Here is a 115,343-nt window from a genome sequence, read left to right on the forward strand (position 1 = left end):
ACTCATATGCCTGCACAACCAGACATAGCCACAAACACAAATTAGCTCCTGCTACCGCGCTTGTGTATTTCAGATAGACTCGTGGTTCATTTAAGCTTCCATGCTCGCCCTGAACTCCGGGCACACTATAAGTATTATCTGACGCCCAGCATGGGCATGAACGAATGAGGTGAAAGCCCTCTGTAGGAAAATCACCACTTAATATTCAACGATCTGAGAATACCTCACTATGCTACCAGACTCTTACGAGTAGAGGTTGCTGATGCAGTTTTAAATCATCATGGAAGCCCAAATGCTTCGCTTACTGCACACTTGGTTGTTTTGCGTTTTAAGCCTCATTTCTTTCAATCAATGGCATCTATACTAATGGGTAATCCGACTGAAGAGTTATTAGTGGCAATCCTAACTCATGAGGAAACGCAAATATGAGAGCACTCTCTTTACCTCAGGCGAGAAAGCTTGTGCTGCTTTCACAATGTATTTCAACAAAGTCGCTAAAAGGTAGTGCGTATTCAGAAACCTTAAACGTTTTTGAGCGCTTAGGTTATGTGCAGATAGATACCATATCAGTCGTGCAACGCGCACATCACCATACACTTTGGAGTCGAAACCCCAGATATCAGGTTGCTCACCTTGATCAGCTCGTTGCAGACAAAAAAGTATTTGAGTATTGGTCGCATGCTGCCTCTTACCTGCCAATGAGAGACTATCGATTTAGCCTACCTCGTAAGACGGCGTTCAAATTGGGTCAACAAAGCCATTGGTATAAGAAAGATCACAAACTGATGGCAGATGTTCTTAAGCGAATAGAGAGTGAAGGCCCATTAATGGCGAAAGACTTTGTCTCTAAAAGCCATAAAACGAATGGGTGGGGCAGTAAACCAACTAAACAAGCCTTAGAAACTTTATTCATGCAGGGGGACCTCATGATCGCAGAGCGTAAAAATTTTCATAAGGTCTATGACTTAACGCAGCGAGTATTACCAAACGATGTAGATGCCTCAATACCTACAGAGCAAGAGTATGGGCAATTTTTAGTATTGAGTTACTTAAGAGCTCACGGCTTCGGAAACCTAGCTGAAATTACCTACCTACTTAAAAATATTAAAACGCTGGCTAGCCAAGCGTTGAATATGTTGCTTGAAAGTGGCGATATCAAAAGAGTAATCATTAATGAGTCTGTTTATTTTGCTTGCTGTGATGCCTTATTTCTACTCGACAAGCGACTAAATAAAAAACAAGTTCACATTCTTTCTCCATTCGATAACTTGCTTATCCAGCGAAAGCGAACACAATCTATTTTTAACTTTAAATATCTTCTTGAATGCTATGTTCCTGCCGCCAAACGTCAGTTTGGTTATTTTTGTTTACCGGTTTTGTGGAATGGGAAGCTAGTTGCGAGGGCAGATTGTAAGGTCGATAAACAAACCAACACACTCAATGTGATTCACTTATTCATTGAACCTTCAGTGAATGAAAAAGAAACATTTTTTACCGCTTTAGAGGAAAAGCTTCAAGCGTTTGCTCAGTTTAACCAATGTAATCATTATGCGATTCAGAAAGTATCTTCCCGTACTGTTTAAAGTCATTTACCCATTACCTTTTCACCTTATTTGAATCATCGATCTAACCAGGTTCTGTTCATCGACGTGTAAGTACTTCTTGGCTACTTTGCGTTTTAAACCACATTTCTTTCAACAAATTACTTCTATACTAATGGGTAATCTGACTGAAGAAGGAATGCCGATGCTAAATGAAAACCATGCCTTTATCTTAGATTTCCCCGATCTTACACGAGACATTGTTCAGCTCAACCACGATGATCCAACATTCAAAGGCGATCTTCAGCAGTATCATGAATTGGATTACGATATCCGTCAGCTAGAGATATCGGGTAGTCCGATTGATGATGACAATATGAATGATCTAAAGCTTCAGCGTGTGGAGTTAAAAGACATGTTATATAAGCAACTAACTAAGCATCATGAGCAGGCAAGCAATTAACCCATTTGAATATACACAGTGTTTGTGTCGTCGAGGTTTGGTCTTGAGATACTTCATAATGCGAATTGAAAGGTTATAAGTGGCAATCCTAACTCAGATTTCCCCAACGCTCTTCCATGAACCACTCACTCAGTATCGAGTACTTGGTATATGCTTCTCGTATTGTGAACGGCGTATCTTTCGTATCAAACAGGGTGTTCTCTGTGAGGTGGCTTCTGAAGGAAGCAACTGACAAAACGGGACGATGACCAAAATTAATTTGATAATAGACTGCGATAGTCGCTAGCTTGTATTTTTTTCTTTTGTTGTGGCTGTGCCCAAATCTTTGCTCTCCTCAAGCAAAGCCTCAATTAACACGCGAATCGCATTGGGTTGGTACTTTCTTGCTTTGTACACTAAAAAAGATTGGCGATCACTACGATGATATTCTGGCAGTAATTGAACTAAATTTGTTGCCTCTTTAGCATGTCTGAGTGGCAATGAAGCGACACCTAAACCTCGGCTTACTGCATCGACTACAGCGCGAATATCATTTACCACGAGTCGAGGTTTAATTTGATGCTCTTCGTACAACTTTCCATCGCGGAAGAACGGCAGCTTGTTTTTTTGATCAATTGCTACCCAATCAAGTGCGGCTAAATCGGTTGGGGTAGAGATTTCACCGCATTGCTGCACATATTCTCGACTAGCAAAGAAGCCATGCCTAGAAGTAAAAATTGGTCTGGCAATCATGTCATCCATATCTTCAATATCAAAAGTAATCAGTAAATCACGATCTGTTTCTGGTTTTGCTTGATCGTTGTTTAATACTAAATCAAGGCGAACGCTAGGATATGTTTTGAGGAACCTTTCGATTGTCGGTGCAATAAAGGAGCGGTAAAAGCTGTGCGGGATAGACAGCCTGACTCGACCTGATACTTGGTTGGTTTGTTCAGTAAGGCTCTCTATACCAGACTCAATCTGCTCCATGCCACTACTTAGATTTTCGAAGGTAAGTTTACCTACTTCTGTAGGCGTCAATTCCCGCCCTTTCTTTTCCAACAGTCTTAAATCGAGTCGAGTTTCTAAAGCTGCAAGTCGTCTAGAGACTGTTGACTGCGGCAAGTTTAGAGCTTTAGCTGCTTTCTGTAGTGATCCTTGTTCTACCACTTTGCAGAACAAAAAAAGATCATCAATGTTTCCAAATATGGAATCCACAATTCAAGTTTCACTTATTGTTACTATTTATGACTAGATTTATACTTTTTTTCATATTATTTCAATACATGAGTAAGCATTATGAGTAAAAAACAATTCTGGTTAACGACTATTCTGTCATCTTTTACGATGGCGACGATGATGTCTGGATTGATATCTGGATACAAAATGGGGTTTAGTATCGAATGGCCCCCCGTTTGGGCACAAAGTTTCTTAATCGCTTGGCCGTGTGCTTTATTTCTTAATCTAACCGTTATTCCTCAAATTCGAGCTTTTTCTGCTTGGTTATGTAGACCCAAAGTTCAAATCGTTGCTAGGGACAATGACCAAGAATAGATTTTTACTGCATGGCAATGTAGCAAAAAGCACGGAAGAGCAAATTGTATTAGCATGGCAAAATGTTAGAGGGGGCTACCAATCACATTATTGTTCGTGAATGGTCTATTTGATTAACCATGCTATATCTTTGCGTAGCAATAAAGCTGCTGCGAGGTAACGTCGAGCAGCAGCAAGTGAAGTACGATTAATAATGGCATTGAGCTCGATTTTCTAGAGAGATAAAATCCAAGTGTATTCAATGTACTCGGATTTTTATGTTTCTAAAGTAGGTGTTGAGCAACGGGCACCCAATTTTTGTGAAACAACTTTTTGGATAATCTACGTTTTTATCGTCAGAGATGATCGATGAATGCTTAAAAATGTAAAGAGTACGACTAACGGGCATAACAGCATTAAGTTAGGCTTTTATTTATTAAAGCAGTGACCATATTATGGCTAACATTAAACATCCCATAATTGATAATATCGGCACAAGTAGACACTGCCATGATTGCCATTTTTTGTTATATATTGCTTTATTTGTGTCAGCAAGAAGCTTTAATACTTTTTGCCTGTCCTTGTCTTCTTTTAACGTTTGTTTCTTTGCATCCATCATCATATATGTGGCCCTTTACGATAGCTCTAGGCTGACAACTCTTAGGTTTAATGTGTTTCGGATAGTCCCGAAGTCACCGCGAGTAATATTAAATGATATTTTTCCATCAGTGCCTTTAATTGCGAATGCTTTGGCACGAGTTTCTATATCAATTACCTCAGAAAGGTATACGTTAGCTTGATTCGACGTAAACGATACGCGCTCTGATTCAGCCATGAAGAAGCCATTATCCGTATAACTGATTTTTAACCCATACTTAAGCTCGTCAATTTCTTTTATCGTGTGGGGATGCGTTTTTTTTACTTGGCCTAACATCATTTTCTAATCTCAATTAACTCGGAGGTGAGTCACTGCCCCGATAGTAGGGACTGCCAATTAAAGGACAGGAAGAGGCAGCAACTCGTGGATTAAGGTTTTAGTAATAGCAAGTCACAAGGCATTGTTTTTACTAATGGTTCAGTTGGGGATAATAAAATTTTATTAAGCATGTCTGATTTGTGATGACCCATAACTAATAGATCAACGCCGTTTTCAATCACACCACGATAAATCTCATCTTCGATTGTGCCAGAGTAGAGTAGGTGCTTATGAATAGGGGTACTTAAGTTATCAAGTAGCTTCCTCATCATGGCAACTGAGTTGTGGTGTTCTGCTGCTTCATGTTCACTTAAGTTAACGCTTAGAATGCCGTCATAAAAGCTAGCAATATCCCTATCCACATGAATTATGCTTAACTTCGCGCCATTCGTTACTGCCATTTCTTCTGCTTTGTATACTAAAGAACTAGCGTTCATATCTAATCCAACTGCTAACATTACGTGTTTATAGTGCATGCTTATTATTCCTAGTTAGTTAAAGATACTGTGAACGCCAATGGAAGTGCCGAAGCCACCAAAGATAAGCCAAGCAACAAACGTTATAAGTAACCTGCTTAAATACATCGTGGAAATGCTTTTAGCTCTGAACAGAATGGATACTAAGGTACTTTGATATTTAAGAAAAACTTATAATATTTAAATAGTGGTTAAGTATTATTTAACAGCCTAGTTATTTGTTAACTTTATGGTGTCTATTGATAAGTGGCTATTGAACTAAATAGGGACAGATATGTTTTACAAAATGAGTGATGACTTGTTTGATTGCGAGAAGGAAATTTGTGATGGGTATTAATGTAGCCATATGTAAGATACCGAATCGTTCGAATGCTCTGATATACAGTGATATCAGAGCATTTTTATCAGAACGTCGGTCTATTAAGCACTCGTGACCAGCTTACGGGCTGCTTTAAATTTACTTAGCGGCACTTTAGTCAGCAAGATACCGCTTAACAAAGGTAATAACATTAAGACCGATTGCTCTGAAATAACTGTGCCAGATGTCGCAGCAGAAAGTGCTAAAGCAACCAACGGGAAAATGAGGAAACAGATTGATGCCGTAAAGGGTGTCGAAATCTGCCCAAGTTTAAAGTACGCCACAATACCGCCCACACTGGCGAAGATGCCTAAATAGCCTACTGCCATTAGTGATGATGAAGAGAAAGCCTGTACGTCTATATTTTCAAATGCCAATGAGGTGATAAACAACAAGATAGCCGCCACGAAGCTGGGTAATGCATTGTAAGTAATGACTTGAATATCTTTACAGTGCTTTTGCACCATCACATACATTACAGCATGAATGGCAACAGCCAGCCCTAATGCCCCAGAGCCAATCAGTAAATTATCACCTCCGATCCCTAACTCGTTCGATAGAATAATGAAGAGGCTGATCACCGCAATAAAAAGTCCGATAAATTGATGAATGGCAAGACGCAAACCTAAAAATAGGGTGGATGTGATCATCACAGCAATGGGCATGTTAGCGAAAATAATCGAGGCTAATCCTGACGAAATGTACATTTCACCCGCAATCATTAAGGTGAAAGGAATCGCGAAATAGAACACAGCCACAATGGCGATCCATTTGTTTTTACCTTTCGGAAAAAGCAGTGGTTGATTAAAGATCTTCGACAGCAAAACTAAAATGGGTGACGCAATCAGAAAGCGTAAACCCGTTGCAAAAATGGGTGGAATAGTATCGACAGCTATCTCCATCGCTAACCACGTGGTTCCCCAAATAAAGCATACAGAGCAAAATAATAGCAGTGGAAGGTGTTTCTTATTCATAGTTAATATCCGTTTTAATTCCCAGCTACGCCGACGTATAGCCTTGTTTTTATAATGGTTTAATATTGAAGCTTGCAGTAAATATGCGGGTAATATACGTGCTTCACTGGGGAATAACTTACTAAGATGCAGGCTTATGAATGTTTATTAAGAAAGAAATTCTATTTTTGGGCTGTATGTAGAAAAATTTTCCATATCGGCCAAATATAAATAATATTATGCGCACATGGCGTATTTTTAAAGTGAGTTTATTTCCTTCTGGTCATACAGATAGTTCTTTATTTGGCGCTGTTTTCTTGCAATCTCGTTATGGTTCGGCATGAGGTATATAGTTATTACTGATAGCAAAAAGGCTTCTGCATAACAGTGAGGTTAAATATGGCTGATAACAACGGCATTAATAGCAGATTCGTTAAGAATCAGTTCAATAATAGGACGTTCATTATTCGAACTATGGCAGCAGATGAGGTCGCGCTAGCGGTGAGTTGGGCAGGACAAGAAGGGTGGAATCCTGGTCTTAACGATGCTTCGACCTTTTATCATGCTGACCCCAGTGGTTTTTTTGTTGGTGAGCTTGATGATCAAATCATCGCGGTAGGCAGTGCGGTTATTTATGATGATCAATTTGCTTTCTGTGGACTATATATTGTCGCACCAGAGTATCGCGGTAAGGGGTATGGTTTAGCGTTAACAAAACATCGCCTAGCACATTGTGGTGATCGCAATATCGGTATAGATGGTGTGTTAGAAAACGTGAAGATTTATCAACGCATCGGTTACGTCCCCTTTTATGAAAACCGCCGTTATCAATTTACGGCATCGGCAAAAACATTTAATTCCACCCATATCAAACCCATTACACATGGCGATTTGCAGCAGATTTTCATTTATGACCGTCAGTGCTTTCCTGCTCCCAGAGAGAACTTTTTAACACATTGGATTTCACAGCCACAGGCAAAATCACTGTTCTATACTGTAGACGGTAAAATTAAGGGATATGTCGTTAGACGTCGTTGCCTTGAAGGGTACAAAATTGGTCCCTTATTTGCTGATAATGCTGAGGTAGCCCAGCAGTTATTAAACGCTGTTCAGGTTGATATCGAAGGGGAAGCTGTATTACTCGATGTACCTGAAATTAATCAGGAAGCAGTTAAAATAGCTGAGCAAGAAAAGATGTGTGTGGTATTTGCTACTGCGAGAATGTATCAAAAAGGGTTACCCAATATTGATAATAATAAAATCTTTGGTATTACGACGTTTGAGTTGGGGTAGCAATCCATACCGTTTTTTTGATACTTATCCGCTCGTTTTCGTGTTTTATTTGTTGTTATTTGCCCACTGAAAAACCAAAGCAATAGGAAAGGGGGAAATCAGCACTAAGCCTAAACCAATTAAACTGCTGATCACGACCATACCTGTTACATTCTGCCCAATATCTGTCATAAAAAGACTTATCGTGCCTGCAAGAAACAGAACTAATCCTATGATGTGCAGTATTTTGAAAACCTTAATTATTGGGTGTTGTGCTTGAGCCATACTTATTAGCCTTTTAATATATCCACGTACATGATGAAGCAAGTGCTTCAAATTTCCCACTGTTTTTATTCAATATTCATGATTGTCTCTTTAAACATTATTGAATTTTCTTGTTGGTTTACTCGCGTAATCTACTCCTATAAATAGTAATAATAGTAAGGCTCAGCATGTCGTTCAAAGTGACGTATATTATTTGGTTTTCAATGGCAACGGTATTATGGATTGGTTTCCCATTTCTGATTTTGGCGTAAGCTTTAGCATTGATGACTTTGTTTATATTTGCGCGTTGGTAGCGATTAGCTATCAGCTGCGCATATAGAATGTTGTTATACGTAAAGGTCACGATAACGATCCATCATGCTTCTGTGAATACGAGTACCCGTCATCTAAACGTCATGTTTTCTTTTCATAACTGTCATTAATGTGAATCGGTACTGTCATAAATACCCTCTAATATCCTCCTCAACAAAACTGACCTAGTCCAGAGGATGGAAACCAATGAAACAACTTATTGCTGGCCTTACTTTTGCTGCGATTACCGTAAGCACGGCTGCACAAGCTCAACCAAATGTTGAACAATTAATCAAAGCGGCTCAAAAAGAAGGGCAAGTTTATAGTGTCGGTATGCCTGATGGCTGGGCAAACTGGAAAGATACGTGGGCTGATATGGCATCAACCTATGGTTTGAAACACCAAGATACAGACATGAGCTCAGCACAAGAAATTGCGAAATTCGCAGCCGAGAAAAAAAATGCGACCGCAGATATTGGCGATGTGGGTTTTGCTTTTGGTCGAGTCGCGGTGAAGAAAGGGGTAACTCAACCTTATAAACCGACTACTTGGGCAGACATTCCAGATTGGGCGAAAGATAAAGATGGCCATTGGATGCTCGCATATACAGGCACAATAGCTTTTATTATCAATAATAACCTCGTTAAAGATGCCCCTAAAAGTTGGGACGATTTAGTGAAAGGGCAATATCGCGTCACCGTGGGTGATGTGGGTGTTGCAGCACAAGCAAACAATGCAGTGTTAGCGGCGGCCTTTGCGAAAGGTGGCAATGAGCAAGACATTAAACCCGCCCTACAGTTATTTGGTGAGCTGGCAAAACAAGGCCGTTTATCACTGAATGATCCAAGTATCGCCAATCTTGAAAAAGGTGAAGTGGAAGTGGGCATAATGTGGGACTTCAATGCCTTGAACTACCGTGACCAAATCGACCGTGCTCGCTTTACGGTTGTAATTCCTTCTGATGGCTCTGTTATTTCGGGCTACACCACCATTATCAATAAATTTGCGAAAAACCCTAACGCAGCCAAATTGGCACGTGAATATATTCTAAGTGATGAAGGTCAAATTAACTTAGCACGTGGTTATGCGCGTCCTATCCGTTCATCAATTACTTTACCTGATGATGTGAAGGCCAAGTTATTGCCTAACGAACAATACGTCAATGCAAAGCCAATTTCAGACTTTGAACGTTGGGGAAAAACAGCCCGTAAATTGCCGCGCCAATGGCAAGAAAACGTTCTAATTCACATGCAGTAAGAGGTCGATATGCGCAATAAGGTGATTCTTGTTGTGCTTGATGGACTGAACTATCAGGTAGCTCATGATTGTATGGGCTACCTAAACGGTTTAATCGAAACTCATCAAGCCACGTTGTATAAAGTACAGGCACAGCTGCCATCTATGTCACGCCCGTTATATGAATGTATTTTAACGGGTAAACGCCCTGTTGAAAGCGGCATTGTGAATAACGAGGTAGTGCGTTTATCCCATCACAGTAGTGTATTTAGCTTAGCGAAAGACGCTGGTTTAATTACAGCAGCAGCGGCTTATCACTGGATGAGTGAGCTGTATAATCGCGCACCGTATAACGCTATTCGTGACCGCGTAACAAATGATGAAACGTTGAATATTCAGCATGGCTGTTTTTATCATTCAGACCATTACCCCGACGAGCATTTGTTTCTGGACGCCGAGTATTTGCGACGTCAGTACAATCCCAACTTTCTCTTAATCCACCCGATGAACATTGATGATACTGGCCATAAATTTGGTTTGGATTCGTCGCAATATCGTAATTCAGCACGTTATGCCGATATTTATTTGTCGCGTTTTGTTCCGGAATGGATAGACCAAGGTTATCAAATTATTGTAACCAGCGATCATGGTATGAATAACGATCGTAGCCATGGTGGTGTATTAGCAGAAGAGCGTGAAGTACCGATGTTTGTAATAGGAAGCCAATTTGCACACCGTCATGTTGTCGAAAATATTGAGCCTCCGAAACAGACTGAAATTTGTGGTTTAGTGTGTGATTTATTGGGTATAGAACATCATGATAAAGCCAGCTGTCAGATGTTATTAGCAGGGTCTAAATGAGTGAATTAATCTCAACGGCTTCTTCTGCCAAGAAGCCAAGTACTGGAACAACCGTTAGTACTGTTCAGGTGGCATCGCGCTTTAAGCCACCCTTTAAACACTGGCGTCCGGCGTTATTATTACTGCCATTCAGTGTGGTATTTTTCTTCTTCCAACTTGCGCCAATGATATGGGTATTTGTTAACAGCTTTATTTACGATGAATCGTGGTCGGTTGAAAACTACCATGAAATTTTCGACTCTGATTTCTTATTGCAGTCTTTTGGTAACAGCATGTCGATTGCAATGTGGTCGAGTGTGGTGGGCCTAGCCATTGCGACGATTGGTGTTGCATCGTTACGACGGGTTGATTGTAAAATACGAGATTGGGTCGTGGCCTTTACGAATATGGCGAGCAATTTCAGCGGAGTACCGCTGGCATTTGCTTTCGTGATTATTCTTGGTTTTAACGGTGCGATTACCTTGTTATTAAAGCAATGGGGTTGGATTGACGATTTCAACCTGTACTCTAAAACGGGTTTAACGTTTATCTATATTTATTTCCAAATTCCTCTAGCCATGTTGTTGCTGTATCCCGCTTTTGATGCCCTGCGAGATGACTGGGAAGAAGCGGCGGCGTTACTGGGTGCGAATAAATGGCGCTATTGGTTACACATCGCTTTACCGGTGTTATCGCCAGCATTATTGGGTACGTTAATTATTCTGATTGCTAACGCGATGGGGGCGTATGCCAGTGCTTATGCTTTAACAACGGGTAATTACAACTTAGTAACGATTCGTATCGCGAGTTTAGTGTCGGGTGATTTGTTCCTTGAGCCTAATTTAGCTGCTGCTTTATCGGTATTACTCATGATCATTTTGGGCTTCGTGACAGCGATAAATCAATGGCTGCTGAAAAGGAGCTACCATGCAAAACGTTAATTTAAAAATGAGTGCGACGACATACCATAAATCAGTGGTGTATGGACTAATCTCGCTACTCGCCATTCCTGTTATTGCAACGTTAGTGTATTCATTATCCCAACGATGGGGCGCCACTATTACCCCCGATGGCTTTACGTTTGATTGGTATTTACAGCTGTGGCAAGACCCTCGATTTCTAGCGGCGTTTGGTCGTTCATTATTGCTCTGCTTTATTTCGTTAGCGGTGAGTTGCGCATTAATTATTCCGACTATTTTTGTGGTGTTTTATTATTTTCCACGATTAGATAGTTGGATGAATTTACTGATATTACTGCCATTCGCTGTGCCGCCGGTTGTGTCTTCGGTAGGGTTATTACAGCTCTATGCTGATGGTCCAATTCCGATTGTGGGTACACCATGGGTATTAATTGGTACGTATTTCACCATTGCATTACCGTTTATGTATCGCGCCCTAGCAAACAGCCTGCAAGGGATCAATTTACGTGATTTGATGGATGCTGCTCATTTACTGGGGGCGAGCACACCCCGTGCCTTTGTCTCGATAGTGTTGCCCAATATTCGTAAAGGGTTGTTAGCGTCGTTGTTTTTATCGTTCTCTTTTCTACTTGGGGAATTTGTTTTCGCCAATATATTGGTCGGAACGCGCTTTGAAACCTTACAGGTTTATCTCTACAACATGCGCCAAACCAGTGGTCACTTTACCTCTGCGTTGGTGATGTCTTATTTCTTTTTCACGTTATTTCTAACGTGGTTAGCAACGCGCTTTAGCCGTTAGAACACAGGGAAAATTGAACCATGAATTACGTTGAAGTTTCAAATTTAAGTAAACGCTTTGGTCAAAACACTGTGTTTGAAGGTATTAACCTGACGATTAAACAAGGTGAGTTTGTTACTTTGCTTGGCCCGAGTGGTTGTGGTAAATCGACACTATTACGTTGTATTGCCGGCCTGAATGATGTTGATAACGGTAATATTATTGTTAAAGGTGAAGATATTACCCATGCAGCGCCGCAAACGCGTGGCATCGGTATGGTGTTTCAGAGCTATGCGTTATTTCCCAATATGACCGTATGGGACAATATTGCGTTTGGCTTGAAAATGCAGAAAGTGTCAGCGGCTGATTTAAAACAGCAAGTAGACAAAGTGATTGAGTTGGTTGAGCTAAATGGGCGTGAGCAATATTATTCTCATCAATTGTCTGGTGGGCAACGCCAGCGTGTTGCTTTAGCGCGCGCATTGGTGGTTAAACCCAGAATTCTACTATTGGATGAGCCTTTATCAGCATTGGATGCACGTATTCGTAAGCACTTACGTGAGCAAATTCGAACCATTCAAAAAGAGATGAACCTAACTACTATTTTTGTTACCCATGATCAAGAAGAAGCCTTAACGATGTCAGATCGTATCTTCTTGATGAATAAAGGTGAAATTGTACAAAGTGGCACAGCGGAAGAAATATATACCCAGCCCGCTAGTGAATTTGTTGCCAGTTTTATGGGGAATTATAATTTACTGGGTGCAAAACAAGTGCACGATATTTTCGGTATGTCGATTAATGGAAAACTTGCGATTAGACCAGAATCTATCTATGTACGTGAAGCGGGTCGTCAGTATGGTGAGCATATTTCAGCCCCGGTATTAGCGAATGTGGTTAGCCATCAATTATTGGGTAATGTGATTCGTTATCAGGTTGTGCTTTCTCAAGACGAAACACAGCAACCAAACGTTGCACCAACGCAAAGCATTATTGTTGATATGCTGAATCGTTCATCAGAGCGTTTATTCGAGCAAGGCACAAAACTTGAGTTGATGTTTAATAAAAACGAGATGCAAGAAGTGGCGTAATTAACGGTATATATCCGCTTTAATCATGTTGTCTCAATGTGAGATTTTACAGTTCTGTTTAATATTGAAAACGCCAACTTAATTGTTGGCGTTTTCACATCATCTGTTTGAAAAATGGAGATAATTAATGGAATTGGTATTCTTCTTTACTGATCAAGTTTGTTTTTGTCTCCCAGCTTCGAGAAACAAAATAAAGAGGATCGTTATAATCGGCATGTGACCGACAAGCTCTTCTAATCCCGAAAGTAGAAAGGTTGTCATAAATATAGCCAGCAACAAACCGTATATGATCCGGTTGGCAAGGTTGGCTATAAGTATTAGTCCAAGAATGACTTCGCTGATACCGACAAAAACAACAAAATGCAGATTACTAATTTGCGGGAGGCTAAGCAGCGGGAAGAAATTGTAATAGTCGTTTTGGTTGATGAAAGCCAATGCCATACCTGGAAGCATTAACTTATTGTGGATACCTAATTCTAGTAATTGGAGCCCTAGCCCTATACGGACTAGATGGACTGCGATTCTGCGCCATTGTTCTTTGTCTTGATTCCAATACTTGCATAGGCGGTAGTCATTATTGTTTAAGCTGGGGCCAATGAAGATAAGCGACAGACCAACAAATAAGAATTCAAAGAGGTAATCAAACGCGATAAAAAAAGGAAAGAAAATGAATAGAGCGAGTGATGTTAGCGCAATCGCGACGCCTGTTAGGCTGACTGAGACGGCCATTAGCACGATTGCCGAAGCCTGAATAATAACGCCATACAACGCAAGTTGAGGTGATAAGTAGAGGTTTGGAGCAAGAAACTCCCCCAGCAACAGGTTAACAGCAAGATAACAATTAATGACGAGTACCAGGAAGTACCATATCCAAGGGTGTGGTGTGACAATAGGTTGAGTTAGGCCTGCTTTTAGTTTGTTAGGCAGTATGGGAGCGTATGTGATCATCGTTGCAAACAAAAAAAGGCTGAGTGTTGTGATGACAATAGCCAAAGAGATAGTATCGAAAGGGAGGCTTGTCTCTGGATTGGTGCCATCAGCAATAAACCACCTCACGTGAGCATGGCTAGATTGACTAAAACAAAGTGCAGGAAAAGAAGCTACGATGCAGAGCCATTGTTTAGCGCGTATTCGTTGTATTCTGTTCATTATCTGTTCTTCCAAAGGGCTAACCAGTGATTATCTTGTTGGCTCGTCGATGTTTTCTTCTGACAACGTTAAAAGAAATACTTCGAGCTGGTTGAGTTGGTAAGGTAATAATTTCAACGGTGCTAAATCTGAATGTGTCCCGAATGGCGTGGCTGCCCGATTGTAATAGTGGAGTACTTCTGTGAGTGTGCTGAATTGTCCTGCATGCATATAAGGGGCGGTATCGGCAATGTTCCTCAAACTCGGTACTTTTATAGCGCCCTTTAGTTCATTACTGGCTCTTTTGATAAAAATCAGCTCTTTACATTGTGCTGATTCGCTATCGCTATAGTAACCAAGGCAATTAAATGGGTCTTTGAGAGCATGCTCTACTCCCGTAAATCGTCCTTTCTGGGCGGAAAGGTGAGGCATCGGAACCGTTGTAGCGTGAAAGTCACCATTCGAGAAGAGTGCGCCGTTATGGCAGCGAATACACTGTCCTTGTTCGCTGATAAACAATTTAAGCCCTGCAATTTCGTTTTCGCTTAATAAAGGCTTTCCGCCGATATCGGGCGATCTGGATGGAGCGGTGACTTGATCGATATAGCGGTCAAACCGTGTATCACTAGGCCATAGGGTTGCTTGATAAGCGGCTAATGATTTCCCTATATTTGCGTAAATACGGTTGATTTCCGTTTGTATTTGAATGCCTAGCCACTGCCAGTTCTTTTGTTCTTCTTCGTATTGGCTGGTCGGAGAGGCCTGTTCCGGTAAAATGGTATTCATAAGCAGAGCAGGGAGGCTACCGAAAACAGTCTGATAAAGTTGTGGATATCGATTTAACACGTATTGCACATATTGCGTACGAGTGCCGGCATGTTCAATATGATTTTCTAGTGGTTTTAATGCTTGTGCCCATAGGCTATCAGCACTGCCATCCAGCATAAACCAGTTGAAGCTAGCAACACCCAACAATGTTGGTACTTGTTTATCTAACGAGATATCACTATTGGCCGCTAGTGTGAAATAGTGCTCTGGCTGGTGGCAGCTCGCACAGGCGATTTGCTGATAGCGGCTCAGTTGAGTATCAGAAAAGAGTAACTTACCAAGTAATGCAGCCTGCGGCTTGAGTAAGTAGTTATTAGAGGGATCACTTATTTGCCATTTACTTGGAAGGCGCAAGCTGCGAAGTATGGCTAATTCTTCCTGAGTCCAGATTGTTATTATAGGCGCAGACTTATAGGTTATAAAGTAAATTAATAATACTGTTATAGCTGAGCTTATAATCACCATTGCTTTATTTGGTGTTATCATGATCTAGATCAAATTCTATTTTGTGATGGAATTGTGCGTTGGGATTTAAATCAATTAATTCGATTCGCCACTTTCCATACATATTAAACTTCACGCCATCAATGATGTATTCTCCTGGCTTCGGTTCATTAATTAGCTGAGGTTGCGTCGGTAAGCCATGCTGATGGGCGGGCATCCCTCCCTTTATTTGGAACTCTAGCCCTTGAACAGGCTGACCTGTTGTGTCATCGATATGAATAACCCAAGAGTGGATTTCATTCAAAATAATAGGTAATTCAATAGGTTCTGCGGTGATGTTGTATTGAGAAGTTTGTACAATAACGGGCAGCGTTGATGAGGCCATCGATGGGCTGTTCATCAATACGAGTAATGTAATTATCATATATTTATACAACACAGTAACCTAGCTTATTAATTATTATGTTTATTGTTTGAAGTATTGTATTAATAGTGTTATTGATCAAGCTCAGCATTAAGATTAATTAGATATATCTAGCTTTATATAAATATCACAGTTGATGCTTGGTATTAATAATTAGTTATATTCCCATTTACAAAGTGGTATTTTTTTTACTTCTTTATTGGTAATTATTTGCGCGGTGTTATCTTTGTTTTATATATATGCAGTAGTTAATAAGAGTGTTTATTATTAAGCTCGTTTTGATTTGTCTGATATGAATCATGTTTGATTCTGGGGGGCTATGTGTTTTTTCAGGTCATGACGCCAACGTGGAGGCTCTGGCTTTTATTGCGTGAACTACACTAAAAGACTTGTAGCTCAAACCATGAAAGGATAACGAGATGAAGAAGCTGCTAGCAACATTATTGTTTTTATCAACATTGTTTGTATCAACGTCTGTGCTTGCTTCACAAGGAGAATCCGTAAGCTATCAAGTCAATGGCGAAGAATATGAAGGCTTTTATATGGCTTCCCAAAAAGGTGCGCCTTTAATCTTAATGGTTCATGACTGGGATGGACTTACCGCCTATGAAAAAAAGCGCGTAGGTATGCTAACTGATGAAGGTTATGCGGTGTTTGCAGCTGATCTCTTTGGTAAAGATGTACGCCCCACAGAAACAGAAGAAAAGAAAAAGCTAACAGGCGCTTTATATCAAGATAAAGAAAAAATGTTGGGCTTGCTTGATGGTGCATTAGAGAAAGCCGCATCATTGGGTGCAAAAGCCGATAATACCGTTGCAATGGGCTATTGTTTTGGCGGGGCAGCAGTACTTGAAATGGCTCGCAGTGGCGCAGGTATGAAAGCATATGTCACCTTCCATGGCGGATTAAAAACACCAGAAGGGGCTGATTACGCGAAAACAAAAGGTAAGGTACTTGTGTTCCATGGTGGTGGTGATACCTCTGTAACTATGGCTGACTTTGTCGATCTTTCTACAGCCCTTGAAGCCAGTAATGTCGACAGCGAAATGATTGTATACAGTGGTGCACCACACGGCTTTACTGTTGAAGGCTCAGATCGTTATCAAGCAGCAGCCGATCAAAAATCTTGGGCGCGTTTTGTTGAATTTTTGGCAGAAATTAAATAACTGTCTCTGCTAGTCAAATTTATTAGCCTTGTTCTGGCGTCGAGGAAAAAGGGAAGAATCATAGTGTAATTATTGATTCGATTGTGAGTAAACAATTTTGCGAGCATACTGGTTATGTCATGGCAATGCACCTGTAAACTTTCGAATAACTAAAAAGGAAATCATTATGTTATGTGTTACAACGTCAGACATTATTGGACGAGAAATTACAGAAACATTGGGTGTCGTTACGGGTAATGTTGTGCAATCTAAGCACGTAGGTCGAGACATTATGGCAGGTTTTAAAACTATCTTTGGTGGTGAAATTCGCGGCTATACTGAAATGCTCACAGAAGCTCGTGAAGAAGCCTTAAACCGTGCAATTGCCGATGCACAATCGCAAGGCGCTGATGCCATCGTGAACCTTAGGTTTACAACCAGTGCAATCATGCAGGGTGCTTCAGAAATTCTTGCCTATGGTACTGCGGTTAAACTACGTTAATTCATGAGGCTTATGTTTTTGTCGCTGAAAGCATAAGCTGTCCAAATGAAACCACTAAGTGTCCTTTTAGTACCACAACGTGGGTTTTAATGTAATGAACCATCCCACCCCGTCAGGCTATGATTATGGTGACAATTAATAAGTAATTAAACAGCATTTACACGTTACCGTAGAAATGCATAACTATGAAATTGATAATGCTTTTCTCTTTTCACCTGAAATACATGCGGTAATGCCTGTTAATTTCTATGGTGGTCATGTTCTCTCAATATATATGACACAAGTAGTAAGGTGAGGCTATATGAACAATGTTTTTAACATGGAAAAGTTATTCACTTCATGCCTCTTGCTCTCTTTTATCCGAGAGAACAGGCATTTTTAAACAGCTGACGATTAACTAAATTTATCCACTCTTTCAAACGAAGTATTACCTTTTATTTTTATACTCAATATATCATAACGAATAAACTAACGTGGTAACGGGTAGTTTTTATGGCTTATGAGATTCAGGAAGTTTAGTCATACATTTACCCTAATATTTACCCTAATATTAGTTTTAACTTACTTATATAAATATAACAATCTGGCACAAAGTACCTCTTTAGTGTTACATTGAATGATTATCAATAATTACGTCGGTAATAAACTTAATCACCACGTCGTACATATAAAAGCAGTTTAAAAAACTTAATTCAGAAAAAATGAACCCTCAATGAACTTAGAGTATTAAATCTAATAATTAGGTGTTTTCGAACGCATATGCTCTTCATGATCGAATTGGTAGTGAAACCAACCAATAACTTGCGCAAAACATTACCAAGATCTCATAAAACAACAAAAATAGTGGACGATAATTCCAAGACTAAACTTTCTAGTACATAATGATTAAGTCGTCAACTCGAAGATATTTATTTATTAAAAGGGAATTTTATGAGAAATATTGCCGGTATTATTGAGCAGCTTGAAAGTGGAAAGCAGAATTTCAATATCTGGGTATATTCAAGTAAAGATTACTATTGTAAGTTTGGTTCTCAAAGTAATAAACCGCGTACATTCCAACTACAGAAAGCAATTGAACAGCATTTACAAGTTATCGTAGAAATGCATAACTATGAAATTGATAATGCTTTTCTCTTTTTACCGGAAATACATGCGGTAATACCTGTGAATTTCCATGATGGTCATGTACTTTCAACACATATGACACAAGTGGAAAGGTGAAAAATAAACTAGCTCGCTGTCTTTATATATTTGGTATCAAGAATGATTAAGAAACAAATTATGGCTAGATTGTTTCTGTATTGTCCCAATCAATAAAGATATAAATAAACAGACCCATTGGGTCTGTTTATTTAACAAGTGTTTTATATCAATTTTATTAATTCAGCCCCAGATATAGTCAGAAAAGTAGTCAAATTAAGTTTGGACTTCAAGAAATCGTTGGGCGTTATTGATTGCGACTTCAATTTTTCACCTCTTACTTCATCAAACCGTAATTTGACCAAGTTTTCTTAATCCAAGTAATGTGCCTGCAAGTTCGAGGGAACATCCGTAATGTTACTTCTTTGGTCCGAGAACATTACCAAAGCTACAAACCAAGCAGCAAAATAAGGGGTACTGTCTATGATCTATGGTACCTGTTTATCACATTTTCTATGGTCATTATTCCAAACATAATTTTTCTGACAAATGACTCGGAAGTGCCAACGAAGTAGAAATGAGGATGCCTAGACCAAATCTTCTGCAGTTTTTTATCTAATTGAACTGCTTGTTCAGAAGACTCGCTTCTTACCGGATTGTTACTGCTGATATCATGTCCGGTGGCTGCCGCTGATTCAAAAAAAATCACGGCATCATAGCGAGCGATTTCATGGTCAAAGGTTGAATTTACATCTTTAAAAAAGTCGCTTTCCGTACCAGGCCAATAGGCTAGGCCGTCAAGTGACCCGCGATCGCAGACCAGCAACCTATCCGGAAATTGTCTTTTATGGATCTCTTCCAGATTTTTCTGCAGCTGAAAAATAGTTTTCTGAATCATCCTGAGTGTTTGCTCATTATCTGATCGCGTTATCCCTCCGGAAAAGAGCAAGGTTGCAGCCTCGGGTACAACGGCAATTTTATGGCGTAGCTCTCTACGGAAGAGATCCAGTGCTGTGGTTTTGCCACCACCGGGACCACCCGTTACGACAACTTGCAACTGCTTTTTCATCACGGCCTCTAACTAGCTAGTTGTTATCTAAGAAGCTTAGTCAAAAGTTGAAAATAATTAGCTATTTCTAAACTTGTTATTGACCTGTCTATAACTTCATAGTTTAAAGTGCTCTTATTCAAACAATGGAATCGAGTTAAATGGTGTATCGAATTTCTGAACTCGCTGTCGAAGTGGGGCTGTCACGTACCGCTCTGCTTTATTATGAAAAACAAGACCTTATAAAAGGTCAAAGATTAAGTAACGGCTATCGAGTATACAGTGAGCGTGATCTCCAGCGCATCCGTTTAATTCGGCAACTTCAGGCTGGAGGATTAACCCTCAAAGAGTGTAAAGCGTGCTTAGAGGCAAAAGTAGATCGTAAACTGTTACAACGTCGATTACATAAATTGGATGAAGAAATTGCCCAAAAACAACAGTCGCGACAGCTTCTCGCGGCGATGCTTGGTGAGGGGAATCTCAAAGAGTGGCATGAAAATACAAATAAATTAGCGCCTGATGCGCATTTAGATTGGTTAATGAAGCAGGGATTCAGTGAAAAAGAAGCTCTGCGATTAAAATGGTTATCAAAAGACATGAACGAACACGAACAGTATATGGCCGAATTTATGACGGTCTTTGAAGCACTTGACCGATGGGCGCCAGGAAGTGAAAGTGAAACACTCAAAGCGTTGTCGCTTTTACCTGAGCAACCGAAAGTTATTCTTGAGATTGGCTGTGGTAAAGGGCTGGCCACGACGGTACTAGCAAATAATACGACCGCATCTATTACAGCAGTGGATAACGAGCAATCGGCATTAACAAGACTCAGTGACCGTTTTGAAGCGGATGGTTTGGCATCTCGACTCACAACAGTTTGTGCCAGTATGACGGCGCTGCCTTTTAATGAGGCGAGTTTCGATCTTTTATGGGCAGAAGGAAGCGCTTACATTATGGGTGTGACCAAGGCTTTATCTCAATGGAAGCCTCTGCTTGATGACGGCGGTATTTTAATGCTAAGTGACTTAGTTTGGTTGACAGATACGCCGAATGAGGAAGCTATCGAATTCTGGAAGCATGAATATCCTGATATTCAAACAGTTACTACACGAGTCAAACAGATGGAAATTGCTGGTTATGACGTTATTAACAACTTTACGCTCAGTCGCCAAGCATGGCAGAACTACTATGAACCATTGATATTGCGTATTGAAGAACTACAACCAGAAATGCAAGGCTCTCAGGTACTGAAAGAAATTGGTAAAGAAGTCGACATTTACAGCAACTATCTTGGTCAGTTCGGCTATCAGATGTTTATCCTAAGAAAGTGTCGTTAAAGTAGCGGCTACCTCTCTTAATCGAATTAAGCACCACACCAAGGTGGCAGAAGTGTTGCCTTAGTTTCTGAACATAAAGTCGAGGTGCACTCTAACAAAGTTTTAAAAATAAGTTCCAGATATTCTCAATGACCGCTTCACGAACGTGACCGATGTGTTTGTTGAGGAATGTCAGCCATTCCTGCTGCCGATTAAAAAGGGCTTTGAGGGGGTTGTCTGTAGACTAACCTTATTCAAAGACCTCATGTTTCTCACTCTCCTAAAACATGTCCACGAAGGATTTAGTTATAGGTGAAATCGCACGCTGGTCGTAGATCATGCATAAGCTGGCAGGTAGCTTTTCTTTAAGGCTAATAAAACGGATATTATCCCACTTATGCTTATTAAAACTTGATGGGACAATTGTTATCGCCTGACTACTTGCAACATAGGCCATCAAAGTATTGGGTTCAACGAATTCGCTGTCAATAGACGGGATAAACCCCGCATGCATACATGCATCAATGACCATTTCTGCTGATGCCGAGTTTCGTCGTGTCATAAAGCTGAATGTACTGTCTTTGAGCTCAGCTATAGAAATAAGTTTACGGTCTTTAAGGTTGTGTTCATCTGAAACAGCCACTATGAATTCTTCATCTGTGATTCGTTGTGATTTCAGTGGATGGATGTTGAGCGCATCAGCAAAGCGGGCAAGCCCAACATCAATCTTTTTATCTAGTAGTTTTTTCTTTTGAGATTCAGGGTTGATCTCAATGATTTCGACGCGGTAATGAGGGTATAGACAGTGGAATTCTTTTAGCATACTGCCAAATCCAGCCCAAAACGCAGAGCTCACCAATCCAATCCTTAATGTATTATTCTGATGGCGCCCTACTCTTTGAACCTTGCTTAAAGAACGGTCAATGGCGTAAAAAATTTGTTCACACTCTGTTCTTAACACCATGCCTGGTTCTGTTAAATGCACATTTCGAGAGTTTCTAATAAAAAGCTCAACGTTCAGTAATGACTCGAGTTCTTTAATTTGGCAACTCAGTGGCGAAGTTGTGATGTTTAATTGTACTGCCGCTTTACCAAAGTGCCCTGTTTTAGCCACTTCATAGAAGTACCTGAGCATTTTTAAGGTAACGCGTTCGGTTAATGCATTATTCATATCAATTTTGATCAAGCTCCCAAGCATTTGTGATATAGCTATTTTTATTGAAAATAAAGCCGTCATTTAGCGATCTATTAAAAAGGAAAATACAGATAAAGATCACGTTGTAACATTGAATATTTTGTAAACAAGATAGTAGGACTGCTTGAAAAGTCAGTCGTCGGTCACATTTTATCCACATAAATTATCGTATACCGACCAAATTTAGCAATTACTGTCACCACATCATCCTAAGAATAAGGATGATAACCCTTAATTTACCAATGAATCAATAGTCGACATTGCGTATTATTTTTGTGATTTCATCACTTAATAGGGTAGAACAATGAAACACGATCCAGTTATAAATGCTTTGCAAACCATCCGCGCAAGAAAACCAAACTTCACACCTAAAGCTGCCTTTATTCTTGGATCTGGCTTAGGCGTTATAGCTGATGAACTGACAGACAAAGTAACTATCTCGTATGAAGAACTTGATGGCTTTCCTGTCAGTACAGTACAAGGTCACTCTGGTGAACTTGTACTTGGCTCAATGAATGGAGTTGATGTTGTATGCATGAAAGGCCGTGGTCACTATTACGAGCATCAGTCAATGAAAGTAATGACAACACCTGTTAGAACGTTCAAAAAACTTGGCTGCGAACTTTTATTAGTGACTAACGCTGCCGGTTCACTTCAGCCAGAGCGCATCGATGTTGGCTCATTGGTTATGTTCCATGATCACATTAACACTATGCCAGAGTCTTCAATGACAGGTGCTAATGATGAAGAATACGGCCCACGTTTCTTCAGCTTGGCTAATGCTTATGACAAATCACTACGTATTGAAGTATTAGAAGTCGCCGAAAATAATGCTATCCATCTAAATCAAGGTGTGTTTGTTTCATACACTGGCCCTAACTTTGAAACCGCCGCTGAAATTCGAATGATGCAAATCATGGGCGGTGATGTTGTTGGTATGTCTGTTGTACCAGAAGTTATTTCAGCAGCCCACTGTGGCCTTCCTGTCCTCGCTATTTGTGCAATTACAAACATGGCAGAAGGTTTGGGTGATGTAGAGTTATCACACGACCAGACTCTGAAATGTGCGAAATTAGCAGAAGCTGACTTCATCAAATTGATCAAGGCATTCATGGCTAACCATTTCTAAACCCAAGGGGGTGCTGTTGCGAAAAATGTAACTAAGGCTCAGAATCCCTTTTTTTCCCCACCGAATCTAACGATTCAATGACCAGCAACGAATTCAAATGGAAACACTTTTCCCCTGAAATCATTCTTTGGTGTCTGCGTTGGTATGGCTCGACACCAATGAGTTATGTCAACCCCAGTGACGTGTTGGCTTCGTCATGATGAGCGTAAAACCCTTATAAAGGGAGAGATCCGCCTTCATTAATCGTCTCTTTAATATTGAGGTTGTTTATCAGTAATCATCACCCTATTACTGGCTAGATCTGTCTTATCTTCTATTGAAAGGCTATCTGTTATGAACTTTTACTCCGTAGTGGCTTAGAGTAAAAAATAATACTCATTCTGAACATTAGTCCAGACCTGTCTCCGTTCTTTTCGTCGTCCCAGATGTGGGTTAACTATAACTTGTATTATATATGCATGTTATATAGGATGTTGCGCAATAGGGAAGCGGCTAACATCTCAATACTTACTGATAATCAAGGACAAGCATACAAGCTTAACAATGGATGAAAGCCAGTAGAGATGCCGAATTAGCAGATAAAAAACATCACTTACAATGGGACAGTATATGCGTTCACTTTTTATACGAATGAGGTTCATTCACTGGTTAGGTGCGATTGCACTTTTTGTTAATGCTACATTTTTCACTGATGTGTTATTTTCACAAATTATTCAATATGTTGTTGTTGTTTTTTTGATTATCCATGACATCGATGAAAAGTTTTGGGGCGTCGATTCTCTGGAAGATGTCACAAACTATATGAAGAATTTCGAAAGAAAAGACCTTTCTGTGCCTTGCGAAATAAACAGCAAGTACAACAGAGAAATGGGCAATGTGCTCAATGTCATTAATACCTTCAGAGAGAATGTGAAAAGTGCCCTAGTAGATATACAACAACAGGCCAATACTTCTGATGAAATATCTGATTTACTTAAACTCAAAACTCAGAACATTTCAGCCAGGATTCAGGAACAAGACAATCGAGTCCACTTTATAACAAATCAAGTTGAGACTCTGGATAAGACATCAATATCTCTTCAATCCAAAGCGGAAGAAACGCGCTCAAAAGTCGAACAGACCCGAGATGACTTACTTACCTCAAACAGTACGATGGGAATGATGGTAAAGGAGATCGGTACTTACATCCAAAACAATGACTCACTTCATAACAAATTTCACCAACTATCTAAGCAAACGCAATCTATTGAAAAAGTAGTATCGGTCATCAATAACTTGGCTGATCAGACGAACCTTTTGGCTTTAAATGCCGCGATAGAAGCAGCCAGAGCAGGAGAAAATGGACGAGGTTTTGCTGTAGTGGCGGATGAAGTGAGAAACTTAGCGAAATCAACTCAGGAAAGTTTGGATGATATCAACCAGATAATAACGGGGATATCTGAAGCGGTTCTTGACGCTGGCGAACAGATGAAAACTCAGTCTGTAGCGATAACATCATTGTCTCACTACACGACAACCAGCCAATCAGGGCTCGAAGCTGCCTGTGAAAATATTAATGAAATCCTGCCCCTTATTGGGCAAGACAGTGAAAGTGGTAGTGTTGATATTCTTTATGTTCACAAGTTGGTTAGAGATATCAGTAAAGAGATTGAAGCATTAAAAACGCTCTCTAGCTCTAATGCTAATGATTGCGCTGAACTTGAACAACAAGGGTACTACCTTAGTGAAGTTACAGACAACATCGTAGGGCAATTGGGGTTATTTAAAACAAATTAAAACTTTTAGACGCGATAATCGTATGTATTCCTAAGAACAAAACTTACAGCACGATACAACACTCTCCCCCAAACACTCAAAGAGGGGGGAGTTTGTGTGAGTTTCAAAAATCATCGAGTCTGCGATATTTTCACTGACTCTGTGACAGACTCAGTTCCATGTAAGAAACGTTCTTACTGAATAGTAAATGGACAGTCGTTAACCCTGTAAAAAATAAAGACAGGTGGTTTCTAGGCTGGAAATTAAAATAATCTAGAGGGCAGAGTACTTAGCAGGTCGATGATCTGGGTTAACAATCTACTTCTTCTAATCTAAGCTTTTGCCCAATAGTAAGTTAGAGCTGTTGCTCGTAACATGACTCAAAATAGATTATCAATACCACCCCCCTTCAAGCTAATACACTATTAAATCGATTAGCTCTGCAGAGAGGTGTTTATGGTTACAAATCAATCCTCAAATGGTTTCCATTTAAAAATTAGACTATTGTTAGATTTTTTAATCTGGTTAAAAATTGTCCAGCCAGATGTCTTCATTCAACGATGCTTTATTTTTTCGTTTTTTCTTACCGCTGCCTTCAGGTTTTGCCATCGGCTTATTTACAGTTAAAAACGCTTCATTCACTTCATCAGCTTCAAAGCCTTCTACTTGCTCACGTTCAAGTCGGATCTTGTTCTTCTTTTCGATGACTTTGAAATGATGATAATCGTCATGATCGATAAGCGATAACGCTAAGCCCACTTCACCAGCACGGCCACTTCGACCAATACGGTGCATGTAGTCTGATGGGCTTCTTGGTAAGTCAAAATTGATCACCACCGGCAGTTTTTCAATGTCTAGACCACGGGCTGCAATATCAGTAGCAATTAACACTTCAACCTCACCGGCTTTAAACGCTTCAAGCACACGAGTACGAGCGCCCTGGCCTTTATCGCCATGAAACACTTCTGCGGTAATACCACGTTTAGATAGTTTGTCTGCCAAGTGCTCACAGCTATTTTTAGCATTAACGAAAATAAGCGCTTGTCGCCATTCATGTTGCTTGATCAAATGCGCTAATAAGGCTGTTTTTTCGCCCTTATTAACGGTAAAAACGCGCTGTACTAAGGTACTGGCGTCGCTACTTTGCAATTGAATTTCAACAGGGTCGTTAAGCAATTCTTGGGTTAACGTCTGTACTTGCTCAGGAAAGGTCGCTGAAAATAATAACGTTTGCTTATTCTTTGGCAATAAATCCAATAATGCAGATAGCTCATCAGTAAAGCCTAGACTTAACATTCGATCGGCTTCATCAAGCACTAAGGTTTTAACCCTATCGAGCTTAATGGCATTACTTGAAATCAAATCGAGTAATCGACCAGGCGTTGCAACCAAAATATCAGTGCCGCCACGTAATGCGAGCATTTGAGTATTCGCTGATACACCACCAAAAACAGCAACCGTTTTAATCGCACCGTTAAAATGCACCGCATAAGATTTAATGCTGTCAGCAACTTGCTTAGCCAGTTCACGGGTAGGTACCAAAATCAGTCCAGTAACATAGTTACCTTTACTTAATGGTTTGTCAGAGTGCTGTTGCTCAAAAAGGTGCTGCAATATAGGCAGTGCAAAAGCGGCAGTTTTACCTGAACCAGTATTTGCCCCTGCAATTAAGTCACGTCCTGCTAATACACTTGGGATCACTTGCGCTTGAATAGGCGTTGGCTGTTGATATTCCAGCTCAGTTAATCTAGCTAATAGAGGTGAAATAAGGCCAAGTTCTGTAAAGTTGGCTGGCGTTGTGGCAGTAGTCATTAATATAAAGGGCTCAGAGCTAAGATAATAGCGCGCTATTTTAGCGTATTTATGCCCCGTTAAGTTAGTGATATCGATCAAACCCTGCCGTAATGTCATTCCATCACCGTATAGACCGAGTTTGGTTCGACACTAAGTTCCTAGATGAGCACTGTCTTTCATTCTAGTGTTTTATGTTACTTGATGCACACAAAAAGCAAGAATCTAAACTGAGGGAGAAAACTGGATGAAACTGAGATTAGTGATAGTTTCATAAGCAATGTGATGTCGTTTGAGGCTGATTTACACTCTTTTACTTTCAATATGCTTAATTTACATTTCAGCGCTTAATATAATAGTGTCGTTATATATAAGGTTATTATAGTGAAAGCACTCTACATAAAAACGATGGGCGTGTTTGTATTGATCACTTTACTTTGGCTCCAAGCGGAATCAAATTTATTCAGTTATACAAACTTTTTCGAGTATCGCAGCGCGTTAATTCAATTCAGTGGCATTATTGCCATAACCTTGATGACGATGGTTATGCTACTTGCATTACGCTTATCATTTATTGAAAAACTGACTCAAGGTTTAGACAAGTCTTATCATTTACATAAGTGGATGGGCATTGGTGCGCTTGTCACCGCCGTAATACATTGGATGATCGCGATTGTTCCTAAATACCTAGTCAGATGGGACATGCTGGTAAAACCGGTACGTACTCGAAATGTACTTAACCCTGATTCTCTATACTCCATTATTCGACCATTGAGATCTGGCGCGGAAGGCCTTGGAGAATGGGCGTTTTACGTTATGTTGGTCTTAGGGGTAATATCTTTACTGGGTGCCATTGGATATAAAAAATTTAAACTATCACATAAACTGATGTCTGCGTGCTTCTTGGTTATTGCATACCATTCTGCCATTTTGATAAAGCACAGTTACTGGCCGTATATCATTACTTACCTCGTTTTAGCGATCATTGCATGCGGTATGTTTGCCGCTGTTTGGAGTCTGTGCGGTAAAATTGGTAAAAAACGTGCGTTTAAAGCGCATGTTTCAGGCTTTTCTCATGACAATGATAACCAAGTGACAGATTTACATTTATCCGTTAAAGACTGGCCAGGGCATAGGCATGGGCAATTTGCGTATGTGAATATTGGTAATCATGAACCTCATCCATTTACCATTGCCTGTGTTGATCGTTCTGATGGTCAACTTCGCTTTCTTGTTAAAGAGCTAGGGGATTTTACTGCGAAGTTGAAAACTCAGCTGGTATTGGGGCAAAGTGTAACGATCGAAGGGCCGTACGGGCAGTTTAACTTTGATGATACGCACCCCCAAATTTGGATCGGTGGTGGTATTGGTATTGCGGCGTTCAAAGCGGCTTTGCAGCAGCGTCAAAACAGTTCGGCGATAAAACCCGTAACGCTTTATTACTGTACAAGTAATCCTAGTTCTCGTTTTATTACTGAATTGGAACGAGAGGCAACAAAAGCATATGTGACATTAAAAATAATAGATGGACGGTCTCAGCCATATCTAACGGTTGACCAATTGCTGAGCCGTCATCCTGATATTCAGTGCAATTCAATTTGGTTTTGTGGTCCGATTGCGTTTTCAAACCAGTTAACACAAGACTTAACTGCGATCGGTTATGATTTGGATTTATTCCACCGGGAATACTTTTCAATGCGTTAGTGTCATCTTTAGGTGCCTTCGTTGGTATGGTTCGACAGCTATGAGTCATGCCAATAGCAGAACAAAAAGGAGTGACTAAAGCATTGAAAGGCCGCTGATGCTTTTATAGGCTACCTTCAGATGGCTCGTGAGGCCGGTGATGGTAGTAAAGATGCGGTGACGACCTTTAACGCACTTCGTCAATCGATGAATATGTTTACGTGTTAGCTCATTTATCAGAGCTTACAGTTAGCATAGAGGATCTACTATCTTAGATAGAGTGAAACTATTCAGGCAGTTTAGACAAAATTTCTTCAAACAGTACCTGCATGAGTTTTTGACCGTGCTCACTACTCCAGTCCTGAGCGAGTTCCGCTATCAACTGATTGGTTGTGGTGAGCGTGACACCATGGGATTCCATGCGACGTAATGCCGTATCATCCGCTATTTTGCTTGGAGAGCCAGAGCCGTCAACAACGACTTGCACATTATACCCTTCCAACACTGACGTGATGGCTGGATAAACGACACAGACGTCAGTAGTAATACCTGCAATGATCAGATTTTTACGTCCAGTCGCTTTAACTACGGCCGCAAAATCAGGATCTTTCATCGCATCAACAACCCCCGCACGCTGCACGCGTTTTTCAAATGCTTCTGGTACTGCTTTCTGAAGTTCCTCGAACAACGGTCCTTGGGCTTGATCCTCCATACTCGAAGTGAGAATCAAGGGCATGCCCGTTTCATTCGCGGCACGTGCTAACGCAATCGTATGTCTCTTAATCTCTTCCAAGTCCGCAGACTTAACCCAACCCATGGTACCAACTTGATGATCAATCAATAACATCGCTGAATTTTCTGGAGTGAAAATTGTGTGGTTCATTTTATATCTCTCTTTTGGTTATGCCATTACTGGCAGTTAATGCGTTAATTACATTTGTAGCTTGTAGCTTGTAGCTTGTAGCTTGTAGATTTGACGCGACCCGAGTATTGCATTGTGTCAGCTTGAGTGTACCGATGGCCCTGTACTGATAATCGGTTGCGCTAATTGTTTTCCCGCAACCAACAAGAACTCAGCGGCATTGTTCGTGGTGCTAACTTGGCTCTCGTCGTCGCTGGCGTTAAATATCCCCATTTACCGGTATGCCACCTGAAAGTAGGTGGGCAGTATGACCATCCGTGTCTTCATGTTTTATACTCAAAATCAGTGGGTAGCTGATGGCCGCAACGCCTGAATGGCCATGGAACCATGATTTGAACCAGTACGAATTTCTTGAATAAATCGGCTCATTATCTGCTCTCTGATTTCGTTGGAATAAGTACATTTTAGATAACTATCCATTCATTGAGTAGGTGGTATAATTGGGTTTGTTTGCCCCATATTTAGAGGTAATGAATGGTAGATTTCAACGAAATTAATATATTCATTAAGGTTGTTGAAGCCGGTAGTTTTGTTGGAGGAGGAAAGTTGCTCGGCATACCGTCTACCACGGTCAGCCGCAAAGTTCAGCAGTTAGAAGATAGTTTGGGTGTGAGGTTATTGCATAGAAGCACAAGAAAGCTGTCACTGACTGATCAAGGATTGCTCTATTTCCAACAATGCCAGTAGCATCTTATGGGAATTGAAGAGGCCAACCTTGTTGTAACCCAGTCACAAAAGCAACCGAAAGGAACCCTGCGGATTACCTCTCCATTAGATTTCGCCACCTTATACGCTCAACCTTGGATCAACGAATTCCTTGCTAAGTATCCAGAGGTGAAAATTGAGCTGAAAGTAACAGATCATCAGGTCGATCTGATAGAAGAGAGAATTGATATCGCCTTTCGATCTGGTGTGCTGAAGGATTCCAACTTGGTTGCTCGTCGAATCGGACCCAAGCAAAGTGTTTGCTGTGCTAGTCCCGACTATCTTGCTCAGTATGGTGAACCAATACACCCCAGAGAATTGACTCAACATCTTTGTATTTTATGGGGGAATACACTTCAAAATCAGAATTGGCAATTTAAAGATATCGATCAGGTATTAGATATTCCTGTAAATGGTCGGTATGCCACTGATGCTAATAATCTATTAATCAAGGCAGCGGTGGCCGGATTGGGCATTGCCAGAGTTCCTTTGCCTTTGGTTAAGCCTTATCTGGAAAGTAAATCGCTTAACTTGATACTGACAGACTACGAAATTCCTGCTGGTAATATGTACATCATCTATCAGTCTCATAAATATTTAACCCAAAATATTCGCTTATTTGTGGATCATGTGATCGACCAAATCGCATGATCCACAATGTCAGCAAACTGGCAGCCTAAAGAGCAGGTAACATCATCTGTCAGCTAGGCTGTATAATCTCTGTCAAGGCCTGTTGCAGGCCTTTAAGTTGGGGCAGTTCGGCCCTAATCGTTGGGATATCCGCCTGGAAGCCTTCTTTCTTGAACCACGAAAACATGGTCGACATCTCCTTGCTCATTGGTGCAAATAGCCAGCTTGGCAGTGTCAGGTAGCGCGGCTTTTTCCCCATCACCTGGGTGTAAATAGCTTTGATTTCTGCAAAACTTTTTTCATCACCGGCCAGTTCCACAGCCTGAGCCAGGTAGCGTTTCGGCTGGGAAAACACCAAAGCGGCAAAGGCTCCAATATCATCAACGGCGGCCATTTGTAGCTTTCGATTTTTTTTCAGTGCCCAAGACAACAGGCTCCAGTTAACAAAAGCAAAGCTGCCAGTTGCTAAAAAATTTTCGATAAAATAAGCAGGGCGGATAAAAGTATAAGGCAACCCGATCTTAATAATATGGCGCTCAATTTCCCCCTTGCTGTCAAAGTGGGGAATGCCCGTTTGACGCTCGGCTCCGCCCACAGAAGAATAAACAAAGTGCTGCACCTTAGCCGCTTTGGCTGCATCCGCCAGGGCTTTACCCTGAGCAATTTCGACCTTTATGCTACTGGTCCAGTTATTTTGCACCGAATAAACGCCATAGGCACCCTTCAATATAGGTGTAAGCGTTTCCGGCTTGTCCAGATCGCCATAGATCACTTCGACACCTTGTTGACGTAACCTGTCCGCCGCTTTGCTTTGCAGGTTGCGGGTTACCGCTTTAATAGTAAAACTACTGTTCATCAGGTGTTTTACTACCGCGCCACCTTGATTGCCTGTTGCTCCTGTCACGACTAAAACTTTATTCTCGACCATGATCTTATCCAACTTAATGTTTGCTTAACGACGGGGTAAATCCTAACAAGGACTGGATTGGTCAACTAGATGGTAAAAACAAATTACACTATCCCAAATATGGGGTAATTGAGTTAGTCATGTTCGACTTAAGTGGGGACTGGTTAAGGATATTGGCTATTCCAGCAGCGCTATTATTGGTAGTGCATGTTGCGCATCAGGTCCGGGAACATTTATTCCTTCATGACAGAGTTGAAAATTAAACATTCATCCAATTTGTGCATAGCACAGGGAGTAAACTTGCCGCCTCATCTAAGCACAATACAGGTTCGCCAAAAGGAACCCCACAATATCGAAATAAATGTTTCCCCGCTCCTAAGCGACTCATTTTGTCCATAAGTGGCTTAGGATGATCACTTAAATCGAATTTGCCCTATAGTTGATTAGAGCTAATACTCTCAGTCAATAAGTACACTTTATTTTATGAAGTGTTTCTAATTCAAAAAATATGATGTCATCTTATATAAGGTCGCGTTATATAGGCTAGAGTTGCATTAAATTTAAAGGATATTTTACAGGAAGTAGCATCATCATGAATAACCTCACAATCTCAAGCGTTGCAGCTAGTCATCTACTGACTAATATCAAAGATAATGTACTTACCATTACCATGAACCGCCCCAAAAAACTAAATGGGTGGACGATGGAAATGATGGATGCTCTTGCCGAAGTGTTTTTAGTTGCAGATACCAACAATACAGTTAAAGCGATCATTTTATCGGGTACCGGTAAATACTACTCTGCGGGTGTCAATTTAGGTGGCTCACTTAAAGTTATGCCCCCGAAAAAGCTGCATAATTTGATTGTAAAAAATAACCTGAGGCTATTCGATATTTTTCTTAACTGTAACAAGCCTTTACTTATTGCTGTTAATGGCCCAGCAATAGGTGCCAGTGTTACATCGGCCACTTTAGCAAACAGTATCATTGCATCTGATAATGCGACTTTTTCAACTCCCTTTTCGGCTCTAGGTATAACCCCAGAGGGTTGCTCTAGTTTTCATTTTCCTCGCTTATTGGGTGAAAAGAATGCTCAGCGTATGTTAGGCAGTGAAGGTTGGAAGCCCAACGCCAAAGAAGCATTAGACGTTGGGTTAGTTCAAAAAGTTGTCCCTCAGCATCAGCTTATGGAAGAAGCAGAGCGCATTGCTCAAGATTGGGTAGCTAATGATGAACAACGTAAATTTTTAGCAGGAAGTTCGTTAGAAGAGCTTAAAGTGACGAATTCACGTGAGTCAGAACAGCTTGCAGATTCATTTTTAGGTGCTGATTTCTTAAAAGAACAGTCGCGTTTTTTTTGGCGCAAAAAGAAATATGCTCCGTCTGCTTTGTTCTTTACGTTATGGTCATTAAGACCACTATGGGCACGTTTACTTTAAATAGCCCTCGATACAGGTGCGGTTCGATACAGGAGCGGCAGAGGTTGCTCGTTTATCGGATTGGTCGCAAATACCAAATATGAATAGTAGGCTCTGCCTTCCCACTATTTTCTATAATGGGTCTGAATGGGGATCGCTGTGTATGTTCTAGCCAGTAATAAAGAGATGATTAAAGCCACTGCAGATTGAAGGTAAATTGAATCAATTTTACGCGCTATTAGCCTAATTATATTTGAAAATCAGTACGTTTGTACTTCTGCATAACTCTGCGACTAAACCTTTGCGAGAGATATCACGGTATCTTTCATGTCTCCAATGACTATCAAATCGGTCGAACATCACAAAACACAACAATATAATAAATACTTGAATGCAAACGTATGTAGTTTTGTATGCAATAAGATTGTTTATGTTTTCACAGTTTATCTGCTTTTAGCTTATTTCAGCAAATAATTATTGTGACTAATTTATTGTATAAATAGATAAAAATAGCCATGTGCCGTCATACTGATAAAAATATCATTTTTTCACAATATTCTACTGCCATTTCAACCTGATAGAGTATGGGTAATCTCCGCTATCTACAGTGCATCGATTTAAGATTAAAATCTTCATCCGTCCGATAAATCATACATTTATTATAGTAGTAGCTAAGAAGGCAGATATGAAAGACCTCTCATTTCGACGTGTTGGTTTTAAGCAACGCATTATATTTACTGTTGCTTTACTGGTATCAGCGGCACTGTTGGTTACCAATTGGCTGTCTTATAACAATTTTAAAAACGACAAAATTGCGTCGATTGAAGAAAAATCGCAATTAATTGTAAAAAGTGCAAAACGTGAAATCGAATTATCGATGCAAACAAAAGTTGACGCACTCAGCTCAAGCAAAGCTTTTTATCGATCTAATCATTCAAATAGCGAATATGTTGAGATTGCAAAGTTAGTCACCGAAGCGGGTGGATATTCCAGCTTTACCGTTGGCTACAGTGATGGCCGTGCTTTCGGTGATTCCGGTGGCAACAATGGCGTCTTTGATGTTCGTGATTATGATCCGCGTACCCGTGATTGGTACCAGCAAGCATTGGTAAAAAATAAAACCATACTGACCGATATCTATACCGATGATACAACCGGAGATTTGATGGTGAGCATTGCGACCCCAGTTAACAGCGAGGGTGTAGTGGTCGGTGATATTTCATTAAAAAGTCTTAACGATGCTATTAACAATGTTGATTTCCCCGGTGCGGTGATTTTAATCCTAAGTGAACAATTTTCTCAGCTGGCATCTTCAGATCCCAGTGATGAACTGGGGAGCTATTTTGGTATTCCAAAATTGGAACAGCAGATGGCAGCCCAAGGCTCTGGTGCGTCTGACTATCAGTGGGCAGGAGCTGATAAACGTGCTTATTTTTCCGAAATTCCACTAGTTGACGGAAGTAAATGGTATCTCTACGTTGGCGTTGAAAAATCGGTGGTCTATGCCGATGTTGAAGCAGCATTAATCAAAGCATTATCAACATCCGCTGTTATTCTGATCATTGCACTCCTGATTGTTATTGTTGTATTAAACCAGCTATACCGTCCAATACTCACACTTAAAGATGTGGTACTTGATTTATCAAAAGGAAACGGTGATCTCACTCGACGCTTACCGGTTACTAGTCGTGATGATCTGGGCCAAATTTCAGAAGGCGTTAATACATTTATCGAGAATCTACAATCTTTGATGCTAGAAGTCTCGCAGTCTTCTGATCACATTTCCCGAAGCGTTGATCAGCTTAAAAACCAAGCAGACGCTAACAACAACGTATTGACCGCTCATGCAACCGAGACGGAACAAATCGTTACTGCTATTGAAGAGATGAGCGTCACTGCGAATGATGTCGCGAGTAATGCATCTGAAGCCTCTCAATTCACTCATCAAACCAATTCGCAAGTTACAGACTCTAAAAATGTTGTAATCAGTGCTACAACGACGGTGTCTCAACTTGTTAAGAACGTCGAAGATACATCTATCAGCATTGCCGAGATAGAAAAAGACACCTTGGAGATCACCAATGTACTGAATGTGATAGGCGAAATCGCCGATCAAACAAACTTGCTTGCGTTAAATGCAGCCATAGAAGCAGCCCGAGCCGGAGAGCAAGGCAGAGGGTTTGCCGTTGTCGCTGATGAAGTAAGGGCACTGGCAGCCAGAACGCAGACGAGTACAGCTGAAATTGAACAAAAGTTAAATAAATTACGTAACGGTTCAAGCTCTGCAATTTCTGCAATGAAAGCGACTAAATTAACATGCGAGAAAACAGCAGAAAGTACATCTTTGGTGGAAGATGACCTTGATACTATCGCTAACTCAGTTACCCATATTAATGATCTCAATACTCATATTGCTACCGCAGCCGAACAGCAAAGCTCTGTTGCGGATGAAATCACCCGTAATATGGCTGCTATTCGTGAAATCGTAGGGGAGTTATCTTCTAATGGAGAAATGGCAACAAATGAGACCATCAACCTGGCAGCAGCAAACAGTCAGTTAAAGTCTGTTGTTGATAAATTCAAATTACAGTAAACCGCTTTTTAACAAACAAGTGGATCAGCTAGTCAATATTTGATCATGCAGGGAGCTCACTGTAGCTCCCATGTTTGATCTGATTTTTTTGCAACACCCCCATCTATAGAGTAAAAAAATATGTACAGCGACGCTGTGAGTTTACAGATACCCCCGTTTTAATGTGGATAAAACATTGACTACGAAACAATAAGATATCAAGATCCTCTTCTAATCACTGTCTGTTATTTAAACTATGCCCAAACCTTGTATGCCCAAAGCGTTATTTGTTTACTCAAAAATTTGGGTATCTTCTCTGTTACTTGTCTTGTCATTGAATGTACAGGCCGAAGAACTGCCACTTATTCCCCCTTTTATTGCCAATAAGTTAACGACGCAAGATAGTTCTTTATTTTCAATCTATCAATTAGCGGATAGTGAGCCTGAAGTCGCGCGTAAGAAACTGTCTAAATTTTCATTAGAGCATCTCGAAAAAACAGATGATATTCGACAAGCCCTTTATTATTTGACTATTTTTCGCTTAGAAGGCGCACTCGGTTCGACTGAAATATGGGCGGGTAATAAATATGCAGAAGACTACATAGCCAAACTCATATCTTTAGGGGAACGTGTAGATCAAAATTGGATGATGGGTGAAGCCGTATTAGAGCAAGTGATTGAATTCGTTGAAACAGGTGAATATGATCAAGCTTCTCAGCACATTGCATTAGTTATTGAAATCGCTAAGCAAGAAAATTATCAGCATTTATTAGCTCGAGCGATGAAATGGCGTGCCAATATATATGTGGAATCATCAGAATACCCAAAAGCGATGGATGATTATCGCTCTGCGTTAGAAATATTTACCCATCAAAAAGATCAGATTCAACAAGCAAGAGTGTTGTCTAATATTTCAACGGTCTATTTTCGTTTAGAAGAGTGGCAGAAGGCCGATAAATATAGCCGTCGAGCATTCAAACTGATTGATAAAGTGAATTTTGATAACCCGGGCGTAAAAGCAATGCTCCACATTAATGCGGGAATCATTGCTAAAAATTTGAATAAACCTGAATTAGAAGCGAAGCATCTTCGTGCCGCAGTCAAATTATCGACTGAAAAAGGGTCTCGTTATGCTCAGATTTATGCGCTTGCCAATCTGGTTACCTTACTACTTCAAGAAAATGAGATAGAGACCGCGATAGCAAGTGCCCAACGTTGCTTGGCACTTGCAACCGAAGTATCAGACAAGGCCGGCATGGTGTACTGCAATGAAGCTGTTGCTGAAACCTATTTAAAACAGCAGCGTTACGATGAAGCTCTGGTATTGTCAGAAAAGGTTTTAGCGCAATTTGATGTTATGAATAATAGAAAAAAATCAATTTTATTGAAGGAGTTTATTTCAACGATTCATGAAGAAAGAGGAGACTATAAACAGGCTCTCGCTTTTTATAAGCAATATGCAGACGAAGGTAAAGATTACTTATTTGATGAACGTCGTAAGCAGTTATTTGCCCTTCAAGAAAGCTATGAGGCTAAAAATAAAGAGACTGAAATTGAATTATTAAAATCTGAAAATGCATTGAAGACAGCCCGTTTATCAGAGCAGCGAACCTTAGATCAATTATGGATGCTGGCTGCCCTCATATTTTGTTTAGTGATTTATCTTCTTTATCGTCGCTATACGTCTGTTGCTAAAACTAACTTTAGCCTTCGTCGTTCAAATGCTACGTTAGCGTCACAATCTTTAGAAGACCCTTTAACTGGGCTTCACAACCGACGGTATTTAGAACAGTGGCTAGAGACCGCAGAACACAATCGCCAATTAGATGCTTACGATTTGGTTGTACTTGTTGTCGATGTGGATCATTTTAAAAAAGTGAATGATAACTATGGTCATGATATTGGCGACAATGTGCTCACTGAGATTGCGCACCGTTTAAAAGATAACGCACGTAGCCATAATGATTTAGTTATTCGCTGGGGAGGGGAAGAGTTTGTACTCGTTTTAGCGCTAGCCCCCGAGTCGAATATTGAATTTGTACTTAATCGCTTACGTGAATCTATATCGTCGACCCCGATAATGAGTGCCAATCACGAATTGACTGTAACTGTCTCGATTGGTGCCATCGGTGGTATCAAGGGCGATGTGATTTATGAACAATGGGATACGCTGTTAGCACAGGCAGATAAAGCGTTATATAAAGCCAAATCGTCAGGGCGAGATTGCGTTAAGTTAGTGGGTACATACTAGCGGAATATTGTGTATTGGTGCAGCTATTTTACTTTTGTGGTGTATTCAATATGCGGTTTAAATCACGGTAAATGAAGGTTCATTTACCGTGTTGGTATTATGATTCGACCTTTTATTTGATAGAGCTATTCGTTAGGCTGATTTAAATCGTGACGTGCTAACCACCATTTCTCAGCCAATGCTAATGCTGCTTCTTGTGTCTCGCATAGGCCCATTAATTTTAGTGTAATGGCTAATGTAGAGATAACCGCATGGCTACCGTAGTTATTATCCTCCTCACCTAGCCACACTTTCTGCAGGTACTCACCGCTTATTTCTCCGTGTTTACCAGAGGCACCTTCAAGGAATGTTGGCCATTCTTCGTCAAAACGCTCACCGTTAATGACACCCGCTAACCGGCATGCAATGCGTGGGCTACGTTCGCTTTCACCGCCTTCACCTTTAAAAGCCACCATATTGTCATCACCGACCAGTGCGGCAGCATCGGCATGCAGTTTTTCATAACCTTGGTGGAATATACCGTGAATAGAAAAAGGGGCGGCTGTTGGGTTTAGCGCCCGTGCGACAGTATTTAATGGTGTACGTAACCCTACTTGACTGCGCAGTGCTAATAAATCCACTAACGGATCGCAATAGGATGAAAGCGGTACATAACAGATATTATCAAGTGCCAAAATGGCTTCTGCTTCTTCGACTGTGTTTGCTTGGCGAATATTTAAAGCAGGGCAGGCTGTCTCTATTTGGTATTTCACCATATCGATGGCGGCATGGCCGTGAAGGAAAACGCGCTTGCCATTTTGGGCCAATATCTTTGCGGCTAATAATAACCACGGCGGTTGGCGTCGTTTACCGGCGAAGCATGGCCAATCAAGGTCGACATCAATGGATTGCCATTGCGGCGAAATACGAGAGCGTAACGCTTCTATATATCCAGCAGCCTCCTCACCCGTTTCACAACGAACACGTTGCAGCATAAGCAATACAGCAAGCTGAAGCAGCTCTGCTTTACCATCGAGGTACATATTTAACGCTTCACGCGCTTCTTCTTGTGTAAGTGAACGACGGCCTTTTTCACCGCGCCCCACATGTTTAATAAATTCTGAAAAGGCTGTCATGCTTTATTCCTGCAATGAACATATACCCTATTTGTGCAGTTTTATGACTGAAAATCAATGTTTAACTTGAAGCCACCTATAAATTTGTACACTGAGCTCGACGCATTTTAGCAAAGTCGAGGATCATATATGTACAACATTAATATCAACAATTCCCCTTTTGAAAAAAAATTCAAACGCGATATCAAAAAACTACGTACAAGTAACCCTACAGAACAAGATAAACACCTGTTTTTAGATCTAGTTAATACATACATGCTCACAAGTAACCATTTTAACTTGTTTGAAAAAATCATTTCATATCGCTTCGATGAAATCACCGCCATGCTCCCTATAACAACGAGGAAAGGAAACTTATACACTACATTTACATGTATAGCAGCACAGTCTATTAACGGTGTAACACCTCTTCCAACGCTTCCTTCATTGTTTTTTCTTATAGAAAAAACCGCTATTCTTTTCTTTGATGACATTCTCAGTTGCTGGGCGGAATTTAGAGTTTATCAACTTACTGATAAGGCAGAACGTGATTTTCTTGTCCACGATACTGGACACTCCTATACATATGAATATAGTGAAGGAAGCGATGGCTACGGATATGAGGTAGTTGATAATATCAAAGATGATCACCGTTTATTCAGTACCTGCTATTCGAATATACCAATGAGACTTTCATTGGCAAATGTGCTGATCAATCTTGAAACGTTTGTAAAACAACAACATTGGTACGAGATGCTTTATTATCCTGATGTGTCCGCTAACGGCGAGCACTTCATCATGTATCAAAAACAACAAGGCGGTTATTCCCCCCTTTTACTTTCGTCTGCACTTATCCAGCGTTGGGGCCAACATAATAACTGGCTCACGTTTGAACACTTTTTTCAAACAGAAAATTGGACACTGACGTTATCAAATGAGAAAATCCAAACACTTGAAAAATCTGGTGTTTTCTCCAACGCTCTGACATCAAAAATAAACACGACATCAATTGAGAGATTTGATTACTCCCTGTTAAAAACAATAAAACAGAAAAATGCAGTTTGCGAAATTATTAGAATGGCAATCAGTGGGCCCCGGATAAAACTGAACTATATTCTTTACTTAACGCTTAAATATCTGACAGTTAAGCTTGCTGACATAGGTTTAGAGGTGGCATACACCATTGTTGAACAGCCTTCCATTTTGAATTTTTACTGCTCGGTTAACGATGACAGTATAAAAACACTACCCTATGTATCGTTATGCGAACAAAAAGTTGAAGGGACAGATCTTACAACATACCAAGGACTCGTTTTTACTGGGCCAATGAGTCAAACCTTCAAGCTATGCAGCTTTAGAGATTACAACAAGAGAATCATTAGGATGCGAAAACAAAAGAAAACATCTACCCGTGCATGATTTTATACAAGCAACATTAGCAAATATGGTCGCGATCTTTCTGGTCGCGATTGCTCTTGTTGTTGTAATTTGGGCAACGTACTTTGCTCGAATACTGGCAAAACACCTGCCGGGGAGTTCCCGGCAGGTGTATTTTCCTTACACGCTTTACAGTGTATTTATTTCTGCATGGATATTATCTAACGCTTATTTTCAGTCTGATTTGTTAGTTTATTTTGGTGCTGATACCGCTATCATAATGGCTCTTCTGGCCAATATTTTTTCAGGGTTAGCTTTTGCGTATGCATTTCTATTTTCATGTCGATTGGTATCTGAACGTACATCTTTTCAGTTAAAAACATGGCAATGGATACTGTTTAGTCTCACTTGCATCATTATCTTAGTCACAAACTGTGTACCCGGCCTGAATGTTAAGTCAGTTGATATCGAAGGCATCGGGAGCTTTGTCATTCACTTCGGTCCCACCATCGGTGTTTTTTTTGGTAACCTCTTATTGCTTCTTATACTGACTCTTGGCAATTTTATTCTATCCAGCAGAAGTCAATTAAAGCTCAAACAGATCAAGGCTAATTACATGATCTTCGGCATGATGGCTTTTATCATCTCAACATTTTTTGCGCACTTTTTGATACCGATTTTTTTAAATGACTTCTCAAAAGTATGGTTACCGCCTGCGCTATCGATTATTGAAGTCATAGTTGTCGGTTACGCCCTTTTACATCATAGGTTCTATAGCATCCGCTATATCGGACTTATTACCCTCAGCTTCGTTATTAATGCTGCCCTTTATATCATCCCTATTGCTAGCGTTGGCTTTGTGGGTACACAAGATAGTACTTTCTTGTTAGTTATATGGACGCTGATAACGGGTATTTATTGGTATAAGTCACTTGCCATTATTCGTCGTTCAGTCAACAGACTCCTTTACAAGGAAAAAGGGGATCCGGTAGAGAATATCTGTAACTTGATTGGTGAATTTAGCTACTCAACCGATCAGGCTATTATAAAATTAAATCAGGTTCTGAATGCTAAATCAGGCCGAATTCAGAAAGTTAGCGGCAATACAGAAAACAATATTTTTGTCTCCTATTTTCATGGTAATCGTTCCGTGCTTATCAAAGAAGAGATCGAATATCAGCTCAAGCACGAAAAACCAGAAGGCACCAAGGAACTGAGCAACGTCACTCGGGAAATGGTCAATATGGGGGTGTCTTTAGTTTTACCAATAACCAATGAGAGAAACGAAGTCACCCAGTTATATATGGTGTCTAAAGAGAAGGAGAATGTTCTTTTTTCCAGCGAAGAGATAATGGGGCTGCAACTGTTATTTGACAAAGCAAACTGCTTTATTGTCACTGAAGATAAAATACGCAAGTCACAAGTGCTTGTAGGGACCATTGCTCACGAAATTAGAAATCCGTTAACAAAAATAAAATACCATTTTGAACGTATTGATGCTGATATGTTCGGAATAGAAAATACGTCTTTAAGCCCATTTGCCTCAAAAGAAATGAAAAAAATCTATCAGGAGCTTTCTGAGGGTCAAAAAGCAGTACAATTAGGATCGCGATTTATCGATGCTATTCTTGATGAACTCCGTGGCGAGAGTATTGGCACCACTCTGTTTGATAACTACTCCGTTGCAAAACTGACACATCAGGCCCTGAACGACTTCTGCTTCAATAGTGAAGAGCATAAGCTCCGCATTAATATCGACACTCAAAGCGATTTCTTCTTCCATGGCAGCGATACGCTTTATAGTTTCGTTCTGTTCAACCTTATTAAGAATGCCGTTTATTACTTCGATACCTACCCAAATAGTCAGATACGAATCTATTTTCAGAAAGAACTCAATTATAATAAGGTACATGTTGTCGATACTGGCCCAGGAATTTCCCCTGACCACCAGAAGCACATACTTGAAGAGTTCTATACCAATGGAAAAGTACAAGGAAATGGTTTAGGCCTCTCATACTGTAAAAGGGTGATTGAATCATTTGGTGGAACCATCACCTGCAAGTCCGAACTTGGAGAGTACACTGAGTTTATACTCTCATTTCCTTCAATTGATGAGAAGATCCACAGTGAAATGTCCAAGGAGAAAATCAAAAGCTACTTGACTGGAATGTCCGGCCTTGTACTTGGTAGCGTAGAAGCTGGCAACTGGCTTTCTTCCGAATTTAAATCACTTGGCGTCGAGCTCTGCACGGCACCAGATGTAAAAACAGGACTCCATCATTTAAGCCAACAAGCCGTTGACTTTATTATGATGGAGCATATGTTGCTGGGCCGTGAAATGGGGTCAATTAAAACGCTACGTGGCGGTACTCATGGTCATCAAGCTCAAACCACTCCAATTTTTCTTTATGGAGACGCTGAGAATAGCGAACATTTGAACAGCATAGAGCTTTCCCCCTTTTTTCAAGGACAGATTGACGGTATCAATGACCACCAAACATTCCTGCATTCTCTAGAATCTTTGATTGATAATGACCTTTTCGCAAAACTCGGAAGTTTAATTGGAAAAACGGTTTTGGTTGTTGATGATATGCAGGTCAATCGGATGCTAGTTCAAGCATATCTCGCCAGCGAAGGCATTACCGTTGTTCAAGCTTCATCAGGAGATGAAGCCATCGAGAAAGTAAAAAAAGAACCTTTCAATCTGGTCTTAATGGATATCCAAATGCCAGGGATGAGTGGTATTGAAGCGACCCATCAAATAAGACACTTGTTTGACGCCATTCCCATTGTGGCACTTTCCGGTGAATACAATGAAGAAACAACACGCGCTATCAGTGAAACAATGAATGACCACCTTGTTAAACCTATCAATAAACAGCAATTACTCCAAACACTCACGAAATGGATGACATAAGATACTGCACACGATAAAGCATAAGCGCCCCATCAACCCTTGCTAATTTTCAACGTAGAGCCACTAGGTCTATAAATTAGCGCCTTGCCTAGAGCCCAATAAATTCTCGCGGAAACGAGCACCTTGAGGTGACTTGGGTATAGTTATGGGTATGTACTGTCACTTCCGAATCTGGCTAGCTTAATTTGGTATAGTCTTTAGACTTAGTTTTAAGGAATGAGCAATTATATTGAGTTGGTTGTATGAACACGGAATTGATAGCAGATAACGTCCCATTAAATAAACCAGCCTTGTCTGATGAGCAATGCCGTGAAGCGCGATTATCACGTGATGTTCGTTATGATGGGCTGTTCTTTATTGCGGTAAAAACGACGGGTATTTACTGTCGTTCTATTTGTCCGGCACGCGCGCCATTAGAAAAGAATGTTGAATATTTTCAGTCGGCAGTGATTGCAGCGAACGCCGGATATCGCCCCTGTTTGCGTTGCCGACCTGATAGCGCGCCAGGGTCACCAGCGTGGCAAGGTAAAAATACGACGTTGCACCGAGCCATATATTTGATTGATGATGGCGCATTACAGCAACAATCATTAGCTGAGTTGGCCGAACGGTTAGGTATTAGCGATCGTTATTTACGGATGTTGTTTCAACAAGAACTTGGCTTGTCACCGATTGCTTATTCTCATTATCAGCAGTGTTTATTTGCTAAAAAGTTATTGCATGATACGCAATTGAATATCACCAGTATTGCGCTTGCCAGTGGTTTTAATAGTGTTCGTCGATTTAACGATTGTTTTAAAAAGCTGTTTTCACTTACGCCGACTCAAGTACGAAAGAATGCCATAGAAAAGAAACACGCTCATGCTGAAGACATCGTCATAACATTATCGTACCGACCGCCCTATAATTGGCGGCATCTCCAGCAGTTTTATGCAGCACGTATTATAGAAGGGCTAGAGTGGTGTGATGAAAATAGCTACGGACGTACTTTTAGTTATGACTCTGTAGATGACTCTTATGCTGAACAAAGCACAGGGGAAAGGATTAGCCATAGTGAAACTCCCTTCGATTGTATTGGTGAATTTACCGCGTTTCATATACCTGAAAAATCGGCATTCTCGGTACGAATTCAACTGTCTGATTTACGTTATCTCAATCGTGTTATTCGCAATATTCGACGATGTTTAGATTTAGATGCCGATATAGAACATATCGAAGCGCGGCTAAAACGGGCATTAAATACCGAGGTTCTGGCGATTTCTGGTTTGCGTTTACCGGGAGTGTGGAGCCCTTTTGAAGCAGGAATTAGAGCGATACTCGGTCAACAAGTTTCTGTGCAAGCCGCAAGAAATTTAGTCACTAAAGTGGTGGGCAATAACCCTATTAATACTGATGAACGGTGTTATTTCCCTTTGCCCCAACAGCTTATCGGCGATGAACTTTCTTATTTAAAAATGCCAGGGAAACGCAAAGAAACAATCCGATTATTTGCGGATTACGCATGTGATAAACCATTAGATGATAGCAAAGCGTTATTAGCCATTGCTGGGGTTGGACCGTGGACGGTGCATTATTTACGAATGAGAGGATTAAGCGATCCTGATATTTTTCTGATTGGCGATCTAGGCATTAAGAAAGCGTTAGCCAAAATGAGTGAAGCATTTGCACCCGATGTAGCAGCACCCTGGCGTAGTTATTTAACCCTTTATTTATGGAGTGCTGATTTTGATTCAGTTGCAGTGCCGATTGTGAATAGCAGCCTTATAACGGAGAAAGAACATGTTTAATCAGTTAATAGATACCCCAATAGGCTGGCTTAATATTAAAGCGAGCGACAAAGGTGTGGTTGCCATTGAATTTAATGCCGACCAAGCAGCATCGCAAAAAATGAATACTGTGACTCAGCAATGTTTTGAGCAGTTGAGTGAGTATTTTACCGGTGTTCGTAGAGTCTTTTCAGTGCCATTAGATATGCAAGGTACAGCTTTTCAACATCAGGTGTGGCTGGCGTTAGAGCAGATCGACTTTGGGCTAACTTGTTCGTATACCGACATTGCGGTTGGTGTGGGCAGCCCGAAAGCAGTGCGCGCGGTTGGTGCGGCAAATGGTCGCAACCCTGTGCCTATCATAGTGCCTTGCCACCGTGTGATTGGACGAAGTGGAAAGCTAACGGGTTACGCTGGTGGAATCGATACCAAAGCATGGTTACTTACACATGAAGGTGCTAATTTTCTCTCAAAATAAATCTTTCATCAGTCGCTAGAGGTTAGTGTTAGCCATCAGTTAGAGGTATTAGAACAAGCTGGAGTGGTAATTATATACAGCCTGTCTAGGCTTAATGGTACTGCAGAAGAAGTAATATCATTAAGTTTAAAAGGCTTTTTTACTCTTCTTACCTACAAACATGTTGACCAAGAGGAATGAAAAATGAAGAAACTATTATTGTTACTAAGTTTGGTGGTAATTATTGGTCTTGGTGGGCTTTTATTTAATTCTGTTGAAACGCAATCGAAGATCGATATCTGTTTGGATAATGGCGGCAGCTTTAATTATCAAGCGTGTGAGTGTGACTATGAAAATAGCCATCCGTATGAAAGTGACAATCAGTGTGATGGGTAGCGATAGTCGTGGTGGCCAAATTCACCGTACCGCTGTACGTAGAGAATTTATTTTTTGCTAAAAAAGCCTATTTCGACAGAGCCTAACAGTTTTTAGGAAAACTGAATATGAACGTACAATACTTCTTTCATCGTGCAACAGGGACACTGACGTATCTCGTATCGGACAGGGGAGAGGCTGTGATTATCGATCCAGTCCTCGACTATAATGAAGGCAAGGTAGCGACGACGTCATTGCAACAAGTAATTAACGCTGTCAAAGAGCAGGGGTTAGCCCTCAAATATATTCTTGAGACACACATTCATGCAGACCATTTATCAGCTGCACTGGCAGTCAAGAATGCACTTAGTGGTAAAACAGCCATTAGCCGAAAGATCACGGATGTGTATGATACTTGGTTGTTTAAATTAAATTGTCAGCCGTTAGCACAATTTGATCTGCTACTGGATGAAGGCGATGAGCTCAGTTTAGGTGGGGAAAAGGTGTCAGTTTTGTCAACGCCGGGTCATACGCCAGCGGATCTGACCTATCATATCGGCGACAGTATTTTTGTTGGCGATACGTTATTTGCCCCCAAACGCGGAACTGGAAGGGCGGATTTCCCGGGTGGAAGCGCTGAAGACTTGTATCGGTCTATTTCACGTCTCTTTGAGTTGCCTGAAGACACGCATGTGTATTTGTGTCATGACTACCCCTCTGAAAATGAAGAGCCTGAACTTTGCTCATCGCTCTCGATACAGAAGAGTGACAATGTGATGATTAATACGTCGGTGACAGAAAAGCAGTACATCGAAATACGATCAAACAGGGATAGCAATCTGGCAACACCAAAACTGTTGGATGTGGCTATTCCGTTTAATCTCACGTATCAGTTGCCAAATATTGCTTGAACACAAAGGCTGCATGATAGAAAGTTAGAGAAACCACACGTAATTATTCAGTTCCACGTGTGATTTCGATAAGCTTTTCCTCATGAGGTCTTTTTGCATAACCTAATTGCGGTGATACGTGAACTCTACCTGTGTCAGGTATGATTGCTATAGGCAAGGCTTAACTTCGAGGATATAAGGTGATTCTGTCGATGTCAGGTTACTGTATTTTAGATAGCAGTGATTATTAATTAACACTGGTATTTTACCTGAATAATCCAAATTTTTTACTGAAGTAATAGTAATATAGTTGTCATTTTTTTTTCTTGCTATACCCCAATCTTTGGTTCTTTCTTGACCTTTGTTGATGCCATCCACTAAGGTGGTTATTGTATAATCATCTGGGTCTGGGTAGCCATCACGGAAAGTACAGGTGTTTTTTTCTCCATACTCACAGCCCGGAATTGGAATTTCCCCGATATGCCCTGTACCACCCGTATTACTGGTTATATAAGGTAAGCTTTCTAACCCCGCAACCGCCATTTTTCCGTAACCAATCCCCAAACCTGATTCTATCGAGCCTTTTAAGCCTTCTAATGCAGCATTACGTGCATCGGTTTGCAGGTTTAAAAAACGGGGGGCGGCAGTTACCGCCAAAATACCCAGAAGCACAATAACAACAACTAATTCTATAAGGGTGAAGCCGTTTCTTCTCATTTTCGCTCTCAGTGCTGAGTAAAAGCCCTATTTTGGTGTCAATTTAATGGCGTTTATACCTATAGTCAATAACTTATACCCTATGTTGTACTGAAATGTGATCAACATTTATTGTTAAAGTGAATAGTTGCGACTGATTCATCTTGTTTTTTGTATGTAATTCATAAGCAGTTAATGTACTTTTACAGGCGTATCTTTCTGTATACAGTTTGAAGAGTTTTTTATCGTCATTATTAGCCGCGATAAACTGGGCGTTTATGTGTTTATCTGCGACATGAATAACAAAGGCTTTTCACTTCACTTATCATACTGATTTTACATGTTAATAATGAGCATGGTGATTGGGGTTGAGGTGTGAGAGCAGAGCCGCTTTCATGTTAATATATTGTGCTTGTCATGTTCTAGAGATAGTTAGCTAGCAGTAAAAGCATCACATAGATTGTTTAGGCTGGCATAAACTGGTAGTGTCGCTGCCCTTGTACCATTCCATCGCATTAAATAAACTTTGCTGCCTGTCGGTTACGATAGTCATTCAGCATCATAAATAGGATTATCACCTTGAGCCAAACAGCTTTTTCTACCCTAAACCTGCACGCGGATTTGCTAAAAAATCTGACTTCTCTTGGTTACGAGTCAATGACTCCTATTCAAGCGCAGAGCTTACCGCATATCTTGGCGGGCGAAGATGTTATCGCTCAAGGTAAAACGGGATCAGGCAAAACAGCAGCCTTTGGTCTTGGTCTATTAGAAAAATTGAACGTGAAACGTTTTCGTGTTCAGTCTTTAGTACTTTGTCCTACGCGTGAACTTGCTGATCAAGTAGCAAAAGAAATCCGTAAACTGGCACGTACTATTCATAACATCAAAGTATTGACGTTATGTGGTGGTATGCCGTTTGGTCCACAAATTGGTTCGCTAGAGCATGGCGCACACATTATTGTGGGTACACCGGGTCGTATTGAAGAGCACGTACGTAAAGGCACGTTGAACCTTGATGATCTAGAAATACTAATTCTAGATGAAGCTGACCGTATGTTAGAGATGGGTTTCCAAGATTCATTAGATGAAATTATTGATGCAGCCCCTCAGCGTCGTCAAACATTACTATTCAGTGCGACATATCCACCTCAGATTAAGTCTGTTGCTGATCGTATTATGCACAAGCCTGTGATGGCGAAAGTTGAATCAACGCATGATGAAAGCACTATTCAGCAGCATTTCTATAAAGTAGATGGTAACGAGCAACGTTTAACGGCTTTACGTTTATTACTGTTAAAGCACCGTCCAGAATCGACAGTGGTATTCTGTAACACTAAACGTGAAGCACAAGAAGTATCAGACGATTTAGTGGATTATGGTTTCAGCTCAATTGCCCTACACGGCGATTTAGAGCAACGCGAACGTGACCAAGCATTGGTTCGTTTTGCTAACAAAAGTACATCAGTATTAGTGGCAACAGATGTTGCGGCTCGTGGTCTAGACATTGATTCACTTGATGCGGTTATTAACTACCACCTTGCACGTGATACAGAAGTACACGTTCACCGTATTGGCCGTACAGGCCGTGCGGGTAGTAAAGGTGTAGCATGCTCTCTTATTAGTGATAAAGAGCACTACAAAGTAGCCATGCTGGAAGATTACCTTGATAGAGCAATCAGTGGCGAGCCATTACCTTCAATGGATTTACTTGATCAACCAACATTTCGCCCAGTAATGACAACATTGCAAATTGATGGCGGTAAGCGTCAGAAGATTCGCCCAGGTGATATTCTTGGTGCTCTAACGGGTGAAAACGGTATTGCTGGCGCACAAGTGGGTAAAATTCAAATTTTTGATAATTTTGCGTATGTTGCAGTGAAAAGCGAATCAGTACGTCCGGCAATGAAGAAATTAGAAGATGGTAAGCTGAAAGGTCGCTCTTTCCGTGTTCGCCAAATTCGCGCTTAATCACAGCATAACGAATAAATAGAATGGGGATTATTGTAAACCTCTGACTATTTGTTTAAGCGCAGTGATGAATACAAAATTATAAAAGCCGATTCAGCCTTAGGTTGAATCGGCTTTTTTATTGATTGTTGAATCATAAAAGCCCCTTGGTTCTTGTCATTAGTATGCTTGTTTGAGAAACATATCGTTGGATGAGAACATTTGGCTTATACCATTTCCGTATGGCGATAAGCCGCCCTAGGTTCATTATCTCTTTTTGTTCAGTGCCTCGATACGTACTTGGGTTGCATAGTGTGATGCTACATTCTCATCACGATCTATCGTTGTATAAGACACCACATCGCGCGTTACGGGTGTGAGTGATTTTTGGCGTAATGATTCAGCGTATAAGGTGCCTGTGTTTTCATCACGGTCAGCATAAGTAATTGAAGGCGCAGAACTTGGCGATGCACCCAATGCACTAATTCGCAGTTGTTCAGCATGCATGCTTGATAGGCTTTCATCGTGATCATTCTGAGCAGCCGTCGCTGATAATGCTGGAAGTAGTAGTGCCAAGCTGAGTAGGGTCGTTGAAATTTTCATTGTGATTCCTTTTTGGAATAAGATGTTGGGTTTTAATGCGTATTTTTAATATATCTAGTTCACTTAGCTTTTCTTATTCAGCGCATCGATACGTAACTGCGTTGCATATCGGGTAGACACGTTTTCATCGTGGTCAATCACGGTATAAGACACGACATTTTGTGTGCTCGGTGTAAGAGCTTTGTTACGCAGCGATTCAGCGTATAAGGTGCCTGTGTTTTCATCGCGGTCGGTATAAGCAATAGAAGGCGCAGAACTTGGCGAAGCACCTAATGCGCTAATTCGCAGTTGTTCAGCGTGCATGCTTGATAGGCTTTCATCGTGATCATTTTGAGCAGCAGTGGCTGATAATGCTGGAAGTAGTAGGGCTAAGCTGAGTAGGGCAGTTGAAGTTTTCATGGTGATTTCCTTTCAAATAAATTGTTCGGTTTTAATGCGTACTTTTAATACATATAGTTCGATTAGCTTTTCTTATTCAGCGCATCGATACGTAACTGTGTGGCATATTGGGTAGACACGTTTTCATCGTGGTCAATCACGGTATAAGAAACCACATCGCGCGTTACGGGTGTAAGTGCTTTTATACGTAGCGATTCAGCGTATAAGGTGCCTGTGTTTTCATCACGGTCAGCATAAGTAATTGAAGGCGCAGAACTTGGCGATGCACCCAATGCACTAATTCGCAGTTGTTCAGCATGCATGCTTGATAGGCTTTCATCGTGATCATTTTGAGCAGCCGTTGCTGATAATGCTGGAAGTAGTAGGGCTAGGCTGAGTAGGGCCGTTGATGTTTTCATAATGTTCTTCCTTTTGTTTTTATGCTTAGTTATTTGAGTTTTTTGAACTGAACCGTTTAGTTCATTTTTAGAATAGACCTATGGCCACAGGTCTGTCAATCTTTTTTGAACTAAACAGTTTAGTTTGTTAAAGTAATTGTATTGAACCGTAGTGAGGAATAACGGATGAGTCGATGTGAAGAGAAAAAACGAAATGCTATAAATAAGACCGTCGAGTTGTGCTCTCAGTATGGCTTCCATGGTACGAGTATGGATAAAATTACTGCGGCTACTGGTTTGTCAAAAGCGACGATTTATAAGTATTTTTTATCTAAAGAAAACCTGATTGCTCAAGCACTTGATGCTTACGGAAAGAGTGCGATTGAGCACTTAACTAAGGTGATGAATGATGACTCATTATCTTTAGAAGACAAGTTGAGTGAACGCTTTGAAACCTTGCGTCAATCTTTAGCTGTGGATGCTTTTAATGGCTGTTATTTTCAACTTGCCTACAGTGAATTTTGCAACGCAGAAGAAAACATTACCGACATATGTACGCTTTATAAGCAACAGCGTGTCAGTATGGTTTGTAAGCTTCTTGAAGCGCATAATGTAGAAAATGCACAAGAAAAAGCGGTGAAAGCAGAGCTTATTTTTAATGGCTTGATTGCAACATTGCAGATTTCAAAAGACCCGACTCTTATCGATATTGCACGTGATATGTATATGGATGTAATAAGCCGCTAACGTTGAGCGATCAGCTTTGCTCGTTAATAAAATACCGAGAGTCATTGATGATTATTTATTAATTCATTACGCTCTCGGTATTTAATTATGTCGTTAGCTTTATACAGTAAACGCCTATATTGACGTTTACTGCTTGGTTTACGGCATGGTTGATTGACGAATATAGCTTAGTTGCGACCCGCCATCACCCCGCCATCAATATCCCAAATAGCCCCTGTCACCCAACTTGTTTCGTCTGATAATAAGAAGGTGATGGTATTGGCGATATCTTGGGCTGTACCAACTCGTCCAATAGGGTGGAAAGTATTGAATCCTTCTAATGCTTCATCAACCTCTTTGGGGTCAATAAATGATTCATAAATGGGCGTTTTCACAACCGCTGGTGAAACTGCGTTTACTCTAATTCCGCTGTCTGCAAGTTCCATTGCCATATGTTGGGTTAATGCATGTAATCCCGCTTTTGCCATTGAATAAGCGGATGATGGTGTCGCTTTAATCGCTTGTTTGCCCCACATTGAACCGATGTTCACAATGTTCCCGCCACCGTTTTGGATCATATTGGTAGCAACCGCTTGCGAGAGGGTGAAGGTCGCTTTGTTTAAATCCATATAGATGTCGTAATCACTGGCAGTATGCTCCACAAAAGCTTTGGGATTAAAATAACCGGCAGCGTTGACTAAATAGTTGATTTGATTTGAAGGCTGATGAATAAAATCGACAATTTTTTGTACATCAGCAGCCTTGTAAAGATTGGCTTGCAAGCCAGAAACATGAGCAGAACCAGATGCCACTGCTTGTACTTCACTAACTGCACGATCTAACTTTTCTGCATTGTTTCCTACGATAACCACATCGAGGTTATTCATTGCTAATTGCTTTGCTGTCGCTAAGCCCATGCCGCTAGAGCCACCTACGATCAATGCGATACCAGTGTGTTTGAAGTTCATTTTTATACTCTCTTGTGTATTGGCGATGTGCTAATGTTAGTGCCATTACTAGCCATCTGAATAGTAAGTACAAATCGGTAAGGTAAGTACTTATTGGTACATCTTTATGAAAAGTCAGGAAAAAATATTTTCGAGAAAATCAGCACCAGAGCGATCTGCGCGTATGGTCGAAACCATTTATGGTTGTAAATGGTCACTTACTGTTTATCAATTGCTTGCGCATGATATTAATCGACCGGGTGAAATGGTGCGGAATGTAGAAGGGCTTTCAACGAAAGTATTGAATGAATGTTTACGTAAAAATGTGCAGTTTGGTATTTTAAATCGAGTCTCATTTAACGAAGTACCACCAAGAGTTGAATATGAAGTGACGCCTTTTGGCGATAAATTCATCCGTATTCTTGATCAGCTTGAGGTACTGCAAAATGAAATTTCAGAGGCTGATGAATAAGTGATTTGTCTGATGTGGTGCCTGCATTGATGAAGCGCTAGCACGAAAGTGGCTTGCTACATACTGGTGTTATCCCTGACTATCTACTTCGCGATAATGGTCGTGCTGTTATGGAAAGGCTTTTTAATAAAAGCCTTTTCTTAAATTCAATTTTCCAATCTGGGTATTATTTTTTTTTGATCTAACACGCTAAGATAACCGCTGAATTGAATAAGCAATTATATTTCTTATGCAGCCTAACCAAGTATTGACCAAAGAGATTTGGAACGCTTTTGTATCCCAATCATCAGTAGAAGCTGAACTTCCTAATATTGAACCGCACTTACAACAAGTCTGGGCCAGATGTCGTCGACAGCAGCGTCATGATCATTGGTCGATGCCTCATCGGGCTAAAGGGGTAACCTATGCCTCGATACAGAAAAGTAAAGCTTCGTTTTTAAATATTGCGATACCTGCTATTGAAGACATTTATGAATATCTAGAAAGCGAAAGCTGTGCTTTTGTAATTAGCGATGAAGCTGGTTGTACTCTGTATTTATGCGCAGACAGTGCGATGAAAGTAAAACTTGATACGCTTGGGATTCAAGAGGGGGTTTACTGGCGAGAAGGCATTATGGGTAATAATGCAATTTCAAGTGCTATGCATTTAGCGAAAGCGACTCAAACTGCTGGTTTTGAACATTTCAAGGAAGCACTACATGGCTTCGCGGTATATGCCGCACCAGTATTTGGTGATACAGGAACCGCGCTAGGCTGCGTTGCGTTGGTTTTGCCTGTCGAAAAAGCCAGTGTTTCTGCATTGGGCTTAATCCATTCTGCTTCCCGTGATATAGCGAGCCAAATGCAGGCAGAGAGTATGCTTACCGAATCCAATCAGCATCTATCTGAGGTACATGTTTTACTTGAAGGTGTTGAGGAAGGTGTACTTGCATGGTATCCCAATGGAAAGATTCATTATTTGAATCAAAAAGGTTGCGACCTTTTGGGCCTTACGGTCAGTGAATTAGGGAGAGAAATCAGTTCGATACTCACTATGCCCCAGCGTGTTCACCAAGCAATCAAACAGGGTGTTGGGCTAGATATGGTCGATACGACCATTGAAAGCAAAGGCCGACTTATTTCTTTAGTCATGTCGCTAAAAATTGTGAAAAATGCTCAAAATACTACCCATTGCTATATTGCTCTGCTTTACCCTATTAAGCATATTCGCGACTTAGTACATCAGCATGTTGGCAATCGGGCGAGATTGACCTTTGACGATATTGTCGGGGGGTCGGATGCTATGTTGCGGGTGGTTCGGCAAGCGCGCCATGCAGCAAAAGGACGAGGCCCTGTTTTGCTTCATGGTGAAGATGGGATAGGGAAAAGTCACCTTGCCCAAGCTATTCATAATGGCAGTGATAGGCATGGTCAGCCGTTTATTGCCATAAACTGTCAAGCTATTCCCAAAGAACTCATGGCGAGTGAATTTTTAGGTTCAGCGCTAGAGAGTGAGCACTCGTCTGTGTCAAAATTTGAACTGGCGAATGGTGGTACTTTGTTTCTCGATCAAGTGGAATGTTTGTCTTCCGAGGTACAGGCTGCCTTGCTTCACTTACTCAAAACAGGGCTAATCAATCGTATGAACGGTAATATTGTCTCTGTGGATGTGCGTATTGTTGCCACATCGAACGTCGACTTAGATCAGTATGTAGTGGAAAAACATTTTCGTAGGCAGCTTCTTTTGGAGTTACAAACGTTTGATATTCACGTATCCCCGCTTCGCGACCGAATTGAGGATGTGCCTATTCTTGTTAAACGTAAACTGACTCATTTGGAAGCTGAAAAGAAAACATCGCTTACTCTTAGTCAAGAAGCGTTGTCATTTTTAATGCGATATCGTTGGCCTGGAAACCATCGGGAATTGCGTAATGTAATCGAGCGATCTGCCAACTTTTCGGATGGTAGTGTCATTAGAGTTAAAGACTTACCTGACATTATTCTTACAGCGACAGAACATGGTCAGGTAGGTGATAAACCTTTGCACTCAAACAGTTTAATTGATTCAGAAAAGATGACGATCATTCGTTCTGCCTTAGATTGCCGAGGGAAAATCGGCTCTATGTGTGAAGATTTAAAGGTGGGTCGTACGACGTTGTGGCGCAAGCTCAAAAATTACGATATTGACGTGAATGATTATAAATAATCAGAAATAAACACCGCACATTATGTGCGGTGTGTTAGTTGAAAGCAGACACTTAGAGCATGGCCAATATTTGCGGTAAGGTCTCGGCATTCAAGACCTCTTTCGCTTTCCGTTTAGCTTGTTGGTGATGGGTTGCACGTACCGCCTGTTTAACTGCTGCAATACGGATTGGGCTCATACTTAGTTTATCAATCCCCATTCCTATCAGCGTCTCGGTTAGTTTTGGATCGCCAGCCATTTCACCGCATATCCCAATAGGGATGCCTGCATCATGGGCGGCTTTAACTGCTAGCTCAATCATACGCAGCACAGCAGGCTGTGTGGCAGAGACTAAATACGAAACCGCATTATTACCTCTGTCTGCAGCCATCACATACTGAGTGAGGTCGTTTGTACCGACACTGAAGAAACTTACTTCTTTAGCTAACTGCTTGGCATTGACTACCGCAGCTGGCACTTCAATCATAATACCGATCTCGGGAATGGCACTTGATATACCGTCACGCTGTAATGCGTTATGGCAGTCACTGAGTAGAGATTTTGCTTGGTGTAATTCCTCTGGAGTAGAAACCATTGGAAACATCACATATAAATTCGGATGTTTAGCTCTTGCTCGAAGCAAGGCATTGAGCTGTACTTTGAATAGTTCTTCATTTTGCAAACATAATCGCAGACCTCGGCAACCAAGGAATGGGTTATCTTCATGCCCTTGTTGCAAATAGGCTAAAGGCTTATCGCCACCAATATCGAGTGTACGTATGATCACCTGTTTATTACCAAATGTATTAGCTATTTGGGAATAGAATTCATATTGGTATTGTTCGGACGGTGCTTGTTCGCGTTCCATAAAAAGAAATTCGCTACGGACTAATCCAACACCTTCGGCACCGCTATTCAGCGCTTGATCCGCATCTTCTAAAGTGGCTAGATTAGCGAAAATATCGACTGAAATACCATCTTGTGTATACGCTTTTTCTATCATCGCCGCTTGGGCTTGCTCTTTCTGGAACTGCTGTTTTTCAAGTTCTTTTTGTGCGCTTTCAAGTTGCAGTGACGTAGGTGATAACCACACTTCTCCGCTGCACCCATTAATGACTGCAACGCTGCCTTCTTGGCTACGAGACATTAATTTATTGAGTCCTGTAATCGCCGGAATACCTAATGCCCTAGCAAGAATAGCGGAGTGTGATGTACTTCCTCCTTGCTCAAGGATAATCCCTTTGATCATTGTTGGATCAAGTTGTGCGGTATCTGATGGTGATAAGTCAACGGCAGCTAAAATTACTGGCTCAGTCAGTACGGTTTTTTGTTCAGCTTCCCCGATGAGTAATCTCATTACGCGGCGACCAATATCGTAAATATCTTTGGCACGTGCCTGCATATATTCGCTAGAAACGTCTTTGTAAGCTTGTGCTGTCTGCTCAATAATTGATGACCAAGCATTTTCCACATTGATTTTATTGCTGAGCTGTTGTGCAATTTGATTGCTGAGATCAGGATCTGCCAACATAGCGCAATGAGCTGTAAAAATATCACTTTCTGATTTTGAGCCCGCGTGGGCAGTTCGGTCTGCCAATTGGGAGAGTTCTTGCTGAGCGGCATCACTGGCTTGAGTGTATAACGTCCATTCCTGCTCATAACCTAGATAGCTACGATCTCGTGCTTTAGGCATTGTTGCGCGGTAGTGCCAGATTGGAGCGATAGCGATTCCTTCAGATATGCCAATGGCTCTTAAGCATCCATGTTCATCTTCAATGATATCGGTGAATTGATGAATTGTATTAGCGCTATTTTGCTTATTCATGACATCGATTTTCTCATCTATCGATTCATTGAAATGGTTATGTGCGAGCAATTGAAATGCTTGTAATGCCTGTTGTGCTTCTTTACCACTGGCAATACACGCTAAGGTGTCGCCTTGTTTTACATCTAATAGCGCAATACTGTTAATGCTCTTGGCACTGACTCGTCTGTCATGGCAACGTAGCCATATTTGAGCATCAAATGCGCTGATAGCACCTACAATCGCAGAAGCTGGTCTGGCATGAATGCCATGGGGATTTTGCACCAGCCATTCAACCTCTGTTTCGTATTCACTGTCAGTGGGAGTTGGTAGGACATCTGTTGGTATACCATTCGGCAGCTTCGCGCTTTGGTTCAACAGCTGATATTTTGCGAGTAATGCATTGTGTGCTTCATTAGTGACTTCTTCGAGAGACATGCCAGCAGCGGCGGCAACACTTGCCGACATCGCTCCTTCAATGAGCGGTGCTGCACAGATGTGCACATTCGTAGTTTGTTCACTGCCCATAAGCTCTAAGGCCATGTCAGTACTTAATATTGCGCTACCCATATCCACGAGAACCAAAACACCTTCGGGTGAATATACCTCTTCAATCGCCATCATAATGGCTATCGCATCGGTACCAATGGGATTTTCAGGATCATCGACGCCAGCAGCGACAGCGATTTGGACTTTCCCTTGTGTCATCTGTTCAGCCAGCGCATGAACGCCTTTGGCTAAATCTGGGCTGTGGGAAACAATTACAATACTGACCATAATTAGACCTTAAAGTGAGGTGGTGTAATACCACCTCGAACAGAAAAAAAGGGGGAGAAGATTATTGCGCTGAAGCGTTACGTAGTGCCGTAAAAAGTAGATAGGTGGATGTCGCTCCTGGGTCTTGATGACCAATAGAACGCTCCCCTAAATAGCTTGCCCGTCCTTTTCTTGCTTGCATTGGAATTGTGCTTTTCATTGCTACTTCAGCATTGGCAACTGCTGTATTTAGTGCATCATAAACACTGATGTTTTGGTCTTTCTTTAGGCTTGTCATAATACCGTTCCAGGTATCAATCATGGTTTTATCACCCACCTCTGCTCTTCCGCGTTGAACAATTCCATCCATACCATCTTGAAGCATTTTGGTGAGTTCAATAAGGTTGAGTTCTTCTTTAGACATTGCGCTGGTTGCTGCGCGTATAAAGAAAGTGCCATATAGTGGACCACTGGCTCCACCTATGCTTGATAGCAGTGTCATACCGGTGGTTTTCAAAATAGTGCCAATGTCTTTATCTGCAACACTCGGTAATTTCTCTTTTACTTTTTGAAAACCACGGTTCATATTGAGCCCATGATCTGAATCACCAATCTCTCGGTCTAACTCCGTTAAGAAGTCTTGCTCGTTTTGGAATACGTTAGCTGAATCTTCAAGCCACTGAACGATTTGTTGTTTGGTAATTGTCATCAGTTGTTCCTTAACGTTTAGCAGCCCCAGCGCATTGCTGGTGTGTTAACGGGCATATCGTACAGAGATAACATTTCATCATCGACTTTTAGCACTGAGATAGAAATCCCTTGCATATCTAATGATGTGCAATAGCTACCAATAAGGTTTCGTTCGATGTGAATGTCATGGTTTTCCAGTATTTCAGCAACTTTGCGATATACCATGTAGAGCTCAGATTGTGGTGTTGCCCCTAGGTTGTTCACGAGCACAATAACCTTATCGCCAGAATTGAGAGACTCTGTGATCCAAGATTCGTCTTGCCATTCACCTAAATTATTATCCCAGCGACGAACAATACGTTCATAGGGAGTGTTATCTAATATCTCACTCATCATATCGGTAGTGATAGTGTCGCCATCAGTAAAGGCGCGACGTTCGATACCAGGTTCCCCATGGATACCAACACCGAATTCAATTTCATTATCAGCTAACTCAAAACTTGGTTTACCAGCGGCAGGAACAGTACAAGCAGAAAGTGCAACACCAAATGAACGTCCACGGTTAGCGATATGTTTAGCTAAAGCACTCATTTTATCGAGGTCATATCCCTCTTCGGCAGCTGCTCCTAGAATTTTCTCTGCCAGCACTGTGGTCGCCACGCCACGTCGCCCTGCGGTATACAGACTATCTTTCACTGCTACATCATCATCAATCAGTGTCGCTTGTACTTTTAATCCCTCACCGTGAAGGAGTTCAACGGCTGTTTCAAAGTTCAGTACATCCCCGGTATAGTTTTTAATAAGAAAGAGAACACCTTCACCTGTGTCGACCTTCTGTGCACATTCGTACATTTGATCGGGTGTGGGTGATGTAAACATTTCACCAGGGCAAGCACCATCAAGCATGCCTTTTCCTACATAACCGCCGTGCATCGGTTCATGACCGCTTCCCCCCCCAGAGATAAGCGCAACCTTGGTTTTTTCTCGCTCTTTTCGCACGATATACATAGGATCTAAGTGTACGTCGAGTTCAGAGTGAGCCTTCGCAATACCTTGAAGTTGCTCTTTAACCACTTGATCAATCTGATTAATCATCTTTTTCATCGTTCTATCCTTATTATTCTGCGTTGGAGCAGTTTATTTATGGGGTAAAAGGAAGTCGTAGCAAATCGCTGTTGAGCTGCACAGTAGGCACAATCCAGCGGTTGTGTTTCGCCGATGTTTATAAATTTACCTGTAATGTCAAAGCTGATGGTATGCCAATAAGAGAAGAGGCGTTACTCCGGTTGTTGTGTTTCAAAATGGAACTGTTTGGAGGGGGGTTATGTTCCGTAATGAAACATACATTGAGTTCAGGATGCAGATTTTTGAGCTAAAGCATACTTTGGGCTTGTCATCTGGAATAGAGAGTGATGATAGTGAGTAGGCGCTAAGCTTGCTGGGGTGTATTGATGTGTAAGTTTGCAACTAGGATCACAAATAATTAGGTGACAGGAAGCAGTAAAGAGTCAGATTTAGCCAAAAAGATAAGCACTCTCAAGCATATGAACTACATTTGATGTATATAAAATAAATCTAACATGAAGATAGTGATTATTTGTGATGACATGTTGCAGCTGGTAATGGAAGGTTGCCTATGTCGTCACCTTATGGAAGAGGGTAATAATGAAAAGCAACCAATACACTGCCGATAGAGAGACCTCCTTAGATAATGATGCTCAACTCGTGACAACAACAGATTTACAAGGTGTTATTACTTACGCGAATGATGAGTTTATTAAAATAAGTGGTTACACCAGCGAAGAATTAGTGGGTCAGCATCATAATATTATTCGCCACCCCGACATGCCACCTCAAGCTTTTGGTGATTTATGGAAACACTTGAAAGAAAATAAGCCTTGGCGAGGAGTAGTGAAAAACCGTTGTAAAGATGGCAGTTTCTATTGGGTCGATGCCTATGTTACACCGATATATCAAAATGACCGTGTAAGTGGCTACCAGTCTGTTCGACGTAAGCCGACACCACCAATGATCTCCTCTGCAACTCATATATATGAGCAACTTAACCAGAAGAAAAACCCATATTCATTTCAGCTTTCAATATTACAAAAACTTTTATTAGTCACTGCTATCACACTGATTACTATTAGTAGCGCTCATTTTTCATTGCATGAGTTTGCTGAATTTAGTGCTTTAATTCCACTTGTGTTTTTTGTTCTTTTCTATCGTAACGAGTTGTTCAAACAGCCGATGTATTTTAAAAGTCTCAAAGAAGATTATGATAGTTTAACTCGCATTATTTATAGTGGTGACTCAGTCGAATCTATTGCTGATTTTCATTTACAGCTCTGCGATGCGCGGATTAAAACAGTTCTCGGACGAGTTGATGATGCCTCTTTGACATTGAAAACGGTAAGTGGAGATTTACAGCAAGCGGTCGTGGCAGCCAAACAGTCGATTACAGTACAAGATCAAGATACCCAGCACATTGCCACCTCGATTACTCAGATGTCTGCAGTTGCCAGTGAAATTGCACAAAACACACAATTGACCTCAGATAAGGCTTTACTCGCACAAGAACAATGTGCCAAGACAACAATAATCCTCAACACGACCCAAGATAATATCAATGAGCTTGCGATTGAAACAGAAAATACGGCTGAAACGGCACAATCTTTAGCCAGAGTGTCTGACCAAATAGAAACCATGATGGTCGAAATTCAGGGAATTGCGCAACAAACAAATTTACTTGCACTCAATGCTGCCATCGAAGCTGCGAGGGCGGGTGAACAAGGTCGGGGATTCGCCGTTGTGGCTGATGAGGTCCGTGCATTGTCTCAACGAACACATGGGGCAACCGAAAAAATTCAATTCAGTATTGATGAGATCAATAAATCTTTGGGTGACTGGCAATCCCGAACCACTCATAGCATCCGAAAAACCCAGCAATGTGTCGAGAATACAAGCCTAACAGCACAGAACATTAAGAATGTAGTCGCTATGGTGGATGAAATTGCAGAAATTTCAACACAGATTGCAACAGCGGCTGAAGAGCAAGGTACTGTTGCTGCTGAAATTAGCAAAAATGTCCATCAAATATCCGATTCTTCCGCAAAAAATATAGAACAAATTGAAGCGATGGAAATCTCATCAGAACGAGTACGAGACAATGTAGCCTCACTTGATGCTTTAGGAAAATCGTTTGGTTAGCCGCTGATTTATGAGGAGTAGCATACTCCTCATATTTAGTTATCCAAGATCATTTAATGTGCTTGTTCAGCGTGAATTTATTGATTTGGCAATTAATCGTGCGTAAGTACAACTTTACCTACGGCTTTCCCTGCTTCTAGATGAGCATGCGCTTCAGCCACTTGCCAGATAGTGAATGCTGACTCATCAATTAATGGGGTGATTTTCCCTTGATCTACTAACTCTGCTACTGCGGCTAGAATTTTTCCATGACGAGCACGATTGATGTTTTCAATCATAGGAATCAGCATTAATACACTGTGGAAGCTAAGGCCTTTCAATGCGATCTGAAGTGGATCAGCAATGGGTAATGTTGTTGCTACACGACCATTGAACTTAACAGCTTCAAAACTGCGTTGGATATTCTCGCCTGCAATCGTATCGAAGGTGGCGTCGAATCCATGGCCATCAGTGTATTGGGCAACGTATTCAGCAACATTTTGCTTTTCTACATTAACCACGTTGTCGGCATTAAGCGTTTTGGCTACGGCTTCATTTTTAGATCGTGTTGTTGTCGTAACTGTCGCACCAAGATGCTTACCAAGTTGTACTGCGATATGACCAACACCGCCTGTTGCACCATGAACAAGTAGGTTGTCACCTGCTTTAACATCCATTTTTTCGCACAGTGCTTCCCATGCAGTGATAGAGACAAGCGGTAATGCTGCTGCTTGCTTCATTGTAAGCGAGGTAGGTTTGTGTGCCATTAGGTTGGCATCAACCAACATGTAATCTGCCAGTGCACCGTTAATACCAGCAATACCGCCAGCACAACCATACACTTCATCACCGACTTTGAAGTTGCTGATAGAGTCACAAACCGCTGTTACTACACCCGCTACATCACCGTGAAGAATGCTAGGTAGGTTGTCAGACCATGGCGTCTGTACAGAGCGAAGCATGGTATCTAACGGATTAACACTCGTGGCTTTTACTTCAACAATCATATGACCAAGTTGCAGTTCAGGCATTGGTTGTTCTGTAAGGTTAAATGCGTCGTAGCCGCCGATGTTGCTAATTGTCATTGCTTTCATTTTTTACGCTCCGGTTTGGTTTATGCGGCCATTTTAGTCATTGCTAGATAAACAACAATACGTTAAAAAACAAGATAGCTTTGCTTTTAAGACAAAAGCGACTGAGTTATAGTGAGATAGAGAGGCATGTAACGAGGTGACAAAAGATATGGCCACATTTAATAAATTGCATTACTTCAATTGCGTTGTAGAAACGGGCAGCATTTCAAAAGCCAGTAAAGTTTTTGATGTCCAGCCATCATCGATATCACGTCAATTAGCGTCATTAGAGAGTGAACTCGGTATTCGCTTGTTAGAGCGAACAACGCGAAATATTGGCTTAACGGAAGCAGGTAAAACGTATTACGATTATTCAAAACGTATTATCTCTGAACTTGAAGAAGCCAAACGTGCGGTAGGCGATCTTCAACTTAGTCCGATAGGTAACCTTAAAATAAGTACGACGGTGGGGTTTGGCGAAAGCCGGGTTCTGCCCTTATTACCTAAATTTCGACGGGCTTATCCTGATATTCGCATCGAAGTTGAGCTGACCGAACGCATTGTGGATTTAATCGAAGAGAATGTTGATATTGCGATTCGCAGCGGCCGTTTACCCGACTCTAGTTTGATCGCGAGAAAGCTGGTCGATAATCATTTTATTTTATGCTCAAGCCCTGAATACATGCACGAAAATGGGCTGCCAGATGCACCTGAGCAGTTGATCAATCATGATTGTGTGGTGTATGGCTACCACGGTTGGAAAGATTGGTATTTGGTCAAAGGCAACTATCAAAAATTAGCCATTAAACACTACATGACCGTAGATTCGGTTAATGGACAAAAACAACTTATTCTTCATGGTGGTGGTATTGCACTTATCCCTTATTGGGCAGTTAAAGATGAACTAGACTCTGGTCGGTTAATTCAGGTGTTACCAGAACATCAATTTAGCCCGTGTCTCCATTTAAGTTCAACCTATGCGATCTATCAAAATAGAAATCTAGTGTCATCTAAGATGAGGGTATTTTTAGATTTTTTGCGAGAAAATATGTAGCCATCGTAGTAAAGCGTAATGATTTTTCAGTCTTGCTGGTGGCTGAAAAATCAGGATGTTTTTTATTTGCATCAATATGAAAATTTACTGCTCACAACAAAACGCCTCACTAATAAAAGTCATTACAACAGTTAATGGCAAAAAAATACTTTATGGGCACTCGTACCATTAAATGTAATCCACTTCATTTATCAATGAATATAGTTGGAATGTTAAGATTCAATTATGAGTAATAGTTGTGATTGGTAGGTTTATACAATAGCTGTATTATATGCCGAAAATACAAAAGCAAAGGGAATACATCATTAATAGTCCGCCTTAGAAATAAATCTCTTATCAATTTATGGCTCATTAATTAATAAAGAGGTTTTTCATGTTAAGTTTTTATAAAGAAAGTTGGTTTAATAATATTAAAGGTGATTTATTATCAGGAATAGTTGTAGCATTAGCGTTAATACCGGAAGCTATTGCATTTTCAATAATCGCCGGACTTGATCCAAAGGTCGGTTTATACGCTTCATTTTCAATCTGTGTTGTTATAGCTTTCACCGGTTCACGTTCTGCAATGATTTCAGCATCAACTGGCGCAATGGCTTTGCTAATGACGACATTAGTTAAAGATCATGGTTTACAATATCTTTTAGCAGCTTCTTTTCTTACCGGTGTTATTCAATACGTAATAGGGCTTTTAAAACTTGGTAACTTAATGAGGTTTGTTTCACGCTCAATTGTTACCGGGTTTGTTAATGCTCTAGCAATATTGATTTTCATGGCTCAATTACCAGAATTAACCAATGTAACGTGGCAGGTTTATGCGTTAACTGCTGCCGGGTTAGGGATTATCTATTTATTTCCTTATATTCCTAAGGTTGGGAAAATATTGCCATCACCATTAGTTTGTATTATTGCAATCACTATATTCAGTGTGATGTATAACATAGATATTCGTACTGTTGGCGATATGGGAACATTGCCTGATTCGTTACCTGTATTTATGTTTCCTGATATTCCATTCTCCTTAGAAACATTAAATATAATCTTCCCTTACTCGTTAGCACTTGCCGTTGTTGGTGTTCTTGAGTCGCTTATGACTGCAAAAATCATTGATGATATTACTGATACAGATAGTGATACTAACAGTGAATGTAAAGGTCAGGGTTTAGCTAATATGGTTTCATCATTGTTTGGTGGCATGGCTGGCTGTGCCATGATTGGACAATCAATGATTAACATCAAATCAGGTGGTAGAACTAGATTATCAACATTATCATCAGGCGTTTTTCTTTTGATTATGGTTGTTTTCCTTGGTGACTATTTAAAGATAATCCCAATGGCAGCGCTTGTTGCCGTGATGATAATGGTTTCTATAAGCACGTTTTCATGGAAATCAATACCAGCGATGAGGCACATGCCGTTAAACTCTAACGTGATCATGATTGCAACGGTTGTTTCTGTTGTCTTAACCGATAACTTAGCAATTGGTGTTGTTGTTGGTGTTGTTATTGCTTCTGTGTTCTACACGAATCAGAGCAGGTTAATAATGAAAGTCACTGATGATATTATCATTAGTTATGACCACACAATCCATAGGGTACATGGTCAGATATTCTTTGCGTCTGCTTATACCTTCATTGATATGTTCAATTTCAACAGTCCTTCAAAGTACGTGACCATTGATCTAACCAGTTCTCATTTTTGGGATATAACCGCCGTGGGTGCGCTTGATAAAGTGATTATAAAATTCATGAATGCTGGATGTGATGTTAAAGTCACTGGAATGAATGACAACACAATGAAAATAATAGAAAAACATGCAGTTTATAATAAGCCTGACAAACTGGCACTAATGACACACGGTCACTAGATATACCACTAAAAAGCATCCTTTATTGGATGCTTTTAATGTTTTATTTAATATTATTAAATATATATTTAGGGATTCTATGCGACCACTTATAACACATGAACCATCAACTGTTGCTACAGCACATTTTTACTACCCTTCTAAAATAGCAAAAAATAAAGAGCCACATTCTTGGGTGATTGATAGAAGAACGTTAATTGCAAAGAAGTATAACGTTCATGGTATTAATAAAGAGTATTCGTTAAAGGTAAGTCCAAATCGTTATGTTTATGAAGCCGATTTGATTAGATACTTTGAGGCAAGTAAAAAGTCCAATCAGTTCTTTTCAAGTAAGAATAAGATATATTTTAGTTAAACCATATATCAGGCATAAAAATAGTTATTGATAGCAGTTTTCATAACGTAGTTCGATCTAAAAAGCGTTTTCGATAATCCTTCGGAGGGAATCCGGTTAATTTTTTAAAAGCTCGCGAGAAATGAGCAATATCAGCATAACCTAACTTGGCTGAAATATCGGTAAGGGAGTAACGAGCATCTTCCATTAATCGACAAGATGTCGCGAGCATTATGTTCTCTCGTATTATTTTGAATGTAGTATTTTCTTTCGCTAAGCGACGTTGTAATGTGCGTGCGGAAGTATTCAATACCTTAGCGGCCTCATTGACATTCATTGATGGCTGACCAAGATAGGGTGTTAATGCGAGATAGACGGTCTCTATATATGTTCGTTTTTTTGGGGCGCTAGATGTTTTTTTTTCTCTAAAGCTTGCTGGCAGTATAACGGGAGTTTTGAGAATGGTATCTGATAGCTCAATGGCAGTTACGTTGCGATCTGAAACAAACTGAATCGATTGCCCTTTAAAGATCTCCAGCATAGGTTCAATGTTTGAAGATTGAACGGCAACAGAGTTGGGTAACCAGGTAGTTTTTGTCATAACGTTGATAAATTCGATGGTAAATAGTATTGCAAACACTTCAGCCCAAAAAAATCCCTGAGTATCTTCTTTCGTTTTATAGCGGCAAAACCAAGGTGTTCCTTTAAAGTGCTCGATAGCAATTTTTGCTGACGGTGAATCGTGAATAATGGCAGTCGCAAGAGAATTAAAAGCCTCCTCAAGGTTTTTGGGCGCATGGATATGGTGCAATAATTTTGGGATGAAATACTCCCGAATGACTATGCGTAATAAATTACCATAATGTTCTGGATCCGCTTTTTCTGCCATTAGCGCCAGTAAGTGTTTAATGGGCTCTTCTGGCATAAATTCACTTTTCGAACGCAATATATCTTCAGGTAATCCCGCCGTTTTGAGTAAAGGGTAAATATCTTTTTCGAAATGCTTCAGCAATTCAACCAATGTAGCGGCATGCACAGTTTTGATTAGAGGGGTGAGCTGGTTGGCTGCCATAATAGAGACATATCCTTATTACCGTCTTTGGGTATGCGTTCTATTATAGAGGATTTTAACAATAAAATGTTGGGATTACTTATTTGAAATAAAAGGAAAAGGTAACGCTGCTGCTTCCATGCAGCAAGGTGCAGTGTTGTTTTGGTTATGATTGAACATGGCCTACTTCAGCTTTTTTTATCAGAAGTGTTGGCTCTGATTTTTGGGATGGTTTAAAAATATTAATAATCGCCTTTACGGTGAAGTAAGCACATATCGCTGTAAATGTTACAGCACTAAAAGATTCACCTGATTGAATTGAGACTCCTACGACTTCAAATGCCTTTCCGCCAAACTCCTTCACATAGGTTAGCGCCCATTTATAGACAAGGTAAAGCTTGGTGAGCGTTATAAGTACAAGATATGCCTTACCGTAAGGTGTTAGAAGAAACTGCTTTATTTTATTCCAAATATTTTTCATTAATCTCTCTCGCTCTGATTATTATGAGTCGTGGTTGTGTTTGTTGAACGAGATTAAGTTTACGGATTAAGCTATTTGTTTTTTATCATTTAGCGCCAAGCTTTGCTGGAACTGCTAAATGTATACGGTGGCGTAAAATGGTAAAAAAGGGATGGTAGAAACATTTATTATTAGGGTGATTTTAATTATGAATTCGATTTATTACGGTGTATACGCAGATCTAAACTCTGTCTTATTCATTGAGAGAATAATCGAAGAGGATAGACATGAACCAAAATAAACAATCGTCTCATTCTGAAAAGCCACAAGCCCCACAGTTAATTGAGCAGCCTTTAGCATCTAGTTCTCTGCCCTCTAAAAAACAAGTCAGTATTCAAGCTATTACGCAGAGTGTTTTATGCCTGTGTATTGGGCTATTTGTTTTCTATTTAGTCGCTGATCGCTTTATTCCTAATACTGATATGGCGCGAGTACGCAGCCATGTAATTCCTGTTACGCCATTAGTCTCTGGTTCAATTATTGATGTATTAGTTAAGCCCAATGATGTTGTAGAAGCTGGCGATGCACTTATTCGTATTGATCCGAGTAATTATGAAATTGCGCTAAAAGAAGCAGAACAAGGCTTAAAGCGAGCTGGAAAACAGATTGGTGTGCAAACGGCTTCAGTTGCGGTTGCTCAAGCTAAATTATCAGATGCACTTGCCCATCAAGAAAATGTGAGGAGCCAAGCATCGCGGGTTTTGGCGATGGTTGATAAAGGCATTGTTACTAAAGCGGATGCGGATAAAACCCGAGCTAGTCTGGCAAGTGCTAAAGCACAAGTTGCATCGGCTTCAGCGAATTTAGAGCAAGCCAAAGAGCAATTAGGACAAACTGGTAGCGATAATATCGATATACAGTCGGCATTATTAGCATTACAAAAAGCGCAGTTAAATGTAGAGCGTACAGTCGTTCGTGCACCTGCATTTGGTGGTGTGTCTAATTTTCGCTTAGATGAAGGGTATTATGCGCGAGAAGGGCAACCATTATTAACATTTGTGTCTGGTGAAGATATTTGGTTAGAAGCGTATTTTCGTGAAAACAGTTTAGGTAATGTGCAAGCCGGTAATAACGTTGAGGTTGCCTTAGACTATGCACCTGGTGATGTGTTTAAAGGACAAGTTATTAGCATCGATTATGGGGTTAATTGGGGAGAAAGCAGTCAGGCCGGTCAGCTTGCCTCTGTTGGGGCTCAAACGGGTTGGTTGCGTCAAACTCAGCGTTTTCCAGTGATGATCCGTTTTGATAATGAGTCTGCTAAGGGGCTATTACGTGTAGGCGGACAAGCTGATGTGATGGTGTATACCAAAGAACAATCCATTATGAACATATTTGGCCGTGTGTGGATTCGACTACTGAGTTGGATGTCATATGTCCGATAATTCGATGTCTTTAGTGAGTGTTAATGCAATACAACCTTCGGTTGATCGCCGTATTACCCGTTTTGTGGTGGGAGTTACTATTGCCGCGGCACTTGCTTATGGCATAAATTGGGGATTGTCTTTTGTCATGCCCGTTTTCTTGGCAAAATTTTTAGTTGATAAGCCTGTATTAACTCGCCAGATCTTTGATGAATTGTTTTTGGCGATGGTCGCAACAGTATTAATTGGTTTAAGTATTAGTAATGGCGTGACCCATTACCCATTAGTGCTGCTGTTACTCGTTGGGCTATTAATGTTTGGGGCATATTATTTATTCATGGATCCTGAATGGAATTTATTTGCCACTATTCTTATTATTTCAGCCTTACTCATTCCTTATATGGGCATTATTAACCCTGCTGCGTCTTTATTTCTAGGGAAAGCGTTGATGATTTCGGGTGTTGGGGCCGTCGTCATGTTTGTTTTAATGCACTGTTTATTTCCCGATAAAGCGCCACAATCAGTAAAAGCTAAACTTAAGCCCGTATTACCCTCATCTTCCCAACGCACGAAAGAGGCATTACGTGCGTTGATGATCAGTTTTCCCGTTATTGCTTTCTTTTATTATTTTCAGATAAACGGTGCACTGCTCACACTCGCCTTTATTGGTATATTGTCGTTGCAAATAACAGGACAAAAAAGTGTGAAACTCAGTGCTTTCTTGTTACTGACTAACAGCATTGGAGGCATATTAGCCGTTATTGCCTATGAGCTTTTGGTAACAGTGCCTTGGTTCCCGTTTTTGGTGGCACTAATTGCGTTATTTACGTGTATATTTGCGAATAAAATCTATAGTAACCCATTAAAAGCACCTATCTGGAGTGGTGCTTTAACAGCATTGTTAGTGGTGTTGGGAACTGCACTGTCGAGTGAATCCAAAGAAATTGATGTTGGATTTTATACTCGAATTACTCAGATATTTTTAGCGGGAATATACATGATATTCATTTCTTTTTTATTGGAAAGTCGTAATAAATCCAAACACGATAGTTAATGTTTGATTGTTTATTAATTCAATGTTTGCACAATCCCTGAACTAACATCACAACATTTAATGCATCTCTCTGATTAATGATTCTGAGTTAATTAATAGGTTTGTTAAACAATAATTGAGATGAAGATCATTCCTTCATAAATAAGAAAAGTTATTCATTTAAAAGTGAATGCTTCCAGTTGTAACGATGGGTTTCGTTTACTAGTATCGTTATTAATGGATTTTATAATAACGTTTTTTACAGGGATGAAAGTAAATGAGTAACACGGACAAACAGCTCAAAAACGTGGATCGTCGCCAATTTATTAAAGGAACGGCAAGTGTTGTTGTCGCAGGGCTGAGTACTTCAATATTTGCAAATACGGCAAATGCATCCACTTTGCAGACAGATTGGCAGGCGGTTAGTCGGAGTAAAAATGACAAGAAGTTTTGGCAGAAAGTACAAAAACAATTTGTTCTAGATAAAAGAACAACCTATATGAACGTTGGCACAACAGGTTCTATGCCAAAGCATGTGCTCGCTGAATTTAATGATAATAATAAAACGGTTGCGAAATACCCATGGGACATGGACGGAAAGTTTGGTTCTTGGCCATATGTATCAGACATGGTGAATGATATTGCTTTGGGCTTTGGGGCCGATTCCCATGAGATAATACTTAGCCGTAATACCACTGATGGTATGTGCTCTATAATTAACGGTCTTCATTTTGAAGAAGGCGACGTTATTCTTACTACTCATCATGAGCATGTTGCAGCAACATCCCCAATGAATGTTGTTAAACAACGTTTTGGCGTCAACATTGTTGAAGTGCAACTTCCTGTCTATACCGGCTCAGAAACAGTGTCTGAAGATGATTATGTTGAGGCGTTTGCAGCTGCTCTTAACGAAAACAGCAATGTTCGCCTGATCGTCTTTTCTCATATCACATACAAAACCGGTACAACATTACCTGCAAAGCGTATTTGTGCATTAGCAAATCAATATGCTGTACCCACTCTTGTGGATGGTGCACATACTGTGGGTATGTTTGATTTGGATTTTCACGATATTGATTGTGATTTCTATGCTGGTTCAGGTCATAAATGGCAATGTGGACCTGGTGCGACGGGCATTTTATATGTTCGTGATAATGCAACACGCTTAGATGAATATTGGAGTGACTGTATTAACCCACTTTGGCTTATTAACTCCTCGTTGTCTCATGCTGGCTATCTTGGTACTCAATTGCAAATGCAGTATATCGGTAATGATAATTACCCTGCTAAACAAGCATTGGCAGATAGCTGCAAGATGTGGGATGAGATAGGTAGGCATCGAATTGAAGAGCGCATATTACATTTAGGCGCGTTGTGTAAATTATTATTAGCAGAAGCTTTACCAAACGCGAAATTCTTCTCACCGAATGTGAAAGGGTTAACGAGTGGCCTTACTACATTTAATCCTTTTGGATTTGAAAGTGGTGACTTGCTTACAGAGTTTAGGGATCGGCTACGTAATGACTATGGTTATATTATTCGTACGACTGATTTTAGATTATACAAAGATGATACCGTCGAAACACATGCACTAAGAATCTCTACACACCTTTTTCATGATGAAGAGGATGTGAAAGGGTTAGTCAATGCAATCCAGGAATTGTATGAATATATGAGTTGATATTTGAGCGCTCTATAACAGCGCTTTCTTGATGACAGAGAATATGTATCGAGTGTGTTGATGACTGTAAATAAACTAAGAAAAACGATAAGCCATATTGTGTTTGTTGGTGCTGCGATCATTTTCAGCCAAAATACCTTGGCAACTGATCTAGCCGAAATTAAAGAGAAAGGTGTCTTACGCCATATTGGTGTACCTTACGCAAACTTTATCTCTTATATTAATAGAGATAATTTTCAATTACTAAGCGGCTTGGATGTCGATATTGTAAAAGGTTTTTCTGAGTCAATAGGGGTTGAGTATCAATATGTTCCGGCAGAGTGGAATAACGTTATAGGTAAATTAATCGGTCAAAATGCTCAATTTAAAAATAACCAAATTGTATTAGGCAAGAAAAGCCCAATTGAAGGCGATATTATCGCCAATGGTGTGACAGTTTTGGATTGGCGATCTGAACTTGCTGACTTTTCTGACGATTATTTTCCTTCCGCGGTATGGCTGGTGGCGCGTGCCGACTCTGATTTGGAACCCATTCAACCAACTGGCTCGATTGATAAAGATATAGAAAAAGTAAAAAAACTCATTAAGGGAAGAGATGTGCTGACGATGGAGCAATCTTGTTTAGACCCTAACTTATACAACCTCTATGAAACAGGGGCAAACATCATAGAGCCAGAGCGTAGCCGCAAATTAAATGAGATGGTACCTGCAATCCTTAACAAGGATGCAGAAAGTACATTGCTTGATGTTGCTGACACCTTAATTGCACTTGAAAAATGGCCTGGTGAAATAAAAGTGATAGGTCCTATTTCACAAGATCAAAGAATGGCAGTGGCATTTAGAAAGAGTTCTCCAGAACTTCGTAAGGTATTTAATCAATATTTGGCTACGATTAAAGAAGACGGGACTTACCAAAAGTTAGTTGAAAAATATTATCCGTCGGTATTTTATTTCTATGGTGATTACTTTAAGGAAAGTAATCAGTAGAATTGATAAAGATAGTAATAAAAGGATTTATGAAAAAACGGAAGCAGAAACTATCGAGTAGTCGTTTAATCATTATTGCAGCGGTATTGCTTGCTGCATATTTGGTGTTGATTTTGGCTGTGACTAATCTTGGTCAGACACGGCTAAAAGAGTCTCAGTACCGAGAGCTTAATCTCAAGGTACAAAGCTACACCAGCATGCTGGAGTATTTCTTCTATGTCACTAATGATGAGATAACAAACCTCGCCAGTGATAAAGAAATGCAGACATTTTTCGCTAATTTGGCATCAGGAATGTCAATGAAATACGGTCTCGGTGCGAGCTTGATCAATCTTGATAGAGATCTTATAGCGCTAAAACAGTCGACTACAATAAATCAAAAACCGGTTTATCGGCGCTTTATACTTATTGGTTATGATGGGTCCATCATTTCAAACACTACGCCACATCAAGATATTTCTTTTGATATAACTCAATACAAAAATATCAAAGATCCAGATATGATGATCCGTACGGTTAAAAAGTCTGGCGATATCAGTATTCAATTGATCAAGCCCGTTAAATATGGGGGTAAGGCGGTTGCTTTATTGGTTGCTGATATTAATAAGCAAGTTATCATCGACCAGCTTACCGTTCAGGAGTATGCCGAAAGTCGAAGTAGGATGGATTTAGTCGCGGATAGTGGAAATATTTTTATTTGGGATTCGTTAACAGCGAGCCAAGAAGCAGAAGGGACAAGCACGTTAGTCAATAACCTTTATTTTGAAATGCAGATTAAAAATACACCGTTTAAGTTAAGGAGTTGGTTTGAGCCGGTAAATGAAAAAGATATTTTTACTTCAGGGTGGTTTATCGCAGGTCTTTCATTTCTTGCATTTCCTGTTATTTTTGGACTGTTATATATCTTTAAAATTAATAGCGCTAATATTATTTTGAGGACTAAATTTGAAGAAAGTAATAAACAACATAGGGCTTTATCAGAGAAAAATGTACGTTTAACGGAAGAGATTGATAAAAGGAAAATGTCTGAAGAAAAATTGGCTTACCAAGCATCGCATGATGCATTAACAGGTTTACCTAATCGAAAGTATGGTAATGAGCGATTAGAACAAGAGTTATTCAGAGCGAAACGAAATAATACTAATGTATTAGTCATGTATATTGATCTTGATAATTTCAAACAAATTAATGACACCTTGGGGCATTTAGCGGGCGATCAATTCTTGAAATTAAGCACTTCAAGGTTGCTAGGCTCTGTGCGTCACTCTGATACTCTGGCGCGCTTAGGTGGCGATGAGTTCTTATTAGTTATTCCTGATCTGAAAGATTTGAAGTCAGCCAAACTATTAGCGACAACGATTGTATCGTTATTTAATAAACCGTTTTTTTGGCAAAAACAGGAGTTTTTTGTATCTACCAGTATTGGCTTATCGGTATTTCCGCAAGATGGCGATAATGCTCAGCAGTTACTCGCGAGTGCCGATACTGCGATGTATCGAGTAAAGCAAGATGGCCGAAATGCATTTAGCTTCTATAACACAGACATGAATAGGGATGTGCAACGTACATTAGAATTAGATGGACGATTGCGACAGGCGATTGCGAATGACAGTTTGGAACTCTACTATCAGCCTATTATTGAATTAGAATCCAACCAGATTGTTGGGGCTGAGGCACTTATGCGTTGGAATGACGCAAAGTTTGGTTTTGTTTCGCCTGAAGAGTTTATTCCTCTTGCCGAGAAAAATGGATTAATACACCAGCTTGGTGAATTAGCCATTAATAAAGCCTGTATGCAGGCCGCAGAGTGGCAAAAAATCTCACCACTACAAATATCAATTAACTTTTCGAGCGTTCAGTTTAGGTACTGCGATAAGCTCTTTAAGCAAATATGTCATGGATTAACTCAGTCAGGTTTACCTGCTGATAAATTAGATATTGAAGTAACAGAAAGCTTATTGATTGATCACAGCGATGAGGTCGTTACATTATTGAATAAACTGCAATCCATGGGGGCACAGCTCACTATTGACGACTTTGGTACGGGCTATTCATCCCTGAGCTACTTACAGAAATTCCCGTTTAATAAACTGAAAATAGATCGAGCGTTTTTGCGAAACATGCATGCTAATGATGCTGACCGTGAGCTTGTCAATGCGATTATTGCGATGGCAAAAGCACTTAATTTAAAAGTGGTGGCTGAAGGAATAGAAGAACAATGGAATGCGGATTATTTGAGGTTCATTAACTGCGAATATGGGCAAGGTTATCTATATAGCAAACCTGTACCTGCGAAAGCGTTTGAACATTTGCTGTCGCATAAATTGAAACCGATACTGTGTAGACAATAGCATAATTGACTGTTTTTCGAGCTTGCTGCGACTTTCAGCGAAAAATAAATGTCCATTTATGATTACTTTAACATCAAGTGATTACTGCTCTCTGTTACATAACTTACACTACAGTTAATTATGTTTTAGTTAAAATTTTAATCGTTAAGATAAACATTTTTTTTTGCTGGTAAATTAGACTTCTATTCAAATTGCTAAAAACCTATAGAGACATTAATGCCATTTTTGATTCTTATCCGTTACAAAAAAAGCGATTGTAAATAGTGGTTTAACGTTGATGTGTCTTGAGGTGTATATTATTCATACTGTTAAGTTGTGACATTCTGTCATGTATTATTACTGTGGAAAATTGGCTATTCCTTTTAGGGATATTACTGTTACATAAGATAAAAGATGCTTGATAAGGTAAAAAATGATTTGTGATTTAGATCTATTTTACTTAAATGTTTACTAATTATGATCCTCCCGATTTTTACTTTTAGTGCCAACCACTTATAGAGCTATAAAAAATACAGCATGTAGGTATAGATAAATAATCGGGGGAATAATGATGGTTTTTCGTAAGACACTTTTAGCAGTCCTTATTGGTTCAGTAGCCGCACTGGCGGGTTGTAATAGCAGCAGTAACGATGTCGATGATAAAACGACGACACTACCAACGAGCGATTACACCAATATTATTGATCGGGCAGGTAACCCCGATGCATTGCGTGATTATGACGAATACGACAATCTAAAATATAATGCTTTTGTCGATAATGGTGCGTGGCATGGCCACCTTCTACCTGCTGATGCGAATGGTTATGGTGCTTTTGGTGGCATCATGCAAGTTACCCAAGAATATGCGAATTTCATGTCTGGGCAAACGTTCGATAAATTGCACCTGCTTGATAAAACATCGGGTAATGTGATTGACCTTGCTAATGCTACTGCCAATATTTACAGCACTCCCGGTGCGTTGGTTCAAATTCTAAAGACAGATCAAGTTGAAGTGCAGATGTTCTTGCGCTTTGTGACTGACCGTACATCTTTGGTTGAAACCAAAATAACTAACCTAACTTCGGATGATTTAGATTTGGAACTAAGTTGGGATGGTGAATTACTGCAAAATGCTTACGAAAAGCCTAATGATAATGGCGGAGTAACAACACAAACTATTGCTGAAATGTACCCAGATTATAAGCGCACGATCAGTGCGACAGATAATGGAATCAAAATTAACTTCAGTGACATGAAAGAGAACTGGGCTATTCGAAATGATAGCGACGCTGAATTCCGTGTTACTCGTTCTATACCGACAATAACAGCAGCAAGCGGTTTAACATTTAAATCGGTAACTGCTGCTGAAATTGACGAACATGAAAGCATGACTTTCTACAGCGCGTATTCCAATCTGCATAATGCAAAAGAAGTGCAATCTGAAACCCAAAAAGTCCAAGCGATTTTAGCAAATCCTGCAAGCTATATGAATAAATCTCAAGCTCGATGGGATGAGTATTTAGCTAAAGGTTTAACAAATGCACAAGCGACACCAGAACAAGCACGTGTAGGTGTAAAAGCCATGATGACCTTAAATGGTAACTGGCGTTCTGCTGCGGGTGATATTACGCAATCAACTGTGACTCCTTCTGTTACAGCACGCTGGTTTTCGGGTAACTTGACTTGGCCGTGGGATACATGGAAACAAGCGTATGCAATGGCACACTTTAATCCAGATGTGGCGATGGATAACATTCGTACTGTGTTCCAATTCCAAGTACAAGCTGATGATGAAATTCGCCCACAAGATGAAGGCTACTTGCTTGATGTTGTGACCTATACCAAACCGGAAAATCGCGGTGGTGCAGGATCAGAGAACTGGAACGAGCGTAATACAAAACCTTCATTGGCTTCTTGGGCTGTTATGGAAGTATATAACGCCCTCATTAGTGAGTTTGACCGCAAAGATGATGCACAAGCATTTATCGACGAAATGTACCCTCAGCTGGTGGCTTACCATAATTGGTGGTTAAACAACCGTGACCATAATGGCAATACTATTCCAGAGTACGGTGCAGCTGTTGATCCTGCACACAACACCAGTAAATCCGAAGGTAATGAAATCTATGTTAAAGCATGGTCTGCAGATGACTTAAGAGAGTTAAAGTGGGGATTTATTACCGCTAAAGTTGAGTTATTAAAAGATGAACCAAATGCGTCGGGTCAGTCTCGCTACAAGATTATCTCGATGGATAACTACAACACGCTCTTAGATAACAAAAAAGGGTTTGATGTGGGTGCAGTGAGTAACGGTGCGAAGACTGCAACATCGTGGGAATCTGGTATGGATCACGCCGCACGCTTTGGTGAAATCTACGACCTGTCTCGTGTAAACAGCACGGGTGACCCTGAAATGGATCAGCTGGGTCGCTACGCCAATAAGAAGAATGGCTTCGACAATGACTTGACGCAAAATGGTAAGATATACGCTTATACTGACAGCAGTGACGAGAACTTAGCGAAATTGCTCGATGCTCGTTTGGATTGGGAAGTCCGTTTTGCTGAGAACCGTACTAACGATAATTCACCGACAGGTACTTTGTTAGGTTTCTCTATGTTGCAAGAATCGGTCGATCAGGCATCGTACATGTATTCGGATAATACGTATCTTGTACAAATGGCGAAATTGGTATCACCAGGTATAGCTGCGGAAGGTGATGTTAAACGCTTCACAGATCATGCGACATTCATTAAGGACTACATCAATACGTGTATGTTTGATGAAGGCACGAATTTCTTCTACGACATCCGTATGGTAGATAAGCACGGTCAAGATTCTGCTTACGAAAAGAACGGCATTATGTGTGCGGGCAAACCCTTAGTTGAACGTGGTCAAGCGCCAGACGGTTGGAGTCCACTATTCAATGGCGCAGCAACGCAAGAGTACGCCGACCGTGTTATGGATGTGATGTTAGATGCTGATAAGTTTGATGCTTCTACCAAATACCAAGCCAAGGGAATTAGCTTCCCAACGGCATCAATGGATAATCCTGCCTATGAAGCCAATATTTACTGGCGTGGTCGTGTATGGCTAGACCAATTCTATTTTGGTGTTTCGTCGCTAGATAAATATGGCCGTGCAGATGACGCAGTTCGTATTGCCAATGACTTGTTCGATAACGCAGAAGGCATGACCGGTGACGGAGCGATTCGTGAGAATTACAATCCAGAAACGGGTGCAGTACAAGGTGCAACTAATTTCTCGTGGAGTTCAGCACACACGTACATGCTTTACCGCGGCTTCTTTAAGTAAGCTTGAAGTAACGCCCCCCTTCATCATGTTGTAGTCGTTATGAGTACATACAGATAAGCGTGATGATTATCCAGGCCTGCCCTTGAATTTATTATTTAGGGGGCAGGCTTTTTTAGTGTCTACAGTTTCGTTCTGCTATCCATTATTTTTCTTATTAATCCTCATTTTTAAGCCATTAAAACACCAAACTGTCGACAATCTAGACTAAGGTCTAATACATATTGTTAACAATTGACTTGTAATTATGCAATTTTAACGCTAAATTTTGATTATTAACTGAGCAATTGTTGACAATGTAAATGAAAAAGCAAGATGCAATGCTAGAAGCTGTCGACACTATCTCGGTGCTTTCAACAGATACACAGCTAACGTCTATCACGGCAGAGTGTGAAGCTGGCGTAAAAGAGCTGACTAAATCTGAAAATCTGACCGAGCAATTGATTGAGTTCATCGTTAGCGGTGAATACCAAGCTGGTAGCAAAATTTCTGAGCCAGAATTAGCCCGCAGTTTCGGTGTTAGTCGCGGACCACTACGTGAAGCGATTATGCGTGTCGAGGCCTTGGGTTTAGTGGAGCGCGTGCCGCATGTTGGTGCGCGGGTTGTTGAATTAAGCCAAGAAAAACTTATCGAAATTTATGCGGTACGTGAAGCATTAGAAGGCATGGCAGCACGGCTTGCCTGTATTAATATTACCGATGAAGAAATTGATGCCCTGCAAGAGCTATTAGAACAACACCAACGCTATATTGAACAGGTTGATGGGGCCTCTTATTTTCATCAGCAAGGGGACTTTGACTTTCATTACCGAATCATAAAAGCCAGCCGAAACACAAAGCTAATCAGTTTGTTGTGTGACGAGCTTTATCATCTGTTACGCATGTACCGTTTTCAATCGCCACGTAAGCATTCGAGGCCGACCACTGCATTGAGTGAGCATATTCAAATTCTGGCTGCCATAAGAGAGCGAGATGGTGAACTCGCAGAACTGTTAATGCGCCGCCATATTATGCGCAGCCGCCTACTTATTGAAAATCAGCTTACAGAAGATATAAACAAGTGATTTTTTAGTGTGGGATGAAAAAAAACATAACGTAGTGAATAAATAAATTTAGGAAGTAGAGATATCGAATAGGAATAAAATCACAAGGAGATAGCACCATGAGCCCAGGAAAACGCTTCCGCCAAGCGGTTGCCCAAAATAACCCATTGCAAATTGTTGGTACCATTAACCCTTATTGCGCAATGATGGCTGAACAAGTCGGCCATCAGGCCATTTATTTATCGGGTGGGGGGATTGCCAATGCATCGTATGGCTTACCTGATTTAGGTATCACAACGTTAAATGATGTACTGGAAGATGTTCGTCGAATAACGGCTGCCACTCAATTACCCTTACTGGTCGATATTGATACTGGTTTTGGGGGCGCATTCAATATTGCGCGCACAGTGAAAGAGATGGAGCGCGCAGGTGCTGCAGCTATTCACATGGAAGATCAAGTGGCACAAAAGCGCTGCGGGCATCGTCCCAATAAAGCGATTGTTAGTCAAAGCGAAATGGTTGATCGGATTAAAGCTGCTGCCGATGCGCGGGTAGACAGTGATTTCGTTATCATAGCGAGAACAGACGCATTAGCCGTTGAGGGGATGGATTCAGCCATTGCACGCGCAATTGCCTGTGTCGAAGCTGGGGCTGATATGATTTTCCCTGAAGCTATTAATTCCCTCGAGCAATACCAGCAATTTTCAGATGCTGTGAATGTCCCGATTTTAGCCAACATTACAGAATTCGGACAAACGCCCTTATTTTCAGGCGAAGAATTAGCGGAATGCGGTGTCGATATGGTGCTTTATCCACTGTCTGCCTTTCGTGCCATGAACCAAGCGGCTTTGAATGTTTATCAGCACCTTAAGACTGATGGTCATCAACGCAATGTGGTTGATCAAATGCAAACGCGTGAACAGCTCTACCATTATTTGGGATATCACGATTACGAACAAAAATTAGATCACCTGTTTAAAAAAGAATAACCAGTAATAACTGAAAAAATAAAATAATAATTAAATAAAACCAATAACGAATTAAGTAGTGATTTATTACGACACTCTTTTTGTGCTTTGACATCTCTATATTGTCATCGAATAAAAAGTAGCCAATCCAATAATGTGAAATACAAGGAGTCCGTTATGTCTGCAATAGCCGTAACTGATAGTCAAAAGGATAAGAAAGCCCTGAACGGTGCTGGGTTACGTGGTCAGAGTGCAGGTACAACCTCGTTGTGTACTGTCGGTCAATCGGGTACAGGCTTAACCTATCGAGGTTATGACATCACCGATCTTGCTCATCATGCTGAATTTGAAGAAGTCGCTTACCTGCTGTTAAAAGGTCAGTTACCCACACAAAGTGAACTGGATAACTATAAACAAGCACTACAAAGTGCTCGTGGTTTACCCCCTGCATTATGCCTCGTATTAGAAGCGATTCCTGCCAGTGCGCACCCAATGGATGTGATGCGAACAGGCTGTTCAATGCTCGGTAATCTTGATCAAGAATACGACTTTTCAGAGCAAGGCGATAAAACGGACACCTTATTAGCATTATTGCCCGCCATTATTTGTTATTGGTATCGCTACAGTCACCATGGTGTACGAATTAATACCGCAAATAGCACGCAAGACAGCATTGGCGGTTACTTCTTAGAAATGCTGACAGATGAAGCGCCATCGGAATTACATAAAAAGGTGATGCATTGTTCGTTGGTTTTATACGCCGAGCACGAATTCAATGCATCGACATTTACAGCGCGGGTGTGTGCGTCCACCTTATCGGATTTACATTCTTGTATTACGGCGGCAATCGGTAGCTTGCGAGGGCCATTGCATGGCGGAGCCAACGAAGCGGCGATGGCAATGATTGAGCAATGGCAAAGCGCAGAACAAGCAGAAGCCGGCACAATGGAAATGCTCGCGAATAAAGACAAAATCATGGGATTTGGCCATGCTATTTATCGTGAATCTGACCCCCGTAATGCGCTCATTAAAGAGTGGTCGCGCAAGTTATCTCAAGACGTGAATGATACCCACTTATTTGAGGTGTCTGAAAAGGTCGAGCAAATCATGAAGCGTGAAAAAGGGCTATTCCCTAACGCTGATTTCTTCCATGCGTCTGCTTATCATTTCATGGGTATTCCTACCAAACTGTTTACGCCGATTTTTGTGATGAGCCGTGTAACAGGATGGGCGGCACATGTTTTTGAGCAACGTGAAAATAACCGGATCATTCGCCCAAGTGCCGATTATCAAGGCCCTGAACATCAAGATTGGTTACCGATAGAACAACGTCTTTAGATCGGTATACCAACGGATTAATGAATATAAAAGGATTAAACCCATGAGCACAAACGTAGAATTGAATGAACGACCAGCCCCTGACGAGCTATTGGTACAGATTGCTGATTATGTTGCCAACACACAGATTGAATCTGCAGAAGCCTATAACACTGCCCGTAACTGCTTAATCGATACCTTAGGTTGTGGGTTATTAGCGTTGCGCTTTCCAGAGTGTACTAAGCATCTTGGTCCTATTGTGCCGGGTACAACAGTACAACATGGTGCGCGTGTTCCGGGCACTTCACACGAGTTAGATCCGGTTATGGCCGCATTTAATATTGGTTGTATTATTCGTTGGCTCGATTTTAACGATACCTGGTTAGCTGCAGAGTGGGGGCACCCTTCCGATAACCTTGGCGGTATTTTGGCAACAGCTGATTACTTAAGCCGTGTAGCTGTATCTCAAGGTAAGCCAGCACTCACCATGCGTGATGTGTTAACGGCAATGATCAAAGCACACGAGATCCAAGGAGTGTTAGCGCTTGAGAATAGTTATAACCGCGTTGGGCTCGATCATGTGTTATTGGTACGGGTCGCATCGACGGCTGTTGTCACTAAAATGCTGGGTGGTAATCGCGATCAAATCATTGATGCGGTATCGCAAGCGTGGGTAGACGGTTGTTCATTACGCACCTATCGTCATGCACCTAATGCGGGATCACGTAAATCATGGGCTGCGGGCGATGCAACATCACGTGCTGTGCGCTTAGCTATGATCACTATGAAAGGTGAAATGGGTCTACCATCGGTTCTGACTGCACCGCAGTGGGGGTATTACGATGTACTATTTAATGGGGAGCAATTTAAAGTCAATCAGCCGTTTGATAGCTATGTAATGGAAAACGTATTGTTTAAAATCTCTTTTCCTGCTGAATTCCATGCGCAAACTGCCGTTGAATGTGCAGTAACGCTACACGATCAGGTGAAAGATCGTATTGATGACATTGAGCGTATTGTTGTTACCACGCATGAATCTGCTATTCGTATTATTTCAAAGTCGGGCAATCTTGCTAACCCTGCCGATCGTGATCATTGCTTGCAATATATGATCGCCGTGCCGCTTTTACATGGTGATTTAATTGCAGAGCATTATGAAGATGATTTCCATAAAGGCGATGCACGTATTGATGTATTACGCGACAAAATGGTGATCAAAGAAGATCCTCGATACAGCGCCGAATACTTAGAAGCCGACAAGCGTTCTATTGCGAATGCGATTCAAGTGTACTTTAGTGATGGATCGTCAACTGACAATATTGTTGTGGAATACCCTATTGGTCACCGTCGTCGCCGTGAAGAAGGTATTCCCGTATTAGAAAATAAATTTCTGCGTAATCTGCAAACCCGTTTCCCTGTTGGTACCAGCCAGAAAATATTTGATCTGTGTAGTGACCAAAATAAGTTGGAATCAACCCCAGTTACTGAATTCATGGAATTGTTCGTGATTAATTAACGCGTTTTAACTCTGCTGGTAGGTATGTAGATATTACGCCTACCAGCCCACTTGAATAGGCGAAAGGAGACCACTATGTCAGCCTATCAGGATGCATTTGATTTTGCCGCTACCGAGCCAGAACTCTTTTGGAAACAACAAGCACAGTCTATTTCTTGGTTTCGATTTCCCGAAACAATACTAAGCAATGATGAACACGGTATAGAGCGGTGGTTTGCCGACGGTGAGCTCAATACTGCGTACTTAGCATTAGATTATCATGTCGATAATGGCCGAGGTGATCAAACCGCCCTTATTTATGACTCCCCCGTTACGGGAAAAAAGGCGCGCTATAGTTACCGTGTATTACGGGATCAAGTCGCGAAAACGGCCGGTATGCTAGCAAGCTTAGGGGTCGAAAAAGGTGATCGAGTTGTGATCTATATGCCGATGATCCCTGAAGCGGCCATGGCAATGTTAGCGTGTGCCCGATTAGGGGCGATTCACTCCGTGGTATTTGGCGGGTTTGCACCCAGTGAGCTTGCCGTTCGTATAGAAGATGCTGAGCCGAAAGTCGTATTAACAGCATCATGCGGTGTTGAAGTCAGCAAAGTTATTCCTTATAAACCGCTGGTGGATCAAGCGGTAATGGATAGTCGCTGGAAACCCGATAGTGTCGTGGTATTCCAACGAAAAGAATGCCTTGCAGATTTAAATCAAGCCCGAGATATCGATTGGGTAACGTTATTCAACCGTTCTGCACCTCATGATTGTGTGCCAGTAAAAGCGACAGATCCTCTGTACATTTTATATACATCAGGCACAACCGGAAAACCCAAAGGTGTGGTGCGTGATAACGGCGGACATGCTGTTGCAATGAAATACAGCATGGAATCAATTTACAATGTAAAACCGGGTGAAGTGTATTGGGCGGCATCTGATATAGGGTGGGTTGTTGGGCACTCTTACATTGTTTATGCGCCGCTTATTCATGGTTGTACCACGATCATGTATGAAGGAAAGCCTGTAAAAACACCGGATCCTGCTGCATTTTGGCGAGTGTGCGAAGAGTATGGTGTGAGTATTTTATTTTCTGCCCCCACGGCATTTCGTGCGATTAAGAAAGAAGACCCAGAAGGTGCATTGCTCACTGCATTTCCGATGAAAAAACTGCGCACTATTTTTATGGCTGGCGAGCGGTTAGATCCGCCAACCCTTGAATGGGTAGAAACCAAAACCCAACGCCCTGTTGTCGATCATTGGTGGCAAACTGAAACGGGGTGGGCAATTGCTGGCAATCCTTTGGGGCTAGAAACGTTTGACTTAAAGCCGGGCTCAGCGACCAAAGCGATACCGGGTTATCAAGTTGAAGTGCTCAATGAGTTGGGTGAACAGCAAGCCATGAATGAACAAGGCTATATTGCGATAAAACGACCGCTACCGCCAAGTTGTTTACCAACCGTATGGCGTAACCATGATCGCTTTGAATCAGGGTATTTAAGCCAGTTCCCTGGTTATTATGTATCGGGCGATGGTGGTTATATTGATGAAGACGGTTATCTGTTTGTGATGGGGCGTATTGATGATGTAATTAATGTGGCTGGGCACCGCTTATCGACTGGAGAAATGGAAGAAGTAGTAGGTGCCCATGAAGCTGTTGCCGAGTGTGCTGTTATTGGTATACACGATGATCTAAAAGGGCAGCTACCATTAGGCTTGGTGGTATTAAAAGACGGTTATGTCTCTGAAAATGGCGCTATTGAGGCAGAATTATTGCAACAAGTTCGCGCAAAAATAGGTGCGGTGGCGTGCTTTAAACGTGCGTTAATTGTCGATCGCTTACCGAAAACCCGCTCGGGTAAAATACTGCGTCGTGTTATTCGCCAAATTGCAGATGGAGAACAATATGTCGTGCCATCGACAATCGATGATCCATCAAGCTTGAATGAAATAGAAAAGGCACTTTACTAATTTAACCTCAGCTCGGGATAATTCAAATACACACTATCTACAATCATTTTTAGTAAATAGTGTGTATTTTTATTTCGTTATAAGTATTTATCGTCATGTTTCACAGTAAGTGTAAAGTGGACGAATTATCTTTTCTTAACGCTTTGATTTAATCAGATTTAGGCTAAGCCTATCTGTTGCAGCATGCCCATTTGATCCCATTGCTCCCAGCGCTCAACAACTTGACCTTCAACGACACGATCTAAGATTAACCCTTCGAATTTCGCTTTATTTCCTGATGGCGGTGAATCCCCTAAAGGGCCGGTATGGGTGCCTATCGCAGTCCATCGTGTTGCGACCTTGTCACCAGAAACCATCTGATCATTCACTGAGATATGTAAATCTGGAAAAGCCGTTAATAAGCCACTGAGCAACTCTTTGAATTCTGAAACGGAAAGGTTTGGATCTGGCGCTCCCGCCATGTGGATAATGCAGTTTTCTGCGAACGCTTCATCTGCCCCAGATACATCACCCCGATTCAGACCATCGACCCATATTTGTTCATATTTAGTTATTGTTAAACTCATCGCTCTTTTCTCAACAGAGGAATTCATATGAAAATATAGACTATCTAGAAAATAGGGCGCAGGTGTTTGGGTTTATTTTCCAATTTAGAAGTGTGATCTCACCTATAAAGCCCTACTTAATGTTTTATATGGAGAAATATATTCTCTATTTTCTTTATTTAGTAGTAATTAAAACGAAACTTTTCCCTGAAAGAAGGCTTATTCTAATCCCATATTAAGCGAGTGGTTAACTGCTGGTTAGTTATCTTGGTATCGTGCGCATTAAGGTGAATAGAATGAAAACGAATTTATGGAATGGTTTTATTGATGTCGTTAAACGTGAAGTCGTACCGGCTTTAGGTTGTACCGAGCCAGTATCTGTCGCTTTAGCTGCTGCAATTGCTGTTGAAAAACTTAATGGTACGGTAGAAAAGATTACTGCATTGGTTTCACCTAATCTGATGAAAAATGGGATGGGCGTAGGCGTTCCGGGTACTGGAATGGTTGGTCTGCCAATTGCCGCCGCTGTCGGTGCGATAGCAGGAGAGGCTAAAGCTCAACTTGAAGTGTTAAAGAATATCACTCCAGAAGATGTTGCTCATGCCAAAACATTAATCGATGCTGGTAATGTTCATGTTGGTGTGGCGGATGTAAATAACATTTTATACGCTAAAGTGACGGTTACCAGTGGTGATGAGTTTGTAGCCGTGACTATTGCTGATAGTCATACCCATGTAATGGCTATTGAAGAAAATGGCATCACAACCTATATTGCCGAACCTGCGAATACGGCTACTTCCGTGAAGAAAGCCAATCCGTTTGAAAGTGCGTTACTAGAAGATATTTATGATTTTGCCTTGAATGCACCTCTTGAAGACATTCGCTTTATTGAGCATGCTTCAGAACTTAATGATGCATTATCTGAAGAAGGATTAACAGGAAAATACGGCTTGCAGATTGGCGCAACCTTTCAACGCAATGTTGACCGTGGTTTGCTTTCTGGTGGTTTGCTAACAGACGTATTACGTCGAACTGCAGCTGCATCTGATGCTCGTATGGATGGTGCCATGAAGCCCGCGATGAGTAATTCAGGTTCAGGTAACCAAGGTATTGCTGCAACGATGCCTGTGGTTGTCGTGGCTGATTTCTTAAAAGTAGATAAAGAAAAAACCATTCGTGCGCTAATGCTGTCCCATTTAACCGCTATTTATATCAAGAGTCATCAAAATAAATTATCGGCTTTATGTGGCGCAACAACGGCATCTATGGGAGCAGTTGCGGGAATGACGTGGTTACTTGGTGGTGACCTTAACAAAATCAATAATGCTATTTGCAGCATGATTGGTGATATTGCAGGCATTATTTGTGACGGCGCTAAAACCAGTTGTGCCATGAAGGTATCATCTTCAGCAGGCTCTGCGGTTAAATCTGCATTAATGGCACTTGATGGTATTTATGTAACGGGAAATGAAGGCATTGTTGCTGATAATGCCGATGCGTCTATTCGTAATCTTTCTGCATTAGCAAATGGCTCAATGACTCAGACTGACGTACAGATTTTAGATATCATGGTAAACAAATAAAATAACAACGCGTATGTAAGATAGCGATTCTAACGCTATGTATTCTCGTTTTAAATAATATAGAAGGTAAGTAGGACATCATGGTAGAAACTATTAATACAAATAACGCACCAGCAGCCGTTGGGCCTTATGTTCAAGCAAAGAAATTCGGTAATATGCTATACACATCAGGTCAATTACCGTTAAACCCTGCAACGGGTAAAATGCCTGAAGATGTAGCAGAACAAACAAAGCAATCATTGGCAAATGTTGAAGCAATTGTAAATGAGGCGGGTTTAACAAAAGCTGATATCGTAAAAGCAACGGTATTTGTAAAAGACTTAAATGACTTTGGCACTGTTAACGAAGTGTATGCGGCATTCTTCGGTGAAAATTGCCCAGCGCGTAGTTGCGTAGAAGTTGCACGATTACCGCTTGATGCAAAAGTAGAAATTGAAGTGATAGCTGTCGCTCAATAGAATGCTATTTCAGCAATAGTTAAATAACAGCCTAATAAGCCCGCACTTTGCGGGTTTTTTTATATCTTAGATAAAAAAGTCATTTAATAACTGAAATTCTCCCACCTTATAATCTTGCGAAATAATACTGTGGCTATAAATTATTTCGTATTTCGTATTTCGTATTTCGTATTTTGTATATGAAAATAGTAGCCCTCTCATTTAAATGATAAATATGTGACACTAATCTTGATGCTAATCTTATGTAAGTCATTTTTTAGTGAACATAAAATTGATAAATTAGAGTTTCATCATATATTTTGTGGTTACTCAATAATGCTGGTTTGATTGTAATCAAAAAGAAAGATTATTTTCGTGTATTGCAGTAACTACAAGAAATCATTTCTACTATTGATTGGTAGATTGAAATGTTTTTCTCTAATTCGAAGCGTATGCTTCACTTAGAAATAAAAAATGAATTTATCAACCCTGTTAATAAATTGGAATTATAAAATGGCTGATATAAGCAGTGCTGAGCATTCAGCAACAATAAAAAGACAATCTGCTTTACACGAAAAAGCAAACATGACAGAAAGTGAATGGAATAAAGCAATTAAATTCGACAGTGTTGATGTCGGTTGGATTGTTATGAGTATAGGAATGGCAATTGGTGCTGGTATTGTTTTCTTACCTGTACAAGTTGGCGTTATGGGGTTGTGGGTATTCCTATTATCTTCTGTGATTGGCTACCCAGCAATGTACTTATTTCAGAAGCTATTTATTAATACACTGGCTGAGTCTAAAGAATGTACTGACTATCCTGGTGTTATTACGGGTTACTTGGGTAAAAACTGGGGGATAGCATTAGGTGCACTTTATTTCATCATGTTGGTCATTTGGGTGCTGGTGTATTCTTTAGCGGTAACGAATGATAGTGCTTCATATCTTCATTCTTTTGGCGTTACAGATGGTCATTTAAACGATAATATTTTTTACGGACTGACATTAATTTGCATTTTAGCGTTTATTGGTTCGAAAGGTGAAAAGTTACTGTTTAAATTATCTGGTTTTATGGCAGTAACGGTACTTTCGTTAGTTGCGGTAATGGGTGTGCTGTTGATTGCTCGTTGGGATATAGCGAATATTCCACAGATAGGTGCGTGGGGTACAATGCTTAAAGATGCGATTATTACCTTACCTTTTACGTTAACCTCTATTCTTTTTATTCAATCTTTAAGCCCAATGGTTATTTCGTACCGTTCTCATGAAAAATCCATTGAAGTGGCACGTTATAAAGCGTCACGAGCAATGAAAATTGCCTTTAGTATTTTATTTGTTATTGTGTTTTTCTTTGCTGTGTCATTTACCTTGGCAATTAGCCAAGAACAGGCCGCTGAAGCAATGCACAAAAATATTTCAGCTTTAGCCATTATTGCGCATTACTTTCCTGGTAGCTGGGCAACCACTGCGGGTATTGTAATCAATATATTTGCTGTTGTTACTTCATTCTTTGGCGTGTTCTTAGCTTTTCAAGAAGCATGTCGTGGTTTGGCGATGAATATCTTATTACGTAAATATAAAGAGTCGCAGGTAAATAAAGCACTAGTGAATAAGCTGGTAACCGTATTCATTATCTTATTGGCGTGGGGAGCAATCGCGATAAATGCACCTATTTTATCTTTCACTTCAATCTGTAGTCCTGTATTTGGTTTGGTTGGTTGTTTAATTCCAGCTTATTTAGTCTATAAAGTACCGCATTTGGCAAAGTATAAAGGTGCGGCAACAAATATGATTATCATTACTGGTGTCTTATTGTGTATCTCGCCATTGCTTGCCTTTATCTAATGCATTAGATTGATATCTCTAATAAAAAAAGCCTGTTAAGACAGGCCTATCATCTCTGATAGGCCTGTTGATTTGTCATCTGTTCGTTAAAAAGGGTGATAATTGTAACAATGGCTATTTATTAAGCACTAAGATGCGACAGAACCTTAAAAAGGCAATAAGTCTTTGTAAGAAGGAGTTAGTTTAGCGGTACGTGGTCCCATATAGCCACCCCATTTTTCCAAATTACTATTCCCAGCCAATCTTTACCATTTGGCAAATCCCCATAAACGGCGTAACCGTCGGGATAGTTACCATTGAATCGACTGTCAGAGCAACTGGTCGCGACGGTATTTCCTACAATGTAATGAATAGGAGCATAGACCAATTCTCCAGTGAGAAGACATCCTGTAGTGTTATCTGTTGCAGTAAATGTATTATCACTATTAATGACCCAGTTAGCCGTATCACTGTTGTAACTTCCGGCAAAATCACCAGCTTGGAGATTATTTTTTGGGAGCTGATATAGGTAAGTTGTGGTGTTAAAACCAGTTACCTGAATTCCACTACCATCGTAGGTAGCGGTTAATTCGTCATTGCTAATATCACTTATTCCTGTTGGGTCAGTTAACTGGGTAATCTTTAATGTATTACCAGCTTGGCTGGTGCTAGATGATTGTATAAGCACATTATTAAACAGCGCTTCGGTGTTCTTCCCCTTTGCTAACAATATTCCTCCTTCATTGGAGAAATAAGTAGTGCCAATTAATATGGGATCATCACTACTGCCACTACTGCCACCACAGCCAACCAGAGTGGCAGTAATAAAAGATATTGCCAGTATGGTGGTGTTCTTTACATTCATTTTGTATTCCTCTTTATTGATTATCATGTTATGTGGTTGCGGTAAGAGTGGTTGTTAGCTACTACCTCACGCCCAGCAATAAACTCAAGGAGTTATTGGCTCTTATTAATTAATTTTATTGTTTAATGGGAACTCAAAGGTGAGTTAACCTTATGTGCAGCTCAGTGCGTATTTTGTTTAGTAGATATATACAGCACCAGCATCGGCAACGTTTTCATTTCGGTTGTTGACGGTACTATTTTCATCGCCGCCGCTGCCGCCACAACCTGTAAGTGATGTTAGACCCAATATAACAATGCCCAACATGGTACTTTTTTTAATCATTTTTATATTTACTCTGTTTCTTAGTTAGTGTTTTGTAGTCCTGAACTGACTGAAGGTTTATATGTTCTTGGGTAAATAGAAGGTATAAATGCTGAGCATAGGGAAAAAGCAAGCACTGCTTAAAAGCTGCTCTCTATAATACAAATGAATACAATTGCATAAGTGATTAATAATCAAATACAAGTGCATATTATTGCATTAACTCGTACCTCTATGGTGATCCATTATTTTTATGTAATAGAGTAAATATTAACCATTTAGAATGTCCAACCTATATCTACCCTCTTCATTATTCATAATGTCACATGCACTCATATGCATTGATAGTTGGGCACTTGATGCATGCCTATTATAAATAAATAACTGCCCATGTATATGTCAAAATAATAATAAATGTGAATGAATATGCCTGATTAATAAGAAATGTTAATTCGTACTTTCACTAATCAGTACATGTGTAGTGACGTAATGGACGTCTCAGCACCCAATTTTCGCAGCATATATAAAACTTGAAGCTGATAAATAAACTCTGAGGGATTTCATTACGGACATCAAAATTGTAAGTATTGATGTAACACCATGGGAGTTTTGTTTTGAAGTGTCAGCTATCATTTTGTGCATGGTACTGGGTGCGTATGTCATGTTCTCTAATGTTGATTTTGTTTCTAATGATCCAACGATTATTCAAATCTACGACGTGTGTGGCATCGTGATGCTTGCGGGTGTTTTTGGTCGTATATCAAAAAGAGCAAAAGCAAAAAAACTGGTTGAACAGCTGTAAACGGTAGGTTAGCGGCTACGGAGGCTTTTATCTAACGTATTAGATTGATATCTCTAATAAGAAAAAAGCCTGTGAGACAGGCTTTTTTGTTTTATATGTGTCTTATTTAATCTCCACTTTGTATTATTTATTCAATAGCGCTTTATTTTGTTCCGTATGACGTTATTGGAAACTAAATATATCAAGTGTGCCTTTTAATATTTGCTCTGCGATGACTTTATGGGTTTGCGTGGTAGGGTGGGTGACTCCCCAGAACACATAACTGTCAGAACCATAAGCCGCACAATCGTTAGTGAGCGCATGGCTCATTAAATAGTCTTTGGATGAACTACGGTTGATGTTTAAACACGCATCAGATGCATTACGGAATCCGTATTGTTCTGGCTTACTGGTCATTGCATCAAACAAAGCAAACGTGTCATATAACGCAATATTGACACCTTGCTGCTTATACATGGCGACTTGCGTTGCCACAAATTGATTAAACGCTTCAATCTTCTGTTTTATGATCACGGCTTCTTGTGGATCGCTGTACTTAAACTGTGGTGCTTTGGTGGCATCAGGTAAATTCAATACCAAGATATTCTCAGCGCCGTTACTGGTGAGTGTTTCCATCGCGCGACGAAAATCTTCGCTGACATCTGCCACAGAACGGTCGTAATTCACAAAATCATTTAGACCGAATTCAATGGTAAATAAGCTGCTTTTTGGCTGATAGTTTTTGGTGTATTTCATATACGTGAGATAAGAGTTTACTTGGTCATGAATGCCGGATAACACTACATATTGGGTGTCACCAGCAGCACCACCGACAGCCCATGTATATAGGGGAAGTTGTTTAGCTTTGGCTAGGTATTCTGTCCATACAAAACCGTTGCTGAAGTGCCCAAGAAACCACGAATTACTGTTAGGGAAGATCCATTGTGAGCCATTAAATAAGTTACCAGTGTCGGAAATACTGTCTCCAAAACTGATGATCTTATTGATAGCTGTTGATGGTGAGATTGTATCTTGCGTCCAGATTGAGTGGTTATACGAGAATCGGGTGTCTGACGCGAAATAGGTAATATCTGCCGTATCATGCGTTACCCCTAGGGTATCCTGACAGCGTTCTGCAATATCTGTTTGTGGGGTGGTCGTGAAGAACATGTTTTTCAGAGAAATAGAAGAATACCAATACCCTTGAACAGTAAAGTAATCCCCATTCGGCTGCTTTGCCCATTCCCAATCTGTAGACGGATCGTCATGGGTATAATCGGGACGATACCAGCAACGTACATAAGTATAAGTTGGTGAGCCTTGCTTTGCCGTCATGGCGGCAGGAGTGAGCGTATTGGGTGATAGATTCTCTATTACAGGAGCGTCGAGCGGTTGATTATCGGCGCTCATGGCTAACGTAGAGAAAAAGAAGGTGAATAACAAGAGTGTTTTTTTCATAGAGTTGTCCGCTTCTGTTGAACGTAATGATAAAAGACGACCATTCCCGCTGAACTCAAGAATGGTCGAGGTGGTTTATGGTGGAAATGAATCGAATCGTTATGGGTTTACTTGGCTGAAATCTGAAAATTGACTGGTATAAATCGTACTGTTTGGCATGTTGCTGTTGTCATTGACTGTCAGGATACTCGGAGGAGTCGTCGAGGCGTCGATAGCATTGATAGTGCGATCATTGTTGATGGTAAACAGCACATCATTGGCAAAGTTATTAGGTTCTTGCCACGACCATATCTGAGTGTTTTTCGCATAATACGCTGAACAGTCGTTGCTAAGTGTAAGCACACCGTTTGTTGTATCTAAACATTGTTCAGTGTTGGCGACGCTGCGATAACGGTGTGCTGCATCAAATACAAAAGATTGAGATTTTGCCCCCTTTATACAGTCAGAAAATGCGAGATTATCGCTTTGTTCTTCAACGTTATTCACTACGGTAAGGCATTTCGGAGACTCTTGGCTTAAATATGTCGATTGAATCGTGACAGAATCGGCACCGAGGAACCATGGGCTGTTCCAATCAACGGTGATTGGGAAGCTATCTCGGTACGTTAGCTGCTCGTAATTACGGTCTTCTTTCCAATTAGAGTTTGCAGAAGTATTGGATGTATAGAGCTGGCTGCCAGATTTGTAACGACGACCAATAAAAAAGCGGTTATGACCAAATAAGGCCAAGCTTCTTACTGTGGTGGTTAGATCGATGGTTGAGATGCCTGATGTTGATGGTTTAGCCGCTATTTTGGAAACAAAGTCAGGGCGAAGACCACTCAAGGCTAAGGAGTTATTGTTTTTTAGCTTATCGAAATTCCACGGATTGCCGCGGCGTTCGTCATAATCCCAACACCATCCGTCTGCTGTACCAAGATTACAAAAGCCATTTTCCGGATCGAGTTGTGACCCATATTTATTGTTTTCGTAGCGGATGTTGTAACCGTCTGGGCGGGTTTGAGTCACTAAACCAAATTGCTTTTTATTGGTGATGCTGTATTTGTCGGTGAAACTGTATTCAATATCTTTAATCGGAAACTTGGGCGATATTGCACCCAGACCAATTTTGATGCTAGTGCTGGTCTCTTTATCAATTTTTGATTCTACTTGATCCTGCATTCTAGGGTACAAGTCGTTTAAATAAATTTGTCCCGATTGTAACTTAGCTTTGTCGTTGATCTGAATATCGACATCGATGGTATCCAAGTACTCGTTATATACATAGCTGGTGTTGCTATTGGTGTTCCAACGACGGTAGATATCAGACCAACTGTCAGCCATTCCCATATCAACGCCCGATCCTTCAGCCAATACGATCTCGACATATTTGTCTTTATCACCGGATGTTGCATAAAAAGGTGAGTGACTGTAATAACGGACTTTGTATTTTAGCGTCACGTTACCTTTACCTTGGCGTTCCACATTGAAACGACGGTGGATCACAAATTCCATGATTTTTGGTGCATTACCTGCTGTAGCGGAACGACGTACACGTGTATTTTTGCTGAGGTCATTCATCACTCTGGATTCAATATAATCCAGTTCACTGTCGGCCAATTCATTATTATTCAGTGGAGCATCAAGTAAATAAATTTCACGTTTATTAAGAACGTGTGGTCGAGTAATTAAGAGATAGGGGCTTTCTACTCCCATACCCAGTAATGCCAAGGTGTACGTACTTCTTGCCGCAGGATCAAGATGAGTCAGATTTAAAAGGGCGTATTGGCAATCGGTTGGAATGACACTGTTAGTGTCAGTTAAGTGGCACTGAGCTTGGAAGTACGGGGTAGATGATTGCAGGCGATCCGCAATACTGTCGGTTTGTGACGAGGAAAGAGGCATGGCATTGCTGGCTGCGCAACAAGTCATGATCCCCAAACTGATCAATGAGCGTGGGAAGCATTTCATGGGTATTCCTAATTGTAGAGGTGAAAAGGTAAGTAACGGCAGGAGTGTAAAAGTGAAATGTATGCATATCTATACTGAATGTATAGATATGTGTTATTGAGCCGAGAAATAGTGCCAATTTCAACAGCATGGTATTGGATTACAGGTTCTTCATTGAGGCTAGATAAAATAAACTTATAAATCAACAGACTATACCTATAGATTTACTCGCTTTGATGCATGTTTTTTTGTGTTTATGCATACTGTTATTACATTAGTAAACTAAGATTGTTTTTATGTATTGTGATTTCTAATATTTATCGATTCCCATCCCACTGCACACTGTTCATAATCCGGACTGTAAAGTATTCATAAAGGTTATGATTTATATTTCATATGTGATGATTAACTGACTTAGATAGCTTGGGTATAGAACCGTCAAATTGGAATAAATATGAAATTACGCGTTAACAGCATTATCTATACATTGATTATTGCGGTGTTTTTTACGCTATTACAGAACCTAGCGTTATGGGTACATCTTAAAGATTTATTTGCCATTACACCTGCAGCGAGTACTGGGTTTGTTATTTCAATTCCTATCGTTGTTTTAGCAATAATGAATGCTATTTTTACCCTGCTAGTTTGGCCTTATGTTCATCGTGTGATTATTGCTTTAGTCATTATATTATCGACCTTTGCTACTTACGCAATGTATAACTACGGGGCATATTTTAACTATGGAATGATAGTGAATGTGTTTGAAACCAATTTGGGTGAGGCAGGCAGTTACTTCTCTGTCACATTGCTGTTTTGGGTAATCACACTGACCGTCCTTCCTATATTTTTGCTGAATCGCTTTAGGGTTGTGTTTCAATCATCTGCTTTAAAAGAAGTGGCTGTAAAGGTTGCGAGTATTTTAGTGTCTTTGATTGTTATCGTTTTTATTGCGATGATTTACTACAAAGATTATGCCTCTTTAGTCAGGAATCACAATGAAATAAAAGCCCTAATCAATCCAACCAATTATCTAACATCTGGTTTTCGGTATAGTAAATACCAACTCGTAGAAGCTGATATGCCCTTTACTGAAATTGGCAATGATGCCGCTGATGAACACAACAAGAACGATAAAAAGAATGTGTTGGTATTAGTTGTTGGTGAAGCATCGCGTTCAATGAACTATTCGCTGAATGGTTATGGCCGCCAAACGAACCCTCAATTAGCGCAACAAGATGTGATTAGTTTTAAAAATGTCAGTTCTTGCGGTACTGCGACGGCAGTTTCACTGCCATGTATGTTTTCTGATATGACGAAGGCCACTTACAATGCCACCACTGCCCGTCATCAAGAAGGGTTATTAGACGTATTACAGCATTCAGGCATCAATGTATTGTGGAAAGATAATGATGGTGGGTGTAAAGGCGCTTGTGATCGTGTAAAGCACATCGAAATGTCTGCCGAGATCGACCCTAGTTTATGTCATTCGGGTTCGTGTTATGACGGCATTTTACTTGAGCAACTCAAAGAATATATCGGATCTTTAGAACAAGATTCAGTCATAGTACTGCACTTAATTGGCAGCCATGGCCCGACTTATAACGACCGTTATCCTGATGAATTTAAAGTCTTCAAGCCCACGTGTAATACGAGTGAAATCCAAGGTTGCTCAAAAGAAGAATTACTAAATACTTATGATAATTCGATTCTCTACACCGACCATATTTTAAATAGCGTTATTACTATTTTAAAAAATGACGAAAGTAGCCATAATACCGCCATGTTCTATCTCGCTGATCATGGTGAATCTCTTGGTGAAAATGGGGTGTATCTGCATGGTCTTCCTTATAATCTTGCCCCTAAAGAGCAAACCACAGTACCTATGATTATGTGGTTATCGCCACAGTTCCAACAAGACCAGCATATCGACAGCGAATGTCTCAGTAAAGAAGCTGAAGCGGGGGGATATTCACAAGATAATTTATTCCATTCTGTTCTTGGTATGATGGATGTGAAGACTGCGGAATATAAGCCAGAACTCGATATATTTTTAACATGTGAACAGTCGGTGAAGTAACTTGGGTATATATTTACGCGGTTCGATAAATATATATCGAGCCGTATTTGATAGTTAGCAAAAAATGCTCGTTGGTTTTAATGAGCATTTGTACCATTATAGATTGGTATTATTCATAATAGAGAGTGTAATAATGAAACCTGGCGCTACAGGGATAAAACGCGTTATTGATGCCGCTGGTTATTCTGTTCAAGGATTGAAAGCAGCATGGATAAATGAAGCGGCATTTCGTCAAGAATCGGTACTGCTAGTCGTACTGACTATAGTCACTTGCTTTCTTCCAGTGACTAAATTTGAGCAGCTGGCAATGATTGCAAGCATGTTTCTTGTGTTGATAGTCGAGCTAATTAACTCTGCTATAGAAGCGGTTGTCGATCGTATTGGATCTGAGCATCATGAATTGAGTGGGCGTGCAAAAGATATCGGATCTGCTGCGGTATTTGTTTCAATGTGTTTCGTCGCGATTACATGGTTGGTTATTTTACTCTAGCGAATGTTTAACTGTGTTTTTATGCAGTTAAATAACCTTATAGTTCTACATATAAATAAAATGGTTTGAATTATCACAGGTCAAATACGACTTGATTGCGACCATTTCTTTTTGCTTGGTAAAGTGCACGATCTGCTTTGAAATAACTTGATTTAAAGGTGGTGTTTTTCATTATTTTAGTTAATCCAATGGAGACGGTACATGAAATTTCAGAAGGGACGTTATGTGTTGATAAAACGGATACTTTTTGATTTTGAATCGTATCTCTTAGTGTTTCAAGACGAGAAACTAATTTAACATGAGAGCCTTCTTTTAGTAATAGTACGAACTCTTCTCCTCCTAATCGTGCAATATGCTCATCTTCATTCATAGACTCTGAAACAGTATTTGCGATGTGGGTAAGCATTTTATCACCCGCTAAATGACCGTAACTGTCGTTAACATTTTTGAATAAATCAATATCAACAATTGCCATTGAATACTCATGAATACTCCCAGACTTGATAAGAGTATTGTATGTTTCAATGAAGTAGCGACGGTTAAATAACCCCGTTAATTCATCACGAGCGGCGAGGTTAATGAGCTGCTTTTCTCGCTGGATACGATCTGTGACGACACTAATAAACGTGCAGAGTGCCTTTTGACCTTCCCAGTCAACCACATTGTCTGTGATTTCTGCGATCATTGGGTTGCCATTCATATCTGTATGATTAATGATTTGACGCGGACTAGGGATACCCAACTCAATTACGTTGTGGTAACGCTGATCAGCTTCAGCCCAATGGGATTTTTCAAATAAGACTTTAATCGTTTCTAAATTCAATACGTCTTTGGCCGTTTCAAGGCCACTAAAAACTGCGAATGCATCATTGGCATATTTTGGTACGAAATTGATATGAACGACACAAGGGTTTGGATGTGCATCCAATATTTGACGAAATGTTCCCATGTGTTTTATTACCTGAGTAGATTTGTTTTTTTTAATGATATCACGCACTTACTGTAAGTAAGTACAAATGTGACAAAATATTGGGATGCTGATCATACTCGCGGTGTTTATTTTATCTTGTGTCATTCTTTATGCGCATATATTCGAGTAGTTGCATTTGTAGTGGCTATATTTGATCTCATATGATTGATTTGTACATTTTGTTGTTAACGCAAGTGTAAAATGTCACATTAATGTCCAAAGTAAAAATGTCAAAGCTCATAAAACACAGTCTCTCTGTACTGGCTGGTTCAACAAGTCGGCCTTCATCTCATTATTTAAGGACGAAACCACGATGCTTTTAGGAATTAGCCTTGGCACCAACGACCTCTCCCATGCGGGGGCGTTTTACGATCGTTTGCTGAGCACGGTGGGCATGGTGCGCACTATGGAAGAGGACGACGAGATCGGTTACGGGTCTCCTGGTGGCCCGAGCTGCTTCTGGATATTGAAACCCTTTGATCAACAGCCAGCGACCCGCGGCAATGGTACCCAGGTGACCTTCAAGGCCGCGGACAACGATGGCGTAGAGGAGTTTTACCGGACAGCCCTAGTGCTGGGCGGAGTGGACGAAGGTACCCCCGGTTACCGATATCGCCCACGATACTTCGGTGCTTATTGCCGCGACTTGGATGGCAACAAGCTGCATATTATGTACGAACCTGATTGAAAGAAGGTTCCCTCTATGACCTAAGCCACACTACCTAATATATTTTCATAGCAATCAAAGGAACACTGAACCAAATTGCCGGCTTTAAATAAGGGGGGAGTGAATCTCAGCGAACAAAAACTCCGCTCGCAAGGCTAAGAAATCGAGAAGAAGTGGAAATTGATGGCAGACCTTCTCGGCATAGGTGCGGACAGGCGAACGATACTGATCGTCACTGAATGGCTATAAGCAGACTTTCACTTGCGTGTTGGGATCAACGGCAGAGTCTAGCAAGCGGGATTCAACTGACTGGATCAGACATGACTTAGTTAGAGTGGTACTGGCCCTTCAACTTCTCTAAGTCAATCTCATAATCTTGCATATAAAATAAAGTCGCAGTAATTATCGTCTTTTTCGTTCCTCCTCCGTCTTATATAGGAAACTCATTCACGAGAAAAAGGCTTAAAAATGTTGAAAGTAGTTAGCTATGTAATCTGTCCATACCTCCAGCGTATTACGGGTTTACTTGAAGCAAAGGGGGGTCCCTTATGAAATCGAATACATTAGCCTTAAGGATAAACCGAAATGGTTTCTCGATATTGCACCTAACGCTCAAGTGCCACTGCTGATCACAGAAGATAATATTCCATTATCTGAGTCAGATGCTATTGCTGAATATCTAGATGATGAATTCCCATTGCTTAGACCAGAGATAAACAAGTCAGCTTGCCGAGCACGACAGAGATCTTGGGCTTATCAAGGCACTAAGCTTTACCTTAAACAGTGCAGTCATATGCAAAGTGGCAACCAACAAATTTTTGAAGAACGCCAAGAATTCATGCGTAAACAGTTTGCTAAGGTTGAAAGCTTCCTCAAAGGTCATACTAAAACACAATATTTCTGCGCCGATATCCTAGGTAACATAGATATGGCTTGGTTGCCTTTATTCCACCGTGCTGCGGTGGTTCATCTAACTCTTGCTGTGGCTAGCCTTGTGCCGCAAGTACAAAGTAGCGAATGGCTACCGTAGATATAAAAAGCCTAGATAGGTATTGAACTGACCCCATTACGACTAATATTTAGGGGCTAGATTCAATAGATGAAGGGGAGCTTTTTACGGCCATCGAATTCGGCTGAACGGATCGAGGAGCTACTAGCTCATTTGGGGACAGAACCTTGTTCGAGTTGCGACTCCAACAAGGTTGATTTACATTAGGAAAAGTATCTTGAAAACTTAAACTTTTGTTCAATCCTTTATATGCTTAGCCAGCGTTCTAGTCCTTCGACAACTCCATATATACTGTGTTGAGCAAACGAAAATAAACAAAGGTGTCAACGAATTTAATCAATATTACTGAGGCGGCAGTAATATCAGCTTCCCTACGAATTTTTTAGCCATAAAATCCTGTTGTGCGCTTTTAATTTCTTTCAATGAATATTGTTTAGCGACTAAGGGGTGAAGCTCACTACGTTCAATATATCGGATCAGGTTCTCGAACACTGATCTAGGTTGGTAAGTACAGCCAAAAAAACTCAAATCCTTTAGATATAATGTTCTGACATCCAGTTCCACTATTGGCCCCGCAATTGCTCCTGCAACAGTATAGCGGCCTCCTTTTCGTAGTAGGTCGGGGAGTTCTGGCCATTGCTTCCCTGCAACGAGATCAATTACAACATCCACTGAGTCTTGTCTCAAGAAATCAAGCAGGTTTCGTCCACGTTGAATCACTTTATCTGCCCCGAGCGCAATAAGTTGCTCCATTTTATTTTCGCTACAGATAGCAATGACCTTAGCATGACGTCGTTTGACCAATTGTACCGCAGCTGACCCAACACCACCGGATGCACCTGTAATGAGAACTGTATCATTGGGTTTAACGTTGGCCCGATCGATCATATTTTCAGCCGTTGAGTACGCGCATGGAAACGAAGCTAATTCAGCATCGTTCAACGAGCTTCGAATCGGAAACGCTTCCGTTGCCAGTACCTTGGTATACTGGGCAAAGCCACCATCACACTCAGAGCCATAAGTAATACAACTGTACTCAGCCTCTGTCATTCCCGATTGTTGCAAAGTTCGCACCAGCACCCGTTCTCCAATTAGATCAGAGCTGACTTGTTCTCCGACTGCTACTATTTCACCGCAACAATCAGCACCTTGTATCCGGGGAAACTTAACTGGAATACCAGACCAACTGGCATCATTGTCATTAATAGTCTGAAAGCCATCGAAAGCACCAGCATTGGTTTGTTCTATTACGCATTTTGAATACCACCCGATACGGGTATTAATATCGGTATTGTTCACCGCACTAGCTCCAACCTTGATAAGTACCTCACCTTTTTCTGGAGTTGGTACTGGCAAGTCAGTGCGATACTCCAGTTTTTCTAAACCTCCGTGACCAGTCAATAGAACGCCAGACATTTTCTTAGGTAGCTTGTTCATTGTGATATCACTCTCCTCGATCTCATTGAACGACAACAACTTGTTTACATTATTGCTATTCCAACTCCAACTCTTTCTTCACGTATCAGCGCTTGAAAGCCGGAACAGCTCAACTACCTATAACTATAAAAAAAACGTATACTTCAACCAAACGAATAATAGTTAACCTTCGATTCAGAATTTATGAACTGAATCGTAAGTATCTAATTTATAAAGCATAAGAGATGGCTGAGATGGATAAAAGATTGAAAATGGATCTATTGCTCGATCTTGAGTTATTGCGTACCTTTGTCATGGTCGCTAAGACCGGAGAATTAAAGAAAGCAGCTGAAGCCATTTTCCGCTCTCAAGCAGCCGTTAGTATGCAGATGAAGAGACTAGAGGAATTAGTTGGCTGCACGCTGATGGAACGTAGCAACCGGGGGATACAATTAACCGATGCTGGAGAAACCTTACTCGGCTACAGCGAACAGTTTCTGAAACTCAATAACGCAACCTTTTCGGCATTAAATGAGCGAGACCTGTCCGGTCAGTTCAATTTTGGCGTTCCGACGGACTATGCCCAAGATTTTTTAAATTACTTTATGCCAGTATTGACCCGTGAGATTCCAAACCTTGAAGCGAGAATAGTCTGTGACCGTAGTCGAAACTTACGAGAGAAGCTGGAAGCTGGCGAATTGGATATTGCTATTGTTGCAGGGGAAGCAGACTACACAGATGATCTATTGCTCTGGAGTGAGCGATTGATATGGTCAGCCTCTACCCATATCAATTTGAAAGAACTGAAAGAAGTACCTGTCGCCATTTATGATGATAACTGCATCGTTAGCGATTTATGTATCAGTGGATTGAAAAAAGCCAATATCTCATATCGGCAGGTATTTAGCAGTTCAATACTCGAAAATGTCGCCACCGCCGTTCATTCCGGTTTCGCCATATCGCTGTTACCAGAATCAATGTTTGATGCTTGCAAAATCCAAGAGGTATCTTCAAGTATTTTAAAAAGTAATTTAGTGCTCAATATGAATATGATTAATTCACCAATGATAGACGAACCAATACTAACTAAAATAGCAGAATGCTTGCGGCTAGCCAGCACCAGCCAACGGTTAGGAAAGACATCTGTTTAGGGAAGTTTCGAGCAAAATTCTCTCGCCCGCTTTTTCTGAAAGCGGACAAAAAAAAACACTAGGCACCTGAACCGAAGAGTTTTGCGCAACGCTCACAAATGGGAGTTATGAGCGATGTTGACTCTCAGGAACACCACCCATCACCACATTACTTCAGAGGCTCTCCTTCGCTTACATGAGCTTGACAGCGAAAAAAAATAACTTTTCTCAGGGACAGAGAGCTGCATTATCTTTAATTTGAAGTATTAGGCATCTCTAATCCCCCCCTCGATCTTCATCTCAACATTCCTATGGATACATGCCAGCTTCGATAGAGGCACTGGTTAAGCCGCAAGTAGCGTAATTATAAATGCCTTCCTCATGGATCTCTAAGCATGGAAGAAAGTGACGCAGGCTGAGCATCTTCGAAGCGTATGCAAGCTGGCACCAAGTATCCAATCGATAGGTCACTTGGCAGTAGGTCTTGCATTTCCAAAGACTTTTCAGTTATCCCCTTAACACTTTGTTACAAACTCCACAAAATTACGATTTTTTTTCGAAAGAGCTTGAGAATTTTACTGATATGACTAACCTACGCACAATGTTTTGGTTTAAACCAGTTGAGGATTTCGGTGAAAGAGACTAATTATGTGGATGCTACTCGTGAGCGTTTTGAAGCTTGGTTATTGAAGGCCAACTTACCAACTGGGGCAAAATTACCTTCTGAAAGGGAATTATGCGAACTATTAGATACTAAGCGAATGACATTACGACAAGTACTAATAGAGCTGGAGGTGGAATCACGGATTTTCAGAAAGAATAGAAGTGGTTGGTTTATTACGCCTAGTAGGTTTGTGTATAACCCAAAATCACTCTCCAGTTTAAATGCAGAAGCCATAAGACAAGGACGACAAGCTTTTTGGGAATACTTAGAGCAAGGTTTAGCTCAATCGTTACCATCAGAAGTAGAAAAAGTGTTTTCTCTAGAGGAAAACACATACAAAGTGACGGGGTGGTGTGGTCTTGATAAACACAAAGTTTTTTACCATGAGTCTTATATTGATGCTGATTTTGCACCGGATTTTATCAATAAATTGAAAAACAAGTCATTTGCTAAGGTATGGGAAGAAGAGTATGGACAAGCTCTAACAATAAAAAAACTGTCATTCAAACCTGTGAATATGCCTGAATTTGCCTGTAAGGAATTGGGGGTCGCTCCAAACTCATTTGGGATATTAATCGAAAAACATCGCGCAACAAGCGATAAAAAAGTGGTTCAAATCGACTTAGAATATTGGCGGTTCGAATCAGTTGAATTAGTTATTGATGATTTATAAGGAAATTCATGAAAAACATTGACCGTTCTTTACTTGCAGAGCGAGCTCGCAATATACCATTGTATTTACACGCTTATGCTTTCCACCTAAATATGCGGTATGAACGTTTAATACCTAGTGACTTACTCGATATTGCCCATCAGCAGGATTTAAGAGGAGTGAAAATCCATGTCGAAGATGGTGAATCGCAGTCTCTTCAACAACTTAGTTTAGAAGAATTAACTAAGTTTAAATCAAAAGCTCAAGAATATGGTTTGGATATCCATATTGAAACTAGTGCTTCTGATAAAGAGACATTGGATGAGGCGATTCGTATTGCAAGGGCTACAGGAGCGAGCTCGGTACGTTTTTATCCTCGTTATGAGGGTTATCTATATGATGTCCTTGCTAAAATCTCAGTCGATCTAGAGTATTTACAACAGTATGACAACTGTGGCTTGAGCTTTACCATAGAACAACATGAAGATCTTAAAAGTCACGAGTTGGTCACGCTGGTTAAGAATAGCGGAATGAAAAATCTATCAATACTCTTTGATTTTGCAAATATGATAAATGCAAATGAATTACCATTACCTGCACTTGATGCTATGGCTCCTTATATCACTCAGGTTCATGTGAAAGATGCCCGAATTATCAGAGACAGTTCAGGTTGGGCTCATGAAGCCTGCCACACAGGAAAAGGTGATTTACCGATCAAGGAGTTGCTCATAAAATTACTTATGCTGGGTGAAGAACGACAACAAATTACAGCTTTTGGTCTGGAAGAAGAAGTTGATTATTACGCACCCGCATTTCGCTTTGATGATGAAGGAGGGAACCCATGGATTCCTTGGCGTGATGCTAGTTCTACCCCGCTGCCTGATGCGGAATATATTGAAGAGCGGCTAGAGTTAGAAAAAATGCACGCATTGGACCAAATTACTTATATTCGCAACTTGTGTAATGAATTAGCCAAAACAATAAATTAAAGTTCACACTCAAATTATATTCATTCCATTAATAAAAATGGAATGAGTGTTTCTTAAAGTATTAGCTATTTAGCAATAGGATTTTATTAAATTAACATCCTAGGCACCGCTATATATAAAGATAATTTTTTAACAAAGAAAAAGTTTTTAAAAACTGAAGTGGAATAATTATGATAATAGAAACAAATAATGCCCCAAAAGCTATTGGTCCATATTCTCAAGCTGTATTGGCTGGAGATTATGTCTATGTGTCAGGCTGCTGCCCGTTCAGCACTGAAGACGGTTCTGTCGTAGGCACAACCATTGAAGAGCAAGCCATACAGGTGATGGAAAACCTAAAAGCAATTGTTGCTGCCGCTGATCTCACTATGCCTGACGTGGTAAAGACAACTTGCTTTATCAGCGATCTGGAAAACTTTGCCACGTTCAACGCAATCTATGCTGACTACTTTTCTGGTGGCACTTTCCCGGCCCGCTCTTGCGTCGAAGTCGCTCGCCTGCCTAAAGACGTACTGATTGAAGTAGAAGCCGTTATATATAATAAATAAGGATATATTTTTATGTTGATGAATAAATGGATACGCCTGTGCTTCCTTATTTTAGGCGGAGGTACCATCTTTAAACTGTCCAGTATGAAAGATGTGTTCTACGTTCCTATGCAGGAAGATTGGGGCCTGACAAATACTCAAATTGGTCTGAGTTTTACTGTTTATACCATTGTCCAGACCACGGGTCTTTTCCTGTCGCTATATATCGCTGACCGTATTTCTAAAAAAATTCTTTTACCCGTTGGCTTGATCGGGGTTGGTTTATGTGGTCTTTATCTGTCTACTCTGCCTCCGTTCACCGGGTACTTAATTTGCTTTGCAGCAATGGCTTTCTTCGCTGACGTTCTTTACTGGCCTGTATTACTCAAAGCCGTTCGACTGCTTGGCACCAAAGAAGAACAAGGGCGTATGTTCGGTTTCCTTGAGGCTGGACGTGGCGTCGTTGATGTCATCGTCGCTTTTGGCGCACTGTTCGTATTTGTTCAATTTGGTGAAGGTAAAGCAGGCATGCAGGCTGGCCTGATTTACTATACGCTGATTACTCTCGCTGTCGGTATAGTTACCTACTTTATCGTTGATGACGATGACAAGGTTGAAAGCAAGGATAATGTAAATGCAAATTTCGAAGTCTTTAAAGGCATTAAGCACGTACTTACTTGCCCTAATGTATGGCTGGCTTCATTCGGTATTTTCTTTGTCTATGCTGCTTATTGTGGTCTGACCTACTTTATCCCGTTCCTGAAGGATATTTACGCCCTTCCTGTCGCTCTTGTTGGTGCCTACGGCATCATCAACCAGTACGCATTAAAAATGGTCGGTGGTCCGATTGGCGGCTTCCTGGCAGATAAGGTTGTTAAATCTCCGACAGTTTATTTGAAATGGACTTTCCTGATTTCGGCTATTGCTATCTTCCTTTTCATGCAGTTACCACATGAGACTATGAATGTTTACTTAGGTATGGCCGCAACGTTAGGCTTTGGTGCGATCATCTTCTCTCAACGTGCAATTTTCTTTGCACCAATGGATGAAATCGGAACACCGCGTAAGTACGCCGGATCTGCCATGGCCTTTGGTTGTATTATCGGGTACATGCCGGCCATGTTCGCTTATACGCTTTACGGGTGGATGCTGGATACTTTCGAAGGAATGACCGGGTATAACTATGTATTCAGCACCATGATGGCATTCAGCCTGCTAGGCTTTGCCTGCTCTGCAACACTTGCCAGAAGAATTAAAAAGCAAAAACAGCTTGCTACAGCTTCTGTAACAGCTTAACGAACGGGAAAAAAGCGGCTTCTTAGCCACTTTGGACTGATGACAAAGCCCTGCCCATTTGGACAGGGCTTTACTCGAATAGAAGGCGTCCAACAAGCAATTGCTTATCCCCTCCAACCCACAACGGCTTTGTTAAAGCGCTCAAATAATGCTCACTTTTATATTCGAATTGAGTTCAGTTATCATAGCCAACCTTTCATTGAATATTTTTCAAAATGATGAACTTAATCGGTAAGACCAACCGACTGAAAACCTGCCCAAAGTGTGATGCTTTAAAAAGCTGTTAACACGATAAGGACAGTAGGTGCGCAATCATCATAGGCTAGAGATTAGCTATCTCAAGAGAAGCCCTATATACGCACGCATCTTAACTGACTGAATGATTCACTTTGTAAATACACACTTTGGGGCAGAAATCACTTAGACTTTCTTCTCTAAATCATTGAGGGACATAAGTAAGTTAGAGTCAGTTACCTAATTGTCACCTTTGTCATAAGAAAAGTATCTCAAAGTTAGCTGTGTTGCCCACAACCTTAGGGTTGCGAGAGCTGACAACTTACTGGCTTTGGAATAAAGATCGGACATCAGTCTAGCCGTCAGGGTTGGGAAGTCCTGCGGCCCTAAGCGGAAGTTGAGCCGGCTCCTTGTATTGCCCGACAAAGCAGACGTTCACACACAATTTTGCACCCCAACGGCAGCATCGGATCTCCCATTGCCGTTTACTTGATATTTGTGAGAAAAACACTAGTCTCACACTTTAAGGCAGGAGTAATTGAAGGAGTTGTGCAATGCATTACGACGTCTACGGCTCAGGCAGTCCGATTGTCTTTATCCACGGCTCTTTTGCCAGCACCTCCACGTGGAAAAAGATGATCGCCACACTATCCAGAGAACACCTGTGCATTGCTATCAAGTTACCCGGACACTGTGGCACTCCCGACCCAGATGATTTCGCCGCCCCCTCCATGGAACCTGAGTTTTCTGTTATCGAAGACGCTATCGGCCAACTGACTAACGAACCGGTGCACCTGGTCGGCCATTCCTTTGGCGGTGTAGTGGCGCTGGCACTGACGATGAAAGGCTCGGTAACGCTACGACATTTAACCCTGTTTGAACCCGTTGCCGTGGCCGTGCTGGCTGAATCCGGGGAAGAGAAGGCGCATTTGGCACTTAACCAATTCGTCAGCGACTATCGCGATGCCGTTACCAATAACAAACCCTATGCCTGCGGCAAAGTGATTGACTTCTGGGGCGGAGCAGGGTCGTTCGACAGCATGCCAGAAGCCTTACGCGATGGCATGGTACCCTTTACCGCCAACAATATCCGCCACTGGGATCTATGCCAGTCCTGTGTCAGACCTATGTCCGATTATCAATCTCTGGCAACACCGACTACAGTGGTCTGCGGCGGCAACTCCAACCCGATTGCCCAGACCATCGCTAAACAACTGCACGCCCATATTCCCAATAGCACATTGACATTTATTGAGGGGGCTAGCCACTTTATGGTGACCACCCATGCCAAGGCGTGTTTGGCGGCCATGCAATGTCGTTAATTCCAGAGTCTTTGTAAAGGGCCCGCTAATGCGCCTCCGCAATTGAGCTGAGCGTTACGACCAGTCTGCTTTCACCTTGAATCCCAAGTTCTGATTGTCGGCTTTTGGGCGTGTCCTGCCGCAAGCGGCCCCTCAGAACGGTAGCCGCAATGTCCACTTTCATATCTGGGTAACGATGAGCGCAAGCCAGAATATGCGATTCCTAAGTGACAGCAATTGGCCGAAAGCGTCCCTTGGTGAAGTATTTCTATCTTGTTGCTTTTAAATTGGAAGTTTCATCACCAATAAACCCACCCGTTTGATGCGCCCATAATTGAGCATAAATACCTTTTTGAGCAATCAATTCCTGATGTGTTCCTTGCTCTGCAATTTCACCTTTATCGAGCACTATAAGACGGTCCATTGCGGCAATGGTTGATAAACGGTGGGCAATGGCAATCACGGTTTTACCTTGCATCAGTTCATACAGACTTTCTTGAATGGCTGCTTCGACTTCTGAATCTAATGCTGAAGTTGCTTCATCTAGCAGTAGGATAGGGGCATTTTTCAGTAGTACTCGAGAGATCGCAATACGTTGGCGTTGACCACCTGAAAGCTTCACACCACGTTCACCTACTTGAGCATCATACCCAGTATTACCGTATGGGTCTGATAGCGAGCCAATAAACTCATGTGCATGGGCTTGTTTAGTCGCCGCGAGTAACTGTTCTTCCGTTGCATCAGGGTTACCATACATAATGTTTTCACGAATAGAGCGGTGCAACAATGATGTATCTTGCGTGACCATACCAATTTGTGCGCGGAGTGAATCTTGCGTCACGTGTGCAATGTTTTGACCATCAATACTGATAGAGCCAGATTCGACATCGTGAAAGCGCATTAACAGGTTAACCATAGTGGATTTACCTGCGCCAGAGCGCCCGACTAACCCTACTTTTTCGCCCGGTTTAATATTGAGGTTCAGTTTTTCAATCACCCCTGATTTTTCACCGTAATGGAAATTAACATCGTCAAAGTGAATAGCCCCATTGTTAACAGCAAGTGTTGGTGCGTCTTTCTTATCTGTAATATCAACAGGTTTAGATAGCGTACGCATACCGTCAATGACGGTGCCGATATTTTCAAACAGACCACCAATCTCCCACATAATCCATTTAGACATGCCATTGATACGTAATGCTAAGCTTACTGCGACAGCGATAGCCCCGATAGTGACGGCAGAGATTGTCCATAGCCAAATAGCAAGACCAGCAATAGAGAACACAAGCAGGTAATTGATGATCTCTACATTAATATTTAACCCTGTAACGAGGCGCATTTGGCGATGTACAGTGTCAAGAAAGCCTTTCATACCTTGTTCTGCGTATTCGGTTTCACGATCAGTATGGGAAAATAACTTAACGGTTTGAATATTGGTATAGCTGTCGACAATGCGTCCTGTCATGGTAGAACGTGCATCAGCTTGTTCGGTTGACACTGTTTTTAGCTTGGGAACAAAATACAGTTGAATACCGACATAAGCCGCAAGCCATAACAGCATTGGTATCATTAAACGATAATCTGACTGGGCAATCAGCACCACCATCGCGGTGAAATACACCGTAATATAGACCAATACATCCAGTAACTTCATTACCGTTTCTCGTACCGATAATGAAGTTTGCATGACTTTAGTGGCAATTCGACCGGCAAAATCATTTTGATAAAATGACACGCTTTGTTTTAACAGGTAACGGTGTGCTAGCCAACGAATAGCCATTGGGTAGTTACCCAATAATGTTTGATGCAGTAACAATGAATGTAGAAAAACCAGTGAAGGCACAACAACCAGCACAATCAGACTCATTACAATGAGCTTTCCGCCTTCTTCGGCAATAAAAGTGTCGGGATTATGCTGCGTTAGCCAATCGACCAGTTGTCCCATAAAACCAAATAGAGACACTTCTACCACTGCGATAACAGCACTGAGTAATGACATCGCAATGAGTGGAAGTTCAAACCCTTTGGTGTAGTGGCGGCAAAAAGCAAACAAACTTGCTGGTGGCTGATCAGGATCCTGTTTAGGAAAAGCAGAGGTCAGTTTTTCAAAGCGTTTGTACATAAAATGGAGTGTCCAATAAAAGCGTATGATTGTTAGGTAGCAGAATGTAATGCGCGCTTATAGCGTGTATTTGAACGTGTAAAAGCGCCAAGTTGATTATCTAATGTACGACCTTGAAGGTAAAGTGTTGTGTCGTATCAACCTAAACAAGTGTCTGACCATTTACTTAGCCTTAGTGACGGCTACTGGTCTTTTCCCATCACATGCGCCTTTCTCTAGCTGGTGAATAGGGCTGCTGCCTTGTAATGCCCATCGGTGATCGTCACGACTCAGTTTTCTATACTGCGTGGGCGTTATACCTAGATAGCTTTGGAATGTTTGATAAAAGCGGCTGCTAGAGTTAAACCCAACCGTCAACGAAATATCAAGAATGGTGCGTTCTGTATCGCTTAGCAAGGCGCGCGCATGGTTCATTCGCATGGCTGTTATGTACTGTTTGATAGTGAGTTGCATCATGCGCTGAAAAATCCCCATCGCATAATTGGCATGCAGCCCGACGTGATCCGCAATCTGTTTTACCGTCAGTGGTGTGTCGTGGTGGGTGGCAATGTATTCCAGCATTTGGCTAACATAAAACTGTGAATGTTTAGAAAGCCCATTCTGGATTGTTTTATCTGTGCGGCTGGTTAGCATTTGAGACCAACCATCGAGACAAACTCGTTTCAGCATCAGACCTATTTCATCGGAAGCCAGTTGTTGGCGGCTTTCTGCAACGTGTGTCAATTCCGCTTCCCAGCGAGCAATTTCAAATTCACACACCAAAGATGGCGCTGTCGATTGTAATACTGCCCCGTGGGTGATCTGATTAACCAGCTCTCTGTTTAATGGCCATGATAAAAAATGATGGATAGGGATATTGATAATACCCATATTGTGGCTATCACCAGGATGTGTGAGTCGGTGCGGAACAGAAGCCCAAAATAGCCCAATGTGACCATCTTTTAATACAACCGGGCTGCCATTAATGATGTATTCCACATCACCACCAAACGGGATATTGACTTCAACCTGCCCGTGCCAGTGGTAGCCAGGCATATTGTGGGGTGGTCTTAATTCGACATCAATTTTTTCGTGTGAAGAATAGAGCGACAAAGGGCTGACAGACACACTTTCTTGTGAATAGTTTTCTTGGGGGGTCACCAACAGCGCATCTTTGTCATGTTGTTTCATGTCAGCTCCTTAGGAAATAACACCATTGTCCCAAAACCTTCGAAATGAAACCCAGATCCTTGTCAAACCTCAGTTATTACTCATTGATAAATAACTAAATACGGAACAGAGGTTACAAAATGAAAGGATTATGCTGGCGAAGTATTTAAGAATCTCACTTAATTACCTATTTTTGTCCTGTTTTCTCATATTATGCCAATACGGAGTGAAAATATTAGGAAACAGAACACTGATAGCACTTACCGAGACGATTAAGGTGATAGAAGGCGTGTAATGTTTCACCATCACATTACGTTAGTTTTATTGAGATTAAGGATATAAATCGCATGAAGACTCCACAAATCACCTTCATCGGTGCGGGTTCGACTATTTTCGTTAAGAACATTCTTGGCGACGTTTTTCATAAACCAGCACTGAAGCATGCTCATATCGCATTGATGGATATCGACCAAACTCGTTTAGAAGAATCTCAGATTGTCGTTAGAAAGCTCATGGAATCTGCTGGTGCGACAGGCAACATAACCTGTCACCTGAATCAAAAAGATGCTCTGCAAAACGCTGACTTTGTTGTTGTCGCGTTTCAGATTGGCGGTTACGAGCCATGTACTGTTACTGATTTTGAGGTCTGTAAGCGTCACGGTCTAGAGCAAACCATTGCTGATACTTTAGGTCCTGGTGGCATTATGCGTTCATTACGTACTATTCCTCACTTGTGGCAGATCTGTGAAGACATGACCGAGGTTTGCCCAGATGCAACCATGCTTAATTATGTGAACCCGATGGCGATGAATACTTGGGCGATGTATGCAAAATACCCAAATATTAAACAGGTTGGTCTTTGCCATTCTGTGCAAGGTACCGCTGAAGAATTGGCGCGTGACTTAGAGTTGGATTATAACGATTTACGTTATACCTGTGCTGGTATTAACCACATGGCTTATTACCTCACATTAGAGAAGAAAAACGCGCAAGGTGAGTATGTCGATATTTACCCAGACTTACTGGCAGCCTTTGAAAATGGTCAAGCCCCTAAACCTGGCCAACATCATAACGGTCGTTGCGTAAACCTCATTCGTTATGAAATGTTCAAAAAGCTGGGCTACTTTGTGACTGAATCGTCAGAACATTTTGCCGAATACACACCGTACTTCATTAAACCAAATCGCCCTGATTTGATTGAACGTTATAAAGTGCCACTAGATGAATATCCGAAACGTTGCGTTGAGCAAATCGCTGATTGGAAAAAAGATCTGGAAGCGTTTAAAAACGCAGATAGTATCGATGTGAAAGAATCGCATGAGTACGCAAGTACGATCATGAATGCAATCTGGACGGGTACGCCGAGCGTGATTTACGGCAACGTAAAAAATGACGGTCTTATTGAAAACCTGCCACAGGAATGCTGTGTGGAAGTTGCCTGTCTGGTTGATGCTAACGGTATTCAACCGACGAAAGTAGGTCGCTTACCAAGCCATTTGGCGGCATTAATGCAAACCAATATTAATGTTCAAACTCTACTGACAGAAGCAATTTTAACTGAAAATCGAGATCGCATCTATCACGCTGCCATGCTGGATCCGCATACTGCGGCAGTATTAGGGCTAGAAGAGATTTATGCACTCGTTGATGACCTCATTGAGGCACATGAAGGTTGGTTGCCTGCATGGGTTAATAAGCATTAATAGCGATAGCAGAAATAAAGAATAATAAATATAACTAACCAATAACGTGAAACTAAATGGAATGATGCCCTCTCAAAAGAGGGGGCTAAAGGAGCCACAATGAGTGTTTCAATGAACACCAAGCTGAGTTATGGATTTGGCGCGTTTGGTAAAGATTTTGCGATTACCATCGTTTATATGTACCTAATGTTTTACTACACCGATGTTGTCGGTATTTCTGCTGGCGTTGTCGGAACGCTTTTCTTAGTGGCTCGAATCTGGGATGCCGTTAACGATCCGATTATGGGGTGGTTGGTTAACAACACCCGTACTCGCTGGGGAAAATTTAAACCTTGGATTCTTATCGGTACCATCACTAACTCTGTCGTGTTGTTTATGTTGTTTAGTGCTCACTACATTGAAGGTCCGTGGCTTATTGCTTATGTCGCAGTAACCTACATTTTATGGGGCATGACTTACACCTTAATGGATATTCCTTTTTGGTCACTGGTTCCTACTTTGACGTTAGATAAGCGCGAACGTGAAGAATTAGTGCCTTACCCGCGTTTCTTTGCCAGCCTTGCGTGGATTGTGACAGCCGCGATTGCGATGCCATTTATCAACTACGTGGGTGGCGATGACAAAGGCTTCGGCTTTCAAGTCTTTACTTTATTGTTGATTGTTTGTTTTGCGGTATCGACGTTCATAACCCTTCGCAATGTAAAAGAACGCTACTCGACCGATCAACTAGACAGCACAGCAGTCGAAGAGAAAGTATCGCTGAAGAAAATGCTCTCGCTTATTTACAAAAATAGCCAGCTTACAAGTTTGTTGTGTATGGCGTTATCGTACAACCTCGCAACCAATATTATTATGGCGTTCGCGGTGTACTATTTCACTTACGTGGTTGGTAATGAAGATCTGTTCCCGTACTACATGGCCTATGCGGGTATTGCGAACCTTATTACTCTCGTGCTGTTCCCTAAACTGGCGAAGCTTTTTTCTCGCCGTGTGCTGTGGGCGTGCGCTTCAAGTTTTCCGATTCTTGGTAGTATCGTACTGATTTACATCGGTATGTACGATCAGCAAAGCATATTGTTAATCTCTACTGCGGGTGTGCTACTTCAAATTGGTACGGCGTTATTCTGGGTACTGAACGTGATCATGGTGGCTGACACCGTTGACTACGGTGAATATAAGCTTGGGATCCGTTGCGAAAGTATTGCTTACTCTGTTCAGACGCTAGTGGTAAAAGCAGGCTCTGCGTTTGCGGCATTCTTTATCGGTATTGCCCTTACTGTCGTAGATTATGTGCCAAATGTTGAGCAAAGTGCCGATACCATCTTTGGTATGCAATGCGTCATGATCGGGCTACCAAGCTTCTTCTTCGCTATTGCACTATTTATCTATTTCCGCTTCTACAAACTGAATGGTGCATACCATCAGAAGATTCAAAATCATCTAACAGAAAAGTACGATCACATCAGTACTGGGTCAGATGACGACGGTAAGCAAGCTGAGGCAGGAAAGCCCATTCAAGCTGTTTAATTACACTCAAGGCCATTAATCAATGGCCTACTTTAAAAATAATAATAGCCACTATAAAACAGCTTTCTTAATTATAAATTTATCTAATAACGACATATTTAAATGGAAGAGAAGTAATGAACCTAAAACTACTCGTGCCTGTTATTGCCGGTACACTTGTGTTATCGAGTAGCGCTTTTGCGTTACAAGCTAGCGACAGTATGAACGCGGCTGAAGCGGCGTATAAAAAGCCGACGATTGAAAACCTATTGACTAACCCTGCATTTGAAAATAAAGGGTTGGGTTGGAGTTACTGGTTTGCAAATTTTAAAGATGATAACGCATATGTAGGCAGTTATCGGGGAAGAATCGCCACAGGTTCTAGCCATAGTATTAGCCAAATGGTGACGATCCCAGAAACAGGTTATTACGATTTATCTGCTTACATCATTAGCCCAAGCAACGATGCGATCTTGTCTTTGACAAATATGGCGAACGAGGTTTTGGTCAGTACTGAAATTAAAAAAAGCAAAAAATACAAACGCACAGCACTTAAACATATTCCACTAGAACAAGGTGAGCAGCTAAAAGTTTTCTTTACTGGTTCAGATAAAGGCAGTGTGAGTGTCGATAATGTCACGTTGAGTAAAAGCCCTAAGAATAAAGCCCCAGCGTTTAACCAAGTGATTGGTTTCAATGTGACTGAACAATCTGGTTTAACTGCTATCAATAAAAACAGCAAAACCATTGAGTT

General features: G+C 40.9%; 99 protein-coding genes and 3 pseudogenes (1 of these 102 running past the window's edge). 65 read left to right on the top strand and 37 right to left on the bottom strand.

All coding sequences use genetic code 11. The features are described 5' to 3' along the window. Positions 1-425: 425 nt before the first annotated feature. Both C9J12_RS03715 and C9J12_RS03720 read left to right on the top strand, forming a co-directional pair. Entirely contained in the window at positions 426-1,583 is a 1,158-nt protein-coding gene (locus C9J12_RS03715) for a winged helix-turn-helix domain-containing protein (RefSeq protein WP_107241480.1), read from the top strand. Positions 1,584-1,746: 163 nt separating this feature from the next. Continuing rightward, positions 1,747-2,004, top strand: a complete 258-nt coding sequence (locus tag C9J12_RS03720; RefSeq protein WP_107241481.1) for a YdcH family protein — start codon at positions 1,747-1,749, stop codon at positions 2,002-2,004. Between the two features lie 282 nt (positions 2,005-2,286). On the opposite strand, the gene C9J12_RS03725 is transcribed toward C9J12_RS03720, so the two are convergent. Then, entirely contained in the window at positions 2,287-3,201 is a 915-nt protein-coding gene (locus C9J12_RS03725) for a LysR family transcriptional regulator (protein ID WP_107241482.1), read from the bottom strand. An 81-nt stretch (positions 3,202-3,282) separates the two neighbouring features. On the opposite strand from C9J12_RS03725, the gene C9J12_RS03730 reads away from it, so the two are divergent. Further along, positions 3,283-3,537 (top strand): DUF2798 domain-containing protein, encoded by a 255-nt coding sequence (locus C9J12_RS03730; RefSeq protein ID WP_107241483.1) that lies wholly within the window; start codon positions 3,283-3,285, stop codon positions 3,535-3,537. 415 nt (positions 3,538-3,952) lie between these two features. Here the strand turns inward: C9J12_RS03730 and C9J12_RS03735 are convergent, their stop codons facing one another. From C9J12_RS03735 to C9J12_RS03750, 4 genes are all read right to left on the bottom strand, one after another. After that, a complete protein-coding gene (locus C9J12_RS03735; protein ID WP_107241484.1) occupies positions 3,953-4,138 on the bottom strand; it encodes a hypothetical protein in 186 nt (61 codons plus the stop codon). A gap of 12 nt (positions 4,139-4,150) precedes the next feature. Beyond that, positions 4,151-4,453 carry a hypothetical protein gene (locus tag C9J12_RS03740; protein ID WP_107241485.1) on the bottom strand — a complete coding sequence of 101 codons (303 nt, stop codon included), beginning with the start codon at positions 4,451-4,453 and terminating at the stop codon, positions 4,151-4,153. An 89-nt stretch (positions 4,454-4,542) separates the two neighbouring features. Then, complete coding sequence (locus C9J12_RS03745; protein WP_107241486.1) at positions 4,543-4,968, bottom strand: universal stress protein; 426 nt, start codon at positions 4,966-4,968, stop codon at positions 4,543-4,545. A 420-nt stretch (positions 4,969-5,388) separates the two neighbouring features. Then, positions 5,389-6,300, bottom strand: a complete 912-nt coding sequence (locus C9J12_RS03750; protein WP_107241487.1) for a DMT family transporter — start codon at positions 6,298-6,300, stop codon at positions 5,389-5,391. Positions 6,301-6,678: 378 nt separating this feature from the next. Here C9J12_RS03750 and C9J12_RS03755 point away from each other — a divergent pair, with 378 nt between their 5' ends. Further along, positions 6,679-7,572 (top strand): GNAT family N-acetyltransferase, encoded by an 894-nt coding sequence (locus tag C9J12_RS03755; protein ID WP_107241488.1) that lies wholly within the window; start codon positions 6,679-6,681, stop codon positions 7,570-7,572. Positions 7,573-7,617: 45 nt separating this feature from the next. On the opposite strand, the gene C9J12_RS03760 is transcribed toward C9J12_RS03755, so the two are convergent. Next, complete coding sequence (locus C9J12_RS03760; RefSeq protein WP_006228815.1) at positions 7,618-7,836, bottom strand: hypothetical protein; 219 nt, start codon at positions 7,834-7,836, stop codon at positions 7,618-7,620. A 498-nt stretch (positions 7,837-8,334) separates the two neighbouring features. Here C9J12_RS03760 and C9J12_RS03770 point away from each other — a divergent pair, with 498 nt between their 5' ends. Genes C9J12_RS03770 through C9J12_RS03790 form a run of 5 tightly spaced genes read left to right on the top strand, consistent with a single transcriptional unit; the run spans position 8,335 to position 12,992 of the window. Then, entirely contained in the window at positions 8,335-9,384 is a 1,050-nt protein-coding gene (locus C9J12_RS03770; RefSeq protein ID WP_107241490.1) for an ABC transporter substrate-binding protein, read from the top strand. A 9-nt stretch (positions 9,385-9,393) separates the two neighbouring features. Beyond that, a complete protein-coding gene (locus C9J12_RS03775; RefSeq protein ID WP_107241491.1) occupies positions 9,394-10,224 on the top strand; it encodes an alkaline phosphatase family protein in 831 nt (276 codons plus the stop codon). After that, positions 10,221-11,144, top strand: a complete 924-nt coding sequence (locus C9J12_RS03780; RefSeq protein WP_107241492.1) for an ABC transporter permease — start codon at positions 10,221-10,223, stop codon at positions 11,142-11,144. Before C9J12_RS03775 ends, C9J12_RS03780 begins: the two co-directional genes overlap by 4 nt. Beyond that, positions 11,131-11,922, top strand: a complete 792-nt coding sequence (locus C9J12_RS03785) for an ABC transporter permease (RefSeq protein WP_107241493.1) — start codon at positions 11,131-11,133, stop codon at positions 11,920-11,922. Before C9J12_RS03780 ends, C9J12_RS03785 begins: the two co-directional genes overlap by 14 nt. 20 nt (positions 11,923-11,942) lie before the next feature. Then, the gene (locus C9J12_RS03790) at positions 11,943-12,992 is read left to right on the top strand and encodes an ABC transporter ATP-binding protein (protein ID WP_107241494.1); all 1,050 of its coding nucleotides are present in this window, start codon (positions 11,943-11,945) and stop codon (positions 12,990-12,992) included. A gap of 153 nt (positions 12,993-13,145) precedes the next feature. Here C9J12_RS03790 and C9J12_RS03795 read toward each other — a convergent pair whose 3' ends face one another. Genes C9J12_RS03795 through C9J12_RS03805 form a run of 3 tightly spaced genes read right to left on the bottom strand, consistent with a single transcriptional unit; the run spans position 13,146 to position 15,816 of the window. Continuing rightward, entirely contained in the window at positions 13,146-14,141 is a 996-nt protein-coding gene (locus C9J12_RS03795; RefSeq protein WP_107241495.1) for a hypothetical protein, read from the bottom strand. A gap of 30 nt (positions 14,142-14,171) precedes the next feature. Then, positions 14,172-15,434: a cytochrome-c peroxidase gene (locus tag C9J12_RS03800; protein WP_227876260.1), complete on the bottom strand. Its 1,263-nt coding sequence runs from the start codon at positions 15,432-15,434 to the stop codon at positions 14,172-14,174. Continuing rightward, entirely contained in the window at positions 15,418-15,816 is a 399-nt protein-coding gene (locus tag C9J12_RS03805) for a FixH family protein (protein WP_227876261.1), read from the bottom strand. Before C9J12_RS03805 ends, C9J12_RS03800 begins: the two co-directional genes overlap by 17 nt. A gap of 419 nt (positions 15,817-16,235) precedes the next feature. Here C9J12_RS03805 and C9J12_RS03810 point away from each other — a divergent pair, with 419 nt between their 5' ends. The 3 genes from C9J12_RS03810 to C9J12_RS03820 all read left to right on the top strand — a co-directional run bounded on the left by C9J12_RS03810 (position 16,236) and on the right by C9J12_RS03820 (position 18,684). Continuing rightward, positions 16,236-16,982, top strand: coding sequence for a dienelactone hydrolase family protein (locus C9J12_RS03810; protein ID WP_107241496.1), 747 nt, complete (start codon positions 16,236-16,238; stop codon positions 16,980-16,982). A gap of 166 nt (positions 16,983-17,148) precedes the next feature. Next, positions 17,149-17,463 carry a heavy metal-binding domain-containing protein gene (locus C9J12_RS03815; protein ID WP_006228833.1) on the top strand — a complete coding sequence of 105 codons (315 nt, stop codon included), beginning with the start codon at positions 17,149-17,151 and terminating at the stop codon, positions 17,461-17,463. A gap of 930 nt (positions 17,464-18,393) precedes the next feature. Beyond that, positions 18,394-18,684 carry a hypothetical protein gene (locus C9J12_RS03820; protein ID WP_107241497.1) on the top strand — a complete coding sequence of 97 codons (291 nt, stop codon included), beginning with the start codon at positions 18,394-18,396 and terminating at the stop codon, positions 18,682-18,684. A 400-nt stretch (positions 18,685-19,084) separates the two neighbouring features. On the opposite strand, the gene C9J12_RS03825 is transcribed toward C9J12_RS03820, so the two are convergent. Continuing rightward, a complete protein-coding gene (locus C9J12_RS03825; protein WP_107241498.1) occupies positions 19,085-19,672 on the bottom strand; it encodes an AAA family ATPase in 588 nt (195 codons plus the stop codon). Between the two features lie 143 nt (positions 19,673-19,815). Between C9J12_RS03825 and C9J12_RS03830 the strand changes: the two genes are divergently transcribed. Next, positions 19,816-20,988: a MerR family transcriptional regulator gene (locus C9J12_RS03830; protein ID WP_227876275.1), complete on the top strand. Its 1,173-nt coding sequence runs from the start codon at positions 19,816-19,818 to the stop codon at positions 20,986-20,988. A gap of 259 nt (positions 20,989-21,247) precedes the next feature. Here the strand turns inward: C9J12_RS03830 and C9J12_RS03835 are convergent, their stop codons facing one another. After that, the gene (locus C9J12_RS03835) at positions 21,248-22,204 is read right to left on the bottom strand and encodes a LysR substrate-binding domain-containing protein (RefSeq protein WP_227876262.1); all 957 of its coding nucleotides are present in this window, start codon (positions 22,202-22,204) and stop codon (positions 21,248-21,250) included. Positions 22,205-22,466: 262 nt separating this feature from the next. Between C9J12_RS03835 and xapA the strand changes: the two genes are divergently transcribed. The 4 genes and pseudogenes from xapA to C9J12_RS03850 all read left to right on the top strand — a co-directional run bounded on the left by xapA (position 22,467) and on the right by C9J12_RS03850 (position 25,067). Beyond that, entirely contained in the window at positions 22,467-23,291 is an 825-nt protein-coding gene (gene xapA / locus C9J12_RS03840) for a xanthosine phosphorylase (RefSeq protein WP_107241500.1), read from the top strand. A gap of 77 nt (positions 23,292-23,368) precedes the next feature. Continuing rightward, a pseudogene (locus tag C9J12_RS03845) lies at positions 23,369-23,482 on the top strand (IS6 family transposase); the annotation flags it as partial. Next, positions 23,478-23,568 (top strand): annotated as a pseudogene (locus C9J12_RS31580) (IS6 family transposase); the annotation flags it as partial. The pseudogenes C9J12_RS03845 and C9J12_RS31580, both read left to right, overlap by 5 nt. 332 nt (positions 23,569-23,900) lie before the next feature. Beyond that, a complete protein-coding gene (locus C9J12_RS03850; RefSeq protein ID WP_107241501.1) occupies positions 23,901-25,067 on the top strand; it encodes a methyl-accepting chemotaxis protein in 1,167 nt (388 codons plus the stop codon). A 504-nt stretch (positions 25,068-25,571) separates the two neighbouring features. On the opposite strand, the gene C9J12_RS03855 is transcribed toward C9J12_RS03850, so the two are convergent. Next, entirely contained in the window at positions 25,572-26,858 is a 1,287-nt protein-coding gene (locus tag C9J12_RS03855) for a DEAD/DEAH box helicase (RefSeq protein WP_107241691.1), read from the bottom strand. Between the two features lie 363 nt (positions 26,859-27,221). On the opposite strand from C9J12_RS03855, the gene C9J12_RS03860 reads away from it, so the two are divergent. Beyond that, a complete protein-coding gene (locus tag C9J12_RS03860) occupies positions 27,222-28,541 on the top strand; it encodes a ferredoxin reductase family protein (RefSeq protein ID WP_107241502.1) in 1,320 nt (439 codons plus the stop codon). A gap of 265 nt (positions 28,542-28,806) precedes the next feature. On the opposite strand, the gene C9J12_RS03865 is transcribed toward C9J12_RS03860, so the two are convergent. Next, a complete protein-coding gene (locus C9J12_RS03865) occupies positions 28,807-29,403 on the bottom strand; it encodes an isochorismatase family protein (RefSeq protein ID WP_107241503.1) in 597 nt (198 codons plus the stop codon). Positions 29,404-29,520: 117 nt separating this feature from the next. Further along, positions 29,521-29,655, bottom strand: a complete 135-nt coding sequence (locus C9J12_RS03870; RefSeq protein ID WP_107241504.1) for a pirin-like C-terminal cupin domain-containing protein — start codon at positions 29,653-29,655, stop codon at positions 29,521-29,523. Positions 29,656-29,916: 261 nt separating this feature from the next. Here C9J12_RS03870 and C9J12_RS31020 point away from each other — a divergent pair, with 261 nt between their 5' ends. Beyond that, a complete protein-coding gene (locus tag C9J12_RS31020; RefSeq protein ID WP_227876263.1) occupies positions 29,917-30,129 on the top strand; it encodes a LysR family transcriptional regulator in 213 nt (70 codons plus the stop codon). Between the two features lie 6 nt (positions 30,130-30,135). After that, positions 30,136-30,798 (top strand): substrate binding domain-containing protein, encoded by a 663-nt coding sequence (locus C9J12_RS03875; RefSeq protein WP_227876264.1) that lies wholly within the window; start codon positions 30,136-30,138, stop codon positions 30,796-30,798. 49 nt (positions 30,799-30,847) lie between these two features. Here C9J12_RS03875 and C9J12_RS03880 read toward each other — a convergent pair whose 3' ends face one another. Then, positions 30,848-31,705 carry an NmrA/HSCARG family protein gene (locus C9J12_RS03880; RefSeq protein ID WP_107241505.1) on the bottom strand — a complete coding sequence of 286 codons (858 nt, stop codon included), beginning with the start codon at positions 31,703-31,705 and terminating at the stop codon, positions 30,848-30,850. Positions 31,706-32,276: 571 nt separating this feature from the next. Between C9J12_RS03880 and C9J12_RS03885 the strand changes: the two genes are divergently transcribed. From C9J12_RS03885 to C9J12_RS03895, 3 genes are all read left to right on the top strand, one after another. Further along, a complete protein-coding gene (locus tag C9J12_RS03885) occupies positions 32,277-33,122 on the top strand; it encodes an enoyl-CoA hydratase/isomerase family protein (RefSeq protein ID WP_107241506.1) in 846 nt (281 codons plus the stop codon). A gap of 664 nt (positions 33,123-33,786) precedes the next feature. Continuing rightward, a complete protein-coding gene (locus tag C9J12_RS03890) occupies positions 33,787-35,694 on the top strand; it encodes a methyl-accepting chemotaxis protein (protein WP_107241507.1) in 1,908 nt (635 codons plus the stop codon). A gap of 250 nt (positions 35,695-35,944) precedes the next feature. Further along, on the top strand, positions 35,945-37,924 hold the full coding sequence (locus C9J12_RS03895) for a tetratricopeptide repeat-containing diguanylate cyclase (RefSeq protein WP_227876265.1): 1,980 nt from the start codon (positions 35,945-35,947) through the stop codon (positions 37,922-37,924). A 125-nt stretch (positions 37,925-38,049) separates the two neighbouring features. Here C9J12_RS03895 and C9J12_RS03900 read toward each other — a convergent pair whose 3' ends face one another. Further along, positions 38,050-39,039 carry a glycosyl transferase family protein gene (locus C9J12_RS03900; RefSeq protein WP_107241509.1) on the bottom strand — a complete coding sequence of 330 codons (990 nt, stop codon included), beginning with the start codon at positions 39,037-39,039 and terminating at the stop codon, positions 38,050-38,052. A gap of 129 nt (positions 39,040-39,168) precedes the next feature. On the opposite strand from C9J12_RS03900, the gene C9J12_RS03905 reads away from it, so the two are divergent. From C9J12_RS03905 to C9J12_RS03930, 6 genes are all read left to right on the top strand, one after another. Continuing rightward, complete coding sequence (locus C9J12_RS03905) at positions 39,169-40,437, top strand: acyl-homoserine-lactone synthase (RefSeq protein WP_107241510.1); 1,269 nt, start codon at positions 39,169-39,171, stop codon at positions 40,435-40,437. Further along, entirely contained in the window at positions 40,430-43,312 is a 2,883-nt protein-coding gene (locus C9J12_RS03910; protein ID WP_193944642.1) for an ATP-binding response regulator, read from the top strand. Before C9J12_RS03905 ends, C9J12_RS03910 begins: the two co-directional genes overlap by 8 nt. Before the next feature lie 242 nt (positions 43,313-43,554). Then, complete coding sequence (locus tag C9J12_RS03915) at positions 43,555-45,099, top strand: DNA-3-methyladenine glycosylase 2 family protein (RefSeq protein ID WP_107241511.1); 1,545 nt, start codon at positions 43,555-43,557, stop codon at positions 45,097-45,099. Further along, positions 45,092-45,556, top strand: coding sequence for a methylated-DNA--[protein]-cysteine S-methyltransferase (locus C9J12_RS03920; RefSeq protein WP_107241512.1), 465 nt, complete (start codon positions 45,092-45,094; stop codon positions 45,554-45,556). Before C9J12_RS03915 ends, C9J12_RS03920 begins: the two co-directional genes overlap by 8 nt. Positions 45,557-45,739: 183 nt before the next feature. Continuing rightward, a complete protein-coding gene (locus tag C9J12_RS03925) occupies positions 45,740-45,931 on the top strand; it encodes a hypothetical protein (protein ID WP_041394884.1) in 192 nt (63 codons plus the stop codon). A gap of 107 nt (positions 45,932-46,038) precedes the next feature. Then, on the top strand, positions 46,039-46,821 hold the full coding sequence (locus tag C9J12_RS03930) for an MBL fold metallo-hydrolase (protein WP_107241513.1): 783 nt from the start codon (positions 46,039-46,041) through the stop codon (positions 46,819-46,821). Between the two features lie 147 nt (positions 46,822-46,968). On the opposite strand, the gene C9J12_RS03935 is transcribed toward C9J12_RS03930, so the two are convergent. Then, positions 46,969-47,517, bottom strand: coding sequence for a type II secretion system protein (locus C9J12_RS03935; protein ID WP_107241514.1), 549 nt, complete (start codon positions 47,515-47,517; stop codon positions 46,969-46,971). 558 nt (positions 47,518-48,075) lie between these two features. Between C9J12_RS03935 and dbpA the strand changes: the two genes are divergently transcribed. Then, on the top strand, positions 48,076-49,464 hold the full coding sequence (gene dbpA / locus C9J12_RS03940) for an ATP-dependent RNA helicase DbpA (RefSeq protein ID WP_107241515.1): 1,389 nt from the start codon (positions 48,076-48,078) through the stop codon (positions 49,462-49,464). Between the two features lie 246 nt (positions 49,465-49,710). Here the strand turns inward: dbpA and C9J12_RS03945 are convergent, their stop codons facing one another. The 3 genes from C9J12_RS03945 to C9J12_RS03955 all read right to left on the bottom strand — a co-directional run bounded on the left by C9J12_RS03945 (position 49,711) and on the right by C9J12_RS03955 (position 50,843). Next, positions 49,711-50,046: a hypothetical protein gene (locus C9J12_RS03945; protein WP_107241516.1), complete on the bottom strand. Its 336-nt coding sequence runs from the start codon at positions 50,044-50,046 to the stop codon at positions 49,711-49,713. Positions 50,047-50,109: 63 nt separating this feature from the next. Beyond that, positions 50,110-50,445 (bottom strand): hypothetical protein, encoded by a 336-nt coding sequence (locus tag C9J12_RS03950; protein ID WP_107241517.1) that lies wholly within the window; start codon positions 50,443-50,445, stop codon positions 50,110-50,112. A 62-nt stretch (positions 50,446-50,507) separates the two neighbouring features. Next, entirely contained in the window at positions 50,508-50,843 is a 336-nt protein-coding gene (locus tag C9J12_RS03955) for a hypothetical protein (RefSeq protein WP_107241518.1), read from the bottom strand. A 165-nt stretch (positions 50,844-51,008) separates the two neighbouring features. Here C9J12_RS03955 and C9J12_RS03960 point away from each other — a divergent pair, with 165 nt between their 5' ends. Then, on the top strand, positions 51,009-51,569 hold the full coding sequence (locus C9J12_RS03960; protein WP_107241519.1) for a TetR/AcrR family transcriptional regulator: 561 nt from the start codon (positions 51,009-51,011) through the stop codon (positions 51,567-51,569). A 167-nt stretch (positions 51,570-51,736) separates the two neighbouring features. On the opposite strand, the gene C9J12_RS03965 is transcribed toward C9J12_RS03960, so the two are convergent. Further along, a complete protein-coding gene (locus tag C9J12_RS03965; protein WP_107241520.1) occupies positions 51,737-52,516 on the bottom strand; it encodes an SDR family NAD(P)-dependent oxidoreductase in 780 nt (259 codons plus the stop codon). Between the two features lie 106 nt (positions 52,517-52,622). On the opposite strand from C9J12_RS03965, the gene C9J12_RS03970 reads away from it, so the two are divergent. Then, positions 52,623-52,967, top strand: a complete 345-nt coding sequence (locus C9J12_RS03970; protein WP_006228869.1) for a winged helix-turn-helix transcriptional regulator — start codon at positions 52,623-52,625, stop codon at positions 52,965-52,967. A gap of 229 nt (positions 52,968-53,196) precedes the next feature. After that, positions 53,197-55,152 (top strand): dihydroxyacetone kinase operon transcriptional regulator DhaR, encoded by a 1,956-nt coding sequence (gene dhaR / locus C9J12_RS03975; protein ID WP_107241521.1) that lies wholly within the window; start codon positions 53,197-53,199, stop codon positions 55,150-55,152. Between the two features lie 52 nt (positions 55,153-55,204). Here the strand turns inward: dhaR and ptsP are convergent, their stop codons facing one another. The 3 genes from ptsP to dhaK form a co-directional block, all read right to left on the bottom strand. Beyond that, positions 55,205-57,712: a phosphoenolpyruvate--protein phosphotransferase gene (gene ptsP / locus C9J12_RS03980; protein ID WP_107241522.1), complete on the bottom strand. Its 2,508-nt coding sequence runs from the start codon at positions 57,710-57,712 to the stop codon at positions 55,205-55,207. Between the two features lie 61 nt (positions 57,713-57,773). After that, on the bottom strand, positions 57,774-58,400 hold the full coding sequence (gene dhaL, locus C9J12_RS03985) for a dihydroxyacetone kinase subunit DhaL (protein WP_107241523.1): 627 nt from the start codon (positions 58,398-58,400) through the stop codon (positions 57,774-57,776). 17 nt (positions 58,401-58,417) lie between these two features. Continuing rightward, positions 58,418-59,485, bottom strand: coding sequence for a dihydroxyacetone kinase subunit DhaK (gene dhaK / locus C9J12_RS03990; RefSeq protein WP_107241524.1), 1,068 nt, complete (start codon positions 59,483-59,485; stop codon positions 58,418-58,420). Between the two features lie 561 nt (positions 59,486-60,046). Between dhaK and C9J12_RS03995 the strand changes: the two genes are divergently transcribed. Beyond that, positions 60,047-61,591, top strand: a complete 1,545-nt coding sequence (locus C9J12_RS03995) for a methyl-accepting chemotaxis protein (protein WP_107241525.1) — start codon at positions 60,047-60,049, stop codon at positions 61,589-61,591. Between the two features lie 92 nt (positions 61,592-61,683). On the opposite strand, the gene C9J12_RS04000 is transcribed toward C9J12_RS03995, so the two are convergent. Continuing rightward, positions 61,684-62,664, bottom strand: coding sequence for a zinc-dependent alcohol dehydrogenase family protein (locus C9J12_RS04000; protein WP_107241526.1), 981 nt, complete (start codon positions 62,662-62,664; stop codon positions 61,684-61,686). A gap of 148 nt (positions 62,665-62,812) precedes the next feature. Between C9J12_RS04000 and C9J12_RS04005 the strand changes: the two genes are divergently transcribed. From C9J12_RS04005 to C9J12_RS04015, 3 genes are all read left to right on the top strand, one after another. Further along, positions 62,813-63,697, top strand: coding sequence for a LysR family transcriptional regulator (locus C9J12_RS04005; RefSeq protein WP_107241527.1), 885 nt, complete (start codon positions 62,813-62,815; stop codon positions 63,695-63,697). 373 nt (positions 63,698-64,070) lie between these two features. Continuing rightward, positions 64,071-65,561 (top strand): SulP family inorganic anion transporter, encoded by a 1,491-nt coding sequence (locus C9J12_RS04010; RefSeq protein ID WP_107241528.1) that lies wholly within the window; start codon positions 64,071-64,073, stop codon positions 65,559-65,561. Positions 65,562-65,586: 25 nt separating this feature from the next. After that, positions 65,587-65,916, top strand: coding sequence for a hypothetical protein (locus tag C9J12_RS04015; protein ID WP_146150076.1), 330 nt, complete (start codon positions 65,587-65,589; stop codon positions 65,914-65,916). A gap of 40 nt (positions 65,917-65,956) precedes the next feature. Here C9J12_RS04015 and C9J12_RS04020 read toward each other — a convergent pair whose 3' ends face one another. Together C9J12_RS04020 and C9J12_RS04025 are read right to left on the bottom strand one after the other, a co-directional pair. Then, the gene (locus C9J12_RS04020) at positions 65,957-66,967 is read right to left on the bottom strand and encodes a helix-turn-helix domain-containing protein (RefSeq protein WP_107241530.1); all 1,011 of its coding nucleotides are present in this window, start codon (positions 66,965-66,967) and stop codon (positions 65,957-65,959) included. A 145-nt stretch (positions 66,968-67,112) separates the two neighbouring features. Beyond that, a complete protein-coding gene (locus tag C9J12_RS04025) occupies positions 67,113-67,427 on the bottom strand; it encodes a hypothetical protein (RefSeq protein ID WP_107241531.1) in 315 nt (104 codons plus the stop codon). Positions 67,428-67,693: 266 nt separating this feature from the next. Here C9J12_RS04025 and C9J12_RS04030 point away from each other — a divergent pair, with 266 nt between their 5' ends. The 11 genes from C9J12_RS04030 to C9J12_RS04080 all read left to right on the top strand — a co-directional run bounded on the left by C9J12_RS04030 (position 67,694) and on the right by C9J12_RS04080 (position 84,962). Further along, entirely contained in the window at positions 67,694-68,848 is a 1,155-nt protein-coding gene (locus C9J12_RS04030) for an HlyD family secretion protein (RefSeq protein ID WP_107241532.1), read from the top strand. After that, positions 68,838-69,881: a DUF2955 domain-containing protein gene (locus C9J12_RS04035; protein ID WP_107241533.1), complete on the top strand. Its 1,044-nt coding sequence runs from the start codon at positions 68,838-68,840 to the stop codon at positions 69,879-69,881. Before C9J12_RS04030 ends, C9J12_RS04035 begins: the two co-directional genes overlap by 11 nt. Positions 69,882-70,137: 256 nt before the next feature. Next, on the top strand, positions 70,138-71,541 hold the full coding sequence (locus C9J12_RS04040; RefSeq protein WP_107241534.1) for an aminotransferase class V-fold PLP-dependent enzyme: 1,404 nt from the start codon (positions 70,138-70,140) through the stop codon (positions 71,539-71,541). A 60-nt stretch (positions 71,542-71,601) separates the two neighbouring features. Then, positions 71,602-72,528, top strand: coding sequence for a transporter substrate-binding domain-containing protein (locus C9J12_RS04045; RefSeq protein WP_107241535.1), 927 nt, complete (start codon positions 71,602-71,604; stop codon positions 72,526-72,528). A 29-nt stretch (positions 72,529-72,557) separates the two neighbouring features. After that, positions 72,558-74,879, top strand: a complete 2,322-nt coding sequence (locus tag C9J12_RS04050) for a putative bifunctional diguanylate cyclase/phosphodiesterase (protein WP_107241536.1) — start codon at positions 72,558-72,560, stop codon at positions 74,877-74,879. Positions 74,880-75,426: 547 nt separating this feature from the next. Beyond that, the gene (gene ygjK / locus C9J12_RS04055; protein WP_407675671.1) at positions 75,427-78,171 is read left to right on the top strand and encodes an alpha-glucosidase; all 2,745 of its coding nucleotides are present in this window, start codon (positions 75,427-75,429) and stop codon (positions 78,169-78,171) included. Between the two features lie 299 nt (positions 78,172-78,470). Beyond that, a complete protein-coding gene (locus C9J12_RS04060) occupies positions 78,471-79,232 on the top strand; it encodes a GntR family transcriptional regulator (RefSeq protein ID WP_227876266.1) in 762 nt (253 codons plus the stop codon). A 98-nt stretch (positions 79,233-79,330) separates the two neighbouring features. After that, complete coding sequence (gene prpB / locus C9J12_RS04065) at positions 79,331-80,200, top strand: methylisocitrate lyase (RefSeq protein ID WP_107241538.1); 870 nt, start codon at positions 79,331-79,333, stop codon at positions 80,198-80,200. Between the two features lie 156 nt (positions 80,201-80,356). Further along, entirely contained in the window at positions 80,357-81,517 is a 1,161-nt protein-coding gene (prpC, locus tag C9J12_RS04070) for a bifunctional 2-methylcitrate synthase/citrate synthase (RefSeq protein ID WP_107241539.1), read from the top strand. 43 nt (positions 81,518-81,560) lie between these two features. Then, entirely contained in the window at positions 81,561-83,012 is a 1,452-nt protein-coding gene (locus C9J12_RS04075) for a bifunctional 2-methylcitrate dehydratase/aconitate hydratase (protein ID WP_107241540.1), read from the top strand. A gap of 51 nt (positions 83,013-83,063) precedes the next feature. Continuing rightward, the gene (locus C9J12_RS04080; protein ID WP_107241541.1) at positions 83,064-84,962 is read left to right on the top strand and encodes a propionyl-CoA synthetase; all 1,899 of its coding nucleotides are present in this window, start codon (positions 83,064-83,066) and stop codon (positions 84,960-84,962) included. Between the two features lie 158 nt (positions 84,963-85,120). Here the strand turns inward: C9J12_RS04080 and C9J12_RS04085 are convergent, their stop codons facing one another. Then, on the bottom strand, positions 85,121-85,528 hold the full coding sequence (locus C9J12_RS04085; RefSeq protein ID WP_107241542.1) for an ester cyclase: 408 nt from the start codon (positions 85,526-85,528) through the stop codon (positions 85,121-85,123). 275 nt (positions 85,529-85,803) lie between these two features. On the opposite strand from C9J12_RS04085, the gene C9J12_RS04090 reads away from it, so the two are divergent. The 3 genes from C9J12_RS04090 to C9J12_RS04100 all read left to right on the top strand — a co-directional run bounded on the left by C9J12_RS04090 (position 85,804) and on the right by C9J12_RS04100 (position 89,372). After that, on the top strand, positions 85,804-87,090 hold the full coding sequence (locus C9J12_RS04090; protein WP_107241543.1) for an L-cysteine desulfidase family protein: 1,287 nt from the start codon (positions 85,804-85,806) through the stop codon (positions 87,088-87,090). Between the two features lie 80 nt (positions 87,091-87,170). Continuing rightward, complete coding sequence (locus C9J12_RS04095; protein ID WP_107241544.1) at positions 87,171-87,548, top strand: RidA family protein; 378 nt, start codon at positions 87,171-87,173, stop codon at positions 87,546-87,548. Between the two features lie 492 nt (positions 87,549-88,040). Beyond that, complete coding sequence (locus C9J12_RS04100) at positions 88,041-89,372, top strand: SLC5/6 family protein (protein WP_107241545.1); 1,332 nt, start codon at positions 88,041-88,043, stop codon at positions 89,370-89,372. A gap of 178 nt (positions 89,373-89,550) precedes the next feature. Here C9J12_RS04100 and C9J12_RS04105 read toward each other — a convergent pair whose 3' ends face one another. Further along, positions 89,551-90,216, bottom strand: coding sequence for a hypothetical protein (locus tag C9J12_RS04105; protein WP_107241546.1), 666 nt, complete (start codon positions 90,214-90,216; stop codon positions 89,551-89,553). A 177-nt stretch (positions 90,217-90,393) separates the two neighbouring features. Further along, positions 90,394-90,540, bottom strand: a complete 147-nt coding sequence (locus tag C9J12_RS30600; RefSeq protein WP_170111713.1) for a hypothetical protein — start codon at positions 90,538-90,540, stop codon at positions 90,394-90,396. 562 nt (positions 90,541-91,102) lie between these two features. Between C9J12_RS30600 and C9J12_RS04110 the strand changes: the two are divergent. Then, positions 91,103-91,321, top strand: a pseudogene (locus C9J12_RS04110) (solute:sodium symporter family transporter); the annotation flags it as partial. 162 nt (positions 91,322-91,483) lie between these two features. Here C9J12_RS04110 and C9J12_RS04115 read toward each other — a convergent pair. Further along, a complete protein-coding gene (locus C9J12_RS04115) occupies positions 91,484-92,758 on the bottom strand; it encodes an SGNH/GDSL hydrolase family protein (RefSeq protein ID WP_107241547.1) in 1,275 nt (424 codons plus the stop codon). A 99-nt stretch (positions 92,759-92,857) separates the two neighbouring features. Then, positions 92,858-94,708, bottom strand: coding sequence for a hypothetical protein (locus C9J12_RS04120; protein WP_107241548.1), 1,851 nt, complete (start codon positions 94,706-94,708; stop codon positions 92,858-92,860). Positions 94,709-95,141: 433 nt separating this feature from the next. On the opposite strand from C9J12_RS04120, the gene eptA reads away from it, so the two are divergent. Then, positions 95,142-96,764 carry a phosphoethanolamine transferase EptA gene (eptA, locus tag C9J12_RS04125; protein WP_107241549.1) on the top strand — a complete coding sequence of 541 codons (1,623 nt, stop codon included), beginning with the start codon at positions 95,142-95,144 and terminating at the stop codon, positions 96,762-96,764. Positions 96,765-96,897: 133 nt separating this feature from the next. Then, positions 96,898-97,254: a diacylglycerol kinase gene (locus tag C9J12_RS04130; protein WP_107241550.1), complete on the top strand. Its 357-nt coding sequence runs from the start codon at positions 96,898-96,900 to the stop codon at positions 97,252-97,254. 73 nt (positions 97,255-97,327) lie between these two features. Here the strand turns inward: C9J12_RS04130 and C9J12_RS04135 are convergent, their stop codons facing one another. Continuing rightward, a complete protein-coding gene (locus C9J12_RS04135) occupies positions 97,328-98,203 on the bottom strand; it encodes a GGDEF domain-containing protein (RefSeq protein WP_107241551.1) in 876 nt (291 codons plus the stop codon). A gap of 334 nt (positions 98,204-98,537) precedes the next feature. Here C9J12_RS04135 and C9J12_RS04140 point away from each other — a divergent pair, with 334 nt between their 5' ends. Both C9J12_RS04140 and C9J12_RS04145 read left to right on the top strand, forming a co-directional pair. Further along, positions 98,538-98,912 (top strand): VOC family protein, encoded by a 375-nt coding sequence (locus C9J12_RS04140; RefSeq protein WP_107241552.1) that lies wholly within the window; start codon positions 98,538-98,540, stop codon positions 98,910-98,912. Positions 98,913-99,417: 505 nt separating this feature from the next. Next, complete coding sequence (locus tag C9J12_RS04145; protein WP_227876267.1) at positions 99,418-99,921, top strand: glutathione S-transferase family protein; 504 nt, start codon at positions 99,418-99,420, stop codon at positions 99,919-99,921. Between the two features lie 321 nt (positions 99,922-100,242). Here C9J12_RS04145 and C9J12_RS04150 read toward each other — a convergent pair whose 3' ends face one another. After that, positions 100,243-101,337 (bottom strand): alcohol dehydrogenase family protein, encoded by a 1,095-nt coding sequence (locus C9J12_RS04150; RefSeq protein ID WP_107241553.1) that lies wholly within the window; start codon positions 101,335-101,337, stop codon positions 100,243-100,245. A gap of 224 nt (positions 101,338-101,561) precedes the next feature. Here C9J12_RS04150 and C9J12_RS04155 point away from each other — a divergent pair, with 224 nt between their 5' ends. Further along, positions 101,562-102,467, top strand: coding sequence for a LysR family transcriptional regulator (locus tag C9J12_RS04155; protein WP_107241554.1), 906 nt, complete (start codon positions 101,562-101,564; stop codon positions 102,465-102,467). A 288-nt stretch (positions 102,468-102,755) separates the two neighbouring features. Here C9J12_RS04155 and C9J12_RS31585 read toward each other — a convergent pair whose 3' ends face one another. Next, on the bottom strand, positions 102,756-102,953 hold the full coding sequence (locus tag C9J12_RS31585) for a transposase (protein ID WP_107241555.1): 198 nt from the start codon (positions 102,951-102,953) through the stop codon (positions 102,756-102,758). 125 nt (positions 102,954-103,078) lie between these two features. Here C9J12_RS31585 and C9J12_RS04165 point away from each other — a divergent pair, with 125 nt between their 5' ends. From C9J12_RS04165 to C9J12_RS04185, 5 genes are all read left to right on the top strand, one after another. Next, a complete protein-coding gene (locus C9J12_RS04165) occupies positions 103,079-103,783 on the top strand; it encodes a UTRA domain-containing protein (protein ID WP_107241556.1) in 705 nt (234 codons plus the stop codon). Between the two features lie 8 nt (positions 103,784-103,791). Further along, a complete protein-coding gene (locus C9J12_RS04170) occupies positions 103,792-104,751 on the top strand; it encodes a sugar phosphate isomerase/epimerase family protein (RefSeq protein WP_107241557.1) in 960 nt (319 codons plus the stop codon). A gap of 164 nt (positions 104,752-104,915) precedes the next feature. Further along, positions 104,916-105,299: a RidA family protein gene (locus tag C9J12_RS04175; protein WP_227876277.1), complete on the top strand. Its 384-nt coding sequence runs from the start codon at positions 104,916-104,918 to the stop codon at positions 105,297-105,299. 12 nt (positions 105,300-105,311) lie between these two features. Continuing rightward, positions 105,312-106,574: an MFS transporter gene (locus tag C9J12_RS04180; RefSeq protein WP_107241559.1), complete on the top strand. Its 1,263-nt coding sequence runs from the start codon at positions 105,312-105,314 to the stop codon at positions 106,572-106,574. 788 nt (positions 106,575-107,362) lie between these two features. Beyond that, on the top strand, positions 107,363-108,130 hold the full coding sequence (locus tag C9J12_RS04185; protein ID WP_107241560.1) for an alpha/beta fold hydrolase: 768 nt from the start codon (positions 107,363-107,365) through the stop codon (positions 108,128-108,130). Between the two features lie 247 nt (positions 108,131-108,377). Here C9J12_RS04185 and C9J12_RS04190 read toward each other — a convergent pair whose 3' ends face one another. Then, complete coding sequence (locus tag C9J12_RS04190; protein ID WP_107241561.1) at positions 108,378-110,231, bottom strand: ABC transporter ATP-binding protein; 1,854 nt, start codon at positions 110,229-110,231, stop codon at positions 108,378-108,380. A 162-nt stretch (positions 110,232-110,393) separates the two neighbouring features. Continuing rightward, positions 110,394-111,401, bottom strand: coding sequence for a transcriptional regulator MelR (melR, locus tag C9J12_RS04195; RefSeq protein ID WP_107241562.1), 1,008 nt, complete (start codon positions 111,399-111,401; stop codon positions 110,394-110,396). A 326-nt stretch (positions 111,402-111,727) separates the two neighbouring features. Between melR and melA the strand changes: the two genes are divergently transcribed. The 3 genes from melA to C9J12_RS04210 form a co-directional block, all read left to right on the top strand. Next, complete coding sequence (melA, locus tag C9J12_RS04200) at positions 111,728-113,083, top strand: alpha-glucosidase/alpha-galactosidase (protein WP_107241563.1); 1,356 nt, start codon at positions 111,728-111,730, stop codon at positions 113,081-113,083. Positions 113,084-113,182: 99 nt separating this feature from the next. Next, positions 113,183-114,610 (top strand): melibiose:sodium transporter MelB, encoded by a 1,428-nt coding sequence (melB, locus tag C9J12_RS04205; RefSeq protein WP_107241564.1) that lies wholly within the window; start codon positions 113,183-113,185, stop codon positions 114,608-114,610. A 116-nt stretch (positions 114,611-114,726) separates the two neighbouring features. Further along, positions 114,727-115,343, top strand: the 5' end (the start) of a protein-coding gene (locus C9J12_RS04210; protein ID WP_107241565.1) for a glucosidase family protein. It continues 1,642 nt past the right edge of the window; 617 of the gene's 2,259 nt are visible here — the first part of the coding sequence; its start codon is at positions 114,727-114,729; the stop codon falls past the right edge of the window.

The sequence above is a fragment of the Photobacterium frigidiphilum genome (assembly GCF_003025615.1).
Taxonomy (GTDB): domain Bacteria; phylum Pseudomonadota; class Gammaproteobacteria; order Enterobacterales; family Vibrionaceae; genus Photobacterium; species Photobacterium frigidiphilum.

Excerpts from the sequence above, each read along its gene's own strand:
- C9J12_RS03715 (WP_107241480.1), top strand. The coding sequence starts at position 426 with ATGAGAGCACTCTCTTTACCTCAGGCGAGAAAGCTTGTGCTGCTTTCA.
- C9J12_RS03720 (WP_107241481.1), top strand. The coding sequence starts at position 1,747 with ATGCTAAATGAAAACCATGCCTTTATCTTAGATTTCCCCGATCTTACA.
- C9J12_RS03730 (WP_107241483.1), top strand. The coding sequence starts at position 3,283 with ATGAGTAAAAAACAATTCTGGTTAACGACTATTCTGTCATCTTTTACG.
- C9J12_RS03735 (WP_107241484.1), bottom strand. The coding sequence starts at position 4,138 with ATGATGATGGATGCAAAGAAACAAACGTTAAAAGAAGACAAGGACAGG.
- C9J12_RS03740 (WP_107241485.1), bottom strand. The coding sequence starts at position 4,453 with ATGATGTTAGGCCAAGTAAAAAAAACGCATCCCCACACGATAAAAGAA.
- C9J12_RS03745 (WP_107241486.1), bottom strand. The coding sequence starts at position 4,968 with ATGCACTATAAACACGTAATGTTAGCAGTTGGATTAGATATGAACGCT.
- C9J12_RS03750 (WP_107241487.1), bottom strand. The coding sequence starts at position 6,300 with ATGAATAAGAAACACCTTCCACTGCTATTATTTTGCTCTGTATGCTTT.
- C9J12_RS03755 (WP_107241488.1), top strand. The coding sequence starts at position 6,679 with ATGGCTGATAACAACGGCATTAATAGCAGATTCGTTAAGAATCAGTTC.
- C9J12_RS03760 (WP_006228815.1), bottom strand. The coding sequence starts at position 7,836 with ATGGCTCAAGCACAACACCCAATAATTAAGGTTTTCAAAATACTGCAC.
- C9J12_RS03770 (WP_107241490.1), top strand. The coding sequence starts at position 8,335 with ATGAAACAACTTATTGCTGGCCTTACTTTTGCTGCGATTACCGTAAGC.
- C9J12_RS03775 (WP_107241491.1), top strand. The coding sequence starts at position 9,394 with ATGCGCAATAAGGTGATTCTTGTTGTGCTTGATGGACTGAACTATCAG.
- C9J12_RS03780 (WP_107241492.1), top strand. The coding sequence starts at position 10,221 with ATGAGTGAATTAATCTCAACGGCTTCTTCTGCCAAGAAGCCAAGTACT.
- C9J12_RS03785 (WP_107241493.1), top strand. The coding sequence starts at position 11,131 with ATGCAAAACGTTAATTTAAAAATGAGTGCGACGACATACCATAAATCA.
- C9J12_RS03790 (WP_107241494.1), top strand. The coding sequence starts at position 11,943 with ATGAATTACGTTGAAGTTTCAAATTTAAGTAAACGCTTTGGTCAAAAC.
- C9J12_RS03795 (WP_107241495.1), bottom strand. The coding sequence starts at position 14,141 with ATGAACAGAATACAACGAATACGCGCTAAACAATGGCTCTGCATCGTA.
- C9J12_RS03800 (WP_227876260.1), bottom strand. The coding sequence starts at position 15,434 with ATGATAACACCAAATAAAGCAATGGTGATTATAAGCTCAGCTATAACA.
- C9J12_RS03805 (WP_227876261.1), bottom strand. The coding sequence starts at position 15,816 with ATGATAATTACATTACTCGTATTGATGAACAGCCCATCGATGGCCTCA.
- C9J12_RS03810 (WP_107241496.1), top strand. The coding sequence starts at position 16,236 with ATGAAGAAGCTGCTAGCAACATTATTGTTTTTATCAACATTGTTTGTA.
- C9J12_RS03815 (WP_006228833.1), top strand. The coding sequence starts at position 17,149 with ATGTTATGTGTTACAACGTCAGACATTATTGGACGAGAAATTACAGAA.
- C9J12_RS03820 (WP_107241497.1), top strand. The coding sequence starts at position 18,394 with ATGAGAAATATTGCCGGTATTATTGAGCAGCTTGAAAGTGGAAAGCAG.
- C9J12_RS03825 (WP_107241498.1), bottom strand. The coding sequence starts at position 19,672 with ATGAAAAAGCAGTTGCAAGTTGTCGTAACGGGTGGTCCCGGTGGTGGC.
- C9J12_RS03835 (WP_227876262.1), bottom strand. The coding sequence starts at position 22,204 with ATGACGGCTTTATTTTCAATAAAAATAGCTATATCACAAATGCTTGGG.
- xapA (WP_107241500.1), top strand. The coding sequence starts at position 22,467 with ATGAAACACGATCCAGTTATAAATGCTTTGCAAACCATCCGCGCAAGA.
- C9J12_RS03850 (WP_107241501.1), top strand. The coding sequence starts at position 23,901 with ATGCGTTCACTTTTTATACGAATGAGGTTCATTCACTGGTTAGGTGCG.
- C9J12_RS03855 (WP_107241691.1), bottom strand. The coding sequence starts at position 26,858 with ATGACTACTGCCACAACGCCAGCCAACTTTACAGAACTTGGCCTTATT.
- C9J12_RS03865 (WP_107241503.1), bottom strand. The coding sequence starts at position 29,403 with ATGAACCACACAATTTTCACTCCAGAAAATTCAGCGATGTTATTGATT.
- C9J12_RS03870 (WP_107241504.1), bottom strand. The coding sequence starts at position 29,655 with ATGGGGATATTTAACGCCAGCGACGACGAGAGCCAAGTTAGCACCACG.
- C9J12_RS31020 (WP_227876263.1), top strand. The coding sequence starts at position 29,917 with ATGGTAGATTTCAACGAAATTAATATATTCATTAAGGTTGTTGAAGCC.
- C9J12_RS03875 (WP_227876264.1), top strand. The coding sequence starts at position 30,136 with ATGGGAATTGAAGAGGCCAACCTTGTTGTAACCCAGTCACAAAAGCAA.
- C9J12_RS03880 (WP_107241505.1), bottom strand. The coding sequence starts at position 31,705 with ATGGTCGAGAATAAAGTTTTAGTCGTGACAGGAGCAACAGGCAATCAA.
- C9J12_RS03885 (WP_107241506.1), top strand. The coding sequence starts at position 32,277 with ATGAATAACCTCACAATCTCAAGCGTTGCAGCTAGTCATCTACTGACT.
- C9J12_RS03890 (WP_107241507.1), top strand. The coding sequence starts at position 33,787 with ATGAAAGACCTCTCATTTCGACGTGTTGGTTTTAAGCAACGCATTATA.
- C9J12_RS03895 (WP_227876265.1), top strand. The coding sequence starts at position 35,945 with ATGCCCAAAGCGTTATTTGTTTACTCAAAAATTTGGGTATCTTCTCTG.
- C9J12_RS03900 (WP_107241509.1), bottom strand. The coding sequence starts at position 39,039 with ATGACAGCCTTTTCAGAATTTATTAAACATGTGGGGCGCGGTGAAAAA.
- C9J12_RS03905 (WP_107241510.1), top strand. The coding sequence starts at position 39,169 with ATGTACAACATTAATATCAACAATTCCCCTTTTGAAAAAAAATTCAAA.
- C9J12_RS03915 (WP_107241511.1), top strand. The coding sequence starts at position 43,555 with ATGAACACGGAATTGATAGCAGATAACGTCCCATTAAATAAACCAGCC.
- C9J12_RS03920 (WP_107241512.1), top strand. The coding sequence starts at position 45,092 with ATGTTTAATCAGTTAATAGATACCCCAATAGGCTGGCTTAATATTAAA.
- C9J12_RS03925 (WP_041394884.1), top strand. The coding sequence starts at position 45,740 with ATGAAGAAACTATTATTGTTACTAAGTTTGGTGGTAATTATTGGTCTT.
- C9J12_RS03930 (WP_107241513.1), top strand. The coding sequence starts at position 46,039 with ATGAACGTACAATACTTCTTTCATCGTGCAACAGGGACACTGACGTAT.
- C9J12_RS03935 (WP_107241514.1), bottom strand. The coding sequence starts at position 47,517 with ATGAGAAGAAACGGCTTCACCCTTATAGAATTAGTTGTTGTTATTGTG.
- C9J12_RS03945 (WP_107241516.1), bottom strand. The coding sequence starts at position 50,046 with ATGAAAATTTCAACGACCCTACTCAGCTTGGCACTACTACTTCCAGCA.
- C9J12_RS03950 (WP_107241517.1), bottom strand. The coding sequence starts at position 50,445 with ATGAAAACTTCAACTGCCCTACTCAGCTTAGCCCTACTACTTCCAGCA.
- C9J12_RS03955 (WP_107241518.1), bottom strand. The coding sequence starts at position 50,843 with ATGAAAACATCAACGGCCCTACTCAGCCTAGCCCTACTACTTCCAGCA.
- C9J12_RS03960 (WP_107241519.1), top strand. The coding sequence starts at position 51,009 with ATGAGTCGATGTGAAGAGAAAAAACGAAATGCTATAAATAAGACCGTC.
- C9J12_RS03965 (WP_107241520.1), bottom strand. The coding sequence starts at position 52,516 with ATGAACTTCAAACACACTGGTATCGCATTGATCGTAGGTGGCTCTAGC.
- C9J12_RS03970 (WP_006228869.1), top strand. The coding sequence starts at position 52,623 with ATGAAAAGTCAGGAAAAAATATTTTCGAGAAAATCAGCACCAGAGCGA.
- dhaR (WP_107241521.1), top strand. The coding sequence starts at position 53,197 with ATGCAGCCTAACCAAGTATTGACCAAAGAGATTTGGAACGCTTTTGTA.
- ptsP (WP_107241522.1), bottom strand. The coding sequence starts at position 57,712 with ATGGTCAGTATTGTAATTGTTTCCCACAGCCCAGATTTAGCCAAAGGC.
- dhaL (WP_107241523.1), bottom strand. The coding sequence starts at position 58,400 with ATGACAATTACCAAACAACAAATCGTTCAGTGGCTTGAAGATTCAGCT.
- dhaK (WP_107241524.1), bottom strand. The coding sequence starts at position 59,485 with ATGAAAAAGATGATTAATCAGATTGATCAAGTGGTTAAAGAGCAACTT.
- C9J12_RS03995 (WP_107241525.1), top strand. The coding sequence starts at position 60,047 with ATGAAAAGCAACCAATACACTGCCGATAGAGAGACCTCCTTAGATAAT.
- C9J12_RS04000 (WP_107241526.1), bottom strand. The coding sequence starts at position 62,664 with ATGAAAGCAATGACAATTAGCAACATCGGCGGCTACGACGCATTTAAC.
- C9J12_RS04005 (WP_107241527.1), top strand. The coding sequence starts at position 62,813 with ATGGCCACATTTAATAAATTGCATTACTTCAATTGCGTTGTAGAAACG.
- C9J12_RS04010 (WP_107241528.1), top strand. The coding sequence starts at position 64,071 with ATGTTAAGTTTTTATAAAGAAAGTTGGTTTAATAATATTAAAGGTGAT.
- C9J12_RS04020 (WP_107241530.1), bottom strand. The coding sequence starts at position 66,967 with ATGGCAGCCAACCAGCTCACCCCTCTAATCAAAACTGTGCATGCCGCT.
- C9J12_RS04025 (WP_107241531.1), bottom strand. The coding sequence starts at position 67,427 with ATGAAAAATATTTGGAATAAAATAAAGCAGTTTCTTCTAACACCTTAC.
- C9J12_RS04030 (WP_107241532.1), top strand. The coding sequence starts at position 67,694 with ATGAACCAAAATAAACAATCGTCTCATTCTGAAAAGCCACAAGCCCCA.
- C9J12_RS04035 (WP_107241533.1), top strand. The coding sequence starts at position 68,838 with ATGTCCGATAATTCGATGTCTTTAGTGAGTGTTAATGCAATACAACCT.
- C9J12_RS04040 (WP_107241534.1), top strand. The coding sequence starts at position 70,138 with ATGAGTAACACGGACAAACAGCTCAAAAACGTGGATCGTCGCCAATTT.
- C9J12_RS04045 (WP_107241535.1), top strand. The coding sequence starts at position 71,602 with ATGACTGTAAATAAACTAAGAAAAACGATAAGCCATATTGTGTTTGTT.
- C9J12_RS04050 (WP_107241536.1), top strand. The coding sequence starts at position 72,558 with ATGAAAAAACGGAAGCAGAAACTATCGAGTAGTCGTTTAATCATTATT.
- ygjK (WP_407675671.1), top strand. The coding sequence starts at position 75,427 with ATGATGGTTTTTCGTAAGACACTTTTAGCAGTCCTTATTGGTTCAGTA.
- C9J12_RS04060 (WP_227876266.1), top strand. The coding sequence starts at position 78,471 with ATGAAAAAGCAAGATGCAATGCTAGAAGCTGTCGACACTATCTCGGTG.
- prpB (WP_107241538.1), top strand. The coding sequence starts at position 79,331 with ATGAGCCCAGGAAAACGCTTCCGCCAAGCGGTTGCCCAAAATAACCCA.
- prpC (WP_107241539.1), top strand. The coding sequence starts at position 80,357 with ATGTCTGCAATAGCCGTAACTGATAGTCAAAAGGATAAGAAAGCCCTG.
- C9J12_RS04075 (WP_107241540.1), top strand. The coding sequence starts at position 81,561 with ATGAGCACAAACGTAGAATTGAATGAACGACCAGCCCCTGACGAGCTA.
- C9J12_RS04085 (WP_107241542.1), bottom strand. The coding sequence starts at position 85,528 with ATGAGTTTAACAATAACTAAATATGAACAAATATGGGTCGATGGTCTG.
- C9J12_RS04090 (WP_107241543.1), top strand. The coding sequence starts at position 85,804 with ATGAAAACGAATTTATGGAATGGTTTTATTGATGTCGTTAAACGTGAA.
- C9J12_RS04095 (WP_107241544.1), top strand. The coding sequence starts at position 87,171 with ATGGTAGAAACTATTAATACAAATAACGCACCAGCAGCCGTTGGGCCT.
- C9J12_RS04100 (WP_107241545.1), top strand. The coding sequence starts at position 88,041 with ATGGCTGATATAAGCAGTGCTGAGCATTCAGCAACAATAAAAAGACAA.
- C9J12_RS04105 (WP_107241546.1), bottom strand. The coding sequence starts at position 90,216 with ATGAATGTAAAGAACACCACCATACTGGCAATATCTTTTATTACTGCC.
- C9J12_RS30600 (WP_170111713.1), bottom strand. The coding sequence starts at position 90,540 with ATGATTAAAAAAAGTACCATGTTGGGCATTGTTATATTGGGTCTAACA.
- C9J12_RS04115 (WP_107241547.1), bottom strand. The coding sequence starts at position 92,758 with ATGAAAAAAACACTCTTGTTATTCACCTTCTTTTTCTCTACGTTAGCC.
- C9J12_RS04120 (WP_107241548.1), bottom strand. The coding sequence starts at position 94,708 with ATGAAATGCTTCCCACGCTCATTGATCAGTTTGGGGATCATGACTTGT.
- eptA (WP_107241549.1), top strand. The coding sequence starts at position 95,142 with ATGAAATTACGCGTTAACAGCATTATCTATACATTGATTATTGCGGTG.
- C9J12_RS04130 (WP_107241550.1), top strand. The coding sequence starts at position 96,898 with ATGAAACCTGGCGCTACAGGGATAAAACGCGTTATTGATGCCGCTGGT.
- C9J12_RS04135 (WP_107241551.1), bottom strand. The coding sequence starts at position 98,203 with ATGGGAACATTTCGTCAAATATTGGATGCACATCCAAACCCTTGTGTC.
- C9J12_RS04140 (WP_107241552.1), top strand. The coding sequence starts at position 98,538 with ATGCTTTTAGGAATTAGCCTTGGCACCAACGACCTCTCCCATGCGGGG.
- C9J12_RS04150 (WP_107241553.1), bottom strand. The coding sequence starts at position 101,337 with ATGAACAAGCTACCTAAGAAAATGTCTGGCGTTCTATTGACTGGTCAC.
- C9J12_RS04155 (WP_107241554.1), top strand. The coding sequence starts at position 101,562 with ATGGCTGAGATGGATAAAAGATTGAAAATGGATCTATTGCTCGATCTT.
- C9J12_RS04170 (WP_107241557.1), top strand. The coding sequence starts at position 103,792 with ATGAAAAACATTGACCGTTCTTTACTTGCAGAGCGAGCTCGCAATATA.
- C9J12_RS04180 (WP_107241559.1), top strand. The coding sequence starts at position 105,312 with ATGTTGATGAATAAATGGATACGCCTGTGCTTCCTTATTTTAGGCGGA.
- C9J12_RS04185 (WP_107241560.1), top strand. The coding sequence starts at position 107,363 with ATGCATTACGACGTCTACGGCTCAGGCAGTCCGATTGTCTTTATCCAC.
- C9J12_RS04190 (WP_107241561.1), bottom strand. The coding sequence starts at position 110,231 with ATGTACAAACGCTTTGAAAAACTGACCTCTGCTTTTCCTAAACAGGAT.
- melR (WP_107241562.1), bottom strand. The coding sequence starts at position 111,401 with ATGAAACAACATGACAAAGATGCGCTGTTGGTGACCCCCCAAGAAAAC.
- melA (WP_107241563.1), top strand. The coding sequence starts at position 111,728 with ATGAAGACTCCACAAATCACCTTCATCGGTGCGGGTTCGACTATTTTC.
- melB (WP_107241564.1), top strand. The coding sequence starts at position 113,183 with ATGAGTGTTTCAATGAACACCAAGCTGAGTTATGGATTTGGCGCGTTT.